The sequence below is a fragment of the Curtobacterium sp. 9128 genome, from assembly GCF_007673775.1.
GTDB lineage: Bacteria > Actinomycetota > Actinomycetes > Actinomycetales > Microbacteriaceae > Curtobacterium.
On sequence record NZ_VEAF01000001.1, the window covers coordinates 562,263 to 674,660 of the forward strand.

Genomic DNA, 112,398 nt, shown 5'->3' on the forward strand with positions numbered 1-112,398 from the left:
AGCCAGCCCACGACACCGGGACGCGCCGCCGAGTCCGCTCCGACAGCCGAGGTCGCCCGCTGACCAGCGCCACGTCCTGACCAGCGCGTCGACGTCGCACGGCGACGTGCGGCGTCGACGCGCGGCGTCGCACGGTGACGAGCGACGCCGACGCCCCGCGACGCCCTAGGCCGAACCGCTCCGGATCCGCTCGAGCGCGAGCGCGAGGTCCTCCGGGTACTCCGCCCGGAACTCCACCCAGGATCCGGTCCGCGGGTGCTCGAACCCGAGCCGCACCGCGTCGAGCCACTGCCGCGTGAGCCCGAGCGACTCGGCGAGCACCGGATCGGCCCCGTACATCGTGTCGCCCACGAGCGGGTGCCGCGTCGCCGCCATGTGCACGCGGATCTGGTGGGTGCGCCCGGTCTCCAGGTGTACCTCGAGCAGCGTCGCGGACCGGAAGGCCTCGAGCGTCTCGTAGTGCGTGACGCTGGGCTTGCCGTCCGAGGTCACCGCGAACTTCCAGTCGCTCGACGGGTGCCGACCGATCGGTGCGTCGACCGTTCCGGAGGTCGGGTCGGGATGGCCCTGGGCGAGCGCGTGGTAGACCTTCTCGACCGTGCGCTCCTTGAAGGCGCGCTTCAGGTGCGTGTACGCGAGCTCGGTCTTCGCGACGACCATCAGGCCGGACGTGCCGACGTCGAGGCGGTGCACGATGCCGGCGCGTTCTGCCGCTCCCGAGGTGGCGATGGTGAACCCGGCGGCGGCGAGGCCGCCGGGCACGGTCGGGCCGTCCCACCCCGGGGACGGGTGCGCCGCCACGCCGACTGGCTTGTCGACGACGACGATGTCCTCGTCGTCGTGCACGATCGTCATCCCCGGCACGACGGCCGGGACGATGCGCGGCGGCTCCTTCGGGGCCCACTCGACCTCGAGCCACGAGTCGGCGTGCAGCCGGTCGGACTTGTCGACGACGACGCCGTCGACGCGGACACCGCCCGCCGCGACGACGTCGGCGGCGAAGGACCGGCTGAACCCGAGGAGCTTCGCGATGGCGGCGTCGACGCGCTCACCCGCGAGCCCGTCGGGGACGGGCAGGGACCGCGACTCGGTCACGTCGCGTCGTGGCCGAGCGCGTCGCGCCGGTCGCCGGTGGCGGGCCGGGAGGCGGGGGTGGCGTCCGCCACGTCGGTCGCGGTTCCCGAGTCGGGGACCGCAGCGTCCGTGGCGGCGTCGCCACGGGCCTCCAGTCCGGCGCGGCCCTTCTTGGCGGACACGGTGCGGGTGCCGTCGAGGTTCACCCCGAAGACGACCAGCAGCACGAAGACCACCATGCTGACGCAGATGAACGAGTCCGCGATGTTGTAGATCGCCGGCATCATCCACGGCGTCGAGATGAAGTCGACGACGTGACCGCGACCGAAGCCGGGTTCGCGGAACAGTCGGTCGGTGAGGTTGCCGAGGGCGCCGCCGAGCAGCAAGCCGAGCACGATCGCCCACCACATCGAGCGGATCCGGCGGGCGAAGACGATGATCGCGACCACGACGGCCGCGGAGACGATCGAGAACACCCAGGTCATGTTGACCGCGAACGAGAACGCAGCGCCGGGGTTCCGGACGTAGAGGAACTGCAGCGCGTTCCCGAGCACCGGGACGACCTGCCCGTACGGCAGGTTCGCGACGACGAGCGCCTTCACGACCTGGTCGAGCACCACCACCACGACAGCGGCGAAGGCCAGTGCCGCGATCGCGCGGACACTGACCTTCGCTCGGGGGTCTTGCTGGGACAAATCAGTTGCCGAAGCCCTGCGCCGAGGCCGGCGCCGGGGTGAGACCGGACTGCTCCGTGCCCGACGAGGAGTCGAGCTCGGACAGCTGGCTCTGGATGTAGCTCTTCAGCTGTGCGCGGTAGTCGCGCTCGAACGTGCGGAGCTCGTCGATCTTGCCCTCGAGCTGCGTGCGCTCCTGCTCGAGCACGGCGACCCGCTGGCGGTTCGTGTTCTCGGTGTCCGCGATGATCTGGCGCTGCTTGGCCTCGGCGTCGGAGACGAGACGGGCGGCCTGGGCCTGGCCCTCGGCGATGAGCGCGTCGCGCTTCTCGATGCCCTCGCGGACGTGCTCCTCGTGCAGGCGACGAGCGAGCGTGAGGAGGTTCGTGGTGCCCTCGGTGTCCTCGTCCGGGCTGACCGTGGTGGCCGGGGCCGCAGCGGCGACCGGCGCGGGCTCGGGAGCCGCTGCGACGGGAGCCGGCTCGGGCTCGGGCGTCGGCTCGGGGGTCGGAGCGGGCTCCGGGGCGGCCGCCGTCGGGGCCGTCTCGGCGGCCTTCAGACGACCGCGGAGCTCTTCGTTCTCCTGGGTCAGGCGGCGGAGCTCGACCACGACCTCGTCGAGGAAGTCGTCGACCTCGTCCTGGTCGTAGCCCTCGCGGAACTTGGTCGGCTGGAACCGCTTGTTGACTACGTCTTCCGGCGTCAAAGCCATTGCCGTCACCTCAATAGAACTGCTGAACGTGTGGAACCGGGGCGTCTGACCAGAGCGTGCTCCAGCCGGGACTTCCGGTGCGGACGTCCGCCGGAGCGGACATCGATCCCGACCACCGTACACCGACGCCGGACCTGATCGGTGATCATGGCTCCGGCGCGGCGCGTTGCGGATGGCTCAGGACGGCCGTCGTGGGTCAGACCACGACGGAGACGTAGCGCACGATGCTCATCAGGACGATCGTCACGAGCATGACGATCGACCATCCGAAGTCGAGTGCCACAGCGCCCATGCGCAGCGGCGGCAGCGCACGGCGCACGGTGCGGATCGGCGGGTCCGTGAGCGTGTACACGAGCTCGGCGACGACGAGCATGCCGCCGCGGGGACGCCACGACCGGTTGAACGCCTGCACCATGTCGAGCGCGAACCGCCCCCAGAGCACGAAGAAGTACAGCAGGAGGAGGAAGTACAGGATCGTGAAGATCACGGACACGGTTCGGCTCGCTCGTCTCGGGTGCAGGGGCTCGGTCGGGAGTCCTGCACAGGGCGGGTGGGCCTGGGCGACGACCCCCGGTCACGGTGGACCGGGTGTCGTGACGACTCAGGACTGGGCGAAGAAGGACGCCTCGATGTCGGACTCTACCTCGGGCGCCTCACCGCTCACTGCGATGTGCGCCGGAGAGAGCAGGAACACCTTGTTGGTGACGCGCTCGATCTTGCCGTAGAGGCCGAGGGACAGACCGCTCGCGAAGTCGATCATGCGACGCGCGTCCGTCTCGGTCATCTGCGAGAGGTTGATGATGACGGGGATGCCGTCACGGAAGCTCTCGGCGATGGACTGGGCGTCCTTGTACTCGCGCGGGTGGACGGTGAGGATCTCGTTCATTTCCTGGACCGGAGTCGCCTTCTGTGCGGTCGTGTGCGAGCGGCGGAGCGGGGTGACCTGCGCGCCGCGCTGGTGGGTGTGCTTCGACTCGGTCGGAGCCGCCGTGGGAGTGGCCGCCGGCGCTGCTGCGGGGGCTGCCGCCGGGGCGGCCTCCTGCTGGGGTGCGGCGGGGGCTGCCTGCTGCGCGCGCGCCTGGGCCGGCGACGCCTGCTGCGGTTCCTCGTCGTACTCGAGTTCCTCGTCGGCGAGGCCGAGGTAGACCATCGTCTTCTTCAACGGACCGGCCATGGTTCCTCCAGGGGTGTGCGTGCTCGTGGATGCCCTTCCACGAGGCTAGGGCGCGGCAGGCCGGTTTCCCGTGATTGCCGTGCCGATCCGCAGGTGTGTCGCGCCCTCGGCGATCGCGTCGGCGTAGTCGCCGCTCATCCCGGCGGAGATGTCGGTCGCGGTCGGCACGATGGAGCGCACACGCTCGGAGATCCCGCGCAGCCGGACGAACGCGGGCCGGGGGTCCTCGTCGAGCGGCGCGACGGCCATCACACCGCGGAGCGCGATCGTCCCGGTGGCGAGGACCCGCTCGACCATCGCCTCCACGGCGTCCGGAGCGACGCCGCCACGGCCGGGGTCGTCGGTGAGGTTGACCTGCACGAACCCGTCGATCACCGGTGGGTCCGGTTCCGCGTCGGTGGGCGCGAAGGCGTCGACGACGGAGTCGCGGTCGAGTGACTGCACGACGTGGGCGTACCGGCGGACCTGCCGCGCCTTCTTCGACTGCAGCTGACCGACGAAGTGCCAGGTCAGGTCGAGGTCCGCCAGCTCAGCGGCCTTGGCCTGTGCCTCCTGGTGGCGGTTCTCCCCCACGTCGGTGACACCGAGGCCGGCGAGCTCGCGGACGAGCGACGCCGGGTGGTACTTCGTCACGACCACCAGCGTCAGCTCGTCGGACGAGCGACCGGCTGCCCTGGCCGCGTCGGCGATGCCGTCGCGGACCGCGGACAGCCGGTCCTGGAGGCTCGTGGAGCCGTCCGTCATGTCGTCTTACTTCAGGAAGTCGGGGACGTCGAGCTCGTCGTCGTCACCGTCGAAGGCCGGGTCGGCAGCGCGCTGCGCCGGCGGCTCGTGCTCCTGCGATGCCCAGGACGGGGCTGCGTGGGTGGAGTCCTCGATCGCACCGGTCGAGCCGGCTGCGGACCCGCCGTCCGGGTCGACCCAGCTCGAGCGACGGTCCTTGAGCTGCTGCGCCGGCTCTCCACCGTCGAACCCGGCGGCGATCACCGTCACGCGGACCTCGTCGCCGAGGGTGTCGTCGATGACGGCACCGAAGATGATGTTCGCCTCGGGGTGCACGGCCTCCTGGACCAGGCGGGCGGCGTCGTTGATCTCGAAGATGCCGAGGTTCGAACCACCCTGGATCGACAGCAGCACACCGTGGGCACCGTCGATGGACGCCTCGAGGAGCGGGGACGCGACGGCCAGCTCGGCGGCCTTGATCGCGCGGTCGGCACCCCGCGAGGAGCCGATGCCCATGAGCGCGGAACCGGCACCCTGCATGACGCTCTTGACGTCGGCGAAGTCGAGGTTGATCAGACCCGGGGTCGTGATCAGGTCGGTGATGCCCTGCACGCCGGCGAGGAGCACCTGGTCGGCGGTCGCGAAGGCCTCGACCATGGAGATGCCACGGTCAGAGATCTCGAGCAGCCGGTCGTTCGGCACGACGATGAGCGTGTCGACCTCGTCCTTGAGCCCGGCGACACCGTTCTCGGCCTGGGACTGACGGCGCTTGCCCTCGAAGCTGAACGGCTTCGTGACGACACCGATGGTGAGCGCGCCGATCGACTTCGCGATGCGGGCGACCACGGGAGCACCACCCGTGCCGGTCCCACCGCCCTCACCGGCGGTCACGAAGACCATGTCGGCGCCCGCGAGGGCCTCCTCGATCTCCTCGGCGTGGTCCTCGGCGGCACGGCGGCCGACCTCGGGGTCCGCGCCGGCACCGAGGCCGCGGGTGATCTCGCGACCGACGTCGAGCTTGACGTCGGCGTCGCTGAGCAGGAGCGCCTGGGCGTCGGTGTTGATCGCGATGAACTCGACCCCTCGGAGGCCCAGCTCGATCATGCGGTTGACGGCGTTGACGCCGCCGCCGCCGACACCGACGACCTTGATCACGGCGAGGTAGTTGTGGTTCGTGGTCACGTCAGTCCGGCCTCCGGTTGAACCCTCAACCTCTACTTGAAGTTCAGAGTCTTTGCTGCTAGGTGTGGTGCTTGCGACGACGCTACGGGGGCGCTCCCTGCGGTGTCGTGCCGCCACGCCGCGTGTCGGCGATGTGGTGCCGCAATTCTCGCACCGCCGGTGCGCGAGCCCGACGACGTCGACCCTCTCGTCAGGACTGCGACCGGATGATGCCGTTGCCCTCGATGTCCACGTGCGGAGACGTCGTCAGGACTGCGACCGGATGATGCCGTTGTCAGGAGCGGAGACGTCGTACTCGACCGCGGTCCCCGGGTCGCGGGTGGCGTGGTCCTTGACGAGCGCGTCGAGCAGCGCGGCCTTGGCGTCGGAGTCGTCCGGGCTCCCCCAGACGACCCGCGACCCGTCCTTCATGGTGAGCGTGACGTCGTCCGCCGTGGTCGCCGAGATCCCGGCGACCTGGGAGCGGACCGTCGACGGCAACGCCAGCACGACCTCGGTCATCGTGCGGAACACGCTCGACCCGAGCTTCGCCGCCCCGATGTCCGCGACGGGCATCGTGTCCGGCTGCGTGGGCGAGGACTGCACGACGATCCCGGCGGGGTCGACGAGGTCGAACGTGTCACCGGTCTTCACCGCGACGACGGGCGTCCGCTCGGTCACCGTGATCACGAGGGTGTGCGGAGGCTCCTCCTCGGTGACGTAGCTCTCGATCAGCGGGAAGCCGGCGATGTCGCGCTTGATGGCGCCGAAGTCGAGCCGGGCGAGCGGCGTCCCCATCTGGTCGGACAGCGCCTGCCGGAGCGCGGCGTCGTCGACCCGGCTCGTGCCCTTGACCTCGATCGTGCGGAGCGCCATGAGCGGGGAGTACACCGCGACGAGGATGGACACGCCGAGCACCACGACCACGCCACCGGCGGTGATCCACGCGACGCGGCGGTGACGGGCGCGACGGGTGAACCGCCGGACCTCGGCACGCTCGAGCAGCTTGCGCCGCTTCCGCGCCACCCGGGCTTCGCGGGCGGTCTCCGCGGCACGCACGCCGGCACCGATCGGTCGTTCCTCGTCGTGGTCCGGACGGGAGACCATGGGCGCGTCGATGACGTCCGTCACGGCCGCCTGGTTGCCGTCGGGCGTCGCACCCCCGTGCGCACGCTGCGCCCCGCCCTGGCGGAGTGCGGCGTCCGCAGCGGGGTGCGACGCGACGTGCTCGGCCACAGCAGGGCCGGCGGGATCGGCGGCGGCGGCGTCTGCGGTGGGCGTCTCGGGGGCCGCGGCCGGCGGGGCGGAGTCGAGCCGGGCCTCCCGGTCGGTGCCGCCAGCACGACGGACGGGCAGCCGCGGCAGCCGCGGAGCCCGTCGCTCACGCGGCGCGTGGCCGTCCTCGGCCGGGGCGTCCGGCTGGACCGGACCCTCGTCGAAGCCCTCGGGGCGCTTCACCGCGAGGGGGTCCCGTCGTCCTGGAGCGCGGTGAGGACCTGCGGGATGATCCGGTACACGTCGCCGCAGCTCAGCGTCATGATGATGTCGCCGTCGCTGGCGACCGCGGCGGCACGGGCGGAGGCCTCCGCCCAGTCCGGCAGGTAGTCGACGTGGGACTGGTCGGCGAAGCGCTCCTGCACGAGTGCGCCGGTGACGCCGGGGACGGGGTCCTCGCGGGCGCCGTAGACGTCGAGGACGACGGTGTGGTCCGCGAGTTCCTCGTAGACCGCGGCGAAGTCGCCGGCCATCAGCGCCGTCCGGGAGTACAGGTGCGGCTGGTGGATCGCGATGATCCGACCGTCGCCGACGACGTTCCGGGCTGCCCGGAGTGCCGCCGCGACCTCGGTCGGGTGGTGGGCGTAGTCGTCGTACACCGACACCCCGCGCTCGACGCCGTGCAGCTCGAAGCGCCGCTCGGTGCCGCCGAAGGCCTCGAGGCCACGGATCGCGTCGGACGGTTCGACGCCGAGCCCGACGAGCACCGCGAAGGCGCCGACCGCGTTGACCGCGTTGTGGCGACCGGGCACCCGCAGGGTGAGGTGGTGCTGCTGACCGGCGGCACGGAAGTCGACCTCGACGCCGGCGGACTCGACGATCCGCTCGATGCGCACGTCCGCGTCGGCGGCCTCGCCGAACGTCACGATCTCCGGGGCGTCTGGTCGGGCGCGGACGCCCTCGGTGACGCGCTTCGCACCGGCGTCGTCGCTCGAGACCACGACCCGCTCCCGCGCCTTGCCGGCGAACTCGACGAAGGCCTCGATGAAGGCCGCCTCGGTGCCGTAGTGGTCCAGGTGGTCGGCGTCGACGTTCGTGATGAGCGCGACCGCGACGTCGTAGAGCAGGAAGGAGCCGTCGGACTCGTCGGCCTCGACCACGAACAGGTCGCTCGATCCCGGAGCGGAGCTCGTGCCGAGCGACTGGATCACGCCGCCGTTGACGAAGCTCGGGTCGAGGCCGAGCTCGACCATCGCGGTGACGACCATGCCGGTCGAGGTGGTCTTGCCGTGCGCGCCGGCGACCGCGACGAGACGGTGCTCGGCGATGAGCGCCGCGAGCGCCTGCGAGCGGTGCAGCACCGGCAGGCCGCGGCGCTGCGCCTCGAGGAGTTCGGGGTTGTCCGGCCAGAGCGCGCTCGTCACGACGATCGTGTCCGCCGCGCCGACGTTCGCCGCGTCGTGGCCGATGTGCACGTCCGCGCCGAGCTCCCGCATCCGGCCGGTGGTCGCCGTCTCGCGGGAGTCGCTCCCGGTGACGGCGTGCCCGGCGGCGAGGAACATCCGGGCGATGCCGCTCATGCCGGAGCCGCCGATGCCGACGAAGTGGACCGTCCCGAGGTCGTCCGGGATCGGCTGGGTCAGGTCCGGCTTGATGGTCATCGTTCCTCCGTGGTGCTGCCCGGCGTGGTGCCCTCGGGCGAGGTGGCGCTCCGCTGAGCGCCGGCAGGTCCGCCGGTCGGTCGGCCGCTCGTCGCCCTCGCGGCGTCGCGGGCCAGGTCGGTCATCCGGTCGGCGCCGTCGCGGTGACCGACGCTGCCGGCGCGGACCGCCATGTCGGCGATCCGGGAGCGGTCCTGCAGGATGCTCAGGAGCTCGAACGTGACCCAGTCACGGTCGAACTCCTCGTCGGCGACGAGCACCGCTCCCCCGGCGTCGACGACGTCGCGGGCGTTGTGGCGCTGCTCGCCGTTGCCGACAGGGTACGGCACCAGGACGCTCGGGAGCCCGACGGCCGTGAGCTCGCAGACCATGCCGGCGCCCGAGCGCGAGACGACGAAGTCGGACGCGGCGTACGCCAGGTCCATGCGGTCGCAGTACGGCAGGACCGTGTAGCCGTCGAGGTCGCTCGGCCCGATGTCGGACTTCCCCCCGACGACGTGCAGGACCTGCCAGCCGGCCCCGACGATTGCGGCGGCCGATCCGTTGACGGTGCGGTTGATGCTCCGGGCACCGGACGACCCGCCGGTGACGAGGAGCACCGGGCGAGCGGGATCCAGCCCGAACTCGGCGAGGCCCTCGGCGCGGCTCGCACGGCGGTCGAGCGACTCGATCTCCCGCCGGAGCGGCATGCCGACGACCCGGGAGTTCCGGAGCCGGGTGTTCGAGAACGTGACACCGACGTACCGGGTGAGGAACGCGGCGAGACGGTTCGCCAGACCCGGCTTGGCGTTCTGTTCGTGTACGACGATCGGCGTGCCGGTGCGCTTCGCCGCGATGTAGGCCGGCGCGGATGCGTAGCCGCCCACGCCGAGCACGACGTCGACCCCGCGGTCACGGATGATCGCCTCGGTCTGCCGGACGGCACGCCAGAACGCTCCTGGGAACCGGAGTGCGGCGGCGTTCGGCTTGCGCGGGAACGGCAGGCGCGGGATCGTCAGCAGCTCGTAGCCGCGCATCGGGACGAGCCGCGCCTCGAGTCCCTCCGCGGTGCCGAGGACGATGACACGGTCGTCGGGCGACCGCTCGGTCAGCCGGTCGGCCACGGCGAGCAGGGGGTTGACGTGGCCGGCGGTCCCGCCGCCGGCGAAGAGGTAGGTGCTCATCGGAGGCGTCCGGAGGGCTCGGGCAGGCGCGCGGCACTGCGGGCCGCGAGTGTCTGCCGACTCGGCAGGTCGCGGGCGAAGCTCAGCACGACGCCGATCGCCACGAGGGTCATGATGAGCGCCGACCCACCGGCGGAGATGAGCGGGAGTGGCACGCCCAGCACCGGCAGCAGGCCGAGGACAACACCGATGTTGACGAGCGCCTGCCCGATGATCCAGGCGAGCACGCCACCGGTGACCGTGCGGACGAAGACGTCGTCGGAGAGCCGGATGATGCGGATCATGCTGATCGCGAGCACGACGAACAGGGCGAGGACGACGACCGCGCCGATGAGGCCGAGCTCCTCGCCGATGATCGCGAAGATGTAGTCGTTGTCGGCCTCCGGCAGCCACGACCACTTCGCCTTGGAGTTGCCGAGACCGACCCCGAACACCCCACCGGACGCCAGCGCCCACATGCCGTGCACGGGCTGCCAGCAGAGGTCCTGGTACTGGCTCGTGTCGGTGCACCCCGACAGCCAGGCACTGATGCGGGAGGACCGCGAGCTCGACGCCATCGTGACGAACGGCAGCAGCACGAGGATCGCGCCGACGCCGATGCCGATGTGGCGGAGCCGGACCCCGCCGACGAACATCGCGCCGAAGACCAGGATCATCATGACCATCGCGGTGCCCTGGTCACCGCCGAAGAGGACGAGGCCGATCGACCCCGCGACCACCAGGGCGATGGGCGGCAGGACCTGCTTCCACTCGTCGAGACGGTTCCGCTTCTGGTAGATGATCGTGCCGATGCCGAGCACGAGCGCGAGCTTGAGGATCTCGGACGGCTGCGCGGTGAAGCTGCCGAGCTTGATCCAGTTCCGGTTGCCCTGGATGGAGTAGCCGAGCGGCGTCAGCACCACCGCGGCCTGCACCACGAGGCCCAGCACGATGACCCAGCGGGAGTACTTCCGCCAGACCCCCGTCGGGATGCGGCTCGCGACGAGCATGAGCGGGACGCCGATGATCGCGTACATGCCCTGACGGCTGAAGGCGCCGAAGAAGTCGTGCGTCTCCTTGTACTGCTCGACGCTCGACGACGACAGCACCATCACGACGCCGAAGACGACGAGGAACAGCGTCACGCCGAGGATCGAGTAGAACGTGCTCGACTCGGCGACGAAGACGTTCTTCACCGCGACGACCGCGCCGTTCGTCCGACGACCGCTCTGCGCTCGCGCTCCGACGCCGGTACGGGCGCCCGCGAGCGCGCTACGCGCCCTGGTCCGGAAGTCCGTCGGTGTCGCCATCGGCGTTGCCTCCCAGGTGCTCGTGGACCGCAGCCGCGAAACGCTCGCCCCGGTCCGCGTACGAGCCGAACTGGTCGAACGACGCCGCCGCGGGGGCGAGGAGGACCGTGTCGCCCGGTCGCGCGACCGAGGCGGCATGCCGGACCGCCTCGGGCATGACCTGATCAGTGTCCGCTGCTTCGACCTGCAGGACCGGCACCGACGGCGCGTGTCGTGCGAATGCCTCGAGCACGGGCGTCCGGTCGGTGCCGATCACGACGACACCGCGCACGGTCGGGCCGAAGCGTTCGACGAGCCCGTCGACGTCGACGCCCTTGAACTGGCCGCCGACGATCCACACCACGGACGGGAACGCCGACAGCGACGCGGTGGCCGCGTGCGGGTTGGTCGCCTTCGAGTCGTCGACCCAGGTGACCTCGTCGGCGCTCGCCACGAGCTCGGTGCGGTGGTGGTCCGCGCGGAAGGCCTGCACCGCGCTCTGGATCGCACTCGGTCGGACCGACCCGGCGCGCGCCAGTGCCGCGGCGGCGAGGACGTTCATGGTCATGTGCGGACTGGCCAGGCCCGCGGTCTCGAGCTCGGCGGCCGTGGCGAGCTCGAGGGCGCTCTTCTGGCGGTCCTCGGTGAAGGCACGGTCGCAGAGGACGTCCTCGACGACGCCCACCTCGCCCGGTGCGGGGATCCCGGGCGTGAAGCCGACCGCGCGGCACCCCTCGACCACGTCGGCGTCCTCGACCATGGCCCGGGTGACCTCGTCGGTGACGTTGTACACGCAGGCGAGGACGGTGCGCTCGTAGACCTTCGCCTTGGCGGCGCGGTATGCCTCGGCGGAGCCGTGCCACTCGAGGTGGTCGTCCGCGATGTTGAGGCACGCCGACGCGAGCGGGAGCACCGCGCCGTCGCCCGAGTCGGCCATGTAGTGCAGCTGGTGGCTGGAGAGCTCGACGACGAGCACGTCGAAGCCGTCGGGGTCGCGCACGACGTCGAGCACCGGCACGCCGATGTTGCCGCACGCCGCGGCACGCAGCCCTTCGGCCGCGTACATCGCGGTGGTGAGCTGGGTCGTGGTGGTCTTGCCGTTCGTCCCGGTGATCGTCACCCACGGTGCGGCGACGGGGCCGCGGACGACCTTGTCACGCACGCGCCAGGCGAGCTCGATGTCGCCCCAGACGGTGCTGTGCTCGGTCGCCCACCGCACGGTCGGGTTGTGCGGTGGCAGCCCCGGGGAGACCACGACGACGTCGGGAGCCTGTGCCTCCAACGCCGAGGGGACGGTGTCGAGCGGGGTCTGCACGAATCGGGCGCCGATCACGCCGAGCAGCTCGACGCTGTCCTCGGGGGCGTCGGTCGAGTAGACGGTCACGGTGCTGCCGAGCTCGACGAGGGTGTCGGCCACCGAGAAGCCGGTCGCGCCGAGGCCGAGCACGGCGACGTCGAGGCCCTTCCAGCCCTCGGCGTACCAGCTGTCGAGACCGGCGAGACGGTCGGTCGGTCCGGACTCAGCCAACGCGCGCGATCCATTCCAGGTAGAAGACCCCGACCCCGGCCGCCACGCAGAGTCCGGCGATGATCCAGAACCGGACGACCACCGTCACCTCCGCCCAGCCCTTGAGCTCGAAGTGGTGGTGCAGCGGACTCATCCGGAAGATGCGCTTGCCGTGGGTGAGCTTGAAGTACACCCGCTGCAGGATCACCGAGCCGGTGACGATGAAGAACAGCCCGCCGATCAGGATGAGCAGGAGCTCGGTGCGGCTGAGGATGGCGAGCCCGGCGAGGGCGCCACCGAGGCCGAGCGAGCCGGTGTCCCCGAGGAAGATCTGCGCCGGGGAGGTGTTGTACCAGAGGAAGCCGATCAGGCCGCCGCAGACCGCTGCCGCGACGACGGCGAGGTCGAGCGGGTTCGTCACGGTGTAGCAGGCGTGCTCCGTGCTGGCGTCGAGCCGCACCCCGCCGCACATCTGGTTCGACTGCCAGAACGCGATGATCACGTACGAGCCGATCGCCAGGATGCTCGACCCGGTCGCGAGTCCGTCGAGGCCGTCCGCCACGTTCACGCCGTTCGACGTCGCGACGGTCAGGAAGACGATCCACGCCAGGAACAGGATCGTGCCGATCACGGTGCCGAGCGCCATGAAGTCGAGCCACGGGATGTCGCGGATGGCCGACACCATGGTCGACGCCGGCGGCTTCCCGTTCGCACTCGGCACGACCAGGGCGATGGTCGCGAAGACCACGCCGACGATCACCTGCCCGAGGATCTTCGCCCAGCCGCCGAGACCGAGACTGCGCTGACGGCGGACCTTGAGGAAGTCGTCGACGAACCCGACCAGGCCGAGTCCGACCATGAGGAACAGCACGAGCACGCCGGAGAGGGTGATCGAGTCACGACCCACCAGGTGCCCGACGAAGTACCCGAGCACCGTGCCGAGGATCAGCACGATGCCGCCCATGGTGGCGGTGCCGCGCTTGGTGTGGTGGGACTGCGGGCCGTCGTCACGGATGAACTGGCCCCAGCCGAGCCGGTGGAACAGCTTGATGAACAGCGGTGTGAGCAGGAGTGTGAAGACCAGCGACACCGCGCCGGCGATCAGAAGGGCGATCATGCGGACACACCTCCGAGGCGGTCGCCGAGGAACCGCAGCCCGGCCGACTTCGAGGACTTGACGAGGACGACGTCGCCGGGGCGGACCATCTCCTGCAGGGTGTGGACGGCGTCGTCGACGTCCTCGATGAACACGGACTCGCCGTCCCACGATCCCTCGAGGGTGGCGGCCTGGTGGATGGGCATCGCGCCGCGACCGACGACCACGAGCTGGCCGATGCCGAGACGGACGACGAGGCGACCGATGCGGTCGTGCTCCTCGACGGAGAACTCGCCGAGCTCGGCCATCTCGCCGAGCACCGCGATGGTGCGCTCCCCCGGGCGCACGATCTGCGCGAGGGTGCGGAGCGCCGCCGCCGTGGAGTCCGGCGAGGCGTTGTAGGCGTCGTTGATCACGGTGACGCCCTCGGGGCCGCCCTGGAGCAGCTCCATGCGCCAGCGCTCGGCGCGCGTCATCGACGCGAGCGCCGCCGCGCCGTCGGCGAGTGGGACGCCCCAGCGGTGGGCGACGGACAGCGCGGCCGTCGCGTTCATCGCGTGGTGCTCACCCAGGATGGCGAGGCGGACGTCGACGGTCTCGGAGACCTGCTCCGAGCCTCTCCCCACCGGCACGGCCGACTCGCCGCTGGCGCGTCGATCCGGAACCGGCGGCGTGGGCCCAGACCGGTCACCGTCACCCCGGACGGGAGGCGCGGTGAGCGTGAAGCGGGTGCCCTCACGGTCCGTGGACACACCGGACAGGCGGTAGTCGGCGTCGTCGGATGTGCCGAAACCGACCACCTCGGCGGCGGTCAGGCCGCGCATCGCCGCCACGCGGTCGTCGTCGACGTTGAGGAGGGCGGTTGCGGTGGCGGGCAGGTCGGTGACCATCTCGCTCTTCGCGCGCTGCGTCGCCTCGATGCCGCCGAACTCCCCGGCGTGCGCGAGGCCCACCTTGAGGACGACACCGACGTCCGGCTCCGCGATGCGCACGAGCCGACGGATGTGGCCCATGCCGCTCGCGCCCATCTCGACCACGAGGAAGCGGGTGTCGTGGGTGATCCGGAGCATCGAGATCGGCGCACCGACGTGGTTGTTGAACGACCCCTCGGGCGCGACGGTCTTCCCACGCGTGGCGAGGATCGTGCGGAGCATGTTCTTCGTGCTCGTCTTGCCGTTCGACCCGGTGATCCCGACGACCCGGAGCGGCGCCGGTGCGCCGTCGGCGTCGGTGCGCCCCGCGCTCGAGGCACGGACGCGGGCGACCACCTCGTGGGCGAGCGCGGCGAGGGCGGCGTAGCCGTCGGCGACCACGATCTGTGCCGTGCCGCTGTCGTCTGGCAGTGCGGTCGCACGCTCGGTGACGACGAGCGCGGCACCGGCGGTGGCGGCGGACGGCACGAACCGGTGGCCGTCCGTCTCCTCGCCGAGCAGGGCGAAGAAGACGCTGCCCGCGGCGACCAGGCGGCTGTCGGTCTCGACCGAGCCGTCCACGATCGTCTCCGGGGCACCGTGAACGAGCTCGCCGTCGACCGCGGCGGCGATCTCGGCGAGGGAGAGGGCGATCATCGCACGTCCTCCACCGGGCCGGAGTTCGGCTCCCAGCCGGCCTCGCGGAGTGCCGCTCGGGCCTCGTCGCGGGCGGAGTACGGCGTGCGCACGCCCTGGATGTCGCGGTAGTCCTGGTGGCCGGGGCCGGCCCACAGGATCGAGTCCCCCTCGCCGACGAGCGCCACCGCGGCGCGGATCGCCGCCTCGGGCGGACTGACCTCGTGGATCTCGTGGTCGGGGTAGGCCTCGCGTGCGGCGTCGACCAGGGTCTTCCGGATCGACGCGGCGTCCTCGAAGCGCGGGTGGTGGTCCGTCACCACGAGGATGTCCGAGCCCTCGGCAGCGACCCGTGCCATGTCGCCGCGCTTGGTCGTGTCGCGGTCGCCGTCGGCGCCGAAGAGCATGACGACCTTGCCCGGGGTGAACTGGCGGACCGCGGCGAGGGTGTTGAGGAACGCGTCGGGGCTGTGCCCGAAGTCGACGTAGACGCTCGGGCCGCGGTCGCCCGAGACCCGCTCGGTGCGGCCGGGGAGGTAGCACTCGATGGCGCTGACGGTCTCATCGGCGCTGTCCTCGTAGTGGCGGTGGTTGCTCTCGAGCGCGTGCGCGATCGCGCCGAGCTCGAACCCGCCCTCGACGAGCATGACGATGGCCAGGGCGGCGTTCGCGGCCATGTGCCACCCGATGAGCGGCACGCGCGTGGTGAGCTCGCGGCCCTCGGGACCGGTGAGCCGGAACTCCGTGTACGCGGCGTGCGCCTCGACGATGTCGACGTGCCACTCGGCCTCGACGTCGGGGTGCACCGTGATCGTGGTCACCGGGATGCGGGAGTCCTGCACGACGCGCTGACCCCACTCGGAGTCGAGGGAGACCACGCCGCGGCGCCCGTGCTCCGGCTGGAACAGCGGGAGCTTCGCCTGGTAGTACTCCTCCATGTCGGCGTAGTCGTCGAGGTGGTCGTGGCTGAGGTTCGTGAACGCCACGACGTCGAAGACGATCCCGTCGACGCGGTGCCGGCTGAGGGCCTGGGCGCTCACCTCGACGGCGACCGCGCGGACCTCGCTCTCGCGCATCCGGGCGAGGAGGGCGTGCATCTCGCTCGCCTCGGGCGTCGTCAGGCGGCTGGTGACGCTGAGCGACCCGATGTGGCGCTCGGCGGTCGAGCTGAGGCCGGACACCAGGCCGAGCTGCTTGAGGATGCCCTCGAGGATGTAGGAGGTGCTGGTCTTGCCGTTCGTGCCCGTCACCGCGAAGAGCTGCGGGAGGTCGGTGGCCTCGTCCGGGTGGGTGCGGTAGACCCAGGCGGACACGTCGCCGAGGGCGGCACGGGGGTCGTCGACCACGAGCACCGGCAGGCCGGACGGTTCGGCCAACGCCACGCCGTCGGCGTCGGTCAGCACCGCGACGGCACCGCGCTCGGCCGCCTGCGCGGCGAACTCCGCGCCGTGGCGGTTCGCGCCGTGCACGCCGACGAACAGGTCACCCGGCTGCACCTCGGCGGCGCTCAGCGTGACGCCGGTCGTCTCGACGGCGTCGAGCGAGCCGACGACCCGCAGACCGAACGCGTTGGCGAGTTCGGCCACGGCCCTCGGGGTCGGGTGTTCGGGTCGGAGGACCGGGGGGATCCGTGCGGACAAGTGCTCCTTCTTCCTCACCACGTGGGCGGGTACAGCTTCGCCTCGGACGTGGAGGGGGCTACTCGGTACTTCTCGAGCACCTGGGACATGAGTGTGCGGAACGCCGGAGCCGCTCCGCTCGACCACTTGTTGGTCTGCGGCTTCGTGAACGTCACCGTGACAACATACTGGGGGTCTTCGGCGGGTGCCATTCCGGCCACCGAGGTGATGCGCTGGCTGCCGTAGCCCTTCGAGCCCTCGGCGACCTCGGCCGTACCGGTCTTGGCCGCGACGTTGTAGCCCGAGATCGGGTCCATGCCCATCAGCGTGCCGCCCTTGATGACGCTCTGCAGCATGTCGACGACCTGCGTCGCGGCGCTCGCGGACACGACGCGCTCGCCCTGCACGTCGGGCGCGTCGATCGTGGTGCCGTCGGGGAGCGTGCAGCCCTTGACGAAGTGCAGCGGGATCCGGACACCCTGGTTCGCGAGGGTCTGGTAGATGCTCGCGACCTGCATGGCCGTCGTGGAGATGCCCTGCCCGAACATCGAGTTGATGTCCGTCTGGCTGCTCCAGTCCGGGCTGGCCCCGTACTGCATGGCCGGCTGGCCCGGGTAGTCGATGGCGGACTCGGGCTGGAACAGGCCGAACTTCTTCATGAAGTCGTACCGCTGCTGCTGCGAGAGCCGGCTGCCGAGCTCGGTGATGCCGACGTTCGAGGAGTCGCGGAGGATGCCCGTCAGCGTGAGGTTCTCGGTCGCGTGGTACTCGGAGTCGTGGATCTTGCCGCCCCACGGGAACGTGCGCTCGTACGGCACGACGACGCCGGTCGTCGGGGTGGCCTTGCCCTGGTCGATCAGGGCCGCCGCGATCGCGGCCTTGATCGTCGACCCCGGCTCGTACGTGTCGGTGATGGCACGGGAGCCGAACGCGCCCTTGTCGGTGGTGCCGTCGACGTTGTTCGGGTCGACCGTCGGCCAGTCCGCCACGGCGAGCACCTCGCCCGTCTTCGCCTTCGTGACGGTCGCGGTCGCCGACTGGGCGCCCAGCTGCTGCGCGGCGTCGGCGATGTCCTGCTGGGCCATGTACTGCAGGTCGCTGTCGATCGTGGTCTGCAGCGTCCCGCCGTCCTTGGCTTCCTTCGTCGTGACGGTGCTGCCGGGCAGCTGGACGCCGTCCTCGCCGCGCTCGTAGGTCTCGGACCCGTTCGTGCCGGCGAGGCACTTGTTGTACGCGTACTCCAGGCCGGCCTGGGCACCGTCGGTCCCCATGAAGCCGGTGATGTTGCCCGTCGTGGCACCGGTGGGGTACGTGCGGGCGGTCTGCTGCTGCGGGTAGAGCCAGGGCACCGCGAGTGCCTGCACGGCCTCGTAGTGGTCGACGTCGAGGCCCTTCACCAGGAAGGCGAAGTCGGACTTCGGGTCGGCGTCGATCGCCTTCTGCATGGCGGCGGCGTCACCCCCGGAGGCCTTCGCGATCGCGTCGAGCGCCTCGGAGACGGAGACGTCCTTCAGGCGGGTCCCGCCGAGCTTGCCCTGGAAGTCCTTCACGAGCCGGGGCGCCGTCGTGATGTTGTAGCGCGTGACGCTGTCGGCGAGCTCGGTGCCGTTCCGGTCGACGATCGAGCCGCGGGTGCCGTAGAGCGTCACGGGGATGCTGCGCTTGGCGCTCGACGCCTTGTTGAGCTCGGCGGCCTGGACGACCTGGATGTCGACCAGTCGGATCACGAAGACCGCCACCAGGGCGATCACGGCGATGATCACGACGCTGTACCGGAGTCGACGGTTGCGGATCGTCTTCGTCACGCGGTGCGGTCCTTCCCGTGCGGTGTGCTGCCCGCGGTCACCTGGTGGTGGGTGCCTGGAGCTGGTTCGGGTCGGACTCTACGGAGGACTTCGACGAACCCGAGTCCGACGCGCTGGCCGCGCCGGTGTTCCCAGCGTCGCCCGTGGCGGGCGCGGCATCGGGGGCAGCGGCGGTGCCGGCCGCACCCGTCTTGCCCGGGGTCGACCCGGATGCGTCGGAGGCGCCGGCGGTCGCGTCGGCGGTGCCGGCAGTGGCGCCGGTCTCCTTGCTCGTCGAGGTGTCGCCCTGCTTGGCGGCGAGCGGGACGCCGTCGAGGAGCGAGTTGGGCACCTGGTTCGCGGTGTTGCCGGTCGCCTCACCCGGGGTCGCCGGTGTCGGCGTCCCGTAGACACGACCGGTCTTCGGGTCGAGGTACACCGGCGTCGAGTTCGCGATCATGCCGAGGGCCTGCGCGTTCCTGGCCAGGTTCTGCGGCGAGTCGAGCACGCGCAGTTCCTCGGAGAGGGACTGCTGCGTCCGACCGAGTTCGGTCTGCTCGGCGTTGAGCGAGTTGAGCTGGTAGGCCCCCTGGCTGAGCACCATGCTGATCCCGAGCTGCGCCAGGAGCAGCAGCCCGAGCGCCGCCACCGCGACGATCGCGTAGGCGATGCGCGGTCGGGCCCGTCGCTGTGCGCGGGTCGGGGTGACCTCGACGAGCTCCGGGCGCGACGAGGACGGTCGCGGTGCACGCGACGGGGCGACGACGGGGTCGACGAGTGCGAGGTTCGTGCTCATGTCACTTCCGGATCCGCTCGGCCGCGCGGAGACGCACGGGTGTTGCTCGGGGGTTGGCGGCGCGTTCGGCCTCGTCGGCCAGTTCCGCGCCCTTGACGACCAGGGAGAAGGTGGGGGCGTGCTCGGGGAGCTCCACCGGCAGGTCGGCCGGGGCGCTCGACGTGGTGCGCTCGACCAGCGCGCGCTTGACGATGCGGTCCTCGAGGGACTGGTACGACTCCACGACGATCCGACCGCCGACCGCGATCGCGTCGAGCGCTGCGGGGATCGCCCGCTGCAGGACGCTGAGCTCGGTGTTGACCTCGATGCGGAGCGCCTGGAACACCCGCTTCGCCGGGTGCCCCTGCCGCTGGATCGCGACCGGCGTGGCGTCGTGCAGCACCTGGACGAGGTCGCCCGACATCGTGAAGGGCTCCTCGGCGCGGCGCTCGACGATGGCCTTGGCGTACCGGCCCGCGAGCTTCTCCTCGCCGTAGCGCTGGAAGATGCGGCGGAGCTCGGCCTCGTCGTACTCGGCGAGGACCTCGGCAGCGGTGATGCCCTGCGTCCGGTCCATCCGCATGTCGAGCGGCGCGTCCTGGCTGTACGCGAAGCCCCGCTCGGCGCGGTCGAGCTGGAGTGACGAGACGCCGAGGTCGAACAGCACGCCGTCGACCTCGTCGAACCCCTCGCCGTGGATCGCGTCGAGGATCTCGTCGTACACCGTGTGCACGAGGTGGACGCGGTCGCCGAAGCGGGCGAGCCGGTCCCCCGCGATGCCGAGCGCGTCGGTGTCGCGGTCGAGCCCGATCAGCGTCAGCTCGGGGAACCGCTCGAGCAGCCCCGCGGAGTGACCGCCCATGCCGAGCGTCGCGTCGACGACGACCTTGCCCGGTCCCTCGAGCGTCGGGGTGAACAGGTCGACGATCCGTTCGAGCATGACCGGGGTGTGCGGGAAGCGCTGTTCCGGTGCGGGTGTGGTGTCCTCTGCCATGTGTGGCCCTGCTCTCCGTGAGCCGCGGGTCCGGATCCCCATCCATGCGACCTGACACCGGGGAAGGTGTGTCAGGGCTTCACGGCTGGGAGTCCCGATCCGCGGATCAGAAGATGCCCGGGATCACCTCCTCGTCGTTCTCGGCGAATGCCTCTTCGGCCTCGGCGTAGTAGGCCTCCCACGCGGTGGTCGACCAGATCTCGGCACGGTCACCGCTGCCGATGACCGTGAGGTCCCGTTCGAGCCCCGCGTACTCACGGAGGTTCTGCGGGATCGTCACGCGGTTCTGCTTGTCGGGCTGTTCTGCGCTGGCCCCCGAGAGGAACAGGCGCATGTAGTCCCTGGTGCGCTTCGACGTCATCGGTGCCTGACGGATCCGCTCGTGGAGTTCCTCGAACGTCCTGGCACTGAAGACCACCACGCACCGCTCCTGCCCGCGGGTCATCACGAGACCCCCGGACAGCTCGTCCCGGAACTTGGCGGGGAGGATCACGCGACCCTTCTCGTCGAGCTTCGGGGCATGGGTACCGAGCAGCACGTCGGGGCCTCCCCTCAGCTCCACCGGTTGTCGATGTCCCCCACCGTACTCCACTTCCCTCCACCACGGGGTGAATTCCCTCCCCAGACACGGCTCGACACCCGTTCTGGGGGCGCTTCCGGCGGGAGGAATCGGCACGTCAGCGTCCGGGAGGCCCGGAATCACGGGCGTCGGTGGGCGATGTGCGCTCCGGGGAGGGAAGTGGAGGACTTTCGCAGGCGGTGGAGGCGGATCAGCGCGCGGGGCGTGCCTGCTGCTGCCGACTCAGGACGACAGTGCCGACGTCGCACGACAGCGACGATGTCGCTCCATGCGCGCGCAACGACCCGGGCTCACCTCGTGCCGACGCCGAACGACAGCGTCGATGTCGCACGACAGCAACGATGTCGCTCCTTGCACGCTCAAGGATCCGGGACGCGGCCGACCTCCCCCGACGGCGCCGCTCGCACCGTGCTCACCGCTCGCCGACCCCGAACGACAGTGTCGATGTCGCACGACAGCGCCGATGTCGCTCCATGCGCGCGCAACGCTGCGGGCCCGCCGCACGTCGACCCCGAACGACAGCGCCGATGTCGCACGACAGCGACGCTGTCGTTCCGAGTCCCCCACCCCGCCGGCGCGCGCGCAGCCCCCGCACAACGAAAACGGGGCCGACCTGGAGAGGTCGACCCCGTGGAGGGAAGTGGAGCGAGCGCTACTGGCTCTGGTCGTTCCGCTTGTCCCAGCGGTTGTTCATGCGGTCCATGAAGGACCCGCCCGACGACGGCCGACGAGCACCACCGGACGACGTCGTCCGAGGGGCCTGGCCGGACCGCGGCGCTCGCATGCCGGGTCGGAGCGCGAAGAGCACGCCGGCGAGCATCACGACGAAGCCCACGACGCCGATGAGGGGCTGGCGGAGGACCAACCCGAGGATGACGACGGCGACTCCAGCGAGCGCGCCCAGGACCCCGAGCGTGATCGACGTGTACGTCGGACGCCCCTGCCGCCGGGTGACGCGCGCCACGAAGTCGGAGTCGTTCTGGTAGAGGCTGCGCTCCATCTCTTCGAGAAGTCGCTGCTCTTGCTCCGAGAGTGGCATCTTGATTCCCTCTTTGTCCCTGGGATCAACGCGTGGTCAATGGACCGATTCTATGTCTCGGCCACCCACTAAGGTAGGGATCGTGGCTGAGAGTACGCGATTAGTGGACCTCGTTTCGGCTCGGATCGATCGGGCGCTCGACGAGCAACGGGATCGGCTCCTCGCGATCAGTCCGGACCTCGCTCCGTTCGACGAGTTCGCGCGGGACCTGCTGTCCGGCGGCAAGCGCTTCCGTGCCCTGTTCTGCTACTGGGGCTGGCAGTCCGTCGCGGGCCGTTCCGGGTCGTTCGACCCGCTCGCCGAGGGGTCCCGACAGACCACCGCGGAGGCGATCGTCACGGTGGCCGCCGCGCTCGAGGTCTTCCACGCCGCGGCGCTCGTGCACGACGACATCATGGACCGTTCGGACACCCGTCGTGGCCGACCGGCCGCGCACCGCCGCTTCGAGTCCCGCCACCAGGAGTCCGGGTGGGTCGGCGACCGCGCGCTGTACGGCACGAACTCGGCGCTGCTCCTCGGCGACCTGCTCCTCTCCCTGAGCGACGCGGTCTTCGACGAGGGCCTCGCGCTCCTCGACCCCGTCCGCGCGCGCATCGTCCGCCAGGAGTTCCACGCGATGCGACTCGACGTCACGGCGGGGCAGTACCTCGACGTGCACGAGGAGACCGCCTGGCCGACGGTGGACGAGAGCGAGCAGCTCCTCCGCGCGCAGCGGGTCATCGTCTTCAAGTCCGCCAAGTACTCGGTGGAGGCGCCCCTCGTGATCGGCGCACTCGTGGCCGGCGCGACGGACTCACAGCTCGAGGGTCTGCGCTCCTTCGGCCTCCCGCTCGGGGTGGCCTACCAACTGCGTGACGACATGCTCGGGGTCTTCGGCGACCCGGAGGTCACGGGGAAGCCTGCCGGCGACGACCTCCGCGAGGGCAAGCGCACCGTGCTCATCGCGACGGCACGCAAGGCGCTCCCCGGCGGGGCGCGGTCCCTGCTCGACGAGCTCCTCGGCGACCCGGACCTCGACGAGGACCAGGTCCAGATGCTCCGCGCGACGCTCACCGACTCCGGTGCCGTCACGGCGGTGGAGCGCTCGATCGACCGGCACGTGCAGCGCGCGAAGGCCGCACTCGACGCCGCTCCCCTGACGCCGTCGGCCCGCGAGCAGCTCGCGTCCCTCGCCGACACCGTCAGCCGCCGCGTCGCGTAGCGAGCGCCGCACGAGCTGGCGCACGCGGACATCACCGCGGACAGACCGGCGACGCGACCACCAGGCGGACTGGAGGGTCGGTGCGGGGCCGCACCGAGCCTCCAGTCCGTCGCGGCTAGAGCAGGGACTGCGCGATGCGACGCACCTCGGCCTTGCGGCCGGCGCGCAGCGCGTTGATCGGCGAGTCGCCGATGGCGTCGTCGACGGCGAGCATCCAGCGCACCGCCTCGTCGTCGGAGAAGCCGTTGTCGCTCAGCACGATGAGCGTGCCGCGCAGCTCGGGCAACGGCTCCCCCTCGTCGAGGAACTCGCTCGGCACGCGCAGCACGCCGTCGATGCGGGCGGGCAGCAGGGTGCGCTGCTCGAACAGGCGGTGGATGCGGCCGGGGCTCACGCCGAGCATGTCGACGAGGTCCGGGACCGTCAGCCAGCGTTCGGAAAGGGTCACGTCATCCGTGGGTGTGGCACTCACACGCCCATGTTGCCAGAGAGGAGCGCTCGAGCGGACCACAACATGAGTCACATTGGTCACGAACACCACACTTGACTCTCTGGTTGACTTGCGATTCACGACATGCCAGCGTGGAGTCACCTGTGAGTGCGCGCCCGCGTGCGCACGGCTCACCCGGAGACAGGAGCACACCGTGGACACCGACGCCCAGGAGCGAGCACGCCGAGCGCGTTCCGCTCGATTCGCGACCATGCCGATCGTCCTCGCCGGGACGATCGCCGTCACCGCCGGTCTGACCGGCCCCGTCGCCCACGCCGAGCCGCGGCACGACGACGACGGGAACAGCAGGCGACACGTCGACGCGGACCAGAACGTCGGGCACCGATCCGTGTTCGGCACCGCCGTCGCCCGCCCGGGGCAGACCACCGTCTCGACCGTGGCCGCTGTTCAGCAGGCACCGACCACCTACACGGTCCGGCAAGGCGACACCGTCTCCGGCATCGCCGCCCGGTACGGCCTGTCCGCGCAGGAGATCCTCGTGCGGAACGGGCTCGGCTGGAACACGATCATCCACCCGGGGCAGTCGCTGCGCCTGGCCTCGACGCCCGTGGTGAGCGCCGCCGCCGCCACGACCACGCCGTCGTCGTCGACCTACCACGTGAAGCAGGGCGACACGATCTCCGGCATCGCTGCGCGGGTCGGCGTCTCGACCACGGCACTCCTCGGCGCGAACGCGCTCTCACTCGGCAGCGTGATCTTCCCTGGTCAGACCCTCACGGTGCCGCAGGCCGGTGCACCCGCGCCGGTCAGCAGCGCACCGGCGGTGGCGCACACCGCACCGGCTGCGGCTCCGGCCCCGTCGACGTCCAAGGGCGGCTCGGTGACGATCGGCACGGGCGACACCATCGCGACGATCGCCTCGGCACACGGTGTCTCGGTGTCGGCGCTCCTGTCCGCGAACGGCCTCACGTACACGAGCACGATCTACGCCGGCAAGACGCTCGTCCTGCCGTCGTCCGGTCCGTCCCTCACGACCGAACAGCGCGCGAACGCCGAGACCATCGTGCGGGTCGGCCGGAGCCTCGGCGTCCCGGACCGGGGCCTCGTGATCGCCCTGGCCGCAGCCATGCAGGAGTCCGGCCTCCGGAACCTGTCCCACGGCGACCGTGACTCCGTGGGGCTGTTCCAGCAGCGTCCGAGCCAGGGCTGGGGCACCGCGGCACAGCTGCAGGACCCGACGTACGCCGCGAAGCTCTTCTTCGGCGGCCGCGCGAACCCGAACGCCGGCACCACCGCCGGGCTGCTCGACGTCCAGGGGTGGTCGTCGATGAGCGTCACCGATGCCGCACAGGCCGTGCAGCTCTCCGCCTACCCGAAGGCCTACGCGCAGTGGGAGCAGTCGGCGACCGCCTGGCTGGCCACGCTCTGAGTCCGTCCCCGACGGAGTCGCTCCGTCGGCGGCGCCGGGTCATCCCTCCGATCGAGATTGGATCACGACCGGTGCGCCGACACCTCCTCCCGCGTCCGGCGTTCGTAGAATGCCGCCGATGAGCACGAACGCCGCCACGGACCCGATGATCGGTCGCATGATCGATCAGCGGTACCGCGTGCGCTCCCGCATCGCGCGCGGGGGCATGGCGACCGTGTACCTGGCGACCGACGTCCGCCTCGAGCGGCGGGTCGCGATCAAGATCATGCACGGCCACCTGGCCGACGACCCCGGGTTCCGGGAGCGCTTCATCCAGGAGGCCCGGTCCGCCGCCCGGCTGTCGCACCCGAACCTGGTCGGCGTGTACGACCAGGGCGCCGAGGACGACACCGCGTACATCGTGATGGAGTACATCCCCGGCATCACGCTGCGCGACCTCCTGCAGGAGCACCGTGCGCTGACCCCGGAGCAGGCGACGGACATCCTCCGCGCCGTGCTCGCCGGCCTCGCGTCCGCGCACCGCGCCGGCATCGTGCACCGCGACCTGAAGCCGGAGAACGTGCTCCTCGCCGACGACGGGCGGATCAAGCTCGGCGACTTCGGGCTCGCCCGCGCCTCGACGCAGAACACCGCCACGGGTGCTGCGCTGCTCGGCACGATCGCGTACCTCTCCCCCGAGCTCGTCACGCGTGGCGCGGCGGACTCGCGGAGCGACATCTACGCGGTCGGGATCATGCTCTACGAGATGCTCACCGGCGAGCAGCCGTACAAGGGCGAGCAGCCGATGCAGATCGCGTACCAGCACGCGAACGACACCGTGCCCGCCCCGAGCCTGGCGGTCCCCGGCGTCCCCCACCACCTCGACGAACTCGTGGCCTGGTCCACGGCACGCGACCCCGACGACCGACCGCGGGACGCCCGCGAGATGCTCGACCACATCACCGGCAACGAGCAGCGGGCGACCGGTCAGTACCGCACGGCGATCCTCCGTCCGGAGAACGCGACGGCGATCCTGCCGGCAGGCGCGCCCACGCCCGACACCTCCGATGCCACCACGGTCCTCGAACCGCGCGGCACCGACCGGAGCACCGGCCCGGCGCGGCGCCCCGGCGGCAACGCCCCGGGACCACGACGGACCGGCAACGCACCTGGTGCGCTCTCCCCGGCCAGCCAGCGCCTCGCCGACAAGTCCGCACGGCGGCGCAAGCGCGGGTGGGTCCTGCTCGTCGTCGTCGTCGTCCTCGCCCTCGTCGCCGCCGGGGTGGGTTGGTACTTCGGACCGGGTCCCGGCGGCAACGTGCGGATCCCGCAGGTCGCCGGCAAGTCCGTGTCCCAGGCACGACAGCTGCTCCAGGCGGAGGGACTCCAGGCGGCCGACCGGACGGGCACCCGATTCGACGCCGTCGTCGCGAAGGGTCAGGTGTCGGCGACGGCCCCCGCTGCCTCGCGCGAGGTCCGCCGCGGCACCTCGGTGCAGATCCTGGTGTCGGACGGCCCGAAGATGATCGCCCTCCCCGCGATCGTCGGGCAGTCGGTGTCGACCGCCGACGCCGCGCTCGACGACGACTTCGACCTGCAGGACCCCCGGTACCAGTTCTCCGCCGACGCCGCGAAGGACACCGTCATCGCGGCCACGGGGCGGGACGCCGACGGCAACAGCGTCGACCTCACGACGGTCACCGAGTACGGCGAACGCGGGCCGGTGACGCTGACGGTCTCCCTCGGGCCGGTCCCCGACGTGGTGGGCAAGACCGTGTCCGACGCCGAGACGACCCTGCAGGGTGTCGAGCTCACGGTCGGCAAGCAGGACGAGCAGTACAGCGAGAGCGTCGCGGACGGCCGGGTCATCTCAGCGACGCCGCAGGCCGACCCGGCGGTCAAGGGCACCGCGGTCGACCTCGTCGTGTCCAGGGGCCCCGCACCGATCGTGCTCCCCGACGTGCACGGGAAGACCATCAACCAGGCGTCGTCGACGCTGGAGAACCTCGGGCTGAAGGTGTCCGTGCCGAACTGCACGAACATCCTCTGTGGGTTCTACGACTGGAAGTCGAGCCTGCCGGTGAAGGCGACCGACCCCGCGGCGGGGACGACGGTGCACAAGGGCGACACGGTCACGCTGAGCTACGACCAGTAGACGCGGCAGGTTCGAGGACGCAAGGCCCGGTGCCAGCTGGCACCGGGCCCCGCGTCTCTCCCGTGGTCGCGACTACCGCGCGGTGTACGGGTGCGCGCTCAGTTCCTCGGCGACCAGGAACGCGAGCTCGAGCGACTGCATGTGGTTGAGCCGCGGGTCACAGAGCGACTCGTAGCGCGTCGCGAGCGTCGCCTCGTCGATCTGCTCGGAGCCGCCCAGGCACTCGGTGACGTCGTCACCGGTGAGTTCGACGTGCATGCCGCCCGGGTAGGTGCCGGCCTCGCGGTGCGCCTCGAAGAAGCCGAGGACCTCGTCCACGACGTCGTCGAAGCGGCGCGTCTTGTACCCGGACGGGGTCGTGAGCCCGTTGCCGTGCATCGGGTCGGTGACCCAGAGCGGGTTCGCGTCCATGCCCTTGATCGCCTCGAGGAGCTTGGGCAGCTCGTCGCGGATCCGGCCGGCGCCCATCCGGGTGATGAAGGTCAGACGACCCGGCTCGCGGTTCGGGTCGAGCTTCTCGATGAGCGCCTCCATGTCGGCGACCGAGGTGGTCGGCCCGAGCTTGACGCCGATCGGGTTCCGGACCCGCGAGAGGAAGTCGACGTGCGCGCCGTCGAGGTCGCGCGTGCGCTCCCCGATCCAGATGAAGTGGCCGGACGTGTCGTACGGCAGACCGGAACGGGAGTCGATGCGGGTCATCGGACGCTCGTAGTCCATGAGCAGGCCCTCGTGCGAGGCGAAGAACTCGACGTGCTTCAGCTGGTCGAAGTCCGCACCGCAGGCGTCCATGAACCGGATCGCGCGGTCGATCTCCTTCGCGAGGTGCTCGTACCGGGCGTTCGCCGGGTTCGACGCGAAGCCCTTGTTCCACGAGTGCACCTGGCGCAGGTCGGCGAAGCCCCCCTGCGTGAAGGCGCGGACGAGGTTCAGGGTCGACGCGGCCGTGTGGTAGCCCTGCACGAGACGACGGGGGTCGGCCTGTCGGCTCTCCGGCGTGAAGTCGTAGCCGTTCACGATGTCGCCGCGGTACGCCGGCAGGGTGACGTCGCCGCGCGTCTCGAAGTCGCTCGACCGCGGCTTGGCGAACTGTCCGGCCATCCGACCCATCTTGACGACGGGCATCGAGGCGCCGTACGTCAGGACGACGGCCATCTGCAGGATCGTCTTGACGCGGTCGCGGATGGAGTCGGCGGTCGCACCGGCGAAGGTCTCGGCGCAGTCACCGCCCTGCAGCAGGAACGCCTTGCCCTGCGCGGCGGCGGCGAGGCGGTCGCGGAGCTGGTCGACCTCGCCCGCGAAGACGAGCGGGGGCAGCGCCGCGATCTCGGCGGAGGCAGCCTCGGCTGCTGCCTGGTCCGGCCAGGAGGGCTGCTGCTTGATCGGGAGCGTCCGCCAGTAGTCGAGGCCCTCGATGACGTCCGGATCCTGCAGGGCGACGAAGTCGGTCGACTCGAACAAGGGGGTACCTCGGTGTTCCTCGATGGTGGTGCCCCGACCGACGGCCGGGGTCCGCCCCGGCGGGCGTGCCGGGACCATCAGAGCCTAACGTGCGGCCGTGCCCTGCCGTTCCCGCATGACCTTCTCCCGCGCGGAACTGGCCCGTTCCTTGACGCTCGTCGCGTAGACGTCCGCGTACTCCTGGCGGCTCAGGCCGGCCAGCTCGTGCATGACCTCGTCCGTGACGCTCCGCAGGATGAAGCGGTCGGTCTCGAAGCCCTGGAAGCGGGAGAAGTCGAGGGGCTTGCCGAAGACGACGCCGACGCGCTTGAACTTCGGGATCCGCTGCCCGATCTGCTGCACCTCCCTGGTGCCGATCATCGCGACGGGGACGACGAGGACGCGTCCCTCGAGGATCATCCGCGCGATGCCCGTGCGCCCCCGGTAGAGCCGGCCGTCGGGACTCCGCGTGCCCTCGGGGTAGATGCCGAGCTGCTCGCCGCGCGCGAGCACCTGCAGGCCGGTGCGGAGCGACGCCTCCGACGCCTTGCCGCCGGAGCGGTCGATCGGGAGCTGACCGATCGCGTTGAAGAACGTCTTCGTCGCCCAGCCCTTGAGGCCGCGCCCGGTGAAGTAGTCGCTCTTGGCCAGGAACGACATCCGCCGGTCGAGCACGGCGGGCAGGATCACGGAGTCGATGAACGACACGTGGTTCGACGCGAAGATCACCGGGCCCGACGTCGGCACGTGCTCACGCCCGACGACCCAGGGCCGGAAGAGCGTGAGGATGAGCGGGCCGAGCAGGAAGTTCTTCAGCAGCCAGTAGAGCATCGTCGACTCCAGTTCGGGACGGGCGGCGGAGGCGGGCCCTAGGCCGTCCGGGCGTGGATGCGCGCGAGGTCCGCGGCGCCGACGACGCCCGCGTCGTTGACGAGCTCGGCGATCACGAACTCCGGCTCCGGGTGGTACCCGCGGGCGGGGAGGTTGTTGAGGTAGGCCTGGCGGATGGGCTCGAGGAGGCGCTCCCCCGCGCTCGCGACGCCGCCGCCGAAGACGAACAGCTGCGGGTCGAGCACGGCGGACAGCGAGGCACATGCCTCGCCGAGGTGCCGGCCGAGCCGCCGGAGCGCCGCGAGCGCACCCGGGTCGTCGGCGAGGATGAGGTCCCCGACGACCTTGCCGTCGAGGTGCCCGCCGTTGTCGTCCCGCGCCTGGGCGAGCGCGACGCCGATGCCGCCGGCGTCGGCGACGTCGTTCGCCATCCGCTGCAGTGCCCGGCCGGAGCCGTACTGCTCGATGCAACCGCGCGCGCCACAGCCGCAGGGCAGGCCGTTCGGGACGATGCGGAGGTGTCCGATCTCGCCGCCGGTGCCGAAACCGCCACGGAACAGCCGGTCCTCGGTGACGATCGCGCCGCCGACACCGGTGCCGATCGTGAGCATCGTCATGTCGGAGACGAGCCGCCCGGCCCCGAACCGGAACTCGGCCCAGCCGGCGGCGTTGGCGTCGTTGTCGACGGTGATGTGCACGTCGCCGACGCGCTGCTGCAGCTTCTGCCGCAGCGGCTCGTTCCGCCAGCGGATGTTCGGCGTGTAGTAGACGATCGACTGCGAGGCGTCGATGAAGCCGGGAGCGGCGACACCGACGGCGCTCACCTCGTGCGCGGCACGCAGTCGCGAGACCATCGCGACGACGTCGTCGAGCATGGCGTCCGGGTCCGCAGCGTTCGTGGCGACGCGGTCCTCGGCGAGGATCTCGCCGAGCTCCGAGACGACCGCTCCCGCGATCTTGGTCCCCCCGATGTCGATTCCGATGGCGTGCACGAGGACCGAGCCTACCGGTTCGGTGCGTTCTCATCGAACGCCGCGCATCGCGCCCTATGCTGGGATCAGAGCCCTCGAAGATGAGGCGAACTCGAATCGAATCGGCCGACAAGGGAGTCACCGTGAACGATCAGCGGCCCGCCACCACCGGCGCAGGCACCACCCCGACGACGGCACCCGTCGCACCCGACCACGGCTCGGCGGCACGACTGCTCGCCGACCGCGCGCGACTCACACCGGACCGCCCGCTCCTCGGGCAGCGGAACGGCGACACGTGGTCGACGATCCCCGCGTCCGACGTGCTCGCCCGGGTCCGTGGCATCGCGAAGGGGTTCGTCGCCGCCGGCCTCGAGCCAGGAGCCCACGTGGCGATCCTGTCGCGCACGCGGCTGGAGTGGACGCTCGTCGACTTCGCGATCTGGACCGCCGGCCTGGTGTCGGTGCCGGTCTACGAGACCAGCTCCCCCGACCAGGTGCAGTGGATCCTCGGCGACTCCGAGTCCGTCGCGATCGTCGTCGAGCAGGAGGAGCACGCCCGCCGTGTCGCCGGGATCGCCGAGGCCCTGCCGCACCTCGGCCAGCACTGGACGATCGACGGCGGCGGGCTCGACGACCTCGTCCGCCTCGGCGAGGACGTGTCCGACGCCGACCTCGACGCCAGGACGGCATCCGTGCACGGGCACGACGACGCCACGATCATCTACACGTCGGGCACCACCGGTCGGCCGAAGGGCTGTGTGCTGCGGCACGACAACTTCACCGCCACCGTCGAGGGATCGACCGAGGCGATGAGCGAGATCATCGCGGGCGACGCCTCGACCCTGCTGTTCATCCCGATGGCCCACGTGTTCGCCCGCTTCATCGCCGTCATGTCGATCTCCGCCGGCACGCTCGTCGGCCACGAGCCGGACACCAAGGACCTGATGCGGGCCGTGGCGACCTTCCGGCCCACGTTCCTGCTCGCGGTCCCGCGGGTGTTCGAGAAGATCTACAACTCCGCCGAGCAGAAGGCCGACCTCGGCGGGCGCGGCCGGGTGTTCCGCGCCGCGGCCGACACCGCCGTCGCGCACTCCGAGGCCGTCGCCGCCGGTCGGGTGCCGCTCCTGCTCGCGCTGCGCTACCGCCTGTTCGACCGGCTCGTGTACTGCAAGCTCCGCGACGCGATCGGCGGCCGGGTGCAGTACGCCATCAGCGGCTCGGCACCGCTCAGCCCGCGACTGTCGCACTTCTTCCGGTCGATCGGCGTCCTCATCCTCGAGGGCTACGGCCTCACCGAGACGACCGCACCGGCCACCGTGAACCGGGCCGCGGAGCTCCGCATCGGCACGGTCGGGCGCGCACTGCCCGGCGTCGAGGTCCGCATCGCCGACGACGACGAGATCCTCATCCGCGGCGTGGACGTGTTCGACCGGTACTGGCAGAACCCCGAGGCCACCGCGAAGGCCTTCGCGGACGGCTGGTTCCGCACCGGCGACCTCGGTCGACTCGACGGCGACGGCGTCCTCACGGTCACCGGACGCGCCAAGGAGCTCATCGTGACCGCGAGCGGGAAGAACGTCGCCCCCGCACCGCTCGAGGACCGCATCCGTGAGCACCCGCTGGTCGGGCAGGTCGTCGTGGTCGGTGAGGGCAAGCCCTTCGTCGCGGCGCTCGTGACCCTGGACCGGGACATGCTGCCCGGGTGGTGCCAGGCGCGTGGGATCACCCCGGCGCTCTCCGCACACGAGGCCGCCTACGACGAGCGCGTGCACGCCGCCGTGCAGGAGGCGATCGACGCCGGCAACGCGCACGTGTCGCGTGCCGAGTCGGTCCGCTCGTTCACGATCATCGACACCGAGCTGACCGAGGCGTCCGGGCACCTCACGCCCAAGCTCACCATCAAGCGGAACGTCGTGATGCGGGACTTCGCGGCCGACGTGGAGCACATCTACTCCGGGTCGAAGGTGCAGACGACCGCGACGCCGGTGGTGGCGGGACGCCGCCGGCGCTGATCCGGCCCGGCGAGCGGGTGTGACTGGAGGCCCGGTGCCGGTCCGTCGGACCGGCACCGGGCCTCCAGTGCGTCACGTCTCGTCAGTCAGCCGTTGCGCCCGTCCGGAGCGTCAGCGGGGTCCAGGACGGCCGTGGCGGACGTCGTCGGGACCGGCTCCGGTCGGCGGTTGGTGCGGGTGCGGTGCGAGCTGAGCTCGTCGTCCTGAGGTGCCATCGTGCGTCCTGGGTGGGTGTGGGAATCCGTGCCGGTGGGGGGCCGACCCGGACACGGTACCTCGCTGCCGGGACAAGGCGACAATCCCGCGTCCGGGTGTCACGATCGTGCGGTGATCCGCACGCGGCTCAGTGGAACCAGTCCTGCGTCCGGATGTCCCGGAGCGCCTGCCGACGGGTCTCCGGCGCCAGCGTCATGACGTACACGGTCCCGTCGAGGTGGTCGACCTCGTGCTGCAGCGCCTCGGCCATGAGCCCGGTGCCCTCGACGACGACCTCGTTCCCGTCGACGTCGACGCCGCGGACCTTCGCGTACGGGTACCGCGAGGTCGGGTACGCCAGTCCCGGCACCGAGAGGCAGCCCTCGTCCATGAGCTCGGGTTCACCGGACACCTCGACGACCTCGGGGTTCAGGACGTAGCCGACCTCCCCGTCGACGTTGTAGGAGAACGCGCGCAGCCCGACGCCGATCTGCGGGGCGGCGACGCCGGCACGGCCGGGTTCGCGGACGGTGTCGACGAGGTCCTGCACGAGGTCGCGGATCCCCGGGGACCCGAGCGCCGACGGCGCGATCGGGTCGGCCGGCGAACGGAGGACGGGGTCGCCGAACAGGCGGATGGGACGGACGGTCACGTTACTGCAGCACCACCAGGAGGTCGCCGGCGTCCACCTGCTGGGTCACCGGGATCGCGAGACGGCCGACGGTGCCCCCGGTGGGCGCCGTGATGGCCGCTTCCATCTTCATCGCCTCGATGCTCGCCACGGCCACTCCGGCCTCGACGACGTCACCGACGGCGACCTTGAGCGTCACGACACCGGAGAACGGTGCCGCGACCTGTCTGGGGTCGGACCGGTCCGCCTGCTCGGCGGCCTTCGTCTCGACGTGGATCGACCGGTCGCGGACCGCCACGGGACGGAGTTGCCCGTTCAGCGTCGCCATCACGGTGCGGACGCCCCGCGCGTCCGCCTCGCCGATCGCCTCGAGCCCGACGAGCAGGTCGACGCCGGGGCCGAGCGGGACGACGTGCTCCTCGCCCTGACGGAGGCCGTACAGGTGGTCCAGGGTCGACACCGTCGACAGGTCCCCGTACTCGTCGCGCACCTGCTGGAACGCGGCCGTGGGCTGCGGGAAGAGCAGCCGGTTGAGCGCGGCGCGGCGAGCCGGACCCGGGGTGGCGAGGTGCGCGCGCTCGTCGTCCGGCACGGGCGTGACCTCGAGCGAGACCGTGCGACCGGCCAGGACCTTCGAGCGGAACGGCTCGGGCCAGCCGCCGGGCAGCTCGCCGAGCTCACCCGCCATGAAGCCGATGACGGAGTCCGGGACGTCGTACTGCTGCGGGTTCTGCTCGAAGTCGTCCGGGTCGGCGTCGACGGCCGCGAGCTGGAGCGCGAGGTCCCCGACGACCTTCGACGACGGCGTCACCTTGGTCGGGCGCCCGAGGATCCGGTTCGCCGCGGCGTACCAGTCCTCGACCTGCTCGAACCGGTCGCCGAGCCCGAGGGCGATCGCCTGCTGGCGGAGGTTCGAGAGCTGCCCGCCCGGGATCTCGTGCTGGTAGACACGGCCGGTGGGACCGGCGAGCCCGGACTCGAAGGGGGCGTACACGCGACGCACCGCTTCCCAGTAGGGTTCGAGGTCGCCGACGGCGGCGAGGGAGATGCCGGTGTCGCGCTCGGTGTGCGCCAGTGCGGCGACGAGCGCGGACATGCTCGGCTGGCTCGTCGTCCCGGCCATCGGCGCCGCGGCGACGTCCACGGCGTCGGCGCCGGCACGGGCCGCGGCGAGGAGCGTCGCGAGCTGGCCGCCGGCGGTGTCGTGCGTGTGGACGTGCACCGGCTGGTCGAACCGTTCGCGGAGTGCGGTCACGAGCCGCTCCGCCGCACCGGCACGGAGGAGCCCGGCCATGTCCTTGACGCCGATGACGTGCGCACCAGCCGCCACCATCTGCTCCGCCAGGCGGAGGTAGTAGTCGAGCGTGTAGAGGTCCTCGGCGGGGTCGAGCAGGTCGCCCGAGTAGCAGAGTGCGGCCTCGGCCACGGCGGTGCCCGTCGCGAGGACGGCGTCGAGGGCCGGACGGAGCTGGCTGACGTCGTTGAGGGCGTCGAACACGCGGAACACGTCGACGCCGGTGGCGGCTGCCTCGGCCACGAAGGCGTCGGACACCTCGGTCGGGTACGGCGTGTACCCGACGGTGTTGCGTCCACGCAGCAGCATCTGGATCGGGATGTTCGGCATGGCCTCGCGCAGGGCCGCCAGGCGTTCCCACGGGTCCTCGACGAGGAAGCGGAGTGCGACGTCGTACGTCGCGCCGCCCCACGCTTCCATGCTGAGCAGCTGCGGCGTCAGCCGCGCCACGTGCGGGGCCACCGCGACCAGGTCTCTGGTGCGCACCCGGGTCGCCAGGAGGGACTGGTGGGCGTCGCGCATCGTGGTCTCGGTGACCGCGAGCGCGGTCTGGGCGCGGAGGGACTCGGCCCATGCCGCCGGGCCGAGCTGCTGCAGGCGCTGGCGCTCACCGGGAGGCGGCGCTGTCGTCAGGTCGACCCTCGGGAGCTTCAGCGCAGGATCGACCATCTGCGCGCCACGCTCGCCGTTCGGTCGGTTCACCGTGACGTCGGCCAGCCAGTTGAGGACCTTCGTCCCGCGGTCCTTCGACACGTGCCCGGCGAACAGCTGCGGTCGCTCGGCGATGAAGGACGTCGAGACGTCGCCGCGGGCGAAGTCGGGGTCGTCGAGCACGGCCTGCAGGAACGGGATGTTCGTGCTGACGCCCCGGATGCGGAACTCCGCCAGGGCGCGCTTGGCCCGGGCGACGGCGCTCGGGAAGTCCCGCGCACGGCAGGTCATCTTCGCGAGCATCGAGTCGAAGTGCGGGCTGATCTGTGCGCCGGTGGCCACCGTGCCGCCGTCGAGCCGGACGCCGGCGCCACCGGGACTGCGGTACGTGGTGATGCGCCCCGTGTCCGGACGGAAGCCCTGCGTGGGGTCCTCGGTCGTGATGCGGGTCTGGAGCGCCGCACCGTGCACGGCGACGGTGTCCTGCGACAGGCCGAGGTCGCCGAGGGTCTCCCCCGCGGCGATGCGCATCTGCGACTGCACCAGGTCGACGTCGGTGACCTCCTCGGTCACCGTGTGCTCGACCTGGATGCGCGGGTTCATCTCGATGAAGACGTGCTGGCCGGCACGCTCGCCGACGGTGTCGAGGAGGAACTCGACGGTGCCGGCGTTGACGTACCCGATCGACCTCGCGAACGCGACGGCGTCGCGGTGCAGCGCCCGGGCGACGTCGGCGTCGAGGTTCGGCGCCGGGGCGATCTCGACGACCTTCTGGTTCCGGCGCTGGACGGAGCAGTCACGCTCGAAGAGGTGGATCGTGCCGGCGTCATCGCCCGTCGCGTCGGCGAGGATCTGCACCTCGATGTGCCGCGGGCGGAGCACGGCCTGCTCGAGGAACATCGTCGGGTCGCCGAACGCGCTGTCGGCCTCGCGCATCGCTTCCTCGAGCGCCGGACGGAGCTCCTCGGGGGTCTCCACGCGGCGCATGCCCCGACCGCCACCGCCGGCGACGGCCTTGGCGAACACCGGGAACCCGATGGCCGCGGCGCCGGCGACGAGCTCGTCGACGTCGCGACTGGCCGGGGTGCTGGCGAGGACCGGGACGCCGGCCGCGATCGCGTGCTCCTTCGCGGTGACCTTGTTGCCCGCCATCTCGAGGACGTGCTGGCCGGGGCCGATGAAGGTGATGCCGTTCGCGGCGGCGGCCGCGGCGAGGTCCGGGTTCTCGGACAGGAAGCCGTAGCCGGGGTAGATCGCGTCGGCGCCGGACTCCCGCGCGACGCGGATGATCTCCGACACGTCGAGGTAGGCCCGGACCGGGTGCCCGCGCTCCCCGATCAGGTACGCCTCGTCCGCCTTGAGACGGTGCAGCGAACCGCGGTCTTCGTAGGGGTAGACAGCGACGGTCCGGGCGCCGAGTTCGTACGCCGCGCGGAAGGCACGGATCGCGATCTCACCACGGTTGGCGACGAGGATCTTGCGGAACACGCGGGCCCTTTCAGCGCTGGGTCAGGTGAGACCACCCTACTGGCGGTAACGTTGCTCAACGTGCATGTACTCAGCGTGAGCTCTCTCAAGGGCGGTGTCGGCAAGACGACGGTCACACTCGGCCTGACCTCGGCCGCGTTCGCCAAGGGACTGCGAACGCTGGTGGTCGACCTCGACCCCCAGTCGGACGTCTCCACGGGCCTCGACATCGACATCGCCGGCCACCTCAACGTGGCCGACGTGCTCGAGAACCCGAAGGAGAAGATCGTCCGCCAGGCCATCGCGCCGTCGGGGTGGACGAAGGGGTCCCAGGGCAAGATCGACGTGATGGTCGGCTCGCCCTCGGCGATCAACTTCGACGGCCCGCACCCGTCGATCCGCGACATCTGGAAGCTCGAAGAGGCGCTCGCCAATGTCGAGCAGGACTACGAACTCGTCCTCATCGACTGTGCGCCGTCCCTGAACGCGTTGACCCGCACCGCGTGGGCCGCTTCCGACCGGGTCTCCGTCGTCACCGAGCCCGGGCTGTTCTCCGTCGCCGCCGCCGACCGAGCACTCCGTGCGATCGAGGAGATCCGCCGCGGTCTGTCCCCCCGACTGCAGCCGCTCGGCATCATCGTGAACCGCGCCCGCGTGCAGTCGCTCGAGCACCAGTTCCGGATCAAGGAACTCCGCGACATGTTCGGGCCGCTCGTGCTCTCGCCGCAGCTGCCCGAGCGCACCTCCCTGCAGCAGGCCCAGGGTGCAGCGAAGCCCCTGCACGTGTGGCCGGGCGAGTCCGCGCAGGAGATGGCGCGGAACTTCGACCAGCTGCTCGAGCGGATCATGCGCACCGGCAAGATCGGGCCGTACGCCGACGGAGCACCTCCCGCCGAGTGACGGCCCCGCGGCTCCCGACACAGCGAAACCCCCGGCACGGATTGCCGGGGGTTTCGTCGTTCGGGGCTTCGTCAGGGTGCTGGGTCGCCCGGACCGGAATCGATCCCACACCCGACGAGTGGTCACGACGCACCGCTCATTTCCCCCGAGTGGTCGACAACGGTCGCGCGAAGTGCCGTGCGGCGACGATCTCCGACCGTTCGACGCGCGGGAGGCGGGGTGTCGTGACCACTCGGGGCAGGGCACGGAGGGCACGCGGGCACAGCGCACGGGCACGGGCACGGGCACGGGCACGGGCACAGCGCACGCGCACGCGCATCTCGAGGTTCCACGACTCGCCGCTCAGGTCCGTGGGGGTTCCACGAAGCGGCGGTCCGACGCGTCGAGGTGCGCGAATTGCGGAACCTCGACGGGAACGGGAACGGGAACGCGCACGGGAACGGGCGCCTGCCCGCGGGCGGGTCAGGAAGCGCGGGTTGCGCGGCGCGCGGCGAGCTCGTCGGCGGGGTCGGCTGCCGGGGTCGCGTCGAGCTCGACCAGGGAGCTCTCGACCTCACGCAGGACCTTGCCGACCGCGATGCCGAACACGCCCTGACCGCGAGACACCAGGTCGATGACCTCGTCGTCGGAGGTGCACAGGTAGACCGAGGCTCCATCGGACATCAGGGTCGTCTGGGCGAGGTCCGAGACGCCGGACTCGCGGAGCTGGTTGACGGCCGTGCGGATCTGCTGGAGCGAGATGCCGGTGTCGAGGAGGCGCTTGACGAGCTTCAGGACGAGGATGTCGCGGAACCCGTACAGCCGCTGCGAACCGGAACCCGCGGCGCCGCGGATGGTCGGCTGCACGAGTTCGGTGCGGGCCCAGTAGTCGAGCTGGCGGTAGCTGATCCCGGCGGCCTTGGCGGCGACGGTGCCGCGGTAGCCGTTCTGCTCGTCGTGTTCCGGGAGCCCGTCGGTGAAGAGCAGCCCGAGGTCGTACCGCGTCATGTCCGACGGGGTGCCGGGGGTACCACTGTCGCTCATCGAACTACCCCACTCATTGGACTGCCTTCCAGGACGATCGAGCCCTCATCCGAAGCTTCAACGACGGGTTGAGAGTTGTGCCGGTTCCCACGGTAGCGACTCCGACGGCTCCGACGCGGGACATCCGACTCGGCGCGTCCGGCGTGTCGAGGATACGCCCCGGCACCGACTCCCCGACAGGGCCCGCGCGGGTCCCGGGTCATGCGTCCATCCGTCCGATCGCCGCGCGGATCAGGTTCGAGCGGATCACCTCGAGGTGACCGGCGATCTCCCGCGCGGCCTCGAGCGCCTTGGCCTTCGACGTGGCGTCCCCGCGGCGGGAGACGGGCATGAGGGCCGACTCGATGAGCCCGACCTCGCGCTCCGCGGTGGACCGGAAGGTGCGGAGGTGCCGGGGTTCGATGCCGGTCCGCTGGAGTTCGACGAGGGCCTTCAGGACGACCACGGCGTCCTCGCCGAAGGTCTCCGACGCGGGCAGCAGCGATGCGGACACGGCGTCCGCGAGCAGCATCGGGGTCGCGCCGGCCGCACGGACGAGGTCGTCGCGCGAGTACCGCTTCTCGCCCCCGAGGATGGAGGGCTTCGGGCCGTCACCACCCCCGGGCAGGACGGGCTCGCGACCGGCGTCGAGGTCGGCGAGGTACTCCTTGATGACCTTGAGCGGCAGGTAGTGGTCGCGCTGCAGGCCGAGCACGATCCGGAGTCGCTCGACGTCGGCCGCGGAGAACTTGCGGTACCCGCTCGCCGTCCGGATCGGCGTGACGAGCTCACGCTCCTCGAGGAACCGCAGCTTCGAACTCGACAGGTCCGGGAAGTCCGGCTTGAGCCGGGCGATGACCTGGCCGATCGTCAGCAGGTCCGCGGCCGGCGAACCCGACCGCGCCGCGGCCGAGCGGGCGGCCACTACGCGTTCGCCAGGCGCGCCAGGTCGACCCGGGATGCGTAGAACGTCAGGCGGAACTTGCCGACCTGGACCTCGGCGCCGTCGGTGAGCGGCGCTTCGTCGATCCGGGTGCCGTCGAAGTACGTCCCGTTGAGCGACCCGAGGTCCTTCACGCGGAACGCCGTCCCGGTGCGGACGAACTGCGCGTGCTTGCGCGAGACCGTGACGTCGTCGAGGAAGATCTCGGCGTCGGGGTGGCGACCGGCCGTCGTGACGTCGGAGTCGAGCAGGAACCGGGCGCCGACGTTCGGGCCGCGACGCACGACGAGCAGTGCCGAGCCGGACGGCAGGGCGTTGATCGCGTCGCGCTCTTCGGGTGAGACACCGGACTCCGGCGTCAGCGCGGCGCCCATGTCCATGCTGAAGGTCAGCGTCGTGTCGACCAGCCGCTGCTCCGGGGCTCGTGCTCCCTGCGGCTGCGGAACCACTGGATCTGGCATCGTGGACCTCCTCCTCTTGGCAACCAAGCGTATCGGAAACGCCTGGGTGCGCGAGAGTCCCGTGGACGGGTGACATCCGCTGTCCGCGACGAGCGGACAGCTGCGCGCTCGGCTCCACGGCCCGGAACGCCGGTCAGCGGCCGCGCGCGAGCAGCCAGAGCAGGTAGGGCGCGCCGACGACACCGGTGACGACGCCGACGGGCAGGGTGTTCCCGGGGATCGCGAACTGTGCGACGAGGTCGCTCGCCAGGACGACCACGGCGCCCACCACGGCCGTCACGCCGAGCGCGACCCGGCCACCGCCGACGAGCCTCCTGGCCAGGGGCGCGGCCATCAGCGCGACGAAGGACACGGGGCCGGCGGTGGCGACGGCGGCGGCGGTGAGGCACACGGCCGTGAGGAACAGCAGGAGCTTCGCCCGGTTCGGTCGGAGCCCGAGCGAGGCGGCGACGTCGTCGCCGAGGGTCAGGACGGTGAGCCGTGGGGACTGCACGAGGGCCGCGGCCATCAGCACGACGAACGCGACCGCGAGCACGCCGACGACGTCCCGGTCGACGGCGTTGAGGCTGCCGGAGAGCCAGAGCAGGGCGGTGCCGGCCTGTTGCACGGTGCCGCTGGTCAGCATCCACCCGGTGACGCTCAGCGACATCGCGGCGACCCCGATGCCGACGAGCACCACGCGGTTGCCGGTGATCCCCCGACGCCAGGCGAGGGCGGCGATGAGCAGTGACACGAGCACCGCGCCGACGAGCACCGTCCAGAACAGGCCGATGCCGGAGACCCCGAAGAGGACGATCGCGGTCAGGCCGGACGCGCTCGCGCCGGACGTGATGCCGATGACGTCCGGACTCGCGATCGGGTTCCGGACGACGCTCTGCACGATGCCGCCCGCCACGCCGAGCGCGGCCCCGACGAGGACGGCGGCGAGGGTCCTCGGCCCGCGGAGCTGCCCGATCACGAAGTCCGAGATCGTGTCGCCGTGCCCGACCATCGCCGCCACGACCTGCCCCGGCGAGAGCGGGATGTCGCCGACGCCGAGGCCGACGAGCACGAGGGCGACGAGCACGACGAGCACGACCCCGAGCACCACGAGCTCACGTCGCGCTCCCCGGAGTCGGCCGGGAGCGGCGACCCGGCCGGCCCGGGCGTCGACGACCTCACCCCTGCTCACAGGCCACGCACCGCCCGCGAGCGCACGAGTGCGATGAACACCGGCGCACCGATCAGCGCCGTCACGATGCCGACCTGCAGCTCCCCCGGGTACGCCACGACGCGTCCGATGACGTCGGCGACGAGGAGCAGCGCCGGCGCGACGAGGGCGGACAGCAGGATCGTCCACCGGTGGTCGGGACCGCTCAACCGGCGGACGGCGTGGGGCACGGCCAGCCCGACGAACGCGATCGGCCCGGCGGCGGCGACCGCGGACCCGGCGAGCAGCACCGTGACCAGGCCACCGACCGCACGGACCACCACGACACGCTGCCCGAGCGACGCCGCGAGCTCGTCCCCGAGTGCGAGCGTGTTGAGCGACCGACCGAGGGCGAACGCGATGCCGAGCCCGACGACCACGGGGACGGTGACGATCCCGGCGGTGCCGAGGTCCTTCCCGGCGAGCGCACCGACCTGCCAGAACCGCAGCTGGTCGAGCAGGCTCTGGCTCGTCACGAGGACGGCGGTCGAGACCGACCCGAGCGCGGCAGCGACCACGGCACCGGAGAGCGCGAGCCCCACCGGGGTCAGCCCGCGGCGGGCGACGGCCGCGATGCCGTACACCAGGAGTGCCGCGAGGGCCGCGCCGACGAAGGCGAAGGGCAGGTAGGCGGCGGTGCCACTGATGCCGAAGACGGCGATGCCGGTGACCACCGCGAGCGCCGCGCCGGAGTTGATGCCGAGGATGCTCGGGTCGGCGAGCGGGTTGCGCGTCACGCCCTGCATCACCGCACCGGCGACGCCGAGTGCGGCACCGGCGAGCAGCCCGACGAGGGTGCGCGGCACCCGGTTGCCGAGGACGATGAGGCCGATCTCGTCGTTCCGGCCCGGGTGCAGCACGGTGTCGAGGACCGTCCCCAGCGGGATCGGCCGCGATCCGAAGGCGATGCTCAGCGCCACCGCGACGAGGAGCACCACGACGGCGAGGACCGTCGCGCCGACGAGTCGGCGGACGGAGCTGGGCGCGGGAGGCACGGGCGACGGGGAACGCATGAGGGGTGAGGCAACCCTAACGGCTCGTCGGGTGACGGCTCCTCGGCGATCGTCGAGGCAGTCGTGAGCGCGTGCAGGGCTCGTTCATAGCTCCGTCATGGGGAACGGGCCTGTACTCGTACCCATCGACGCCCGACCGGGACGTCGAGAGCGACCGGAGAGCACCGATGAACGAGATCCCGAACCCCGACGCCGAGCCGGGCACCACCCCGAACGACGCGCAGGCCACGCCCCGCTCCTCGTGGGAGGCGCCGCACGCGGACCGGTCGACGCTCCGTCCCGCCTACGCCTTCGACGGCTCCGGTCCGTACCTCTACGCGCCGGACGGTTCCGGCCCCTACGCCTACACGCACGACGGGCGCGGCCCGTACCTGATCGGGAGCCCGGCGTTGGCCGGCACCGCGGGCGCCTGGACCCAGGCAGCCCCGCACGCGGGGCACGACGCACACGCGCCGTACGGGCACCAGGCGCAGCACCCGTCCACGGTCCCCGGTTGGAGCGGCGCGTTCGGCACCCGCCCCGGTTCGCGGAAGCGCCGACTCGGGCTGGTCATCGGCTCCGGCATCGCCGCGCTCGCGATCGTGGGCGCTGCCGGTGGCACCGCGCTCGGTCTGACCTCGTCCGGCACCAGGACCACGTCGAGCCAGTCGCAGGGCACCACCACCACGCCGGGCACGGGCAACGGGAGCGGGACCTACGGCTTCACCGTCCCCGGCAACGGGAGCGGGAGCGGTTCCTCCGGCGACGGCAGCGGGTCGTCCGGCAGCGGGACGAGCACGCAGTCTCCCGCGACCGCCGCCACCGCCGCCCAGAAGAAGGGGCTCGTCACGATCGACACCGTGATGAACTACGACGCCTCCTCGCAGGCCGCCGGAACGGGCATGGTCCTCACCTCGGACGGCACCGTGCTGACGAACAACCACGTGATCCAGGGTGCGACGAGCATCACGGTGACCGACGAGACCACCGGCAAGGAGTACAAGGCCGACGTCGTCGGTGCCGACGCCACGAACGACGTCGCGGTCCTCAAGCTCGAGGGCGCGTCCGGCCTGTCGACGGTCACGCTCGACGACGACGGCGAGCCGAAGACCGGGGACGCCGTCACGGACGTCGGCAACGCCGAGGGCACCGGCAACCTCGTCGCCGCGACCGGCACGGTCACCGCGACCGACCAGGACATCCAGGTCCAGAGCGAGTCGGGCACCGGCACCGAGTCGCTGCACGGTCTCATCGAGGTCGCTGCCGACATCGTCTCCGGCGACTCCGGCGGACCGGTCCTCGACTCCGAGGGCGAGGTCGTCGGCATGGCGACGGCGGCGTCGTCCGGCTCGGCCGACGTCACGGGCTACGCGATCCCGATCACCACGGCGAAGTCGATCGCGGACAAGATCCTGGCCGGTGACGCCACCGGGACGATCACGATCGGCCTCCCGGCCTTCCTGGGTGTCCAGGTGAGCGGCGCGGCCGGTGGGACGTCGGGGACCACGGGCGGTGTGGCGGTCGCCGGGACCGTCGCCGGGTCGGGTGCGGCCGCCGCCGGGCTCGCCGCCGGGGACACCATCACCTCGATCGACGGCACGGCGATCACGAGCGCGGACCAGCTCACCCAGGTGATCCAGTCGAAGTCCGTCGGCGACCGCGTCTCGGTCGGCTACACGGACAGCACGGGTGCCGCGACCACGGTCACGGTGACCCTGACCGCCGGCCCGGCTGCCTAGCCCTCGGCAGCAGGCACGGCGGGCAGGAACGCCCGCACCAGCGACCGGTACACGTTCGCCGGCGACTCCGCACGGAAGGCGGAGGCGCCGGCGTCCGTGCGTCCGACGCGGGCGAACCCGTTGCCCTCGGCGCGCACGATCGTGACCGGACGTGGTGTCCCCGGACGACGGAGGTAGGACACCGTCCACGGCGCCGCCCAGAACCGGGCGAGCCGGGGGTCGGCCTCCGCGAGGTGTTCGGGCAGGTCGGGGGCGGTGTCGCCGCCGGCGAGGCGCCGGTCGAGCAGGTCGGCCCGGAGCGACCCCGTGCGGAACGGGAAGGTCCACGTCGGACCGACACCGAGCCTCCCGGCCGCGATCGCGACCACGCGTTCCGGCGCGAGCCGGGTGACCACCGAGTCGCCGTCGTCCGTCCCGTCGACCACGGTGCCGGCCCAGGCCTGGAGGCGCGACACGCGCCCGTCGGGCAGGTGCTGTTCCAGCGTGGTCGGCTGCACCGCCTCGGCCCACGGCTCGATGAGCGTCTGCGTGGTCGCCGGGACGGTGCCGAAGCGCCCGACCAGGCCGGCGTCCACCAGTCCGCGCCCGCCCGGGGTGCGGAGCAGGGTCGGGCTCCAGCGCTTGCCGGCCGTGCTCTGCAACGTCGAGAGCGCGTCGGAGTCGAGGCGGGGCCCCTCGATGCCCTGCGGTGTCGGGGCGGTGGGCAGCGGTTCGAGGTCGCGTGGCGCGGCGGCCGTGACCGGGCCGACGGCGCGGACGGAGTCGAGCACCGCGAAGACGGCGTCGTCCGTGGCGTCCAGCCGGACCAGCGGTCGTTCGACGGTCACGTCGACGCGGTGGCGTCCGGTCACGAAGAGCAGGTGGGCTCCCGCGACGGCGGTGGACTCGTGGTCCTCGTGGTCGGCACCGGGACGGACGTACTCGACGAGCCGTGCCGGGGCGCCGACCGATGCCCAGACGTCGCAGCCGACGAGGAGCAGACCGTCGACGGAACCGGGCAGCCGTTCCAGGAGCGAGGCGTTCTCGTCGCCGATGCCGCGGTCGCTCGGGCGGGAGCGGACGGTCAGGACGACGTCGTCGCCGGACAGGCGGAGGTCGGCCTGGGACACGTCCTCGCGACGCCAGGAGTCGGGGTGGCGGAGCGTCACCCGTGCGGTGCGGTCCTCGGAGCCGAGCGGGACGGGGACTGCCATGGCCGAAGGCTACGACGCAGCCGGGGCGAGGCCGCTGACGGCTCGCCGGGGTGCCGCGGTTCGCACCAGCCGGTCGTCAGCGTGGACGGCGCTCCGGCGGGGGTGGGACGCGCTTGGCGGCGACGACGTCGGCGAGGCGCACCTCGACGCGTCCGCGGCGGGTGTCGATCGTGACGGAGTCCGGTGTCCGTGCCACCAGGTCGCCGAGGGCGTCGGTCGCGCCGGCGCCGTCGCGGGCCCGGACGACGACGCGTTCGCCGATCGTGGCGTCGCCGAGCAGGCCGAGGGCGAGTGCCCTGGCGATCCGTGCCTGTTCGTCCACGCCGTCGACCCTACGGTGCTGGGCGGGCGGGGCCGGGACAGGCCGGGCGGGGCCGCCCGCGCTCGCGCTCGCGCTCGCGCCGCCTAGGGTGGAGGGATGGACAAGGCCCGCGTGGACAGCTGGATCTGGGCGGTCCGGATCACGAAGACCCGGTCCGCCGCGACGACCGCGTGCAAGGCGGGGCACGTCCGGGTGAACGGCGAGCGGGCGAAGCCGTCCACACCCGTCGGTCCCGGCGACGAGGTCCGGGTGCGACAGGCCGGGTTCGACCGCATCGTGGTCGTGCGGAGCATCATCCTGAAGCGTGTCGGTGCCACCGAGGCCGCGAAGCACCTCGACGACCGCACCCCGCCGCAGCTGCCGAAGGAGGAGGCCGGCTTCGTCCCGATGCGTGAGCGCGGCGCCGGCCGCCCCAGCAAGCGGGAGCGCCGCGACCTCGAGAAGCTCCGCGGGTACTGACCAGACTCTGCGGCTCCCGGACGGTCAGACGAAGCGGACGGTCTGCTGCAGGCGGTCCCGGATCTCGAACACGTCGACGGCACCCTCCGGCGACCAGACGCCGTTCAGGACCTGGCCGAGCGCACTGCGGCGGACCACGTACGCGGTGGGCTTCTTCGGGGAGCCGACGAGCTGCACGTCCTGGTCGACCGCGGAGTCGGGCACGACGAGCAGCCGGCCGGTGAACCGGACCCGCGTCTGCTTCTGCACGGCGCGTGCGGCGCGGACGAGCTCCTTCACCGGGCGCTCCCCCGGCTCGAGCGTGTCGCCGACGACCTCGCCGTGGTCGATCCGCACGGGGCCGCCCCAGTCGATGGACTCGAGCGCCCACAGGCCGCTCGGCAGCAGCACGACGTGGTCGAGCTTGCCCTCGGCACCGGCGTCGAGGTCGTGCCAGACGGTCACGCCGATGCCCATGTCGGCGACGATCGACGCGGTCGCCTCCTCCGCGAGCGCCTCACCCAGCAGCCGCCGGACGGACCGCGGCGCCGAGCGGACGAGCGTCGGGTCGTAGGGGTCCTCGATGGGGTCACCGAGTCCGACCCACTCCCGCTCCGCGGCGAGGAAGACCTCGCGCGAGCGACCCCCTGGATGGCCGTGGGACCGTGCCCGGGGGCGGGAGTCACGCCGTGCGGCGGGTGGGGCGTACTCGTCCCGACCGGACCCGGGTCGCCACACCGCGCTGCCGGAGGGTGCCGACGTCGGGCGCGATCCGGTGTCGTAGGCGCGGCGCGCGGCGGGGGTGCCGACGCGCTCCCAGGCGATCTGCACGCGGCGGAACCGGACAGCGTCGCCGCCGAGGTCGGGGTGGGTCTCGCGGGCGGCGCGACGGTACGCGCGGCGGAGTTCCTCGTCGTCCGCGGTCGCGGGGACGCCGAGGACCTCGTACGGGGTGGCGTCGGCCGGGCTGTCGGTCATGGCCCTGGCACAGTACCGGAGGGAGTGTCGGCGGCAGCCGAACGGACGCTGAACGCTCGCTGGGGCGTCGGTCGCTCAGTCCGTGTCGGCGTGCAGGTGGAGGTCGAGCGGGCGGCCGAGGAAGCGGGCGTACCGGTCCCCGGCCGGGCGAAGCGCCCGGGTCACTGCGGGTGGCAGCGGGACGAAAGCCGTCACCGTGACGCGGACGTCGTGCGTGCGCTCGCTGCGGCTCCAGGTACCGACGACGTGTCCGCGGTGCAGGACCATCGGCAGGAACACGCCGTTGCCGCCGGGGACGACCCGGTCGGCGTGTTCGGTGTCGAGGTGCGCGGTGCGGTCCGCGTAGCCGAGCAGCTGCTCGTCGAAGCCCGGGAGCAGGTGGACGGGAGCGACCGGGCGGGTCGGCACGCGGTCCGCCAGGGCGAGGACCCCGTCACCGAGGTCCTCGACGGCCTCCCCCGCGACCGCGACGCCGCGACGGACGTCGGCGAGGGGCAGCTTCGTCCAGCTCGCGGCGTCGGCCTCGGTCGCCGGTCCGCGCCCACGGAGGTACCCGACCATCAGACGACCGAGGGCTTCGTCGCGGTCCGGGACGGGCTGGACCGCCGGAGCCCACTCGTCGAGGAGCACGAGGTCCTGGCCCGTCCCGTTCGTCGGCCCCCAGGCCACGAGCCCCTCGACCGCCAGGTGGAGGAGCAGGTGTGTGCCGCGGCCGCCGGTCGGGTCGATGCCGTGCTCTCGCCACCGGGCGAACAGGTCGTCGCGGGGCAGGGACCGACCGCCGTGGAGGGCGTCGATCACCACCGAGCGGGCCTGGTCGACGACGGTGTCGTCGAGGCCGAGCTGGGCGCGGCGTCGCGCAGTCTGGCGGATCGTCCTGGCGGCGGTGCGGGAGGACAGCATCCGGAGGTCGTCCGGGCGGAGCACGTGCAGGGTGCCGCGCATCGGCCACGACCGCACGACGTCACCGCGGTCGAGCGCCGCTCGGACGTCCGCGCGGGTGGTGCCGAGCGCGCGGACCCCGATCGCCCAGAGCGCCTGCCCGAGGTCCTGCGCCTGCAGCGCCGTCATGTGCGCGACGACGTCGAGGACGGGTCCCGCGGCGGTGCCCACCGACGCCGGGGACCCGATGCGCTGAGCCGCGAGCCGCATGGCCCGCAGCTGCGCTCGCGTGGGGGTCACGACGCCGCGCTCACGTCGCTGCCGTCACGTCGGCTCGGTCACGTCGGCTCGGGCACGTCGGCTCGGGCACGTCGTCGGTGCTCAGACGACCGCGGCGGTGATGGCGTCGGCGTGCTGCTCGATGTAGGCCAGGTCGGCGCGGTAGAGGTCGGCGTGACCGTGGGCGAGGTCGCTGATGAACTTCGGGTTCCCGCCGGCCGCTTCTTCCTCGAGCATCGTCAGGAGCGCGGCGATCGAGGCGAGCATCGTCGGCACGAGGAGCGACCGTGACGCCTCGGCGAGTCCGTAGGCGCGGCAGAACTCCGCCGCACGGGCGAGTCGGGCGTCGAGGGTCGGCGCGGTGGAGCCTTCGACGGCCCCGGTGGTGAAGGGCGCGAACCGGTAGACCGCGCTCGCGACGTCCCAGACCCGCGGCCCGGGGTGCGCGGTGTCGAAGTCGATGATGCCGACCGCGACGACGCCGTCGTAGACGCAGTTGTACGGCGCGAAGTCGCCGTGGACGACGGTCTCGACCGGGCCGGCACCGGGCTGGGACCAGACGTCGACGTCGGGGTCGAGGGCGAACCCGGCCGCGGCGTCGTGGTAGTGCCGGAGCATCCGGGCACTGGTGACGAGGGCGGCTTCGCTCGCGACGTCCTCGGTCCAGGGGTACTCGCCGGCGAGACCGGGGACGAAGGAGACCGTCTCGAGCGTGTTGTCGAGCTCGATGGGCTCCGGTGCTGCCAGGAACCCCTGCTCGTGCAGGTGTGCGAGCAACCGGTGCACGGTGGGGGTCCACGGGCCGGCCGGACGGCGGACCCGGTCGTCGGTCTTGGTGATGCGCTCCATGAGTGCCCGCTCCTGTCGTGGTCGTCGTCGTCGACGTGCCATGGCCACCGCGGGCGTCTGTCGGACGACCGTCGGCGTGCACGTCAGCGTATCCGCCCGGGCACGCGGATGTCGCGTTCCATCGCACCCGGTGTCCGACATCCGTCGCATCCGGAGCCCGTCCGACGCATGCAGCGTTGCATGCAAGGCGTAGGATCGTCGCTCGTGAACAGCACGACGACGACCCCGGCGGCCTCGGACCGCGCCTACGAGCACGTCAAGCGGGCCATCATCCGCGGTGACCTCGCCGGGGGTACCGCGATCAGCGAGAACACGATCTGCCAGGACCTCGGGGTCTCGCGGACCCCGGTCCACGAGGCGTTCCTCCGGCTCGCGGCCGAGGAGCTCATCGCTCTCGAGTCCCGGAAGGGCGCCGTCGTGCGCCCGATGTCGCCGAACGAGGCGCGGGACGTCCTCGAGATGCGCGAGGCGATCGAGTCGACCGCGGCGACCCGTGTCGTCGCCGACGGCCGCGTGGCGGACCTGGCCCCGAGCCTCCAGGCCATGCTCGCGGAACAGGAGGCCGCCGTGCTCGCCGGCGACGTCGACCGGTTCGTCGAGGTGGACGCCGAGTTCCACGGTGCCGTGATCGGCGCGTCGCGGAACGCGATCGCCGTCCTCTTCGCGCGCACCCTCCGCGACCGGCAGCAGCGACTCCGGCACCAGCTGATGCGGGTGCAGCCGGCCCAGCTGCAGTCGTCGCTCGACGACCACCGGGCACTCGCCGACGCACTGTCCGACGGCGACGCGAGTCGGTACGCGGCGGTCCTCGGTCGGCACGTCGCGTCGCACCGGGGTGCGCTGTGAGCGCCACGGGGTCGATCCCGGTCCCCGTTGCCGGTTCGCGGTCACGAGCGGCCGTGAAGCCGTGGCTGATGGTGTGGGGAGCCGTCTTCGTCTGCTCGTGGGGCGGGAACCAGTTCAGCCCGCTGCTGCTCATGTACGAACAGCGCGCGCACTACTCGTCCGTGCTCGTCACCGTGTTCCTCGGGGTGTACGTCCTCGGACTCGCCCCGGCGCTCCTCGTCGCCGGGTCGCTCTCCGACCGCCACGGTCGTCGGCCGCTCATGCTCATCGGCATCGCGTCGGCCGTCGTCGGCAGCGGACTCCTCGCACTCGGGCCGCTCGGTCCCGGGTTCCTGATGGCCGGCCGCCTGTTCGCCGGTGTCACCGTCGGCATCGCCATGGCCGTCGGCAACAGCTGGGTGAAGGAGCTCTCCCAGGGGCGGTTCGACCCCGGGGCCGACGTGGCGTCCGGAGCACGCCGCGCGTCCCTCGCGTTCACGCTCGGGTCCGCCTCGGGTGCGCTGGTCGCCGGGCTCATCGCGCAGTGGGGACCGATCCCGGAGGTCCTGCCATTCCTCGTGCACATCGCGGTCGCACTGCCGTTCGCCGTCGTCGTGTGGCGGACCCCCGAGACGCAGACCTCCGGCGGTGTGGCGGGACCGTGGTGGCGGCAGTTGGGGATCCCCAGCGCCGGACACCGACGGTTCACGCGGGTCGTCCTCGTCGCGGCGCCGTGGGTGTTCGGGTCGGCGGCGATCGGGTACGGATACCTCCCCACGCGCCTCACGGGGGCGACCGGCACGTGGGGCCTCGTGTTCGCGACCGCGGCCACGGTCGTGGCGCTCGGTGTGTCGAGCGCGGTCCAGCCGCTCGCGAAGCGGGTGCACTCGGTCACGTCGGCGCGCGGACTCGCCACCGCGGTGCTCCTGATGACCGTCGGCATCGCGGTCGTCACCGTCGCGATCGTCCAGCAGTCGGTGTGGATCGGCCTCGCTGCGAACGTCGTGATCGGCGCCGGGATCGGGATCGCGCTCGTGTCCGCGCTGCTCGAGGTGCAGCGCATCGCGGGGCCGCGGGACCTGGCCGGACTGACGGGGGTGTTCTACGCGGTGGCGTACGCCGGGTTCCTCGCGCCGGCGGTCATCGCGGCGGTGGCGCAGGTGGTGGCGCTGCCCGTCGTGCTCTGGGTCGTCGTTGCGCTCGGGCTGGTGTCCTGGGTCGCGGTGCTCGTGTCGTCGCGGCGGCACATCCCGGCGTAGGCGCGGGGGGCGGGGGCGCTTGCGGGCGCGGGCGCGGGCGCTTGCGCTGGTGCGGGCGCGGGCGCGGGTGCGGGCGCGGGTGCGGGGGCGGGCGCGGGTGCGGGGGCGGGGCTTGAGCTGGTGCAGGGTTGGCCGCTCGGTGCGAGGTTGTACCGGCGCACGGGGCGACCAACGCCGCACCGCCTGGGGTAGGGCGCACCGTGCGGCGTTGCGCGAACGGCGCACCGTGCGGCGCAGGGGAAGGGCGCACCGTGCGTGGTTGCGCTCCCAGCTGGGCCTGGTGCGGGGTTGACCGCTCGGTGCCAGGTTGTACCGGCGCACGGATCGACCAACGCCGCACCAGCTGGGGAACGGCGCACCGTGCGGCGCGCGGGAACGGGCGCAACGGCGCACCGTGCGGCGCGAGGGAACGGCGCAACGACGCACCGTGCGGCGCAGCACGGCGCGGCGTCAGAGCTGGTCGCGGAGCCAGGACGGGCCGCGGCTCGTCGCGCCGGCGGCCTCCGCCCGCGCTCGGAGTTCCCGGTCGGCCGTCACGACCACGACGGGGCCGTCGCCGGCCTCCACCGCGGTGCGGGCAGCGGCGACGATCGCGTCGTCACCCGACCCGGGAGCGTCGAGGACCCGGACGCCGGGGGTGCCGGACGCGGCACCCGGGACGTCGGCCGTCGCTGCGCGGGCCTCACCCTCGAGCACGACCGTCCACCGCGGCCACCACCGGGTGAACCCGAGGTCGAGGAGCGGTGCGGGGACCCCGACCGCGGCGAGCGCGGCGATCCCTGCGACGAGCCGGGCGGCGGCGCCGGCGCGGTCCCTCCACCAGCCGTCCGGCACGCTGCCGACGACGTTCGCCGCGTCGACGACGACTTGCGGGGTGCGGTCGATGGCTCCGCGGAGCGCCGGCCACGAGGCCCCGAAACCGGGGTGCAGCGGCAGGTCCTCGACGGCGTCGACCGGGACCCACTCGAGCGCGAGGCTCTCGCGGTCGGCGATGACCGGCCGGAACGGACGGGAGGCACGCCCCACCACGGTCGTGTACGTCCAGAACCCGAGGTCGAGGACCGCGGTGTGGCGGAGGTCCACCCCGTCCTCGGGGACGCCGGCCTCCTCGGCCGACTCGCGGAGCGCGCCGGTCACGGCGTCCTCGTGCTCGTGGCGGGCACCGCCGGGGATGCCCCAGGTCCCGCCGTGGTGGCTCCACTCGACCCGGTGCTGCAGGAGGACACGGCCGTCGCCGTCGTCGACGAGCAGTCCGGCCGCGCCGAAGAGCCCCCATGCCTTCGTGCCGTCCGGCCCGTACGCCCAGGCGTCACCGGGGTCGCGGGGACCGGGCGGAGGACCTGGGGGCAGCTCGTCTGGCACGGTCCCAGCCTGGCACACGGCGTGTGTACGGGACCGCGGACGGCGTGTACGGTGACGTCCGAAGACACGGGGTGCCGCATCCGGCGGCTGAGATCACACCCGTCGAACCTGCTCGAGTTCGTACTCGCGAAGGGATCGTCCGATGAACACTCCTGCGCCCTCCCCTGCCTGGGCCCACCGTTCCGCCGAGCTGCTCGAGGCCGTCCGTGCCCGGGCGCCGCTGGTGCAGTGCATCACGAACACGGTGGTGCAGAACGTCACGGCGAACGTGCTGCTCGCGCTCGGGGCCTCGGCAGCGATGGTCGACGTGCCCACCGAGGCCGGGCCGTTCGCCCGGGTGGCGGACGCCCTGCTGGTGAACACCGGCACCCCCCACGCCGAGTCGCGTGTCGCGTCGGTGGAGGCCGCGCGGGCCGCCGTCGACCACGGGACACCGTGGGTCCTCGACCCGGTGGCGGTCGGTTCCCTGCCGGTGCGGACCGCACTGGCCCGGGAGCTGCTCCCCCTCGGTCCGACCGTGCTGCGCGGCAACCCGTCGGAGGTCCTCGCGCTGCTCGGCGACGCGGCGGGCGGACGCGGGGTCGACAGCACGGCGGGCACCGACGAGGCCCGGGCGTCCGCCGTCGCCGCGGTCCTGGCCGCCCGGACCGGGGACGGCACCGGCACCGCGGGACCCCGCGCGGTGGCGGTGTCCGGCCCGGTCGATCTCATCGCCGGGTCCCGGGCGCAGGACGGGTCCGGCGCGGTGGTCCGGGTGGCGAACGGCTCCGCGATGCTCACGCGCATCACCGGCGGCGGCTGCGCCCTCGGAGCGGTCGTCGCGGCGTTCACCGCCGTGGCGCCGGACGACCCGCTCGGCGCGTCGGTCGCCGGGACCGCCGTGCACACGATCGCGGCGGAGCTCGCGGCTCGGGACGCCGCCGGGCCGGGCTCGTTCTCGGTGCACTTCCTCGACCGGTTGGCGTCCCTCACACCCGATGAGCTCGTCGCTGCCGCGCGGATCGGCGAGGAGGCCGCCGCATGAGGGACCTCGGCGTCTACCTGGTCACCGACACCGCGCTGTGCGACCGACACGGGCACGGCGTCGTCGGTGTCGTCCGGTCGGCCGTGCACGCGGGGGTCCGCATCGTGCAGGTGCGGGACAAGCACGCGAGCGCCAGGGACCTCCTCGCCCTGACGTGCGCCGTGGCTGCTGCGGTGGGTGACCACGTCGCGGTGGTCGTCGACGACCGGCTCGACGTCGCGCTCGTCGCACGGCACGCGGGGCACCGTGTCGCCGGGGTGCACCTCGGGCAGTCGGACGTGCCCGTGACGGCGGCGAGGGCCCTGCTCGGGCCGGCGGCGCACGTCGGGCTCACGGCGAACACGCCGGCGCAGTTCGACGCCGTCGCCCGGCTGCCGCACGGGACGGTCGACCTCCTCGGCGTCGGTGTCGTGCACCCGACGACGACCAAGCCGGACCATCCGCCGGCGCTCGGACACGACGGGTTCAAGCGTCTGGCCGCCGCGACGGAACTGCCGTCCGTCGCGATCGGCGGGATCGACCTCGACGACGTCGCACCCCTGCACGCAGCGGGGGCGTCGGGCGTCGCCGTGGTCTCCGGGATCTGCGCGGCGCCGGACCCGGGCTCGGCTGCCGCGTCCTACGTGGCGGCGTGGTCGGCCTCCGCGCCCGCTGCTGCCGACGTGGGACGCCGTACCGGGCGCGGGCCGCGCCTCCAGGCCGGTGGTCCTCGGTGACCCGGGTGCCGCGCGTCCTCAGCATCGCGGGGACCGACCCGACAGGTGGGGCCGGCCTGCAGGCGGACCTCAAGGCCATCGCGGCGCACGACGGCTACGGCATGGCGGTGGTGACCGCCGTCGTCGCGCAGAACACGCACGGCGTGCGGTCGGTGCACGTCCCGGACGTCCGGGTCCTGCGCGACCAGCTCAATGCCGTGTCGGACGACGTGGAGGTGGACGCCGTCAAGGTCGGGATGCTCGGGACCGCCGCCGTCGTCCGGGAGGTGACCGACTGGCTGCGGACCACGCGGCCGCCGTTCGTCGTGGTCGATCCGGTGATGGTCGCGACGAGCGGCGACCGGCTGCTCGACGCGGAGGGGGAACAGGCGATGACCGCGCTGCTCGCCGACGCCGACCTCGTCACGCCGAACCGTCCGGAGCTGACGGTGCTCGCACGGCTGGCCGGCGTCGACGCCGCGGACCCGGTCGTCGCGGCACGCGGGGTGGCCGCGGCGTGGGAGGTGATCGTCCTCGCGAAGGGCGGACACGCCGGCGGCGACCGTTCGGACGACGTCCTCGTCGCGCCCGACGGCAGGACGCGCGTGTTCACGGCGCCGCGGGTGGTGACGGACAACACCCACGGGACCGGGTGTTCGCTGTCGAGCGCGATCGCGACGCTCGTCGCGCGTCACGGCGACTGGGAGATCGCGGTGGGCGGGGCGAAGGCCTGGTTGACCGCTGCGCTCCGCGGTGCTGACGCACTCCGGGTCGGCAGTGGCAACGGTCCGGTCGACCACGGGGCGGTCCTGCGGGCGGCGCTGCCCGCACCGCGGAGCACGGACGCCTGGTGGGCCGACGTCCGGGAGCTGCTCGACGCGACGATCGAGACGCCGTTCCTCCGTGGGTTGGCTGACGGCACCCTGGACCAGGACGTGTTCGCGGGGTACCTGGCGCAGGACGTGCACTACCTCCGCGCCTACGGACGGCACCTCGCCGCGATCGCCGCACGGAGCACGGGCGACGCCGCGGCGACGTGGCGACGGGCGGCGCTCGGCTGCGACGAGGAGGCGGCCAGGCTGCACCACCGCCGCCTCGCCGGCACGCACGCCGACGACCCGGTGCACCCGACGTGCGCCGGCTACCTCGCGCACCTCGACGCGGCGGCGGCTCACCCCGACGTCGCGGTGCTGGCGGCGGCCGTCCTGCCGTGCTTCCGGGTCTACGCCTGGGTCGGGGCCGAGCTCGGCACCGCGCCGCCCGACCACCCGTTCGCCGACTGGGTCACCGCCTACCGCGACGAGGAGTTCGCGGCGTCGAGCGCGCGTGTCACCGCGATGGTCGAGGAACTCGCCGACGTCGCTGACCCGGCGGTCCGTGGGGCGATGGCCTGGGCGTTCCGCACCTCGACCCGGTGGGAGCTGGCGTTCTTCCGGATGCCCTACGACCTCGGCGGGGACCGCACGAGCTCGACGTCGAGCGATCCGCCCGACACGGTGCACCGCATCCAGGTGTGATCCGGCTGCCGCCGCCGGTCCGTGGGCGAGCCGGGGTTGAGCAGCCGGAGGCCGCCGGGCGCCACGGTGTCCCACGGGATGTGCGAGTGCCCGAACACGAGCACGTCGACGTCCGGGTACGCGGCGGCCATCCGGCGTTCCCGGCCGGCCGCCTGCCCGGTCTCGTGCACGACCGCGAACCGCAGCCCCTCGACGGCGACGCGGGCCACGAGGGGCAGACGGTCGTCGAACTCGGGCCCGTCGTTGTTCCCGCGGACACCGACGAAGGACGCGGACCGCGCCGCGACGGCGTCGAGGGTGGCGAGGTCCACCCAGTCCCCGGCGTGCACGACCAGGTCAGCGGCGTCGATGTCGGCCCACAGCGCCGGCGGCAGGTCCTTCGCCCGCTTCGGCAGGTGCGTGTCCGAGAGCAGCACCATCGAGGTCGTCACGGCTGCGACACGTCCGTGTCGTCCGGCGTCACCCTGGCGGGCATCGGCAGTCCCGCTTCGTCAGAGGCGCCGAGCCGTTCGAGGAGTCCGGCGAGCAGGGCGATGTCGTCGTCGGACCAGCTCGCGATCCGTTCGTCGAGGGCGTCGCGGTGCAGCTTCACCGACCGCTCGAGCGCCGCACGCCCCGCGTCGGTGACCTCCAGCGGCTTCGCGTTGCCGGTGCCGCCGTCGGTCGTGCGGACCAGGCCCGCGGCGAGCAGCCCCGCGAGCTGCCGGGAGATCGTGGAGCGGTTCAGTCGCAGGTACCGGGCGATGTCGATCGCCATGCAGCCGGGGTGCAGCACGACGAAGTCGACGAGCGACTGGTCGACGATGCTCAGCACGGAGTCGTCGCCCCGCGCCCGGATGCTCGCACGGCGCGTGATCCGGGACAGTTCCGTGTAGGCCCGTCCGATGTCAGCGTCCCGGACGTCGGACCTCGGGTGGTCCATCCTGGCTCCAACCTGTCGTCCCCGGTCGTCGGCGGTGGGATGGTCTCGGCCGCCCCCGGGGGTCTTCCCGGTCACGATACCGGCGCGGTGGGGCCGTGCGTCGCGGCGGATCGCCGACGGCTGCGCGACGGACCGCCGGAGTGCGCGATCCCGCAGCCGCGGGCACGACCCGCTACGCGCCGCGCGCCGCTGCCTGCAGGGCGGCGATGTCGAGCTTCACCATCTGCCGCATCGCCTGGTACGCGCGTCCGGCCCCCTCGGGGTCACCACCGGCGCTCATGATCTCGCCCATGTCCGCCGGCGTGACCTGCCACGAGACGCCCCATGCGTCGGTGAGCCAGCCGCAGGCGACCGGGGTGCCGCCGGCGTCGACGAACGCGTCCCAGATGCGGTCGAGCTCCGCCTGGTCCTCGACGTCGACCTGGAACGAGATCGCGTCGGAGTGCGGGTGGCCGGGGCCAGCGTTCATCGCCCGGTACGGCTGGCCGCCGAGTCGGAACTCGACGACGAGGGTGCTGCCGTCGGGGAGCTTCTCGACGTGCTCCACGGTCGAGTCGGGGATCACCGAGGTGTAGAACCGGGCGGCCTCCTCGGCCTGCCCGTCGTACCAGATGAAGGGGACGATCTGTCGCACGGGGTGTCCTGTCGTCGGCTCAGTCCGCGGCGGTGCGGCTGAGGAGTGAGGCCTTCTCGGGGTGCTCGTCGAACCACTTGCCGACGAACCAGCACATCGGCACGATCCGCTTGTCCGTCCTGGTCTCGACGTCGGCCACGGCGTACTCGACGAGCTCGGCCGCGTAGCCGTGCCCGCGGTGCGCCGGGACCGTGTAGGTGTGCGGGAACGCGACGGCGTCGGCGTTCTCGCGGTGGTCGAGCACACTGACGAGTTCACCGTCGACGTACAGCGCGTAGCGCTGTCGGTCGGTCTCGTTGCGGAACTCGTGTGCCATGCCGCCATCCTGCCTCGGAATGCTCCGAGGGGCACGGCGTTGTCTGGGTGCATGACGACCATCGGGATCATCGGAGCAGGCAACATCGGAGCACAGCTGGCACGACTGGCGGTGGAGCACGGGTACGACGTGGCGATCGCGAACTCCCGCGGGCCGGAGACGCTGACGGACCTGGTGTCCGAACTCGGCGACCGAGCACACGCGGTCACCCGGGACGAGGCGGCCGAACAGGGCGACCTCGTCGTGGTGACGACCCCGCTCGCCGCGATCGAGACGATCCCCGTCGAGCCCCTCGTCGGCAAGGTCGTGATCGACACGAACAACTACTACCCGCAGCGCGACGGGCACATCGCGGCACTGGACGACGAGACGACCACGACGGCCGAGCTGCTGCAGGACCACCTCCCCGGCGCCCGCGTCGTGAAGGCGTTCAACCACATCGCCGCGGCGGACCTCACGACCGCGGGGAGCCCGGCCGGCACCGTCGGCCGACGTGCCCTGGTGGTCGCCGGCGACGACGCCGAGGCCAAGCGCGTGGTGTCCGACCTGCTCGACGAGTTCGGCTTCGACGCGGTGGACATCGGCGCACTCGCCGAGGGCTGGCGCATCCAGCGGGACACCCCCGGCTACGTCAAGCCCTACGCGGCACTCGAGCTCGAGCAGGCCGTGGCGGACGCCAAGCGCTACCGCGACATGTGACCGGCGGGGCGGGCGCCCGAGGGCGTCCGCCCGTCACGCCCGTCCAGTCACGCCCGTCAGGCCCGTCCGGTCACGCCCGTCACGCCCGTTCGAAGACGAGCGTCATCTCGGCGAGGTCGTCCTCGCTCGGGATCCACGCGGTCCCCGCGTCGACGTTCTGCGCGATCTGCTCGGGCTTCGTCGCGCCGGCGATCACACTGGTGAGGCCCGGCTGCGCGAGCAGCCAGGCGAAGGTGGCCTGCAGCATCGTGACACCGCGGTCGTCGCAGAACCGCTGGTACGCCTCGAGCACGTCCCACGGGGCCTGCTCGAGGAGCTCCGGCTTCCGCGTCGTCAGACGTCCGTCCGCCGGGCCCCCGGACCGCGTGTACTTGCCGCTGAGCAGCCCGTTGTACAGCGGGAAGAACGGCAGGAACCCGAGGGCGTAGGCACGGACCGCCGGGAGGACCTCGTCCTCGACGGCACGGGCCAGGGGGCTGTACTCGTTCTGGGCGGACACGAACGCGGTCGTCCCCGCGATGGATGCGGTGAGCTCCGCCTCGGCGATCTGCCACCCGGCGAAGTTCGAGTGCCCGACGTAGCGGATCTTGCCCTCGCGCACGAGGTCGTCGAGGACCGACAACGTCTCCTCGATCGGCGTCACCGCGTCGGGTCGGTGCATCTGGTACAGGTCGATCCAGTCCGTGCCGAGCCGACGGAGCGACGACTCGACGGCGAGCCGGACGTACCGACGGGAGCCGCGGACACCCCAGTCCGGCCCGTTCGACCCGCGCATGTCCATGCCGAACTTCGTGGCGAGGACGACCTCGTCGCGTCGCCCGGCGATGGCCGTGCCGAGCATCGACTCGGACTGCCCCGGGGTCCCGCCGTAGACGTCGGCGGTGTCGAGGAGGGTCACGCCGGCGTCGAGGGCCGCGTGCACGACGGCGTCGGTACCGTCCTGCGTCTCGGTCGCGGTGCCCGGACGACCGAAGTTGTTGCAGCCGAGGCCGACGGTGGAGACGACGAGCCCGGACGGGCCGAGGGGACGGTGTTCGATCGCTGCCATGGCTCGACCGTACCGGCGTCCCCGGAACTGGGGCTGCACCACGACGACGACCGCCCGTTAGGAATGACCAAGGACCAGCGGCCGGAGGGAGCACACGTGGCGTCGCACCGCATGCCCGACTCCGAGCGACCACGCCGTCCCGTCCCCGCATGGGTGACGGCTCCGGTGGAGAGCACCGCCGACCGGGAGGCTCGACCCGCCTCCGCCACGCCGGCCCCCGTCGTCGGGGCCCCGCCGTCCGTCCCCGCGGTCGCGTCCGCCCCGCCGGCCCTGTCCGCCTCGTCGGTCCTGTCCACACCGCCGGCCGTGTCCGCCCCGTCGACCCTGTCAGCCCCGTCCGCAGTTCCGGCCCCGTCCGCAGTTCCCGCCCCGTCGGCCGGGACCGCGGGACCGGCCGAACCGGCGCCGGCCGTCGCCCCCGACGCCACCGCCGTGCTGGACCCGGACGCCGTCGCACCGGACTTCCCGCCGGACCAGGAGCACCTCCCGCCGGCACCGACCTCCCCCACCGTGCACACCGTGCCGTTCGACCAGCTCGTCGCCGGGACGGACACCCGGGCGCTGCGGGCACCGGCGCCGTCCTCACCGATCGACGCCGCCCCCGCTCCCGCCGCCCGTGTGCCGGTCGACGCCGTGACGGTGGCCACCGTCCCGATGGACGTCGTCTCGGCCGACGCCGACCCGGAGACCGTCATCGCTGCCCCGGCAGCACCGGCCGGTCCGGTCGTCCCGCGCACCGGTCAGCCGCGGTTCTCCGTGCCGGGACTCGAACACGTCGTCGTGGAGGGCTCCGAGCCGGCGCCCGCGGGCCCGGTCGGGTACCGGACGCCGGCGCGGTTCGCCCACCAGCAGGCGACGCCGGCCCTCCTCGCGACCCCCGCGGCGATGCCCGCGCCGAGGACGGGCGACGCCGCCCTGACCGGCGCCGGCCCGCGAGCCGACCACCAGACGACCGCGACGAACGCCGGCCAGGCCGCACCGAGCCTCCCGTCCGCCGCCGCGACGACGGCCACAGATGCGACGGCCGCCGCGCTGCCGGCCACGGAACCGGCCACCGACCGTGCCGCACGGACCCGGTCGACCGCGCGACGGGCGCTCGGTGCCACACCCGGCGCGGTCCTCGGCGCCGTCGCGGGCATCGCCGCCCTCGGACTCGCGGCGTGGTGGTTCACCGCGCCGGGCTCCGTGCACGCCGTCGGGGTGCTGCTCGGCGTGCTCGGCGTGCTGCTCTCCGTCGTCACCCTGCGGAACCCCGCGGCGACGTGGCAGCGACCCGTCGCCCTGCTCGGCGCGGTCCTCGGCACCGTGGGCACGCTCGTGCTGCTCTGGGCCGTCGCGACCGTCGTCCTGCCGGCGGCGGGCGTGACGCTGCCCGACCTCACCGGTTCCGGCACGGTCCCCACGCTCGTCCCCTGAGCTGCGGCCCGGTCAGACCGCGCGGACCACGCCCCGCGACAGGATCGCGTTCGTCAGGGCGTCGATCGGTTCGCGCTGCACGGTCGGGTTCGCGATGAGCACGTAGTCGACGGCGGGCAGGTCGGGCAGGCCGAGGCGCTGCGAGACCTTGACGAGGTCCGCGGGGATGAGCGAGTGCGGGAACACCGCGACGCCGATCCCGGCCCGCACGGCGGCGAGCACCCCGTTGACGTCCCGCGTGTTGCAGGTGATCCGCCAGGTGCGACCGGCGGCCTCGAGCGCGTCGATGGCCATCTGCCGACTGATGCTCGGCGCCTGGTAGACGATGAGCGGCACGGGTTCGTCCCGCTCCACGGCGATGCCGTCCTGCGCCATCCACACCATCTGGTCCGTCGCGACCCGGGTCCCCTCGGCGGACTCCCCCGCGGTCTGCTTGATGAACACCAGGTCGAGCTGTCCCGCGTGCACCCGGCGGAGCAGCGGTGTCGACTGGTTCACCGTGAGCTCGAGGTTCACCTGCGGGTGCAGGCGCCGGAAGTCCCGGAGGATCCGCGGCAACTGCGTGATCGCGAGGTCGTCCGCCGCACCGAACCGGAGGCGTCCGCGGGTCGCGGACCCCGAGAAGTAGGCGTCCGCCGTGGCGTGTGCCGCGAGGATCGTCCTGGCGAACCCGGCCATCGCGTCGCCGTTGTCGGTGAGCGTCACGCCGCGGGTGTCCCGGGCGACGAGCGTCCGCGACACCGCCGTCTCGAGCCGGCGGACGTGCTGCGACACCGTCGGCTGGCTGATGCCGAGCCGCGCCCCCGCCTGCGTGAAGCTCCGCGTCTCGGCGACGGCCAGGAAGGTCTGCAGCAGCACCGGGTCAAGCACGGGGACCTCATTCGACATCGCAATGGAGTGATAGCGAGCATACGGTCGCCGAATGGGTCTCGTCCACGTAGTTTCGAATGGGTACCTGTTCGACCACCGACAGCCGGAGAACCCCACCTGTGAGCGCGTCATCGACGACCCTCCCCCCACCCACCGAGCCCCTGCCGATCCAGGCCGAGCGACCGCCGTGGCGGCACACGCTCATCGCCCTGTCGGTGCCGAACTTCCGGCTGTTCACGGCGACGAACCTGGTCGCCATGACCGCGGGGTGGATGCAGCGGATCGCGCAGGACTGGCTCGTGCTCCAGCTGACCGGCTCCGTCGCGCAGGTCGGCATCACGGTCGCCTGTCAGTTCGCGCCGATGCTGTTCTTCGGACTGTTCGGCGGGGTCATCGTCGACCGGTTCTCCAAGCGTGCGCTCATGATGATCACGCAGGGCTCGTTCGCGGTGCTGTCGGCACTCCTCGCGGTGCTGACGCTGAGCGGCGTGGTGCAGGCCTGGCACATCTGGGCGATCGCCTTCGTCGTCGGCATGGTCACCGTCATCGACAACCCCGCCCGGCAGGTGTTCGTGACGGAGATCGTCGGCCAGCAGCACCTCCGGAACGCCATCAGCGTGAACTCCTCGGTCTTCCAGCTCGGCGGCATGATCGGCCCGGCACTGTCCGGCGCCCTGCTCGTCGCCGTCGGCGCCGGCTGGTCGTTCGGGGTGAACGCGATCGCCTGCGCCGCGGTCGTCGTCACGCTCGGGTTCCTCCGGGTGTCCGAGCTACACCGCACGCCGCCGGCACCGCGCGCGAAGGGCCAGCTCGTCGAGGGACTGCGGTACGCCGTCCGGAAGCCGACGATCATCGTGCCGGTCGTCCTCGTGGCGTTCTTCTCGGTCTTCGCCCTGACCATGCCGGTGCTGCTCTCGGCGTTCGCGTCCGAGGTCTACCACGTCGGCGCCGGCGGCTACGGCGTCTTCAACTCGGCGATCGCCATCGGCGCCCTCGCCGGCGCGCTGCTCTCCACCCGACGGGCCGTGGTCCGGCTCCGCACCATCGTCGGCGGGGTGTTCTGGACCGGCGTCCTGCTCGTCGTCTCCGGCAGCATCCCGCTCATCGCGCCGTTCACCGTGATGCTCGTCGCCGTCGGGATGTCGCAGCTGCTGTTCCAGACCGCCTCGAACTCGCTCGTGCAGCTGTCCTCGAACATCGCGATCCGCGGGCGCGTGATGTCCCTCTACGTCCTCGTGCTGCTCGGCGGCCAGGCGATCGGCGGTCCGCTCATGGGGCAGGTGGTCGACCACTTCGGCGCACACGTCGGCATGGTCGTCGCCGGCGGGATCCCGGCCGCAGCAGCAGCCGTGGTCGGGCTCGTGCTCGCCCGCCGCGGAGGGCTGCACCTGTCGGTGCGGATGCGGCACCACGTCCCGCTCCCGGCGATCGTCGGGCACCGCTGAGACACGGGCGCGTCCACGGACGGGAGGCCCGGTGCCAGCTGGCACCGGGCCTCCCGTCCGGCATGCGGTCGCGTCGCACCCCGCTCCGCACACCGCACCCCGTCAGGACGGGGTGCGGTGTGCGCGCAGGGGTGCGGTGCGAGCCGGGGCGTCAGTACTCGAGGGCGTCAGTACGCGACGCCGAAGCGCGCCCGGTGGTGCGCCGGCTGCTCGATCTCGTCGACGATCGCGATGGCGTAGTCCGCACCGGAGATGTCCGAGTTGCCGTCGGCGTCGGTGAGCAGGACCTCGTCCGTCGTGCGGTAGGTGCCGCGACGCTCGCCGGGGTTGTAGCTGCCGAAGGCGGCTGCCGGGCTCACGTAGAACCAGTCGACGTCCGTGTCGCTCGCGCGGAGGGCGTCGAGGATCTGCGCGTGGCTCTTCGCCTCGGCCTTGAACGCGTCGGGGAAGTCGGGCGTGTCGAACAGGGCCGGCCCGTCCTCCGCGACCTTGAGCGACCCGGCGCCACCGACGATGCCGAGCCGCGCACCCGCCGCTGCCGCCGCGTCGACGAAGTGCTGGAAGTGGTCCTTGAGCTCGCTGCCGTCCGCCTGCACCGCGTGCAGCGAGACGACCACGACGTCGGCGCCCTTCGTGGTCTCGGCGACGAAGTCCGCGTCGAACGCGTCCCCCTGCGCCAGGGTCAGGCCCTCGGCGGGCTCGAGCTTCGAAGTGTCGCGGGCGATCGCGACGACCTGGTGGCCGCGCGACAGCGCCTCGTGGGTGATGGCGGACCCGGCGTACCCGGTCCCTCCGACGACGACGATCCTGCTCATGCGTGTTCCTCTCGTGTGGTGCGGTCGGTCGTGACTCACTGTAGGGGTGTTACTCTCTTTCGGTAAGTAGGCACCTCACGGTGCGTGACTTCCGGTGCAGGAGGACCCATGAGCGCACTCGAGTACAGCCCCTACGCCGCCGACTGTCCCTCGCGACAGCTGCTCGACCGGATCGGCGATCGGTGGAGCGTGCTGACGATCGGGACACTCGCCGACGGTCCCCAGCGGTACACGGTGATCGCCGCGCGTGTGCAGGGCGTGTCGCAGAAGATGCTCACGCAGACCCTCCGCGCGTTGGAACGGGACGGTCTGGTCACCCGCACGGTCTTCCCCGAGATCCCGCCGCACGTCGAGTACGCGCTCACCGACGCCGGACGCGCACTCCGCACCGTGCTGCAGCCGCTCGAGGACTGGGCGACGTCGAACATGGCCGACGTGGAGCTCGCCCGCGAACGGTACGACGCCGCACACTGACCGCAGCCTGGAATCGGCGTCGGCCACCGGTGGTTGCCTGGTCTCATGCGATCGATCGTCTACTCGAAGCCCGGTGACTCGTCCGTCCTCTCCCTCGCGGACCGCGACCCGCAGGAGCCCGGCGCCGGCGAGGTCCGGGTCCGGGTCGTCGTCTCCGGCGTGAACCCCACGGACTGGAAGGCCCGCGCTGGTGGGACCTACGGCGACGGACTGCCCTTCCCCGAGATCACCCCGAACCAGGACGGCGCCGGTGTCGTCGACGCCGTCGGTCCCGGGGTCGACGAGCTCGCGGTGGGCGACCGGGTCTGGCTCTACATGTCCGCGTCCGGTCGGCCGACCGGGACCGCCCAGGAGCTGACGGTGGTGCCGGCGTCGCGTGCGGTCCGGCTGCCGGACGGCACCTCGTTCGACGTCGGTGCCTCCCTCGGCGTCCCCGCGATGACGGCGCACCGTGCGCTCACCACTCACGAGGAGGGCCCGGCACGGCTCGGACCCGGCGCCCTCGACGGCATGACCGTGCTCGTGGCCGGCGGCGCCGGAGCCGTCGGTCACGCGGCGATCCAGCTCGCACGCTGGGCCGGCGCGACGGTGATCTCGACGATCAGCTCGGACGAGAAGGCCGCCCTCGCGACCGCTGCGGGAGCGCACCACACGGTGAACTACCGGCAGGACGACGCCGCCGACCAGATCCGGTCGATCGCCCCCGACGGGGTGGACATCGTCGTCGAGGTGTCGATCCCGCAGAACGCCCAGCTCGTCGCGGAGGTGCTCGCGAACCACGGCGTGGTCTCGATCTACGCGAACAACGGCGGTGACGAGGCGACGATCCCGATCCGTCCGAACATGAGCATCAACGCCCGCTACCAGTTCCTGCTGCTCTACACGATCGGCGACGAAGCCCTGTCCGCCGCAGCGGAGGACGTCACCGAGGCGCTGCACGACGGCGTCCTGCCCGTCGGTGAGGACGCGGGCCTGCCGATCACGCGGTTCGACCTCGCAGACACGGCCGCCGCGCACGACGCCGTCGAACAGGACACCGTGGGGAAGGTCCTCATCGACGTGCAGCCCGAGTAGCGGCGTCACGGCGCGGCCGCGGCGCGGAAGGGCGGCGCGGCGTCTCGAAACGCAGGGCCGCACGTGGCGTCCGCGCATCCGGTGCGCGTCGGTCAGCGGTGGCGGCGCGGCCGCCCGGTGAGCCGGGCGCGTGCCGCCCGCAGGGCCCGGTCGAGGTTCGCCGCGACCACGTTCGGGTCGTCGTAGTCCGCATCCGTGGGCTCGACCAGGCGCTCGCGACGCCCGACCGGCGCGCGGCCGAACGAGAACGGACCGGGGTGCACGCTCGTCATGGCGCCAGGGTACGACCGTCGACCGACACGCGCACCCGGGTCACGAGCCAGGGCGTCACGTCGTGCGCTCGCGGACCGGGAACGCCATCGTGCATGCGGCGGCCACGTACTGGGCCACGACGTCGACGTTCCGGACGTCCAGGTCGGCGAAGGCATCGGGGGCCGGGGAGTCGACCGTGAGCATGCCGAACGAGTAGCCCTCCCCGCGGATGACGACCGCGACGTAGGACCGCCAGCGCGGGTCGAAGTCGGGAGCGTCGTCGACGGCGTCGACGTCCGACTCCCGGTCCCCGACGACCCGGGGCTGACCACCCGCCAGCACCCACTCGAGGTTGCGGTCGCCGTACGGGGTCCCGGCGCGGAAGGTGCCCGCCGTGTCGCCGGCACCGCCGTGGCCGATCGGTTCGAGGGCGTCGAGCGACGGGGACAGCAGGTAGACGTTCGCGCGGACGTCCGGCACGTGTGGGAGCAGGTAGAACGCCAGGGCCGCCGCGGCGCGGTCGGCGAACGCACCGAGCTCGCTCCGTCTGGTCGCGTGGTCGTGCGCCGCGAACCGGGTGAGCCGCGTGGCGATCTGCCCGAAGCCGTACTGCACCGCGACCTCGTACGCGGCGAGCGCTGTGGCCCCGGCCTCCTCGGCGCGGCGTCGAGCGGCGGCGGACCGACGGGCACGCACGACCTGCCAGACGACGACGCCCGCGAACACGAGGAGGGCGACGACGACCAGGACGGCGCGCTCGACGGGGACGCCGACCAGGTTCGGTGCCTGGAACACCGCCGTCGGCAGTGCGGCCGCGACGATCGGCAGCACGACGTCGCCGTACCGCCTGCCGTCCGTCCGCTCGTTCCCCTGACCCACACCTCGACGCTAAGTGCGACCACCGACCTCCACGGCCGGATCCGGACAGTCGCCGCACGCGGCACGGTTCGAGGGCGCCCCGCTCGCGGGCGACGTGCCCAGCCTCCACCGGTGACGCTCCGGAGGGGGTGACTACGCTGTCCCCGTGCCAGAGCAACGCCACCGACCGGGGAACCAGACTTCACTGCGTGAAGCCAACCGGGGTCGCATCGTCGCGGCGGTGAAGCGGCACGGCGGGCTGACGCAGGTGGAGCTCGCGGGGGTGACCGGTCTGTCGCCGGCGACGGTGTCGAACATCGTCAAGGAGCTCGTCGCGACCGGGGCGCTGCATGCAACGCCGAGCACGTCGAGCGGCCGACGCGCCCTTCGGGTGACCCTGCCGCACGGCCTCGGGCTGGTGGCCGGCGTGCACGTCGCGCCGCGGCACCTCCGCGTCGCCCTGTCCGACCTCAACGCCACGGTGTTGGCGGAACGGCACATGCCACTCGCCCGCGACCACCGCGCCGACGCCGAGCTCGACAAGACCGCGCTGCTCGTGATGGACATGGTCGAGGCCGTGGAGTCGTCGATGGACGAGGTGTTGTCGGTCGGCCTCGCGGTGGCCGCTCCCGTCGACCGACGCACGGGCATGACGGCGCGCGGGGGGATCCTCCGTGGCTGGGACGGCGTCCCCCTCGGCGACTCGCTGTCCCGACGCCTGGACAAGCCCGTGCAGGTCGACAACTCGGCGAACCTCGCGGCACTCGCCGAGCACCGCAGCGGTGCCGCACGGGGTCGGAGCACCGTCGTGACCCTCGACGTCGGCAACGGCATCGGCGCGGGTCTGATCCTCGACGGGCACCTCTTCCGCGGGCACCACGGGGTCGCGGGCGAGTTCGGGCACACGCCCGTCCTGCCGCACGGGCCGGTCTGCCGGTGCGGTGCCCGGGGCTGCCTGGAAGCGGTCGCCGGCGCGCCTGCCGTGCTCGAGGGCGTCCGGGACGCGGTGGGCACCCTGAAGCTCGCCGACCTCGTGCTCCGGGCGATGGCCGGCGACGACAGGTGCATCCGCGCGATCGCCGACGCCGGGCGCGCGATCGGGACGGCGGCCGTCGGCCTGTGCAACCTGCTCGACCCGGAGCGGCTGGTCGTCACGGGCGAGTTCGCGCGCGCGGGCGAGCTCCTCCTCGGTCCGCTCCGGCACGCGCTCGAGTCCTCGCTCATCGTCGACACCGACGGCACGCCGGACGTCGTGCAGGGCCAGCTCGGCGAGAAGGCCGCGGTCACCGGGGCACTCGCGATGGCGATCGAGGCGGTCGACGTCACGCAGCCGCGCTGACCACGCGCGGTCGGTTCGGCACGCTGGCTCCGGCTGCCGCAAGATAACGATTTCGGTGTTGCCCGACGAACCTTGCGTTCAAGTCTTGCAGCCAAGGAGGCTCGCTGCCACACTCAGGGCACCGCCAACGTAGGCGGTCCACCTGTTGGAGGACGTTTCAATGAAGAAAGCCACCACACGAGCCATGCTGGGCGTCGGCGCCCTGCTGCTCGCGATCACCACCCTCGCGGGGTGTTCCAACGGCGCCGGCGCGGGCACCGCGTCCGGCAGCGGCGATGCGTCGACGGCGAAGATCGGTCTGCTCCTCCCCGACTCCGTCACCGCGCGGTACGCCAGCGCCGACCGACCGCTCTTCACCGCCGAGGTGAAGAAGCAGTGCAGCGGCTGCTCCGTCGTCTACGCGAACGCCGACGGCGACGCATCCAAGCAGCTGCAGCAGGCACAGTCGATGCTCACCCAGGGCGTCAAGGTCCTCGTCCTCGACCCCTTCGACGGCGAGGCGGCTGCGTCCATCGTCGAACAGGCCAAGGCGAAGAAGGTCCCGGTGATCTCCTACGACCGCCTGATCGACAGCCCGGACCTGAGCTACTACATCTCGTTCGACAACGAGAAGGTCGGCCAGCTCCAGGGACAGGCACTCGTCGACGCCCTCAAGGCGAAGGGCGTCGCCGCCGGGTCGGGGATCATCATGGTGAACGGCTCCCCCACGGACAACAACGCCTCCCAGTTCAAGAAGGGAGCGCACTCGGTCATCGACGACAGCGGCTACAAGGTGCTCGCCGAGTACGACACACCCGGTTGGGATCCCGCCAAGGCGCAGGACTGGGCATCCGGGCAGATCAGCAAGCTCGGTGCGGACAAGATCACCGGTGTGTACGCGGCGAACGACGACACCGCCGGCGGCGTGATCGCGGCGCTCAAGTCCGCGGGCGCACAGTCGCTGCCCCCGGTGACCGGTCAGGACGCGTCCCTCGCCGGCATCCAGCGCATCCTCGCGGGTGAGCAGTACATGACGGTCTACAAGGCGTTCAAGCCGGAGGCCTCGCAGGCCGCCGACCTCGCGATCCAGTTCGCGCAGGGCAAGAGCCCGAAGGGTGACACGACCGTGAAGACCGCCAAGGGCGACTCCGTGCAGTCCACGCTGCTGAAGCCGGTCGCCGTCACCACCACGAACGTCGAGTCGACGGTGGTCAAGGACGGCCTCTACACGGTCTCGCAGATCTGCACGTCGCAGTACGCCTCGGCGTGCGACGAGGCCGGGGTCAAGTAGGCCGCGGAGCCGGTCCGACCCCACCGAACAGCCCGCCCGCCCGGTCCCGAGCACGGACCGGGCGGGCCTCACCGATCGAGGACGACACCCGTGACCACCGAGCCAGCAGTCCCCAGCAGCACCACCGCCGAACCCGTGATGAGCCTGCGCGGCATCACGAAGCGCTTCGGCGCGGTCCAGGCACTCAGCGACATCGACTTCGACGTCCACGCCGGCGAGGTGATCGCCATCGTCGGCGACAACGGCGCCGGCAAGTCGACGTTCGTCAAGATCCTCGCCGGCGTGTACACGCCCGACGGCGGGACCATCACCTTCAACGGTGCCGAGGTCAGCATCCCGAACCCCGCCGCCGCGCAGACCCTCGGGATCGCGACCGTCTTCCAGGACCTCGCCCTGGCGGACAACCTCGACGTCGTGTCGAACCTGTTCCTCGGCCGCGAGGTGGCCCACCCCCTCCTCGACGAGGAGGAGATGGAACGACGGTCGTGGGAGCTGCTGCAGCAGCTCGCCGCGCGGATCCCGTCCGTCCGGATCCCGATCGCGTCGCTCTCCGGCGGCCAGCGGCAGACGGTCGCGATCGCCCGGTCGCTCATCGGGGAGCCGCAGGTCGTCATCCTCGACGAGCCCACCGCGGCCCTCGGCGTCGCGCAGACCGCCGAGGTGCTCAACCTGGTCGAGCGTCTGCGGGAACGGGGACTCGGCGTGGTCCTCATCAGCCACAACCTCGCGGACGTCCAGGCCGTCGCCGACCGGGTCGCCGTGCTGCGCCTCGGTCGGAACAACGGCACGTTCCGCATCGACGACGTCTCCTACGAGGAGATCATCGCGGCCATCACCGGCGCCACCGACAACGCCGTCACCCGTCGCGCCGCCGCGCGGACCGAGCAGGAGACCACAGCATGAGCAAGACCGACGAGACCCTCACCGCGGCGACCCCGACCCCGTCGGCCGCCGACCTGCAGGACGAGCGCCTCCTCCGCGACCAGGGCATCGGCGGTGCCGCGAAGGCCTTCGTCCGACGGGTGCGCGGCGGCGACATCGGATCGCTGCCCGTGGTCGTCGGGCTCATCGTCATCTGGGCGGTGTTCCAGGCGCTCTCGCCCGACTTCCTGTCCCCTGGCAACCTCGTCAACCTGGCGCTCCAGTGCGCGGCGGTCGGCACCATCGCGATCGGCATCGTCCTGGTGCTGCTCCTCGGCGAGATCGACCTGTCCGTGGGCAGCGTCAGCGGACTCGCGGCAGCGATCCTCGGTCAGGGGCTCACCACGCTGGGGTGGCCGCTCTGGCTGGTCCTCGTCGTGGCACTGGCCGTCGGTGCGGCCGCAGGGCTCCTCTACGGGCTGCTCTTCACACGGTTCGGCGTCCCGAGCTTCGTGATCACACTCGCGGGTCTGCTCGGGTTCCTCGGCCTGCAGCTGCTCATCCTCGGCCCGAACGGGTCGATCAACCTGCCCTACACGTCGCCGATCGTGCAGTTCGCCTCGGCGTCGTACCTGCCGCCGTGGCTCGCCTACCTGCTCGCCGCCGTCGCCGCGGGCGGCCTCTTCGTCACCGACCTGCGGCGAGCCCGTCGGCGGCGCCGGGCCGGGCTGTCCACCGGGGCGATGTCGCTCACGATCGTCAAGTCCGTCGCCCTGTTCGTCGGCCTCGGGCTGATGGTCTGGTACCTCTCGCGGGACTTCGGGACCGGCACGTCGTTCGTGTTCTTCGTCGTGCTCGTGGTGCTCATGAACTTCCTCCTGAAGCGCACCAGGTGGGGACGGTCGGTCTACGCGGTCGGCGGCAACGTCGAGGCCGCCAGACGGTCCGGCATCCGGGTGAACCGGATCTACCTCTCCGTGTTCGTCCTGACCTCGCTCTTCGCCACGGTCGGTGGCATCCTCGCGGCGGCGCGACTCAACTCCGCGAGCCTGTCCTCCGGCGCCGGCGACACGAACCTCAACGCGATCGCGGCCGCGGTCATCGGCGGGACGAGCCTGTTCGGCGGCCGTGGGAGCGCCTGGTCCGCACTACTCGGCATCATCGTGATCCAGTCGATCTCGAACGGTCTGACGCTGCTCAGCCTGGACTCGTCGATCCGCTACATGATCACCGGCGCGGTGCTCCTGCTCGCCGTCATCATCGACTCCCTGTCCCGGCGCAGTCGCGCCAGCCACGGCGCGGCCTGAGCCCGGACCGGCGCCACCCGCTCCAGCCACGGCGCCGCCCGAGCCCGGACGCGCCCGCGGAAACAGGGCCCGATCGCGGCCGACGGTGCAGACGCACCGCCGGCCGCGGGTCGGACCCGGCCCCGAGCCTCCAGGACCGGCTCTTGCCAGCGCACCCCGACGGGAGGACCATCATCCAATGCGCATGAGGGAAGCTCCGCTCCAGCCGGAACCGACGACCGCTGCACCACCGACCGGCACGGTGCAGACGGTCGAGAAGACCCTCGCGATCCTCGAGGTCGTGGCACTCCGCGGTGGCGCGACCGCCAAGGAGGTGGCCGAAGCGACCGGGTACCCGCTGCCCACCGCCTACCGGCTGCTGCACGCGCTCGTGCAGGCGGACTACCTCGTGCACCTGCGGGACCGGAAGCGGTTCGAGCTCGGCCACAAGCTCCGCGCCCTCGGGGCACTCGCCGCCGGGTGACCCGCCGGACACCGCGGGTTGGTAGACATGGTGCATGAGCCAACCAGTCCCGCCCGCTGCCGGTACCCGCGCGATCGTCCTCGGAGGCGGTGGCGTCGCCGGGATCGCGTGGGAACTCGGGGTGCTGTCCGCGTTCGAGGACGCCGGCGTGGACCTCGGAGCCGCTGACCTCGTGGTGGGCACCAGCGCCGGCAGCGTCGTCGGCACGTTCGTCCGACACGGCGGCATCGCGCAGGCCTTCGCCCAGCAGACCGCGCCGGTGGCGACGACCTACGAGGAACCCGCCCCCATCGACACCCAGGCCGTGCAGCAACAGATCGGGCAGGCCCTCGCCGGTGCCACCTCGGAGCAGGACGCCCGCGCTCGACTCGGGCGCCTCGCGCAGCAGGTCACCGAGGGACAGACGGGTGAGGAACGCGTCGCCACCTTCTCCGAGACCCTGCCGTCGACCGTCTGGCCCGAGCGCGCCCTCGGCATCACGGCGATCGACGCCGTCGACGGGAGCTTCCACGTGCTCTCCGCGGCGGACGGCGTGCCGCTCCCCCGAGCCGTCGCCGCGAGCTGCTCGGTCCCCGTCGTCTGGTCGCCCGTCGACGTCGACGGGCGCCCGTACATCGACGGCGGGATGCGTTCCGCGACGAACGCCGACGTCGCCGCGGGCTACGAGCGCGTGCTCGTCATCGCCTGCGGGCCGGAGGCGCCGTCGCCGCTCGGGCCGTGGCTCGACCAGTCGGTGGAGGCCCTGCGCGCGGGCGGGTCGAGCGTCGAGGTCGTCGTGGCGGACAGCGCGTCGACGGCGGCGTTCGGCACGAACTCGCTCGCACTGTCGACGCAGCGACCCTCGGCCGAGGCCGGGCACGCGCAGGGCAGCGCGATCGCGGAGCAGGTCGCGGCGTTCTGGGCGTAGGGCGCGGGCGCGGCGGGCGCGGTCGACTCGGAACGACACGGTCGCTGTCGTACGACGTCGATGCTGTCGTTCCGAGTCGACTCACCCCCGCGACCCGCGGCCCCCCGCGCCCGCGACCCGCGCGCCGCACTCAGACGAACGCGGCCTGCCCCGTGATCGCCCGACCGACGATGAGCGTGTTCACCTCACGCGTGCCCTCGTACGAGTAGATCGCCTCGGCGTCGGCGAAGAACCGCGCGACGCCCTTGTCGAGCACGATGCCGTTCCCGCCCTGCACCTCGCGACACCAGGCCACCGTCTCCCGCATCTTGGCCGTCGCGAACGCCTTCGCCAGCGCCGAGTGCTCGTCGCCCCCGGTCCCGGCGTCCTGCATCGCGGAGGCCTGCGTGCAGAGCGCGATCGACGCGGTGATGTTGGCGAGGGACTTGACGAGGAGGTCCTGCACGAGCTGGTGCGCGGCGATGGGCTTGCCGAACTGCATCCGCTCCCGGGCGTAGGACAGTGCCGCCTCGTACGCCCCGACCGCGATGCCGACGGCCTGCCACGCGACCTCGGTCCGGGTGAGCCGGAGCACCTCGGCGGTGGCGCGGAACGACGTCGCACGCTGCAACCGTCGCGACTCGGGCACCCGCACGCCGGTGAGCACGATGTCGGCGTTCTGCACGCCGCGGAGCGCGATCTTGTCCTCGATCTTCGTCGCCGTGAACCCGGCGCTGTCGGTCGTGACGAGGAAGCCCTTGACCTGCCCGTCCTCGACGTCCTTCGCCCAGATCGCGACGACGTCGGCGAAGGTGGCGTTGCCGATCCACCGCTTCTCGCCGTCGAGCACCCACTCGTCACCCTCACGACGCGCGGTGGTGCGGAGGCCCTTCGCGGAGTCACTGCCGGACAGCGGCTCGGTCAGCCCGAACGCCCCGACGACCTCGCCGCGGGCCATCCGCGGGAGCCACTCCTGCTGCTGTTCGTCGCTGCCGGCCACCGCGATCGAGTTCATCGCCAGGCCGGACTGCACCCCGATGAAGGTCGCGACGCTGGCGTCGACACGCCCGAGCTCGAGCGCGGCCCACCCGCGGTACACGGCCGAGTTCGCGAACTGCCGGACGAGCGGCACACCCGGCCCGTACATCCCCAGCTCCGCGAGTGGCGCGATGACCTGCATCGGGAACTCCGCGCGCGCCCAGTACTCGTCGGCGATGGGCGCGACCTCCCGCTCGAGGTACTCACGGAGCCGCGCGAGGGACGCGCGCTCATCGTCGCTCAGCTGCTGGGCGAAGCCGTAGAAGTCCGATTCGAGGGCGGTGACGGTGGGGGTCGTCGTTGACATGAGGACTACGATGCATCATTCTCGGAAACGTTGCAAGGGAGGCTCGCGTGTACGAGACGGAATCCGCGCTGCGCGCCTTCCGGGAGGCTCGCCGCACCTTCATCGCCGGCGCACGGATCGACATGGGCGCCCTGGCGACGTCGCTCGGGGTGGACCGCACGTCGCTGTTCCGGTGGGTGGGCAACCGCGACCGCCTGCTGTCGGAGATCCTCTGGTCGCTCGCCGTCCCGACGCTCGAGCACGCTTCCCGGTCCGCGGCGCCGTCCGGTGCCGCCCGTGTCGTCGACGTGCTCGACCGGTTCACGACGGACCTCATCGCCGCGCCCTACTTCCGGGCCTTCCTGACCCGCGAACCCGCCCGCGCGCTGCGGCTCCTGACCACGTCGGACAGCGACGTGCAGAGCCGGCTCCTCACCGCGGTCACCGCGCTGGTGTCCGCCGAGATCGACCCGGCGCCGCTCTCCGCCGAGGAGCTCGCCCGGCTGCTCGTCAGGATCTCGGAGTCCTTCACCTACGCCGACCTCATCTCGGGCGAGACCCCCGATCCCGTCCGGGCACGGAGGACGTTCGCGTACGTCCTCCGCCCCGTCCCCACACCCCAGCTGATCGGAGACCGATGACCATCGACGAGTACCCGTTCCGCCGCAGCTACCCCACGCGGTGGAACGACAACGACATGTTCGGGCACGTCAACAACACGATCTACTACAGCGCGATGGACAACGCGTCGACGTACTGGTTCCGGGAGCAAGCAGGCCTCGACCCCTTCACCTCGTCCTGGATCGCCGTGCTGGTGACCTCGAGCTGCCACTTCGTCGAGTCGGCGGTGTGGCCCGACGTGATCGAGGTCGGGATGCGCTCGAAGCACCTCGGGACCACGAGCCTGTCGTGGGAGTTCGGGCTGTTCCGGCAGTCCGACGGGGTGCTGCTCGCGACGGGCGAGTTCGTGCACGTCGTCATCGACCGCGAGGGCGCGCGCCGCCCGGTCCCCCTGCCGGACGACCTCCGCGCCCTCGTCACGAGCACGATGGTCGCCGTCGACGCCTGACGCCCCCGTTCGCACCCCGCAACGAACATCGCACCCCGGCGGAGCGGGGTGCGATGTCCGTGTGCGGGTGCGAAACGCGCCGGGTCAGCTGCTCAGCGCGGCGAACTCCAGGTTGATGTCGTCCGGGTCCTGCACGGACAGGATCACCATGCCGGCGTCGCCGAGGTCCGTGACCTCCCCGTGCTCGATCCCGGCCTCGTCGAGCCGCGCCGCTGCCTGGTGCAGTTCGTCCACGCTGCCGAGGACGAAGCTCACGTGGTCGAGCCCGACGGTGTCCGGGTCGAACCGCTGCCCCGCCGGCGCCACGGGACGGAGACCGAAGACCTGGTCACCGAGGCGGAACACGCAGCCGCCGTAGAAGCGGGCGCGGTCCTCGCGGACGCCGGGCTCGTCGACCTGGTCGCTGAAGTCGATCGCCGGATCGGTCCCGAGCAGGCGCTGGTAGAACGCCTTGCTCCGGGCGATGTCGGTGACCGTCACGCGGACGTGGGCGAGGGCGGTGGGACGGGCGATCGGTTCACTCATGCCGTCCACCCAACGCCCGCCGACTCGGAGCGGCCCGGGCCGGCTCGGAGATCGGACATCGACACACGCGGCGTCGGCCACCCACACGGCTTGGCACTCCCGCAACGACATCGCACCCCGAAGGAACGGGGTGCAATGTTCACAGCGGAGTGCGACGGGTTCGGGGAGGTGCCCGACCGCCCCTAGATCAGGTCGTCCGTCAGGTGGTTCGGCGTGCCGAACCGGTGCGCCGTGATCGACACCGCCTGCTCGCGGAGGAACGGCAGCAGCTCGATTCGCCCGGCCTCCGTGACCGGCTCCGCGTACACGGCGACGTCCGGACGCCCGTCGACGGCCTCGTACAGCGCGGACGCCGATCCGCCGATCAGCCGTACGCGGGTCGACGGACCGCGGGCGATCCGGGCGCCGAACGCCGCGTCCGACTCCCCGGCGGTGACCGTCCGCACGCAGCTCAGGCCGGCGATCGCGGCGGGCACCTCCCCGGCGGCGGAGACGTCGATCGTCGTGCCCGCCCGGAGCGCCGCGGCGACCACCCGGACCAGCGACTCGACGTCCTCGACCGCGTCGTCCGCGAGCCGCACGTGCACTCCCGGGTACGGCAGGTACCGGGCGACGTTCCGCTCCGCCGACAGCGCGGACACGTCGGTCGCCACGCCGAACAGCGTCGTCCACGCGAGCTCGTCGGACGCGACCGCACGGGACAGCGAGCCCGAGGTCACATCGGCCGCGCGGAGGAACGATGACACCGCAGCCGACACCGGCGCTCCCGCGGTGGCGGGCGACGACGACCAGGACCCGAGCCCGAACAGGTAGTTGACGCCGCCGGCCTTGGTCCCGGCGCCGACGGCGGACTTCTTCCACCCGCCGAACGGCTGCCGACGCACGATCGCCCCGGTGATGCCGCGGTTCACGTAGAGGTTGCCGGCCTCGACGCGGGACAGCCAGGTGCCGATCTCCGACGGGTCGAGGGAGTGCAGTCCGGAGGTGAGGCCGTAGTCGACCTCGTTGACGATGTCGATCGCCTCCTCCAAGGTCGCCGCGCGCATGACGCCGAGCACGGGGCCGAAGTACTCCGTCCGGTGGAACGCCGAGCCCCGCTGGACGCCGCCGCGGACGCCGGGGCTCCAGAGGCGACCGGTGTCGTCGAGCTGTCGCGGCTCCACGGCCCAGCGCTGCCCGGGCTCGAGCTTTGTCAGGCCGTCGAGCAGCTTGCCGGACGCGGGTTCGATCACCGGGCCCATCTGCGACGTGGGGTCGGAGGGGTACGCGACGGTCAACGAGGACACGGCGTCGACGAGCTGGTTGTGGAAGCGCCGCGACCGTGCGACCGACCCGACGAGCACGACGAGCGACGCCGCCGAGCACTTCTGTCCGGCGTGGCCGAACGCCGAGGCGACGACGTCCTTCACGGCGAGGTCGAGGTCCGCCGACGGCGTCACGATGATCGCGTTCTTGCCCGACGTCTCGGCCAGGAGCGGCAGGTCCTCACGGAACGAGCGGAACAGTGATGCTGTCTCGTACGCACCGGTCAGGATCACCCGGTCGACCATGGGCGAGGCGACGAGCGTCGCCCCCAGATCAGACTCCGAGACCTCGGCGAACGCGAGCACGTCGGCCGGGGCACCCATCGCGTCGAGCGCGGTCTCGATGACCGACGCCAGCACAGCGCCGCAACGAGCGGCCGGCGGCGCGGGCTTCAGCACGACGGCGGACCCGGCGGCGAGGGCCGCGAGCGTCGACCCGGCGGGGATCGCCACGGGGAAGTTCCACGGCGGTGTGACGAGCGTCAGCGCTGCCGGGGTGAACGTGGCACCGTCGACGTCGTCGAGCGCCGCGGCGAGCTCTCCGTAGAAGTGGGCGAAGTCGACGGCCTCGGAGACCTCGGGGTCGGCCTGGTCGATGGTCTTCCCGGTCTCAGCGGCCATCACCTCGACGAGCGCTGCCCGGTTCGCCTCGAGCGCGTCGCCGACAGCGTGGAGCACCGCGCCGCGCGCCGCACCGGACCAGGTCCCCCAGACGGCACCAGCGGCCTTGACGCGCCCCAGCAGGGAGTCGAGCTGCGCGGCGGAGTCGACCCGGGCCTCCCGGACGGCCGAGGCGCCCAGCGTCGACGACGCGATCCTGCCCGTGATGGCAGCGCCCCATGCGCGGACGGCGGCGACCGAGGGGTCGCTGTCCGGCGTGTTCTCGAAGTGGCCGGGCGTGGGGCGACCGACGGCTGCGTAGCGGTCGGCGACCCGGTGCGACGCCGGGGCGTCGAGGCCATCAGGCAGGGCCAGCGGCGCGAGCGACGCGCGGAACCGCGACTCCTCCCTGGCGAACAGCGACGGCGAGTCGTGCAACGAGAACACCGCGGACATGAAGTTGTCCTGCGACGCACCCTCTTCGAGTCGGCGGATCAGGTACGCGATCGCGACGTCGAACTCCCCCGGGTGGACGACCGGCGTGTAGAGCAGCAGCGACCCGACGGTCTTCCGCACGGCGGCCGCCTGCCCCTGCGCCATGCCGAGCAGCATCTCGAACTCGATCCCGTCTCGCACCCCGCGCGCACCGGCGAGCAGCCAGGCGTGCGCGACGTCGAACAGGTTGTGCCCGGCGACGCCGACCCGCACGTTCGCCACGCGGTCCGGGGTGAGCGCCCAGTCCAGGACGCGCTTGTAGTTCGTGTCCGAGTCCTGCTTGGTGTGCCAGGTGGCGAGCGGCCAGCCGTGCACGGATGCCTCGACCTGCTCCATCGGCAGGTTCGCGCCCTTCACGAGACGGACCTTGATGCCGGCACCGCCGCGGGCCCGGCGGGCGGCGGACCACTCCTGCAGGTGCTGCATCGCGGACAGGGCGTCGGGCAGGTACGCCTGCAGGACGATGCCGGCCTCGAGGTGCAGGAACGCCGGCTCGTCGAGGAGCTCCGTGAAGACCGCGATCGTCAGGTCGAGGTCCTTGAACTCCTCCATGTCGAGGTTGATGAACTTCGCCGGCGACGAGGCGGCAGCTCGCGCGAACAGCGGCCGGAGCTTGGCGACGATGTCCTCGACGGCGTGGTCGAACGCCCACGGCGAGTGCGGGTGCACCGTCGACGAGACCTTGATCGACACGTAGTCGACGTCGTCGCGGGCCAGCAGCGCGTGGGTGCCCTCGAGCCGGCGGGCCGCCTCACGCTCCCCCAGCACGGCTTCGCCGAGCAGGTTCACGTTGAGCCGGATGCCGTCCTGCTTGATCTTCGCGATGGCCGGGCCGAGCTTGGCGTCGGTCGCGTCGACGATGAGGTGGCCGACCATGTTCCGCAGCACCCGTCGGGCGATCGGCACGACGACCCCCGGGAGGCTCGGTGCCAGTCCGCCACCGAGGCGCACCAGACCGCGCAGTGCGCCCGGCAGGAACCCCGGCGCGTCCGGCGCGATGGCGCGGAGCTTGCGTGCGGCGACGCCGAGGTCCTCGGGACGGACGACCCCGTCGACGAACCCGACGGCGAACGCCAGGCCCTTCGGGTCGGCGAGGACGCCGGCGAGCTGCTTGGCCGAGCCGTCGACCGGGTACGACTCGGCCTCCGCGAGCCACTGTCGGACGAGCGCGACGGACTCGTCGGCGAGGGCGTCGGGGGCAGGAGCGGCGTGCGCATCGGTGCGCGACTGGACGTCGGTCATGGGGCCAGTGTGCTGCCTGGAGTTCCGGTAGCGGAAGCGATTGTTGCTGATGCAATCCGTTCAGTTGCACTACGCTTTCCGCATGCTCGAGGTACGACGCCTGGTGCTCCTCCGCGAGCTGTCGATCCGCGGGACGGTCGCGGCCGTCGCCGAGGCCATGAACTTCACCCCGTCGGCCGTCTCACAGCAGCTCGCGGTACTCGAGCGCGAGTCCGGCGTGCAGCTCCTTCGGAAGGCCGGACGGCGCCTGCAGCTCACCCCGCAGGCCGAGGTCCTCGTCGCCGCCGCCGGGGAGGTCCTCGACACGCTCGAGCGCGCCCAGGCATCGGTCGAGTCGACGCTCACCACCGTGCAGGGACGCATCCGGGTCGCCGTGTTCCAGTCGGCCGCGCTCGCCCTGATGCCGAGCGCACTACGGACGATGGCGCTCGAGCACCCCGACGTGCGGGTCGAGATGGTGCAGCGGGAGCCCGAGACCGCGCTCGGGGAGACGTGGGCGCGCGACTTCGACATGGTCGTCGCGGAGCAGTACCCGGCGCATGCGGCACCGCGGTTCCCCGGACTCGACAGCCGTGACCTCACCACCGACCCCGTCCGCCTCGCGCTGCCACCGGAGGACACCGCGCTCTGGCCGGTGTCGTCCCTCGCCGGAGCAGCCGAGCTGCCCTGGGTGATGGAGCCCCGCGGCGCCGCCTCACGGCACTTCGCCGAACAGACGTGCCGACGCGCCGGGTTCGAACCGGACGTCCGCTACGAGACCGCGGACCTGCAGGCGCAGATCCGGCTCATCGAGTCCGGGAACGCCGTCGCACTCATGCCCGACCTGGTCTGGGCCGGCCGGTCGACGCGCTGCCGCCTCGTCGAGCTGCCCGACCCGGCACGCCGCACGATCTTCACCGCCGGACGCATCGCGGGCACCGAGTCGCCCGCTGTCGCGGCCTTCCGCGACGCACTCGAACGCGCGGCGGCCGCCCCGCGTTCCTGAGTGGTCCATGTCGGAAAACCCCCGGTCATGACACGTTCTGCGGAAGTTTTTCCGTTGCCGGATCGTGATCACCGTGACCGTCTGGCGCGGCCCGGAGCGCCCTACGCTCACTGCTGAGCGGCCACTTCCGGACCGCAGAACGACACGTTCTTCTTGGGGGAGACGATGACCACACACTCCATGTCGAGGGTCCGCAGGTACGCGGCCGTCGGCACCGCGATCACGATCGTCGCGGGTTCGTCCGCCTTCGGCATCGGGCTCGGCGCGACCGCGGCGTCGGCTGCCGAGCCGGACGTCACGACGGCGTCGAGCGCGCCGGCCGGCTCGGCGGGCTCGGCGACCTCCGGTTCACCTGGCGCGTCCCCCTCGCCGGCCGCGTCCGGTTCGTCGACGACCGACGTCGGGTCGTCGGCCGGTTCCGCAGCGGCAGACACAGCGCCGGCCCACGGCACGGCGCCGAACGACGGCGCGGCCCCGGCCGACGGGGCGGCTCCGGCCGACGAAGCGGCTCCGACGGACGGGGAAGCCCCGGCCGACGGCGTGGCGCCGACGGACGAAACGGCTCCCGCCGGACCCGCAGCCCAGTCCGCCGTGACCCCGACCGGCACCGCGGCCGCCACCGACGCCACGACGGACGCCGCCACTCCGACGGGCACGGTCGCGGTGCGCGGCACGCCGACGATCTGGCACACGCTGACGGCGTCCACCGAGGGGTGGGCCGCCGGCACGACGTTCACCTACGAGTGGGTGTTCACCGACCGCTCGGGCTCCACCGACGTCGCGGGAGCGACCACCGCCACCTACGTGATCGACCCGCAGGACGTCGACGGCACGGTGCAGGTCCGCGTCACCGGCACGACACCGGGCGCAACGCCGACGACCGTCACGAGCACCGCGACGGCCCCCGTTGCCGACGACCCGTCGACCGGCTTCCACAGCCTCGGCTACCGGAACGTCGACACGCGTGCCGGCGAGTTCTTCTCGGTGAGCCTCGCCGCCTTCGCCGGGGACGGCCTCGCGTACTTCGTGAACGACCAGCCGGGCGGCTCCGCCGACGACGGCGTGCTGCCGGACGGCGTATCGTTCAGCGCGGACGGCACCCTCTCGGGGACGCCGACCGAGGTGACGCAGACGGAGTTCTGGGTCCACGTCTCCACCGCACGGCACCCCGGCGGCGGGGACGCCATGCGGGTGGTGTTCTCGACCGATGCGGGCCCGGTCGTGGCGCTGCGGGCGCAGGCGTTCGCCACGGGGGCCGGGACGCCGAGGGGTGTCTGGCAGATCGCCGCGGACGGTTCCACGCGGTACTCGGAGGACTTCGAGAACTGGACGGGCGACCCGGCGACACCCTTCCGCGTCCCGCAGACCGCCGAGGTCTTCCTCGGGCTCTCCGGGACCGACGCGTTCGGCAACGACGTGCTCCTGGAGGACGGTGTGCAGTGGACGTCCTCGGTCACCGGCGACCGGTTCGACCGGTTGAACTCCGCGGCCGCCGCGCTGACCTTCGCCCACGCGAGTGAGCACGTCGTCACGGCCACCTACGGCAGCCGCTCGGTCTCCGTGACGATCGACGTCACGCCGACCGCAGCGACCACCGTCGTCGCGACGACGCCGACGAGCGGGACGACGACGAGCGGGACCACGACGGGGACGGCGCCGACGGCGGCCCGTCAGCTGGCCTGGACCGGCACCGACACGACCGGTCCGATCGCCTGGGCGTTCGGACTGCTCGCGGCCGGCGGTGCGCTGCTCGTGCACCGAGCACGCCGTCGTCGCGTCTGACACCGGTCGTCGGCCGACGGCGGAGACGGGGCGGCTCCGCGCGGAGCCGCCCCGTTGCCGTGAGGACGCACCGGCGGCGCAGCGCAGACTCCAGGGAGCCGACCGCACCAGCGATCGGCACGACGGCGGGACCTCGGTCCGGCCACGACCGCAAGGAGTGCACATGGCAAGCGGAGTCGCAGCAGTTTGGGTGCCCGTGACCGACATGGACCGGGCGGTGACGTTCTACCGGGACACCCTCGGCCTCGAGGTCACGAACCAGGACAGCGACTGGTCGGAGATCGACGCCAACGGGCTCATGATCGGGCTGAACGGCCGCGAGGACGCGTCCGGTTCGGCCGGCGGCGGTGCCGTCATCACCTTCCAGCCGGACGGCAGCATCGACGACGAGGTCGCTCGCCTGACCGACCAGGGCGTCGAGTTCACCGGCGGCATCTCCGACCACGAGTGGGGTCGCATCGCACCGTTCAAGGACACCGAGGGCAACGACCTCCAGTTCTACGCACCGCCGACCAACTGATCACCACGCCGGGGACGGCGGACGTCGATAGCGTTGGCGCATGCCCACGCTGCTGCACATCGACTCGTCCGCCGACCTCGCGCACTCGCGCTCCCGCGCCCTGACCGCGGCGTTCGCCGACGCCTGGCGCGCCCGTGGCCCGGAGTACACCGTGGTGCGCCGCGACCTGCACGTGACGCCGCTGCCGCACCTCGAGGCGTCGGCACTGCACTGGGCAGCAGCGGACCGCACCGCCGAGGAGTCCGTCGCACCCGAGGCTGAGGCCCTCCGTCAGGAGGTCGTCGACGAGCTGCTCGCCGCCGACGCGGTCGTCGTCGGGGCGCCGCTCTACAACTACACCGTCCCGTCGACCCTCAAGGCCTGGATCGACCGTGTGCACATCCCGGGTGTCCTCGCCGGTGGCGTCCAGCCGCTCGCGGGCCGCCCGGTCGTGACCGTCGTGAGCCGCGGCGGGACGTACGACGCCGGGACGCCGACCGAGCACTGGGACCACGGCTCCCCCGTGCTCGAGCTCATCCTCGGCACCGCCCTCGGCATGAAGCACTACCCGGTGACGGTCAGTGCCACCCTCGCCGACCGTCTGCCGGACCTCGCGCCCCTCGCCGACCACGCTGCTGCCGATTTCGCCGACGCGACGACCACGTTGCAGCGGCTCGCGGCCACCGTCGCCTGACGATCCGACCGGCCGGCTCCCACCGAGCGGACCCCGCCGAGCGGCTCGGGCACGTCTGCTCAGGCCGGTCGGATCTCGTCGCCGCGTCCGAGCAGGTCGGCGTGGAACGCCGTCTGGGTGAGGGCACTGGCGAGCAGGAACCCCGTCATCGACGCGATGCCGCCGCTGAACGGCACGCGCGAGGCCACCTCGAACAGGGTCGGACGGTCCAGCGCGTCGAGCGCCGCGGCGACGTGTCGGCTCCGTTCCTCGCGGTGTCGGGCGAGGGTGCGGGCGCGGCTGACGACGTCGCGGAACCGGTACTCGTGCCCGGGGCAGACCTCGAGGTGCGCGTACGGGTCCAGGCGGCCGAGCGACGCCAGGTAGTCGCCGAGCGGGTTCGACGCCGTGCGTCCGCCGAGCCCGATCCCGGAGTTGATCCGCGGCAGGACGTGGTCCCCGGTGAAGAGCAGGCCGTCCTGCTCGTCGAGGAAGCACAGGTGTCCCGCCGTGTGTCCCGGCGTCGCGAGCGCCCTGATCGACCGGCCCGGGATCGGCAGCTCGTCGCCGTCGGCGAGGACGAGGTCCGCCCACGGTCGCTCGGCAGCACCGAGCCCGACGTGCCGCCCGGTCCCCCACGACGCCGTGAGCCCGTCGCGCAGGTCGGCCGGTACCCCCCACGTCGCGATGTCCGCCTCGTGTGCGACCGCGTCCTCGCGCTCGTGGTCGAGTGCGTGCACCTCGGCACCGTGCATGGCCACGCGCGCCCCCGAGGCACGTCGCACCGCTGCCGCCGCACCGAGGTGGTCGGCGTGCAGGTGCGTCACGGCGACGAGCCCGACGTCCGCGACCGACCGTCCGATCGTCCGCAGTCCGCGCTCGAGCACGTCGAGGGACCCGTCCTCGCTCCAGCCGGGGTCGATGACGGCGAGCGACCCGTCGGAGGCCTCGACGACGTACACGAGGGTCGCGTCCGGGACGCCGAACCGGAACGGGACGGCGAGGGTCCAGACGCCGGGACGGACCTCCTCGACCGGGGGCAACGCCCCCTCGGCGAGTGCGCGGGCCTGCACCGGGCTGATCGGGGTCGGAGCCGGCGCTGCCGGTGGCGGGGACGGGACGGTCGTCACCCGGCCACCCTAGCGACGGGCCGTCACCGCTCGTCGCACGCCGGGCCTCCAGGCCGGACGCTCGGCGGCTGCCGCGTAGACAGGGGACATGGAGATCGCACCGATGCTCGCCAAGGCCGTCGCGGACGTCCCGGAACCCGACAGCGTGCCGGGCGGCCTGCGCTACGAACCGAAGTGGGACGGGTTCCGCGGGATCGTGACGGTGGACGGCGACCACGTGGAGATCGGGAGTCGGGGTGCGAAGCCGCTCACCCGGTACTTCCCCGAACTCGTCGACGCGTTCCGCGCCCGGTTCGGCGGTCGGGACCACCCGGTGGTGCTCGACGGCGAGGTGGTGCTGCGGATCGGGGAGCCCGGGCACGAGCGACTCGACTGGGAGGCGCTGTCGCAGCGGATCCACCCGGCGGCCTCACGTGTGGCGAAGCTCAGTGCCCTGACGCCGGCGCAGTTCGTCGCGTTCGACCTCCTCGCCCTCGACGGCGAGGACCTGACGGGTCTGCCGTTCGACGAGCGCCGTTCGCGGCTCGAGGGGCTCGCCGGCTCGCTCACGGATCCGCTCTTCGTGACCAGGACGACGCTCGACGTCGACGTCGCCCGGGGATGGCTGACGACGTTCGAGGGTGCGGGGCTCGACGGTGTCGTCGCGAAGCGCCGGACGAAGCCGTACGAGCCGGGCAAGCGGTCGATGCTGAAGGTGAAGCACCACCGCACGGCCGACGTCGTGGCGATCGGGTACCGGGTGCACAAGTCCGGTCAGGGGGTCGGTTCGCTGCTCGTCGGGCTGTACGGCGACGACGGCGAGCTCCGGCAGGTGGGTGGCGTGTCGGCGTTCTCCGATGCGCGACGGCTCGCCCTGGTCGACGAGCTCGACGCCGTCGTGCTGCGGGACGAGGACGGGAGGCCCGTCACCGGTGCGGGGGAACGGTCGCGGTTCTCGTCGGGACGGGACACGTCGTTCGTCCGGCTGGCGCCGGAGCGGGTGCTCGAGGTGCGCTACGACCAGATGGAGGGCGCTCGGTTCCGGCACACGGTGCAGTTCGAACGGTGGCGCCCGGACCGCGACGCGCGGTCGTGCGGCTTCGACCAGCTCGAGGTCCCGACCGCGTACGACCTCAGCGCGGTCCTGCGGTGACGTCCCCCGAACGGGGTACTGTCCGATTCTCGAATGTAGTTAGGCAAACTAGTAACACCGTGGAATGATCGAACAACGGCCCCCGGAGCGGGCGCCAGCACGATCGGAGCAGAACGACATGAGCAACGCACTCCTCCACCGACACGCTCAGCGGAACCCCTTCAGCGAGGTCCGTGAAGCACGGCACCAGCGTGCCCTGCAGCTCAGCGCCGTGATCAGCGGCATCGCCGGTGTGACCGCGACGGCACTCGCCTTCGTCACGATCGGGCTCGGCGCGTGATCATCGACGGCATCAGCGAAGCCCACCGCGGGACCTGGTCGAAGCTCGCCCGCTTCCACACCGCGACGATCGTGCTGCCGATGCACACCACCCGCGTCGAGGACGAGCGCACCGAGGACACCACGCTCTAGTCGGCCTGCCTCGCGCGCGACGGCTGCACGCGCGGCGGCTCCCCCGGCATCTTCGGGAAGTCCGGCGGGAAGGGGAGCTCCCCCAGCCCGTTCTCGACGTCCCGTTCCCACCACGCCAGGAGCGGTGCGATCGACGCCGGCTCCTCCGCCATCGCCTCCCACGGGTCGCCGACCTGCCGCAGGCGGTCCGGCATCGAGCGCACCGTGATCGTCGCCGGGTCGACGTCGGCGAGTTCGTCCCACCGGATCGGCGCCGAGACCGCCGCGTGGGCCAGGGCACGCGGGCTGTAGGCACCGGCCATCGTGCGGTCACGGTTCGCCTGGTTGAAGTCGACGAACACGCGGCGGCCCCGCTCTTCCTTCCACCATGCCGTGGTCACCCGGTCGGGCATGCGGCGCTCGAGTTCCCGTGCGGCGGCGATCACCGCGTGCCGGACGTCGAGGAACTCGTGCTCCGGCAGGATCGGCGCGAACACGTGTACGCCGCGGTTCCCGCTCGTCTTGATCCAGGCGGTCAGTCCGGCCTCGGCGAGGACCTTCCGGAGTTCCTCGGCGACGGGCACGGTGTCCGAGAAGTCCGTCCCGGGTTGCGGGTCGAGGTCGATGCGCAGCTGGTCCGGGTGGTCGCTGTCCGACGCTCGCGACGCCCACGGGTGGAACACCACCGTGTTCATCTGCGCCGCCCACACCGCCACCGCCGGCTCGTCGAGCACGAGCTGCGGATGCCGCCGACCGCTCGGGTACGTCACCGTCACCGAACGGACGTAGTCGGGTGCTCCCTTCGGCGGGTTCTTCGAGAAGAACTGCTCACCGTTGACACCACCCGGGAACCGCTGCAGCGACACCGGACGGTCGCCGTTCGCCCGGACGAAGGCGTCCCCGACCGCCACCAGGTACTCCGCCAGGTCGAGCTTCGTGATCCCCGCGTCGGGCCAGAGCACGCGGGACGGACTGCTGATCCTGACCTCCCGGTCGCCGTCGGGCCCCGGGACGGTCAGCGTCGTCGCTTCGCTCGCCATGGAGCGGAACCTACTCGGCCCCGGCAGGATGGACGTGTGAGTGCGTACCTCGGGGTGGACCTGGCCTGGGGCCTCGGGTCCGACCGACGTCCAGCGAACGAGACCGGGCTCGCCGTGCTCGACGACCGCGGAGCCGTCCTCGACGCGGGATGGGCGCGCGGTGTCGACGCCGTCACCACGTGGATCGAACAGCACCTCGGGCCTCGGACCCTCATCGCCGTGGACGCTTCCCTCGTGGTGACGAACCCGACCGGCATCCGCGAGGCGGAACGCCAGGTCGGGCAGCGCTACGGCCGTTGGAAGGTCGCCGCGAACCCCACGAACCTCGCCTCCGCGGCGAGCGCCGGCGCACGGCTCCTCGACCGGCTGACCGCGCTCGGCGTCACCTACGTCTCGGACACGGACGCCATGCGCGCCCGATCGGGACCGGCCGTCTTCGAGTGCTACCCGTACACGACGCTCGTCGGTGTCGAGGAGCTCGGCTACGACGTCGAACGTCCCCGGTACAAGCGACTCGACACCACCGTCCCCGCGGCCAACGCGAGGGCGCGGCGTGCGGACGCGTTCGACGACCTGGTCCGCCGGCTCCGTCAGACCCCGCTCGACCCACCGCTGGTGCTCGACCCGCACCCGCTGACCGCGGCGCTCGCCGAGCCCTCCGGCATCCACGGTCCGACGCACAAGCACCGTGAGGACCTGCTCGACGGGGTGCTCTGCGCCTGGACCGCCGCGTTCTGGGAGCGGCACGGCGATGCGCGTGTGCAGGTGCTCGGCAGCGACGAGGACCTGCCGGCGGACCCCGTCGACCGGCAGGGGCGCAGACCGGTCGTCGTGACGCCGGCGCGCCCGTCGCAGCGCCGTGCCCGCGGCTAGGCTTGCCGGCGTGAGCACCACCGTCGAACCACTGCGCATCGGGTTGGTCTCGCTGCACACCTCCCCCGGCGACGAGCCGGGTTCCGGCGAGGTCGGCGGCATGAACGTCGTCGTCCGGCACCAGGCCGAAGCACTCGCCGACCGCGGCCACCACGTGGAGATCGTCACGAGACGGTCCTCGCCCACGCAGCCGGACTCGGTGTCGCTGGTGCCGGGGGTGTGCCTGCGGTTCCTGTCCGCCGGTCCTGCCGCGCCGGTCCCGAAGGGCGAGCACGACGCCTTCATCGAGCCGTTCCGCCGCGGACTCGAAGCACTCGGGCCGTTCGACGTCCTGCACGCACACCACTGGTTCTCCGGTGCCGCTGCACTCCCCGTCGCACGACAGCGTGGCATCCCGCACGTGCAGTCGTTCCACTCGATCGCGGCCGCGTCGACCACGCCGCTGTCCGAGGGGGAACGGCCGGAGTCCTCGGGACGGATGGCCGGCGAGGCGATGCTCGCCCGCGACTCCGACGCGGTCGTCGTCGTCAGCGAGGCGGAGGCGGACACCGTCCGGACCCGGCTCGGCGGCGACCCGGACCGCCTGTGGATCGTCCCGCCGGGCGTCGACGGCTCGGTCTTCCGCCCGGCCGCCGTCGGGGCTCGTCGTGCCGACGTGCCGTACGTCGTCGCGGCGGCGCGGGTGCAGCCGCTCAAGGGTCTCGACCTGGCGATCGAGGCCATCGCCGGCATCAGCGAGGCGGTCCGACCGACCCTCGTCATCGCCGGGGACTCCTCGAGCGAGGCCGGTGACCACCTCGCCGAGCTCCGTCGACTGGCCGCAGCGCACGGCATCGCAGACCGGGTGACGTTCATCGGTCCGCAGTCCCGCGCCGACCTGGCGTTCCTGTTCCGCGGTGCGGCGGCGGTGCTCGTGCCGTCGCACTCCGAGACGTACGGGCTCGTCGCCCTCGAGGGTTCCGCCTCCGGGGTCCCCGTCGTGGCCGCTGCGGCCGGGGGTCTCCGCGAGGCCGTCGTCGACGGCGAGACCGGGGTCGTGCTCGAGTCGCGGTCGCCGGCGGTCTGGGCCGCGGAGATCGAACGCATCCTGACCGAGCCCGAGTACGCCGCGGCGCTGTCCGCGGCGGGGCGTGAGCACGCGGAACGCCTCAGCTGGGAGCGGTCCGCGATCGGGCTCGAGCAGGTGTACCGCCGGGTCCTCGGGCGCCCGTGACCGCCGTCGACCTCGGGGCGTTCTGGGCGGCACTCGATGCGGTCCCCGTCGAGGACGGTGCCGAGGCGCTCTACGACACCGCCTCGGCCGAGGGACGTCTGCGCCGCGCGAACCTGCGGCACTACCTGGAGACCGTCGGCCAGGACGCCGACACCCTGCTCGTCGCCGAGGCACCGGGCTGGCGGGGCATGACGAACACGGGCGTGCCGTTCACGAGCATGCGCGAGCTCGGCGCCGACTACGCCGTACCGCCGGAGCCCACCGCGCCGTGGGAGGCGTCGTCCCGCGTGGTGCACGCGGCGCTCGCCGACTGGCACGGACCACTCCCGGTGGCGTGGGCGATCGTCCCGCACCACCCGTTCGTCGCCCCGGACCGGCTGACGAACCGCACGCCGCGGCCGTCGGAGGTCCGCGCAGGCGCCCCGGTCGCGCTCGCGCTGCTCGAGGCCGTCGGCGCGTCCCGGGTGGTCGCCGTCGGCCGGAAGGCACAGGGCGCGCTGGCGTCGGCCGGCATCGACGCGATCGCCGTCCGGCATCCTGCGCAGGGCGGCGCCACGCAGTTCACCGAGCAGCTCCGCGCGCTCTCGCGCTGACGGGTCAGGCGGACTGGACCTCGATGCCCTTCGCGGTGAGCGCCTCGGCGACGTGCGCGGGGAGCCTGGTCGTGGTGAACACGGTCGCGAGCGCCGGCAGGTCGAGGACGTCGTCCCAGTTCTGCGGGTCGTACCGGTCGTCGGAACCGTCCCAGCCGGGGTGGAGGTCCTGCAGGATCTCCAGGTCGGGGTCCACCGTGATCTCGGTGACGAGGGCGAGCTGGGACGGCAGCAGCTCGAGGTCGTCGTAGTACTCGCGTGCTCGGTCGTCCTGCCCCTCGACGTCGAGGTCCTCGTCGGACTCGTCGGCGGTGTCGCCGTCGTAGGGCTCGATGACGTCGAGGTCGTAGCAGAGCACGTCGAGCACGAGCAGCTTCGCGTTGAAGTCAGCGAACTCGACGGGTTCCTCGGTGGTGTTCGAGTCGTCGTACATGCAGCGGATCGTATCCGCGGCGCCTCGTGACCGTCCGGTTTCGGCGAGGACACGGTCGTGTTGCGTTCGTGGCCGATCTCCCTGTGAGGGTGGACAGGAACGCCCCGGTCGGGCGAGGGTGGAGCATGACCACCACGAACACCGAGACCCCGAAGCAGGACCAGCCGGCGCTCCGACGGGTCTTGGGCCCGAAGCTCCTGCTGCTGTTCATCGTCGGCGACATCCTCGGCACCGGCGTCTACGCGCTCACCGGGCAGGTCGCCGCCGAGGTGGGCGGGGCCGCGTGGCTCCCGTTCCTCATCGCGTTCGCCGTCGCACTGCTCACGGCGTTCTCGTACCTGGAGCTCGTGACGAAGTACCCGCAGACCGCTGGTGCGGCGTTGTACGTGCACAAGGCGTTCGGCGTCCACTTCGTCACCTTCATCGTGACGTTCATCGTGATGTGTTCCGGGATCACGTCGGCGTCCACGGCGTCGCGTGCGTTCGCGGCGAACCTCGGCGCCGGGTTCGGCCTGGAGCTGCCGAACGCGGCCGTGATGCTCATCGCGATGGGCTTCATGCTCGCGGTGATGGCGATCAACTTCCGCGGCGTCAGCGAGAGCGTCAAGACGAACGTGGTGCTGACGCTCGTCGAGCTCAGTGGTCTGGTGATGGTGATCCTCATCGGGTTCTGGGCGATGGCCGGCGGGAACGCCGACTTCTCGCGCGTGGTGATGTTCGAGACACCCGAGGACAAGGGGCTGCTGCTGTCGGTGTCCACGGCGACGTCGTTGGCGTTCTTCGCGATGGTCGGGTTCGAGGACTCGGTGAACATGGCCGAGGAGACGAAGGACCCCTCGCGCATCTTCCCGAAGGTGATGCTGACCGGCCTCGGGATCACCGCCGTCATCTACGTGCTCGTGTCGATCTGCGCGGTGGCCGTCGTCCCGATCGGCGAGCTCGCGGGCAACGAGACGCCCCTCGTCACCGTGGTGCAGACCGCCGCACCGGACTTCCCGATCGCGGACCTGCTGCCGTTCATCTCGATGTTCGCCGTCGCCAACACCGCGCTGATCAACATGATGATGGCGTCGCGGCTGCTCTACGGCATGAGCAAGCAGGGTGTGCTGCCCGGGTTCCTGGCGAAGGTCTCCGCGACGCGCCGCACCCCGTCCACCGCGATCGTGTTCACCACGCTCATCTCGCTCGCCCTGATCGGTTGGGTGTCGCTCAGCCCGGACTCCCCCATCGTGGTCGTGCTCGGCGGCACCACGTCGCTGCTCCTGCTGTCCGTGTTCGCCGTCGTGAACGCGGCCGTGCTCGTCCTGCGCCGCGACCGGGTGGACCACCGGCACTTCCGGGCCGGGGTGGTCATCCCGGTGATCGGGGTCGTCACCTGCCTGTGGTTGGTCCTGCCGTTCTCGTCCGGTCGTGACGTCGAGCAGTACCAGATCGCCGGCGGGCTGCTCGGCCTCGGGGTCCTGCTGTGGATCGTGACGTGGTTCACCCACGGGCGGAAGCAGGCCGACAAGGCGCCGACGGGCGTGGTCACGGAGCCGACCGCGGTGGTGCACGAGGACGACCGGCGGAGCTGACCCGAACGGGGGCGTGTCCGGGCGCCGTGCTTCCCAGCTCGCTCTCGTACCCTCGTCGTGGCACCCGGACGAGAGGACCCTGGCATGCACCGCGTCGGCATCACCCTGGCGTCCGTGTTCGGTGCCGGGATCGTCGCCGTCGGGATCGGCGTGGTCGTGCTCGTCGTGATCGCCGTGAACTCGCTGTCCGGCCTCGGCAGTGGTGCGCCCACCCCGCAGGCGGTGACCTGCCCGGCCGCGGCGACCAGGACGGTCAGCGGGATCGCCGTCCCCGAGGGGCCCGTCGCCGGCTTCTGCCAGGAGCGCCTCGTCAACGCGGCGGCGGTCATCGCGGCGGCGCGGACGCTCGGCATCGGCCCGCACACGCAGGCCGTCGGCGTGATGACCGCGATCGGTGAGTCCGGCCTGCAGAACCTGGACCACGGTGACGCCGCCGGTCCGGACAGCCGCGGTCTGTTCCAGCAGCGCGACAACGGCGCGTGGGGCACGTACGAGCAGCGCATGGACCCGTACACGGCCGCGTCGATGTTCTACGCGAAGCTCGTCAAGGTGCCCGGCTGGAAGACCATGACGCCGACGCAGATGGCGCACGCGGTGCAGGTGAACGCCGACCCGGAGCACTACACGAAGTTCTGGCCAGAGGCGAAGCAGGTCGTCGAGGGCCTGACCGGCGAGACCGTTCCGGACACGGCGCCGCAGGGCTGACCCCGCCGGCGGGAGCACGGCGGCCATCAGGCCACGGCCTCGGTCACCTCGTCGTCGTCGAGCTCGACCAGGGCGGCGCCGGCGTCGTGCAGGACGACCTGCCCGCGGAGCCGCACGTGGTGCTCGTCGAGGGCGCAGGCCATCGCGTCGACCCATTCCCAGTCGACCGGGTACACGTCCCGCGAGCCGGGACGTTCCCACGCCAGGACGACCTCGGCTGCGTCGACCTGCTGGACGACGTCGGCGACGAGGGCGGCGAAGTCCTCGACGTGGTCGTCGGGCTGGTACGGCAGGTCGGCGATCGGGACGACCAGTCGGATCGGCACGGCGTCCGCGGCGAGGAACAGCACCCAGCACTGTCGTCGCAGCGGGCGTTCGAGGAGGGCGACGACGAGGTCAACGACGTCGTCATCGGTACGGACTGTGGTTCGCTCGAGTCGGTCGAGCACATCGGTGTCTGGCATGGCTCCACGCTGCCGGAGGCCGCGCGGCCTCCGGGCTCCACGGGGCGTCATCGTGGACACGCCACCGCAGACCGCACCCTGTGGAGGAACGACCTCAGATGCCGTGCGTGACCGCGGACCCCATCAGCAGCAGAGCGGCGGAGAACACCGCGACGACGGCGACCAGCCCGGCGAGCGCGATCGGCCACGCGAGACGCCGACGCGCCATCCGCACGACGGCGAACAGGACCGCGAGCACGACCACGAGTGCGACGACCACCGGTCCGGCGTAGACGACCAGACCGCCGAGCGTGACGTCGCACCGGTTCCCGGGGGCGGAGCACGAGTGGAACGCGAGCGAGAGGAACACGATGCCCCACCCCGCGGCCACCGCGACCGCCGTCGTGATCGTCAGCAGGGCGATGGCGGCGACCAGGTCGGCGACGCGACGACCGCCGACCAGCGGGCGCCGAGCCTCCCGGCCCGTGGACGCGCTTCTGGCCGGACGCGGCCCGTCCGTGCCGGGCACTGACGAACGCGAGCCGGCCGCGCCCGCATGCCCGGACGAACCGCTCCGTCCGGGCATCAGGATCGCCGGCGAGGGGCGCCGCGCGTGGACCAGAGCGCCGCGGCGACGAGGAGCGGCTGGCCGAAGAGCCGCGCGATGCGCTTCTCGTCCGAGTCGAGCCCGAATGCGTCCCGACGGTTCAGCCACTGCGCGATGTTCCCCGGGAAGACCGCGACGAAGAACAGGGCCACCACCGTCCCCACGAACCGCCGACGCCGCGCGGCGAGGACCAGGGCGGAGCCGAGGCCGATCTCCGCGACGCCCGACGCCAGGACGGTGGTGTCGGTGTCGAGGGGCAGGGAATCCGGGACCTGGGCGCGGAAGTCCTGGCGCGCGAAGGTGAGGTGGCTCGTGCCGGCGAAGACCAGCGCGAGCCCGAGCAGGACACGGACGAACGAACGCATGACCCCAGCATGCCCGGTCCGGACGACGAGCGTGCGGGACCCCCTGCAGTGGTGCTCCCGGACGGTGCGGAGCCCCGGTACGGTCGGCTCATGGCCTCACGGACACGCGACCACGAGCCGCCGGCTGCACCCGCTGCCGTCGCCGTGGTCCTCGGCGCCGTCACCCTGTACCTCGGCGCCGTGATCCCCGCGGAGGCGACGGTGCGCCACATGGTGCTGTGCGCCGTGTTCGGGATCGTCGCGGTCCTGAGCGGCTGGCGGGCGATCGCGATCGCCGGCCGCCGGCGCGGGCCGCGCGCCTGGGCGTGGGTCGGGGTCGCCATCGCCGCCGTCGGCCTGGTCTCGTTCGGCTGGCAGGCGCTCGTGATCGCGACCGGCGGGGCGGTCCCGCCGCCGCCCTGGGCGCCCTACCTGACCCCCTGACGGCCGGGAGGCCCGTGCCGGCCCCGACCCGTGCCTCCCGTCCGGTGCGCCCTCCGCACCACGCGCACGTGCGCGCCGGGGCGACACGTGTTCGGTCGCGCGACTGCGCACTTGTCGTGACGACGAGCAGATCCCGGTGCACCGAGCCGATTCCGCTGCACCGGGGCGGGTCCTGCCGCGCCGCGCAGGACCGACCACGGTCAGGCTGACGCGCGTTGCGCGCAGGGTGCACCATGGCCGGGTGACAACGACGCCGCAGCCATCGCTCTTCCGCCGCAAGCCGATCGACCAGATCGACGACGAGACCGGGGGCGAGGACGGCCTGAAACGGCACCTCGGGCTCTGGCAGCTCACCGCGATCGGCATCGGCGGCATCATCGGCGCCGGCATCTTCACCCTCGCCGGAACCGTCGCGCACGGCGTCGCCGGACCGGCCGTGCTCATCTCGTTCCTCGTCGCCGGGGTCGCCAGCGCCGCCGCAGCACTGTCGTACGCGGAGTTCGCCGGGATGATCCCGAAGGCCGGCAGTGCCTACACGTACGGGTACGCGGTGCTCGGCGAGATCGTCGGGTGATTCATCGGCTGGGACCTGTTGCTCGAGTACACCGCGATCGTGGCGGTGGTCGCGATCGGCATCTCCGGCTACGTCGGGTTCCTCGTCGGACAGTTCGGCATCGACCTGCCCGCCTGGATGCTCGGTGCGCCGGGCACCGGTGACGGGCACGTGGTCGACGTCTTCGCGATCGTGCTCTGCCTGCTCACCGCGTTCGTGCTGACCCGCGGCATCCGGAGCGCCGCACGCTTCGAGTTCGTCGCCGTCGGCATCAAGGTCCTGCTCGTGGTGCTCATCGTCGTCCTCGGGGTGTTCCACATCAACAGCGCCAACTACGCGCCGTACTTCCCGTTCGGGTTCGGCGGCGTGATGACCGGCGCCGCGACGGTGTTCTTCGCCGTGTTCGGCTACGACGCGATGTCGACCGCCGCCGAGGAGTCCACCGACGCCCGGAAGCACATGCCGAAGGCGATCCTGCTGTCCCTCGGCATCGCGATGGTGCTCTACGTCCTCGCGACCCTCGTGCTCACCGGCATGCAGAAGTACACCGACATCGACCCGGCATCGGGCTTCTCGTCGGCGTTCGCCTCCGTCGGACTCGGCGGTGTCGCGAACGTCATCGCGATCGGGGCCATCATCGGGATCGTCACCGTGCTCGTCACCTTCATGCTCGGAGCGTCCCGCGTCTGGTTCTCGATGAGCCGCGACGGACTGATGCCGAAGTGGTTCGCCAAGACCGACCCGAAGCGTCACGTCCCCACCCGGGTCACGTGGATCCTCGGGATCGCGTCGGCCGTGCTCGCCGGCGTACTGCCGATCGGCATCGTCGCCGAACTGACGAACATCGGGATCCTGCTCGCGTTCGTCGTGGTGTGCTCGGCGGTGATCGTGCTCCGCTACCGGCAGCCAGGACTCGACCGGCAGTTCCGGCTCCCCTTCATGCCCGTGGTCCCGGCGATCGGCGTCATCGCGTCGCTGTGGCTCGTCACGTTCCTGCAGTGGGAGACGTGGGTGCGCTTCGCGGTGTGGTTCGCGATCGGCCTCGGGGTGTACTTCGGGTACTCGCGGAAGCACAGCAAGCTGGCGGCGGAGCAGCACTGACCCCGTCACGCAGGAGGCCCCCGACCGGTTCGGACGGGGGCCTCCTGGCGGTGCGACGGACTCAGTACACCTTGCGGATGTAGCTGAGGCAGATGTCGATCTCGACCGTCAGCAGCTTGTCCTGCTTCTGGAACCGCTGCAGCAGGCTGAGGTGGCTCGGGCTCGAGATGGGAGCGCGGGCCGCCGGGCCGACGATGAACACGGTGTCGTTCTCCGCGGCGTGGATGAGCTTGAACATGTCGTCTTCTCCTGTGTCTGTGGAGCCCGTCCAGGACCCGTCGTACTCGAAATGCCACGGTTCCCGCGGTGAGAACCCGTCGCCTCGTGGCTGCCACCCGAACCGCGGTCCGTTGGCGTTCATCCAGTTCTTCTCAGCCGTGCCGTAGGAGTTCACGCCGCCGCTGAAGTCGACGGCGCGGCCGAGCCCGTGGACGGAGGTCCCGGGCGTCGCGGCCAGGTTGAACCCGGGCTTGCCGGCCTTGTAGCCGTCGTACAGGTACTGCTGCCGGTCCAGGTCGCGGTAGGCCTCGGCCATGGTCAGCGAGTGCCCGATCGCACCTCGGAACTCCACTGCCATGGCGGAGAACGCCGCCGCCGCGTCGTCCAGCAGGTACTGCTTCCCGAGCCCGGTCGTGGAATCCCCGACGTACGTGAGTTCCGACGTCGGGATCTGCCCGTTCGGGTAGTCGCCCGCGGCCTGGACCGAGAACGAACGGGCGCCAGCGGGCGGCCCGGACTCCGGGTAGGACGGCAGTGTCAGATTCGATGCGGCGTTCGCCCTCGTCGCCCCGCCCAGCGTCGCGGCGCCGAGCGTCGCGGCGGCAGCGAGCATCAGCACCGAGCGCCGGCTCGTTCCCCGCGGGACCTTCGGCGGGCCCTCCCCCTCGGAGGCGTCGACAGAGTCGGTCATCATGCTCCCCTCTGGGAGAGCACGCCCCTCGTGATCCCCCGTGAGCACACTGACAGGTCTGTGCACGGCAGCGTGACCCCAGAACGGGGGGTACGGTACCGGCTGCGGTCAGTCCTGCTCGCGCCGGTGCTTGCCCGCTGCGGCCGTCGGGTCCGCCAACGGGTGGTTCCGGAACCACCGCAACAGCTCCCGCGCCCGGCTGCCGTCGGCACTCGTGTCCCCCGCTCCGAGGAACCCGCTGAACCCCTCGGGCAGGTCGGTGTCCGCGCTCCGGTCGAAGGCCATCGTCCAGTCCGGGAACCGCCTGGTGTGGATCGACTCCTCCACCAGGAGCGAGACGTCGCCGTGCCGATCGTCCTCGAGGATGCGTCGGTACGTCGCCATCACGGCGTCGTACGGCCCCTCGAGCAACTGCATGAACCGCCCGGAGCGGTGCACGAGGAGCCCGCTCAGGCCGTCGGCGGAGTTCCGGTCGCGCGCGTACGCGAGGACGGCTTCCAGTTCGTCGTCGTCGAACCGGTCGACGGCGGAGCTCATGTAGACGAGGGAGTGCAGCATGGTGTCCCCGATCATGCCCGCTCCCGAGCCCCGGCGGAATCCCCTGTCCGGGTGAGGCCGACTCACACACCGAACCGGGCACCGTGCGGCCGCGGCCACGGCGAACCTGGGCGTCGCATCAGGAACCGGGGTGCAAAGCAACGCATCCTCACCGTTTCGGCGCTCCAGGGCGCACACTGCGGAGACCGGAGAACACGCGGACGTCGTCGACGCCCGCCTCGTGGCTCTTCCCACCAGACAGGGGCCACCATGGCCACGTCCCGTTCCCTCCGTCCCTCCGCGGCCACGAAGACCACCGTGGTCCGCGCGGCCGTCACCGCCGTCACCGGCATCGGACTCGCCGCTGCGATGGCCCTGATGGCAACGTCGTCGGCATCGGCCGCCACCGTCATCAGCGGGCCGGTGAACCTCGGGACGGCCGCCACCTACGGCGTCCTCGGCGCGAGCACCGTCACGAACACCGGGGTCACGGTCGTCAACGGTGACCTCGGTCTCTCCCCCGGGACCTCGATCACCGGGTTCGGCGCCGGGACGTCCGGCATCGTGAACGGCACCGTGCACCAGACCGACGCCGCCGCGGCCCAGGCGCAGCGGGACACCACGACCGCGTACAACGTCGCCGCGTCCCTCACGCCGATGGAGAGCGGACTCACCGAACTGAACGGGCGCTCCCTCAGCCCTGGCGTCTACTCCGGCGGCGCACTGTCCCTCGCGGACACCGGCTCGCTCACCCTCGCGGGCAGTGCGAACTCGGTCTGGGTGTTCCAGGCTGCCTCGACGCTCACGATCGGGTCCGGCACCCGGATCCTCATCACGGGCGGTGCCACCTCCTGCAACGTGTTCTGGCAGGTCGGCAGCTCCGCGACCATCGGGTCCGGCGCGCAGTTCCAGGGCACCGTGCTCGCACAGCAGTCCATCACCGCCGTCAGCGGCGCCACCGTCCAGGGCCGTCTGCTCGCCCGCACCGCCGCCGTGACGCTCGACACGAACACGATCACCGCGTCCTCCGGCTGCCCGGCACCGGGGACCACGTCGGAGACCGTCGCGCCGACGATCACCTCCGGCGCCCCCGCCGACGCCACGGCCGGCCAGCCGTACAGCACCACCGTCACCGCGACGGGCACCCCGAAGCCGGTCTTCACGGCGACCGGTCTCCCCGCCGGACTCACCATCGACAGCACCACCGGGGTCGTCTCCGGCACACCGACGACCGCCGGCTCCTCGACGGTCACGATCACGGCCTCCAACGGCACCGCGCCGAACGCGACGCAGGTCGTCACCATCACGGTGCAGCCGCCCACCGCGACCGGTGGCGCGTCCCCGACGTCCGGTGCCACCGCGCCGGTCGGGCCCGGCACGACGCCCACCGTCGGTGCCGCTCCCGGCAGCGGCCAGCCCGCGGGTGAGCTCGCCTTCACGGGCAGCGACCCGACCGCCCCGCTCACCGCGGCGGCACTGCTCCTCGCCGCCGGCATCGGGACCGCGGTCCTCGCCCGACGCCGCTCGCTCCGTCGCTGACCGCTCGCTCCGTCGCTGACCTGAGCACCGGGCAGCGCAGGTCGGTGGCTGCTGGCACGATGGGGTCGTGCCAGCAGCCCCGATGATCGACGCCGTCGACGTCATCCGCTTCGTCGGGCCGCAGACGTTCGGCCGTGCGCGGGACCTCGTCCGGCGCGGCCTGGTCGAGGAAGCCACCTGGCACGACGACGGCACCATCACCGCGTCCGTGTCCGGATCAGCCGACGAACCGTACGACGTCCACGTCGACACCATCCTCGCCCGCGGCGAGTTCGTCCGGCCGGTCCGCTCCCGCTGCACCTGTCCGATCGGCGGCGAGTGCAAGCACGTCGCCGGTGCGCTCCTCACGATCAACGCCCGCGCCGTCGCGGCCCATGCCGGCCCCCGGCAGGAAGTCCCGGCTCCGTCGGCACCGGACTGGAGGCACGAGGTCGCCCGCCTCGCCGGTGACACCGCACCGCCGGTCACCCCCACCAGCACGCCGCTGGGCCTGCAGTTCGAGCTCCGCGACGCGGTCCCCGCCCGGCTCGCCGGCCGGGCCCGGGCCGTCGGCCGACCGCTGCCCACGGCGTCACGGTCGGTGCGGCTCGGCGTCCGCCCCGTGACCCGGAGCGACGCGGGCAACTGGGTGCGCGGACAGCTGACGTGGAGCACGCTCCCCTACTCGATGAACCGGCTCGGGCTCGACGCCGACCAGCACGCCTGGTTCCAGCAGTTCGCCGCACTGCACCGCGCCGGTCAGCTCGCCGGACTCCCCGGCGAGAGCGACTGGATCCACCTCGACGACTTCCGGAGCCCGCTGCTCTGGCCCCTCCTCCGCCAGGCACCGACCCTCGGCATCGCGTTCGTCGTCGGCAAGCGCGAGGGCGCGGTGACGCTCGGCACCGATGCCCGGGTCCTGCTCGACGTGGCCCGCTCCGACGGCGGCATCGTCATCGGCACGAGCGCGGTCCTCGACGGGCGTCCGGTCGTCGACGGTGCGGCACGGCTCGTCGGCGACCACGGACTGTACGTCGCGCGCGAGGCTCCGGAGTTCCGCGTCGAGCTCGCCCCGACGCCGGAGCCCGTCCCCGAGGACCAGCGCCGCATGCTCGTCGAGGGCACACGGATCCAGGTCCCGACGGCCGAGGTCGACGAGTTCCTGGCGGACTGGTCACCGAAGCTCCGCGGCGCCCTCGGCCTGGTCAGCTCCGACGGGTCGATCGCGCTGCCGGAGCGCACACCGCCGGAACTCGTCCTCACCGTGACCTTCGAACCGGCCAGGGCCCCGCGCACCGACGACGTCGCGCACCTGCGGTGGCGCTGGCACGTCGACGGGCGGAAGGACCCCGTCGCGATGCACGGACCGCTGCCGGACCTCTCCGACGTCCGCGCCACGGACAGCGCCGAGGAGCCCCTCGACTGGTTCGTCGACGGCACGGTCGAGGGCGCCGACGTCGCGGTGCTCGCCGACGAGCTCCTCCCGGCGCTGCCCGACCACGGCGTCCGCGTCGTCGTGCAGGGCGAACGACTCGACTACGAACGCCTCACCGGCACGCCGAACATCCGGGTCACGACGATGCCGTCGGACAAGCACGACTGGTTCGACCTCGGGATCGTCGTCAGCGTGAACGGCAGGGAGATCCCGTTCACGCCGCTGCTCACCGCGCTCGCGAGCCGGCAGCGGCGGCTCAAGCTCGTCGACAACTCGTACCTGTCACTCGCGGATCCGGCGTTCGACCGGCTCAAGGAGCTCATCGACGAGGCACGCGACCAGGACGAGTGGGAGCCGTCGCAGCCGATGACGATCACGCCGCTGCAGGCCGGGATCTGGTCCGCGTTCGATCAACTCGCCGACGAGACCGACCACGACGAACGCTGGCGAGCCACGGTCGCGCGGCTCCTCGACGCGGCACCCCCCGACGACGTCGCCGTGCCGGAGACCGTGCACGCCGACCTCCGCCCGTACCAGCGGTCCGGGTACGCGTGGCTGTCGTTCCTCGTGGCGAACGGCATCGGTGGCGTGCTCGCGGACGACATGGGGCTCGGCAAGACCCTGCAGGCCCTCACGATGATCGCCAGCCGACGGGCGACGCTGCCCGACGACCCGCCGTTCCTCGTGGTCGCACCCACGTCCGTCGTCGGCAACTGGGCCGACGAGGCCGCGCGGTTCGTGCCGACCCTGCGCGTCGCGACGATCACGACCACGTCCCTGAAGGACCCGGGGCTCGTCGCACGCACCGCCGCGAGCGCCGACGTCGTGGTGACCTCGTACGCGCTGCTGCGCCTCGACGCCGCCGCGTACACGGACCTGCCGTGGTCGGCGCTCCTGCTCGACGAGGCGCAGTTCGTCAAGAACCCGCAGTCGCAGACCCACCGCGCCGCGGCCGAGCTGCGAGCGCCGGTGAAGATCGCCATCACGGGCACGCCGCTCGAGAACGGCCTGACCGACCTCTGGGCGCTGTTCTCGATCGTCGCGCCCGGCCTGCTGTCGTCCTGGACGCGGTTCGGCGACGACTACGTCAAGCCCCTCGCCTCACCCGACCTCCGCGGCGAGGCCCGGAACGAGCTCACGAGCCGGCTGCGTCGACGGATCCGTCCGCTCATGCTGCGCCGGACCAAGGAGAGCGTCGCGTCGGACCTGCCTCCGAAGCAGGAGCAGGTCGTGCGGGTCACGCTCGACCCCGCGCACCGCGACGTCTACGAACGCACGCTCAACCGGGAGCGGCTGAAGGTCCTCGACCTCATCGACGACCTGGACCGCAACCGCATGATCGTCTTCCGCTCCCTGACCCTGCTGCGGATGCTGGCGCTGTCCCCCGCACTCGTGCGGTCCCCCGACCCCGACGCCTCGACCGACGACGCGCCGATCCCGTCCGCCAAGCTCGAGCTGCTGCTCGACGAGCTCGAACAGCTCGCCGCGGAGGGCCGGCGCGCCCTGGTGTTCAGCCAGTTCACGTCGTTCCTCGGCATGGTGGCGGACGCGCTCGACGCCAGGGCGATCGGGTACGAGTACCTCGACGGTTCGACGCGGGCACGCCCGAAGGTCATCGACCGCTTCCGGAACGGCACCGCCCCCGCGTTCCTCATCTCGCTCAAGGCCGGCGGGTTCGGGCTGACCCTCACCGAGGCGGACACCGTGTTCGTGCTCGATCCGTGGTGGAACCCCGCGGCCGAGTCCCAGGCGGTGGACCGGACACACCGCATCGGGCAGACCCGTTCGGTCAACGTGCACCGGCTCATCGCCGAGGACACCATCGAGGAGAAGGTCCTGGCGCTCGCGGCCCGCAAGGCGCAGCTGTTCGCGACGATGATCGACGACGACGCCCTGTTCGCCGACGATCTCACCGCGGACGACATCCGGTCCCTGCTCGCCTAGGTCCAGGACCCGGACGGGCAGGGGACGGCCGTCCTAGTGTCCGAGCCCGTCGATCCGGGTGACCTCGTCGGACGACAGCGTCACGGTGGCACCGGCGGCGTTCGAGCGGATGCGGTCGGGGTTCGACGACTTCGGGATGACGACGAACCCGTGCGCGACGTGCCAGGCGACGATGACCTGCGCGGTGTCGACGTCGTGCGCCTCGGCGATGGCGACGAGCGTCGGGTCCTGCAGGTTGCTCGCCTTGAAGGGGCTGTAGCCCTCGAGGACGACACCGCGGTCGCGCAGCCCGTCGGCCACGGCACGGTCGTACTCGGCCGGGCTCCACTTGATCTGGTTCACCGCGGGCGCCGCCCCGGTGGCCTCGACGAGCTCGTCGATCTGCGCGAGCGAGTAGTTGCTGACACCGACGGCCTTCGCCAGCCCGTCCCGCTGCGCCTGCACGACCTGCTCCCACACGTCGGGGCGTGCCTCGCCGTTCGGCGGCCAGTGCACGAGCCACAGGTCGAGGTGGTCCAGGCCGAGCTGCTCGAGGCTCTCCTCGATGGTGGCGCGCACGCGGTCGGCGTTGTCCGGCGGGAGCTTCGTGGTGACGAAGAGATCGTCGCGGGGCAGGCCGGAGTCGGCGATGGCCTTCCCCACGCCGCGCTGGTTGCGGTAGCCGGTGGCGGTGTCGATGTGGCGGTAGCCGGCCTCGAGGGCGGCACTCACCGCGGCGGGGGCGTCGGCGTCGGCGATCTGCCAGGTGCCGAAACCGAGGAGCGGCATCGCTCCACCGGTCACCGGGACGGACGGTTCTGCGTAGTCGGTCATGTCCTCGTGTCTACGCGGCGATGTCGGAGGCGTCCACCAGGATCCTCAGCAGGCACCACCGAGCACCACCAGGAGCACCACCGCACATGTCGTCCACCCGACGCCGTACCACACGATCCACCCGCACCACCCGGACCGCGCTGACGTCCGCGTTCGTGACCGTCGCCATCGCCGTCCTCGTGTTCGCCCTGCATGCCCGGGGAGCACTGCCCTCGGAGGCCGACGCGGCAGCGCCGACGGGTACCACCGCGACCACGGAGCCACCGGCAGCCGACGTACCGGAGCCGAGCCGGGCCTCCAGTCCGGCCGACCTGGCGCGCGCCCGCGCGCTGCTCGCCGCCCTGCCCGTCAAGGGCAAGGCCCCGGCGACGGGGTACGACCGGACCGCCGACTTCGGCAGCCCGTGGCTGGACGTGGACCACAACGGGTGCGACACCCGCAACGACGTCCTCGCCCGTGACCTGACGGACGTCGTCCGACGCGGTCCCTGCACGGTGCTGTCCGGCGTGCTCCTGTCGCCGTACTCCGGTGCGCGGATCGACTTCGTCCGGGGCGACACGACGTCGACCCGCGTGCAGATCGACCACGTCGTCGCCCTCGAGAACGCCTGGGTGACCGGCGCCCAGCAACGCAGCGCGGAGCAGCGGCAGGCGCTCGCCAACGACCCGGAGAACCTGTTCGCGGTCGACCAGCACCAGAACGCGCAGAAGCGGTCCGGCGACGCCGCCACCTGGCTGCCGGCGGACACCGCGTTCCGGTGCACCTACGTCGCACACCAGGTGTCGGTGAAGTCGAAGTACGGACTCTGGGTCGCCCCCGCCGAACACGACGCGATGGTGCGCGTGCTCGACCACTGCTGATCGCGGACGCGCCACGACCGGACTGGAGGCTCGACCCGCCCCCGCACCGCGTGGGACGATGCCGGCATGGCTGAGCAACTCACGGTGCCCCAGGCGTTCGCGCTGCTGCTGACGGGCATCGACGGGCGTCGGGACGTCGACGGCAGCCGCTTCGACAGCGGCCTGGCCGGCGCGGTGTTGGCCGACCTCGCACTCCGCGGCGCCGTCGAACTCGCGCAGCGTGAGGTCCGCGTCATCGACGGCGCGTCCACGGGGAGCACGGTGCTCGACACCGTCGTGGCACGGATCGCCGCAGCGTCGTCGCCACGAGGCCCGAAGTGGTGGGTGCGCAAGCTCGGCGGCCGAGACCTCCGCGACGGCGTGTACGCCGAACTCGTCGACGCCGGCGTCCTCCTCGCGGAGCAGCGGACCACGCTCCGGGTCTTCACGTCGACGGTCTACCGGGAGCGCGACGGGCGACCGGAACACGACCTGCGGACGAGCGTGCTCGCCGTCCTCGACGGGCGGACCGCTCCCACCCCGTCCGCAGCAGCCGTGATCGGCCTCCTCGACGCCACCGGCACCCTGCGGCGGCAGTTCGGCAAGGTCGACCGGGCCCGCGTGCGGGACATCACCTCGGGCACGTGGGCGTCGGCGGCGGTGCGGCAGGTCCTGCGCGACGTGCAGACGGCGATCATGGTCGCCGGGGTCACCGCGGCGTCGGCGGCGACCACCTCGTCGAGCTGAGCGCTGCCGCGAGGCGGTCCGCGACGAGCGGATCGTCAGAGCACGTGGTGGGCGATGAGCCGCCCGAGGTAGGCACTCGAGCGTCAGGCGGGATCGACGAGCTCGATGAACCGGGACAGCAGGGACAGCCCGGGGATCGAGGGCGGCAGGGCCGTCGTGAGCGCCGGCGAGTACACGAGGTACGCCGCCCACTTGGCGCGGGAGAGCGCCACGTTCAGCCGGTTCGGCATCAGCAGGAAGTCGAGCCCCCGCGGGATGTCGGCAGCGCTCGACGCCGCGAGCGAGGTGATCGACACGACGGCCTCGCGCCCCTGGAACATGTCGACTGTGCCGACCTGGGTCCCGCGGAGCCCGGCGCGGTCCAGGGCGTCCCGGATGAGCGCCCCCTGCGCGTTGTAGGGCGCGACGACGATGACGTCCTCGTCGGTGAGCGTCCGTGTGTCGTCGCCGTCGACCCACCGTCGCCCGACCAGGTCCCGCGCGAGCTCCACCACCCGCACGGCTTCCTCGGGCGAGGACGTCGTGTTGCCGCTGTGGACGACCGGCACCGGGTGGACCCCGGCGTCCAGCCCGTCGAGGTGTCGCCCGCTGACGATCGAGGTCAGCTGCCCGTCGTACGACAACCCGGAGACCGACGCGGTGAGGGCGGGCTCCATCCGCCGGGTGTGCGCGAGGAAGTACCCGTACTCGGGCGGCAGCACGTGCTCGCCGTCCGCCAGCCAGCCGAGCGCGGACTGGTCGACCGGCTCCGGGTGCGACCCCTGCGACACCTGCGGGAGCTGCTGCGGGTCCCCGAGGAGCAGCAGCCGGGTCGCGGCGATCGAGGACGCGATCGTCGGCGCGAGCGAGAACTGCCCGGCCTCGTCGACGACGAGCAGGTCGAGGGAGCGCCGCGGGATCGTGCCCTCGTTCGCGAACGTCCACGCGGTGCCGCCGACGACTCCCCCGGTGCCGGTGTCCGCGCAGGACGCCAGGAACGCGGACACCGCGGCGTTGTTCTTCACCGGGGTCCAGTCGGCGGCCTCGAGGTCGTCCTCGTCCGCCCCGGACTTCGGCACCTTCACCACGCGGTCTGCAGGCACCCCGGCCCGGACCACCGACGACAGGAAGTTCTCGCTCGTCGCGTGGGACTGTCCGACGACGCCGACGCGCCACCCGTGCTCGCGGACGAGGCGGGCGACGACGTTCGACCCGACGTAGGTCTTGCCCGTGCCGGGAGGGCCCTGGATCGCCAGGTACGACCGATCGAGTCCGAGCAGCGTCGTCACGACGGCGGACACCGTGTCGTCACCGGCGACGGGCGCGATCGTGCCGCGGGGCGGGACGCGGCGGAGCAGGTCGAGTGCCGGGTCGGGCAGCATGTCCGGCAGGGCGTCGAGGACCTCCTGTCCCCACTCGGCGATCGCCTCGGGCTGCGGCTTCGCCCTCGGCGGTGCTGCCGGGGCGAGCGCGACGGGGAACTCGTGGTGCGGTTCGCCGCCGCCGACGGGGAGGCTCTCCTTGACCAGGACCTCGAACAGGTCACCGTTCTGTCCGGCGTCCAGCAGGACGGCGCGGGCCGACGCGCCCTTCGACCCCGGCGCGGGGGCGGCGACCGATGGCGGGAGCGGGTCGTCGTAGACGAGGTGGGGTGAGCCTCCAGGCCGGAGCCGCGAGCCGGGCGCGAGCGTCCCCGACAACCGGATCTCCCGCGACTGCGACCGGGCCCGCGGCAGCGTGTCCCAGTCACGCTCGACCGAAGCGCGCTCGACGACGAGGACGTCTCGCGTGTCCGCCCAGTCGTCGACCGGGTTGCGGAGACGGTCGAAGTGGTCCTGCCAGAACGTCTTCGCCTCGCGCCGGTGGTAGTCGATCGCCGCGGCGGCGAGCGCCAGTGCCGTCTCGTCCGGAGTGCGGTCGAGTGCCTCGACACCGTCGAGGTGCGCCGTCAGCGCGGTGTACACGGGGTTGGGCTCACGCTCGACCGGGATCGGCGGCAGGTCGAGCTCGGTCGGCGTCTCGGTCACGGGCGGCCGGAGGGACAGGAGCCAGTCACGCAGGCGCAGGGTCGAGCGGCAGTCGTAGGCGTTGTAGTCGGCGACCTGGTCGAGCATCCGCTGCCCTGCGGCTGGGTCGCCGCTGCGGAGCTCCTCGATCGCGTCGACGTAGGCGGTGATGCTGTCCGCCGCGTTCGTGACGTCGCTCTCGCGCAGGTCCGAGCCCATGTAGAGCGGCTCGAGCTTCTTGATCGAGTAGCTGTGGCTGCCGACGACGAGGGCCTTGCGGACGATCGGGTACAGGTCGACGAGGACGCCGGCGCGGAGCAGGTCGTCGACCGCCTCTTCGCCGACCCCGTGGCGAGCCGCGAGCGACAGCAGGTGCGTCCGTTCGTAGGCGGCGTAGTGGTACACGTGCATGCCCGGGTGCTGCTGCCGACGCTCCTCGATGAACGCGAGGAAGTCGAGCAGCGCCTGCCGTTCGTCGCGGATCGTGTGCGCCCAGAAAGCGGTGAAGTCGGCACGGTCGTCGACCAGGCCGAACAGGTAGTCGAGGCCCCAGTGCACGCCGTCCTCGGTGTGGAGCGGATCGCCCTCGAAGTCGAAGAACACGTCGCCGGCATCCGGCGACGGGATCGCCTCGAGGGCGGTCGGGTCGGCGAGTTCGAAGACCGGCTCACTGCGGTACTCCGATTCGACCTGGAGGCTCGCCTGACGTACCAGCCGATCCAGCGTCGACCGCGACATGCCGGGCACGGCCGCGGTGCGGCCCGCCAGGTCGTCGATCGTGAGCACCCCCTGCCGGTTCAGCTTCGTCCGCTGGTCGAGGCGCATACCGGCGACGAGCACCAGGTCGCGGTGCTGCTGCACCTGGGTCCGGCAGACCGCGCACCGCCCGCAGCTGGACCACCGCGGGTCACCCCAGCGGAGCGGTTCGTCGTCCGCCAGGCGCTCCGCGATGACGCGGTGCAACTCGGCCCGCTGCGTGCGGTACACCGGCGTGATGTCGGCGAGGTCGTGCGTGGTCGTCGTCCGGTCGCCGAGCACCAGGTGCACCTGCTCGCCCGTCGGGATGTCGTGCGCGCGCATCTGCTCGGCGTAGGCGGCGAGCTGCAGGAGGGCGCTGATCTTGGCGTGGCGGGCGAGCTTGGTGTCGTAGACCTCGTACTCGCCGCGCTCGTTCCGGATGATGAAGTCGGCGAAGCCGATGAAACCGTCCTCGTGCTCCGTCGCGGGGGCGTGGAACGTCGGTTGGAAGAGGACGTCGGCCCCGTCGTGCATCGCCCGTCGCGCGGCCTCGGCTGCCTCGGCGTACTGCGGCGGTGCCGGGCGGTCGAACTCCACGACGTCGTGGGTGCGCTTGAGGATCTCCAGGTAGTCGGCCTCGTGCTGGTCACCGAGTCGCGCCGTGCGGTCGAGCATGTCGTCGTGCTCGTCCGGCAGGGGTTCGGCGCGGCCGAGCTTGGTGTCGAGTCTGCGCAGGAACGCCCACTCGCACGACGCCCACGTGGTGAGGTCGCTCGGGCTGAGGAGCGCGCGGCCCTCGGGGGTGATCTGCATGGGAACCACCGTACGGGTGGCGGCCGACACCGGAACGGAGGCTGATATGCTGCCGGACGTCCACTTCGGGGGAAGGCGATTCCGTGGCACAACTGGTGTTCGACAAGGGGGCCGTCGGTCACGTCGCGGACAAGGTCAGCAAGAGCGGGGCTCGAGCAACAACCAGAAACTTCTCGACCCGATGACTTCCTTCATCTGCCGGACAGGGGCCACCGCGCTCATCCTGACGATCGCACTGACCGTCAACGCATGCTCCTCGACGAAGGGAACGCCAGCCGTGGACGCCAAGCAGGCTTCTGACCAGATGCAGTCGCTGGTTCGCGACACGATGAAGGCCGCCGGCGGCGAGTGGAAGAGCACGAGCAACGGTCCAGCAGCAGACCCGTGCACGATGCCAGATGGCAATGAGGGCGTCTGGTTCTCATGGAATCAAATAGCTGATGGCACGAGCAACCCGGCTGCTGTGACGGAGCGCGTCGACCGCACGTGGCGAGACCAAGGCCTCGCCACGCAGGATCACAAGTACAAGCGGGCCGACGGGGAGACCTTGCACAGAGTCGGTTCCGCGGAGCGCGAAGTCGATTCGATCCAGTTCAACGCGACTACGGACCAGATGTCCATCAATGTCCAGTCGCTCTGCGGAGCCGGCAATGTCGACGAATTCCCGGTGCCCTGATGGAGCTACCCGCTTCGTCGCTGCGCAATCGCATGAGAATTCGACGAAGGCTTCGGCAACGCCGTCTCACGCCCACAAGGCGACCACGGCGTTGAGAACCGTGTGGCGGCCGGATGCGCAGGGATCGAGCGCGACATCCCCACCGCTGCGGACATCCACGCCGGCCATGGGTACGTCGCGCAGGCACCACGCACAGTCGACGACGACGGCCCGTTCGGCACAAAGGGCGACGGATGGTCGTGGATGGGCGAGATGGGCAGCATGACTCGTCACAATCCTGCGAGCTCGTCCTTCGGTGGCACCTACCTCCCCACCGCGGGCGTGCCGCGGGACGCAGACATGCACGGTGTCACGAAGTCCGGCTCGCTCCCCGACTCGTCGAGGGCCATCCCGCCGCATGCCCGAGCTTCCTCGGAGCAGTCACGAGGCGATCGCGGAGAAGATCCGTGCGTTGCAGTACTCGGCCGTCCCGGAGCCGACCGCGCCGAAGCGGTACTCCAGGAGAACGGCTACTCCACGCATCGGACAAGGAGCACGTTGAACGACGACCGGCCCCGCTCCTTCGTCGGTGCGAACTGGCCCGGGAAGTGGGCGATCGGCCTGCAGCTCTCGTCAGACTCCGCCGGAGGCAATGCCGGGGACTCCGAATGAGGGCTCGCGCAGCCGCACTCGTCCTGATGGCCTGCCTTGCTGTGTCCGGGTGCGCACGGATGGCTGAGCCGCCGGACTCCCTGACGGCGGAGCGGGCTTCCGACCAGATGCAGGCGCTGGTCCGCGTCACGATGGTGACGGCGGGCGGGAACTGGACAAGCGAGAGCAACGGGCCCTCACCCGACCGCTGCACGACAGCGGCCGGCACTGACGGCGTCGTGTTCTCGTGGGACCAGACCTCCGACGGAGTCGACGATCCGGGCCCTGCCGTGGATCGCGTGGACCGAGCATGGCGAGAAGAAGGGCTCTCGACGAACACCCAGAGCGTCAAGCGCGCGGACGGCAAGATCCTGCACCGGGTCGGCTCGACCGACGATGACGTGGACTCGATCCTCTTCGCCGCCACGACGAGCCGTATGACGATCCAGGTGCAGTCGCTCTGCGGAGCGGGCGACGTGGACGACTTCATCGACGGCGGCGATTGATCCCGCCGCTCACTTGTCCCACGCCGCCGTCGGCGGGAGTCCTCGCCGTGCACGTTCGGCGTTGAGCAGCTCCTCGACGAGCGCTCGTTTGCCCGTCGTGTACCCACGCCCGTCGTCGACGTCGGCGAGCGCCCGCTTCAGCTCCCCGTACCGCTGACGCGCCTCGGGATCGGCGAGCAGGGTGTCCCGGAAGAGCCGCTGGTTGCAGGTCTCCCAGACGTCGTCCGCGAACACGTGGAGGATGTGCGTCCGCCGCTCCCCCGACGATCGCACGTACACGCCGTGGTTCTTCGGACCTCGCCGATGCTGCTCGTACCCGAGCGGCGTGACGAGCGCGGCGAGCCCGAACGGGTCGACGCCGACAGCGGCACGAGCGGCGAGGTCGATGATCGGCTTCGCGGCGAGCCCGGGGACCGCTGTGCTCCCGATGTGTTCGATCGCGATGACGTCGGGGCCGAGTGCCCGCGCGAGCCGGTCGGCTTCGGCGCGGAAGAGCGCTGCCCACTCCGCGTGGTGTTCCACGAGCTCGACCATCTCGGGCAGCGTACCCATCTCGATGCCGTGCGCGACGTCGTCGAGCCGAGCCGAGCCTCCAGTCCGGCCGCACGCAGAACGCACCCGCGACGGCTTCGGTACCGTGGTGTGGCAAGGGGGAACGATGAGCGACAGCATCAACACGTGGGGCGGCACCGTGTCGAAGGGGGCCGCGAAGCCGCTCTTCGTCGTCCGACGATCGTGGCTCGCGTCGACGTTCCTGGTCATGGTCGGTGGCGGGGCCCTGGTGATCGGGATCCTCGGCGCCGTCGTGCAGTCGAGCTTCGCGCCGGACCTCGGGGGCGGCATCCCTGCGATGCTGATCGGCGGCGGCATCGTGCTCCTGCCGTTCGGCCTGGTCTTCGGCCGCTCGCGGATCAGGGTGTACGACGAGCGCTACGACGTCCGACGGGCACTCGGTCGCACGCGACGCCGGGACGTCAACGACGTGCACCGGCTCCGCTTCGCGACACAGTCGAACGGCAGCGTCACCTTCGTCATGCTGACCGGCTGGAACGCGGAGTCGAAGAAGCAATTCACGGTCCTCACGAGCAACCGCGGCTACGCGGAGTTCGAGGACTGGCTGGCGCGACACCGTCCGGAGCAGTGGGCGGAGTGCGAGCGCCTCGGCATCCCCGACTAGCTCCGTGGGAGGCCCGGATCGCCTCCGCAGGGTCACCCGCCCATCGGGCGAGCCGGTTCGCCGATCAGGCAGGCGGTCCTGGTGACGAAGGTCCGGTCCTCGGGCCGGTACTCGACGGAGCCCCCGGATCGCGGCGCGAACACGAGCGACCGTTGACCATCGGTGACGGTGCCCTTGCCCGCCGCTGACTGCTTCGCCCACACGGACGAGACGTACGCCGCAGCGCGCGCTCGGTCCACGGACGACGACAGCACGAACGACTCGGCGTACTCCGTGCAGGCGATCCCCGCCGGACTGGTACCCGGGCGATCGCGGTCGGTATTCGTCGCCGACGCGTCGTCGTGCGGGACGACGACCTCGGTCCCGAGCCCGCGCGCGAGGGCGTCGACCCGGGACTGCAAGGCGACCTGGGCCCCGTCGGGGGTGAACTCGGCGCCGAGGTCCCCGTGGGCGAAGTACCCGAGACGGGCACGCTCGGCGAACACCGCGTCGTCCGTCGGCGCGAACCGGAACACCGTGATCGCCGCCGGGACGACGAGCGCACCCACCAGCGCCAGACACGCCACGTCGGCGACGAGCAGCACGACCGCGCTGCGAGACCGCCCACGCCGACGCAGCACCAGCACGGCGAGCACCAGCGACACGAACGCGGGCACGACACCGAGGACGAGTGCTGCGTCCTGGTGCCCCAGGTAGTCGCCGCTCCCGTGGCTGACCTTCCGGGTCGCGAGGACGACCCAGACCCAGAGCTGCAGGACGAGCGCGACGACGGTCCCGGCCCAGGCAGCGACACTCCAGCCGATCAGCGAGCGCGGGAGCTTCGACGGCACGACAGCAGCCTGGCACACACGGGCGCAGTGCCGGGTCCTCACCCGACCAGGCGCGGCGCCGGAGGCTCCCCCCATCGAAGCCTCCGACGCCGCGCCGGCTCAGACCGCTGCTGCCCGCAGTGCCTGCTCGGAGAGCGACACCAGGTCGTCGGCCCGGAGGCCCGGCCAGCCGTGCAGCAGCTCACGCCACTCCTCGGGCAGCGCGGACGCCCCGTACAGCGCGCCCGCGAGGCCGCCGGCGATCGCCGCCACGGTGTCGGTGTCGTTGCCCGACCGGACCGCGGCGACGAGGGCGGTCTCGAGCGAGTCCGTCCGCAGCACCGCGGCGTAGGCAGCCTGCAGTGCGGAGACGACCCACCCGTTCGTCGCCGTGAAGTCCACCGGCTGACCGGCCTCGGCGGCGGACAGTCGCTCCGCCCACATCTTCCGCCGCTCGGCCGGCAGCAGGTCGACCCCACGCCGGACGTCGAGCTCCCCGTGCAGGACCGCGTGTCGGATCGCCACGCACCACAGCACGCACGCGTCCCCCGCGTCGGCTTCGTGGTGGGTGAGGTCGCTGACGGCCCGCGCGGCGTCCGCGAGTTCGCGCTCGTCGGCGTCCACGTACGCGAGGACCAGCGGCGCCGTCCGCATCAGCGATCCGTTGCCGGCGGAACGACCGCTCTGGTCGTGTTCCGTCCGGGCTGACGCCCGCGAGGCGGCGGCGGTCCGAGCCTCCAGTCCGGTGAGCACCCTGCTGGTCTGGATGCCGACGTCGGGGGCGGTACGCGCCCACTCGGCCCATGCCGCGACGAGTCCGTCGAGCGCTGCCTCGTCGGCAAACGATCCACCGCGCGCGGCGGTCCGCAGGATCGGTACGGCCATGCTCGTGTCGTCGGTCCACTCCCCCGGCCCCCAGTTGAACGTGCCGCCGCCCTTCATGCGGATGGGCATCGGCTCCGGGACCGGCGGCTGGAACT

Annotated in this window: 109 protein-coding genes, 1 pseudogene and 1 riboswitch (1 of these 111 cut by a window edge); of the genes and pseudogenes, 46 read left to right on the forward strand and 64 right to left on the reverse strand. The window is 72.0% G+C overall.

The features are described 5' to 3' along the window. Positions 1–165 precede the first annotated feature (165 nt). The 20 genes from FS641_RS02630 to FS641_RS02725 all read right to left on the reverse strand — a co-directional run bounded on the left by FS641_RS02630 (position 166) and on the right by FS641_RS02725 (position 21,766). Positions 166–1,095, reverse strand: coding sequence for an RluA family pseudouridine synthase (locus FS641_RS02630; RefSeq protein WP_144759428.1), 930 nt, complete (start codon positions 1,093–1,095; stop codon positions 166–168). Continuing rightward, entirely contained in the window at positions 1,092–1,769 is a 678-nt protein-coding gene (gene lspA, locus FS641_RS02635; protein WP_260855615.1) for a signal peptidase II, read from the reverse strand. Before lspA ends, FS641_RS02630 begins: the two co-directional genes overlap by 4 nt. A 1-nt stretch (position 1,770) precedes the next feature. Further along, positions 1,771–2,460, reverse strand: a complete 690-nt coding sequence (locus FS641_RS02640; protein ID WP_144759431.1) for a DivIVA domain-containing protein — start codon at positions 2,458–2,460, stop codon at positions 1,771–1,773. A gap of 196 nt (positions 2,461–2,656) precedes the next feature. After that, positions 2,657–2,947 carry a YggT family protein gene (locus FS641_RS02645; RefSeq protein ID WP_395878817.1) on the reverse strand — a complete coding sequence of 97 codons (291 nt, stop codon included), beginning with the start codon at positions 2,945–2,947 and terminating at the stop codon, positions 2,657–2,659. 114 nt (positions 2,948–3,061) lie between these two features. Then, positions 3,062–3,634, reverse strand: a complete 573-nt coding sequence (locus FS641_RS02650; RefSeq protein ID WP_144759439.1) for a cell division protein SepF — start codon at positions 3,632–3,634, stop codon at positions 3,062–3,064. A gap of 45 nt (positions 3,635–3,679) precedes the next feature. Beyond that, positions 3,680–4,378 (reverse strand): YggS family pyridoxal phosphate-dependent enzyme, encoded by a 699-nt coding sequence (locus FS641_RS02655; RefSeq protein ID WP_144759441.1) that lies wholly within the window; start codon positions 4,376–4,378, stop codon positions 3,680–3,682. Between the two features lie 6 nt (positions 4,379–4,384). Next, positions 4,385–5,539, reverse strand: a complete 1,155-nt coding sequence (ftsZ, locus tag FS641_RS02660; RefSeq protein ID WP_144759444.1) for a cell division protein FtsZ — start codon at positions 5,537–5,539, stop codon at positions 4,385–4,387. A 246-nt stretch (positions 5,540–5,785) separates the two neighbouring features. Then, on the reverse strand, positions 5,786–6,976 hold the full coding sequence (locus FS641_RS02665; RefSeq protein WP_222122035.1) for an FtsQ-type POTRA domain-containing protein: 1,191 nt from the start codon (positions 6,974–6,976) through the stop codon (positions 5,786–5,788). Continuing rightward, a complete protein-coding gene (gene murC, locus FS641_RS02670) occupies positions 6,973–8,394 on the reverse strand; it encodes a UDP-N-acetylmuramate--L-alanine ligase (RefSeq protein WP_144759447.1) in 1,422 nt (473 codons plus the stop codon). Before murC ends, FS641_RS02665 begins: the two co-directional genes overlap by 4 nt. Continuing rightward, positions 8,391–9,557 carry a glycosyltransferase gene (locus FS641_RS02675; RefSeq protein WP_144759450.1) on the reverse strand — a complete coding sequence of 389 codons (1,167 nt, stop codon included), beginning with the start codon at positions 9,555–9,557 and terminating at the stop codon, positions 8,391–8,393. Before FS641_RS02675 ends, murC begins: the two co-directional genes overlap by 4 nt. Further along, a complete protein-coding gene (ftsW, locus tag FS641_RS02680) occupies positions 9,554–10,846 on the reverse strand; it encodes a putative lipid II flippase FtsW (RefSeq protein ID WP_144759453.1) in 1,293 nt (430 codons plus the stop codon). Before ftsW ends, FS641_RS02675 begins: the two co-directional genes overlap by 4 nt. Beyond that, complete coding sequence (gene murD, locus FS641_RS02685; RefSeq protein WP_144759456.1) at positions 10,809–12,353, reverse strand: UDP-N-acetylmuramoyl-L-alanine--D-glutamate ligase; 1,545 nt, start codon at positions 12,351–12,353, stop codon at positions 10,809–10,811. Before murD ends, ftsW begins: the two co-directional genes overlap by 38 nt. Next, on the reverse strand, positions 12,346–13,449 hold the full coding sequence (gene mraY / locus FS641_RS02690; protein WP_144759459.1) for a phospho-N-acetylmuramoyl-pentapeptide-transferase: 1,104 nt from the start codon (positions 13,447–13,449) through the stop codon (positions 12,346–12,348). The genes murD and mraY overlap by 8 nt, the downstream gene beginning before the upstream one ends. Continuing rightward, positions 13,446–14,996, reverse strand: a complete 1,551-nt coding sequence (gene murF, locus FS641_RS02695) for a UDP-N-acetylmuramoyl-tripeptide--D-alanyl-D-alanine ligase (protein WP_144759462.1) — start codon at positions 14,994–14,996, stop codon at positions 13,446–13,448. The genes mraY and murF overlap by 4 nt, the downstream gene beginning before the upstream one ends. Further along, positions 14,993–16,615, reverse strand: a complete 1,623-nt coding sequence (locus FS641_RS02700; RefSeq protein ID WP_144759464.1) for a Mur ligase family protein — start codon at positions 16,613–16,615, stop codon at positions 14,993–14,995. Before FS641_RS02700 ends, murF begins: the two co-directional genes overlap by 4 nt. 14 nt (positions 16,616–16,629) lie before the next feature. Further along, positions 16,630–18,399, reverse strand: coding sequence for a penicillin-binding protein 2 (locus FS641_RS02705; RefSeq protein ID WP_144759467.1), 1,770 nt, complete (start codon positions 18,397–18,399; stop codon positions 16,630–16,632). 37 nt (positions 18,400–18,436) lie between these two features. Beyond that, the gene (locus FS641_RS02710) at positions 18,437–19,174 is read right to left on the reverse strand and encodes a hypothetical protein (RefSeq protein WP_144759470.1); all 738 of its coding nucleotides are present in this window, start codon (positions 19,172–19,174) and stop codon (positions 18,437–18,439) included. 1 nt (position 19,175) lies between these two features. Next, positions 19,176–20,147: a 16S rRNA (cytosine(1402)-N(4))-methyltransferase RsmH gene (gene rsmH, locus FS641_RS02715; protein ID WP_144759473.1), complete on the reverse strand. Its 972-nt coding sequence runs from the start codon at positions 20,145–20,147 to the stop codon at positions 19,176–19,178. A gap of 106 nt (positions 20,148–20,253) precedes the next feature. Continuing rightward, the gene (mraZ, locus tag FS641_RS02720) at positions 20,254–20,685 is read right to left on the reverse strand and encodes a division/cell wall cluster transcriptional repressor MraZ (protein ID WP_144759890.1); all 432 of its coding nucleotides are present in this window, start codon (positions 20,683–20,685) and stop codon (positions 20,254–20,256) included. Positions 20,686–21,379: 694 nt separating this feature from the next. Next, entirely contained in the window at positions 21,380–21,766 is a 387-nt protein-coding gene (locus tag FS641_RS02725) for a DUF3040 domain-containing protein (protein ID WP_144759476.1), read from the reverse strand. 82 nt (positions 21,767–21,848) lie between these two features. On the opposite strand from FS641_RS02725, the gene FS641_RS02730 reads away from it, so the two are divergent. Beyond that, on the forward strand, positions 21,849–22,967 hold the full coding sequence (locus tag FS641_RS02730; protein ID WP_144759479.1) for a polyprenyl synthetase family protein: 1,119 nt from the start codon (positions 21,849–21,851) through the stop codon (positions 22,965–22,967). Positions 22,968–23,082: 115 nt separating this feature from the next. Here the strand turns inward: FS641_RS02730 and FS641_RS02735 are convergent, their stop codons facing one another. Next, entirely contained in the window at positions 23,083–23,415 is a 333-nt protein-coding gene (locus FS641_RS02735) for an Rv2175c family DNA-binding protein (RefSeq protein ID WP_395878824.1), read from the reverse strand. 196 nt (positions 23,416–23,611) lie between these two features. On the opposite strand from FS641_RS02735, the gene FS641_RS02740 reads away from it, so the two are divergent. Both FS641_RS02740 and pknB read left to right on the forward strand, forming a co-directional pair. Further along, positions 23,612–24,847, forward strand: a complete 1,236-nt coding sequence (locus tag FS641_RS02740) for a LysM peptidoglycan-binding domain-containing protein (protein ID WP_260855616.1) — start codon at positions 23,612–23,614, stop codon at positions 24,845–24,847. A gap of 118 nt (positions 24,848–24,965) precedes the next feature. Continuing rightward, complete coding sequence (gene pknB, locus FS641_RS02745) at positions 24,966–26,981, forward strand: Stk1 family PASTA domain-containing Ser/Thr kinase (RefSeq protein WP_144759482.1); 2,016 nt, start codon at positions 24,966–24,968, stop codon at positions 26,979–26,981. Between the two features lie 72 nt (positions 26,982–27,053). Here pknB and FS641_RS02750 read toward each other — a convergent pair whose 3' ends face one another. The 3 genes from FS641_RS02750 to FS641_RS02760 form a co-directional block, all read right to left on the reverse strand. Then, a complete protein-coding gene (locus FS641_RS02750; RefSeq protein WP_260855618.1) occupies positions 27,054–28,439 on the reverse strand; it encodes a class II 3-deoxy-7-phosphoheptulonate synthase in 1,386 nt (461 codons plus the stop codon). A gap of 84 nt (positions 28,440–28,523) precedes the next feature. Next, positions 28,524–29,249 carry a 1-acyl-sn-glycerol-3-phosphate acyltransferase gene (locus FS641_RS02755; RefSeq protein ID WP_144759488.1) on the reverse strand — a complete coding sequence of 242 codons (726 nt, stop codon included), beginning with the start codon at positions 29,247–29,249 and terminating at the stop codon, positions 28,524–28,526. 38 nt (positions 29,250–29,287) lie between these two features. After that, complete coding sequence (locus FS641_RS02760) at positions 29,288–30,241, reverse strand: ROK family glucokinase (RefSeq protein ID WP_144759491.1); 954 nt, start codon at positions 30,239–30,241, stop codon at positions 29,288–29,290. Between the two features lie 122 nt (positions 30,242–30,363). On the opposite strand from FS641_RS02760, the gene FS641_RS02765 reads away from it, so the two are divergent. Further along, on the forward strand, positions 30,364–32,232 hold the full coding sequence (locus FS641_RS02765; RefSeq protein ID WP_313957790.1) for a long-chain fatty acid--CoA ligase: 1,869 nt from the start codon (positions 30,364–30,366) through the stop codon (positions 32,230–32,232). An 86-nt stretch (positions 32,233–32,318) separates the two neighbouring features. Here the strand turns inward: FS641_RS02765 and FS641_RS18340 are convergent, their stop codons facing one another. The 3 genes from FS641_RS18340 to FS641_RS02775 all read right to left on the reverse strand — a co-directional run bounded on the left by FS641_RS18340 (position 32,319) and on the right by FS641_RS02775 (position 36,491). Continuing rightward, positions 32,319–32,447, reverse strand: a complete 129-nt coding sequence (locus tag FS641_RS18340) for a hypothetical protein (protein ID WP_260855619.1) — start codon at positions 32,445–32,447, stop codon at positions 32,319–32,321. A gap of 128 nt (positions 32,448–32,575) precedes the next feature. Next, complete coding sequence (locus FS641_RS02770) at positions 32,576–33,079, reverse strand: peptide deformylase (protein WP_144759497.1); 504 nt, start codon at positions 33,077–33,079, stop codon at positions 32,576–32,578. Position 33,080: 1 nt separating this feature from the next. Beyond that, on the reverse strand, positions 33,081–36,491 hold the full coding sequence (locus tag FS641_RS02775) for a pyruvate carboxylase (protein ID WP_144759500.1): 3,411 nt from the start codon (positions 36,489–36,491) through the stop codon (positions 33,081–33,083). 60 nt (positions 36,492–36,551) lie between these two features. On the opposite strand from FS641_RS02775, the gene FS641_RS02780 reads away from it, so the two are divergent. Beyond that, on the forward strand, positions 36,552–37,370 hold the full coding sequence (locus FS641_RS02780; RefSeq protein ID WP_144759503.1) for a ParA family protein: 819 nt from the start codon (positions 36,552–36,554) through the stop codon (positions 37,368–37,370). Between the two features lie 462 nt (positions 37,371–37,832). Here the strand turns inward: FS641_RS02780 and FS641_RS02785 are convergent, their stop codons facing one another. From FS641_RS02785 to FS641_RS02805, 5 genes are all read right to left on the reverse strand, one after another. Beyond that, on the reverse strand, positions 37,833–38,393 hold the full coding sequence (locus tag FS641_RS02785; RefSeq protein ID WP_186317542.1) for a MerR family transcriptional regulator: 561 nt from the start codon (positions 38,391–38,393) through the stop codon (positions 37,833–37,835). Between the two features lie 199 nt (positions 38,394–38,592). Beyond that, positions 38,593–39,297 (reverse strand): MerR family transcriptional regulator, encoded by a 705-nt coding sequence (locus tag FS641_RS02790; RefSeq protein WP_144759506.1) that lies wholly within the window; start codon positions 39,295–39,297, stop codon positions 38,593–38,595. After that, positions 39,297–39,776, reverse strand: a complete 480-nt coding sequence (locus FS641_RS02795; protein ID WP_144759509.1) for an FHA domain-containing protein — start codon at positions 39,774–39,776, stop codon at positions 39,297–39,299. Before FS641_RS02795 ends, FS641_RS02790 begins: the two co-directional genes overlap by 1 nt. Before the next feature lie 133 nt (positions 39,777–39,909). Continuing rightward, positions 39,910–40,947, reverse strand: coding sequence for an iron chelate uptake ABC transporter family permease subunit (locus tag FS641_RS02800; RefSeq protein WP_186317543.1), 1,038 nt, complete (start codon positions 40,945–40,947; stop codon positions 39,910–39,912). After that, complete coding sequence (locus FS641_RS02805; RefSeq protein ID WP_144759512.1) at positions 40,944–41,978, reverse strand: iron chelate uptake ABC transporter family permease subunit; 1,035 nt, start codon at positions 41,976–41,978, stop codon at positions 40,944–40,946. The genes FS641_RS02800 and FS641_RS02805 overlap by 4 nt, the downstream gene beginning before the upstream one ends. Positions 41,979–42,145: 167 nt before the next feature. Between FS641_RS02805 and FS641_RS02810 the strand changes: the two genes are divergently transcribed. Beyond that, a complete protein-coding gene (locus tag FS641_RS02810) occupies positions 42,146–43,696 on the forward strand; it encodes a S1C family serine protease (protein WP_144759515.1) in 1,551 nt (516 codons plus the stop codon). On the opposite strand, the gene FS641_RS02815 is transcribed toward FS641_RS02810, so the two are convergent. Then, a complete protein-coding gene (locus FS641_RS02815; protein ID WP_144759517.1) occupies positions 43,693–44,889 on the reverse strand; it encodes a hypothetical protein in 1,197 nt (398 codons plus the stop codon). The two genes, FS641_RS02810 and FS641_RS02815, sit on opposite strands and share 4 nt — an antisense overlap. 76 nt (positions 44,890–44,965) lie before the next feature. Continuing rightward, the gene (locus FS641_RS02820; protein WP_144759519.1) at positions 44,966–45,211 is read right to left on the reverse strand and encodes a ferrous iron transport protein A; all 246 of its coding nucleotides are present in this window, start codon (positions 45,209–45,211) and stop codon (positions 44,966–44,968) included. Between the two features lie 96 nt (positions 45,212–45,307). Between FS641_RS02820 and FS641_RS02825 the strand changes: the two genes are divergently transcribed. Further along, positions 45,308–45,670: an RNA-binding S4 domain-containing protein gene (locus tag FS641_RS02825; protein ID WP_144759521.1), complete on the forward strand. Its 363-nt coding sequence runs from the start codon at positions 45,308–45,310 to the stop codon at positions 45,668–45,670. A gap of 24 nt (positions 45,671–45,694) precedes the next feature. On the opposite strand, the gene FS641_RS02830 is transcribed toward FS641_RS02825, so the two are convergent. The 3 genes from FS641_RS02830 to FS641_RS02840 form a co-directional block, all read right to left on the reverse strand. After that, the gene (locus FS641_RS02830) at positions 45,695–46,627 is read right to left on the reverse strand and encodes a DnaJ domain-containing protein (RefSeq protein WP_144759523.1); all 933 of its coding nucleotides are present in this window, start codon (positions 46,625–46,627) and stop codon (positions 45,695–45,697) included. A 75-nt stretch (positions 46,628–46,702) separates the two neighbouring features. After that, positions 46,703–47,809 carry a winged helix DNA-binding domain-containing protein gene (locus FS641_RS02835; protein WP_144759525.1) on the reverse strand — a complete coding sequence of 369 codons (1,107 nt, stop codon included), beginning with the start codon at positions 47,807–47,809 and terminating at the stop codon, positions 46,703–46,705. Between the two features lie 81 nt (positions 47,810–47,890). Continuing rightward, positions 47,891–48,637: a phosphotransferase gene (locus FS641_RS02840; protein ID WP_186317544.1), complete on the reverse strand. Its 747-nt coding sequence runs from the start codon at positions 48,635–48,637 to the stop codon at positions 47,891–47,893. A 204-nt stretch (positions 48,638–48,841) separates the two neighbouring features. Between FS641_RS02840 and FS641_RS02845 the strand changes: the two genes are divergently transcribed. Then, positions 48,842–49,483 carry a GntR family transcriptional regulator gene (locus FS641_RS02845; RefSeq protein ID WP_222122036.1) on the forward strand — a complete coding sequence of 214 codons (642 nt, stop codon included), beginning with the start codon at positions 48,842–48,844 and terminating at the stop codon, positions 49,481–49,483. A gap of 53 nt (positions 49,484–49,536) precedes the next feature. After that, positions 49,537–50,721, forward strand: a complete 1,185-nt coding sequence (locus FS641_RS02850; protein WP_222122037.1) for an MFS transporter — start codon at positions 49,537–49,539, stop codon at positions 50,719–50,721. 450 nt (positions 50,722–51,171) lie between these two features. On the opposite strand, the gene FS641_RS02855 is transcribed toward FS641_RS02850, so the two are convergent. Beyond that, positions 51,172–52,083 (reverse strand): NUDIX hydrolase, encoded by a 912-nt coding sequence (locus FS641_RS02855; RefSeq protein WP_144759531.1) that lies wholly within the window; start codon positions 52,081–52,083, stop codon positions 51,172–51,174. Positions 52,084–52,140: 57 nt separating this feature from the next. Further along, positions 52,141–52,236: riboswitch (TPP riboswitch) on the forward strand. On the opposite strand from FS641_RS02855, the gene thiM reads away from it, so the two are divergent. The 3 genes from thiM to thiD all read left to right on the forward strand — a co-directional run bounded on the left by thiM (position 52,226) and on the right by thiD (position 55,319). Further along, positions 52,226–53,107, forward strand: a complete 882-nt coding sequence (gene thiM / locus FS641_RS02860; RefSeq protein ID WP_144759533.1) for a hydroxyethylthiazole kinase — start codon at positions 52,226–52,228, stop codon at positions 53,105–53,107. Its footprint overlaps the riboswitch before it by 11 nt. Then, positions 53,104–53,823, forward strand: coding sequence for a thiamine phosphate synthase (thiE, locus tag FS641_RS02865; RefSeq protein WP_144759535.1), 720 nt, complete (start codon positions 53,104–53,106; stop codon positions 53,821–53,823). Before thiM ends, thiE begins: the two co-directional genes overlap by 4 nt. A gap of 5 nt (positions 53,824–53,828) precedes the next feature. Beyond that, the gene (thiD, locus tag FS641_RS02870; protein ID WP_260855625.1) at positions 53,829–55,319 is read left to right on the forward strand and encodes a bifunctional hydroxymethylpyrimidine kinase/phosphomethylpyrimidine kinase; all 1,491 of its coding nucleotides are present in this window, start codon (positions 53,829–53,831) and stop codon (positions 55,317–55,319) included. Here thiD and FS641_RS02875 read toward each other — a convergent pair. The 4 genes from FS641_RS02875 to FS641_RS02890 form a co-directional block, all read right to left on the reverse strand. Beyond that, positions 55,244–55,750: a metallophosphoesterase gene (locus FS641_RS02875; protein ID WP_144759539.1), complete on the reverse strand. Its 507-nt coding sequence runs from the start codon at positions 55,748–55,750 to the stop codon at positions 55,244–55,246. The genes thiD and FS641_RS02875 overlap by 76 nt on opposite strands. Then, entirely contained in the window at positions 55,747–56,241 is a 495-nt protein-coding gene (locus tag FS641_RS02880; protein WP_144759541.1) for a MarR family winged helix-turn-helix transcriptional regulator, read from the reverse strand. Before FS641_RS02880 ends, FS641_RS02875 begins: the two co-directional genes overlap by 4 nt. 172 nt (positions 56,242–56,413) lie before the next feature. Then, positions 56,414–56,875, reverse strand: coding sequence for a VOC family protein (locus tag FS641_RS02885; protein ID WP_144759542.1), 462 nt, complete (start codon positions 56,873–56,875; stop codon positions 56,414–56,416). A gap of 19 nt (positions 56,876–56,894) precedes the next feature. Further along, positions 56,895–57,191 carry a GNAT family N-acetyltransferase gene (locus tag FS641_RS02890; protein WP_144759545.1) on the reverse strand — a complete coding sequence of 99 codons (297 nt, stop codon included), beginning with the start codon at positions 57,189–57,191 and terminating at the stop codon, positions 56,895–56,897. Positions 57,192–57,242: 51 nt separating this feature from the next. Between FS641_RS02890 and FS641_RS02895 the strand changes: the two genes are divergently transcribed. Next, positions 57,243–57,890 carry an NADPH-dependent F420 reductase gene (locus FS641_RS02895; RefSeq protein ID WP_144759548.1) on the forward strand — a complete coding sequence of 216 codons (648 nt, stop codon included), beginning with the start codon at positions 57,243–57,245 and terminating at the stop codon, positions 57,888–57,890. A 79-nt stretch (positions 57,891–57,969) separates the two neighbouring features. On the opposite strand, the gene FS641_RS02900 is transcribed toward FS641_RS02895, so the two are convergent. Beyond that, complete coding sequence (locus tag FS641_RS02900) at positions 57,970–58,938, reverse strand: aldo/keto reductase (protein WP_144759551.1); 969 nt, start codon at positions 58,936–58,938, stop codon at positions 57,970–57,972. Between the two features lie 432 nt (positions 58,939–59,370). Between FS641_RS02900 and FS641_RS02905 the strand changes: the two genes are divergently transcribed. Further along, positions 59,371–60,354, forward strand: coding sequence for a hypothetical protein (locus FS641_RS02905; RefSeq protein ID WP_186317545.1), 984 nt, complete (start codon positions 59,371–59,373; stop codon positions 60,352–60,354). A 12-nt stretch (positions 60,355–60,366) separates the two neighbouring features. Here the strand turns inward: FS641_RS02905 and FS641_RS02910 are convergent, their stop codons facing one another. Further along, positions 60,367–61,224 carry a LysR substrate-binding domain-containing protein gene (locus FS641_RS02910; RefSeq protein ID WP_144759557.1) on the reverse strand — a complete coding sequence of 286 codons (858 nt, stop codon included), beginning with the start codon at positions 61,222–61,224 and terminating at the stop codon, positions 60,367–60,369. Between the two features lie 119 nt (positions 61,225–61,343). Here FS641_RS02910 and FS641_RS02915 point away from each other — a divergent pair, with 119 nt between their 5' ends. After that, positions 61,344–62,669, forward strand: coding sequence for an MFS transporter (locus tag FS641_RS02915; protein WP_144759560.1), 1,326 nt, complete (start codon positions 61,344–61,346; stop codon positions 62,667–62,669). Between the two features lie 167 nt (positions 62,670–62,836). On the opposite strand, the gene FS641_RS02920 is transcribed toward FS641_RS02915, so the two are convergent. Then, positions 62,837–63,484 (reverse strand): NAD(P)-dependent oxidoreductase, encoded by a 648-nt coding sequence (locus FS641_RS02920; RefSeq protein WP_144759563.1) that lies wholly within the window; start codon positions 63,482–63,484, stop codon positions 62,837–62,839. Positions 63,485–63,592: 108 nt separating this feature from the next. Between FS641_RS02920 and FS641_RS02925 the strand changes: the two genes are divergently transcribed. Together FS641_RS02925 and FS641_RS02930 are read left to right on the forward strand one after the other, a co-directional pair. Further along, the gene (locus FS641_RS02925) at positions 63,593–63,958 is read left to right on the forward strand and encodes a helix-turn-helix domain-containing protein (protein ID WP_144759565.1); all 366 of its coding nucleotides are present in this window, start codon (positions 63,593–63,595) and stop codon (positions 63,956–63,958) included. A gap of 45 nt (positions 63,959–64,003) precedes the next feature. Continuing rightward, positions 64,004–65,032 carry an NADPH:quinone reductase gene (locus tag FS641_RS02930; protein ID WP_144759568.1) on the forward strand — a complete coding sequence of 343 codons (1,029 nt, stop codon included), beginning with the start codon at positions 64,004–64,006 and terminating at the stop codon, positions 65,030–65,032. A gap of 92 nt (positions 65,033–65,124) precedes the next feature. On the opposite strand, the gene FS641_RS02935 is transcribed toward FS641_RS02930, so the two are convergent. Next, positions 65,125–65,304: a hypothetical protein gene (locus tag FS641_RS02935; protein WP_144759571.1), complete on the reverse strand. Its 180-nt coding sequence runs from the start codon at positions 65,302–65,304 to the stop codon at positions 65,125–65,127. 55 nt (positions 65,305–65,359) lie between these two features. Beyond that, positions 65,360–66,163 carry a GAF domain-containing protein gene (locus FS641_RS02940; RefSeq protein ID WP_144759574.1) on the reverse strand — a complete coding sequence of 268 codons (804 nt, stop codon included), beginning with the start codon at positions 66,161–66,163 and terminating at the stop codon, positions 65,360–65,362. A gap of 145 nt (positions 66,164–66,308) precedes the next feature. Between FS641_RS02940 and FS641_RS02945 the strand changes: the two genes are divergently transcribed. The 6 genes from FS641_RS02945 (at position 66,309) to FS641_RS02970 (ending at position 72,289) form a co-directional block, all read left to right on the forward strand. Beyond that, positions 66,309–67,481 carry an ROK family transcriptional regulator gene (locus tag FS641_RS02945; protein ID WP_144759577.1) on the forward strand — a complete coding sequence of 391 codons (1,173 nt, stop codon included), beginning with the start codon at positions 66,309–66,311 and terminating at the stop codon, positions 67,479–67,481. Positions 67,482–67,641: 160 nt separating this feature from the next. After that, positions 67,642–68,751 (forward strand): sugar ABC transporter substrate-binding protein, encoded by a 1,110-nt coding sequence (locus tag FS641_RS02950; RefSeq protein ID WP_144759580.1) that lies wholly within the window; start codon positions 67,642–67,644, stop codon positions 68,749–68,751. Positions 68,752–68,889: 138 nt separating this feature from the next. Continuing rightward, positions 68,890–69,654, forward strand: coding sequence for an ATP-binding cassette domain-containing protein (locus FS641_RS02955; RefSeq protein WP_144759909.1), 765 nt, complete (start codon positions 68,890–68,892; stop codon positions 69,652–69,654). Then, a complete protein-coding gene (locus tag FS641_RS02960) occupies positions 69,651–70,919 on the forward strand; it encodes a sugar ABC transporter permease (RefSeq protein WP_144759583.1) in 1,269 nt (422 codons plus the stop codon). The genes FS641_RS02955 and FS641_RS02960 overlap by 4 nt, the downstream gene beginning before the upstream one ends. Before the next feature lie 184 nt (positions 70,920–71,103). Continuing rightward, the gene (locus FS641_RS02965; RefSeq protein WP_186317546.1) at positions 71,104–71,382 is read left to right on the forward strand and encodes a helix-turn-helix domain-containing protein; all 279 of its coding nucleotides are present in this window, start codon (positions 71,104–71,106) and stop codon (positions 71,380–71,382) included. Positions 71,383–71,416: 34 nt separating this feature from the next. Continuing rightward, entirely contained in the window at positions 71,417–72,289 is an 873-nt protein-coding gene (locus tag FS641_RS02970; protein ID WP_144759589.1) for a patatin-like phospholipase family protein, read from the forward strand. 130 nt (positions 72,290–72,419) lie between these two features. Here FS641_RS02970 and FS641_RS02975 read toward each other — a convergent pair whose 3' ends face one another. Next, positions 72,420–73,613, reverse strand: coding sequence for an acyl-CoA dehydrogenase family protein (locus FS641_RS02975; RefSeq protein WP_144759592.1), 1,194 nt, complete (start codon positions 73,611–73,613; stop codon positions 72,420–72,422). A 47-nt stretch (positions 73,614–73,660) separates the two neighbouring features. On the opposite strand from FS641_RS02975, the gene FS641_RS02980 reads away from it, so the two are divergent. Both FS641_RS02980 and FS641_RS02985 read left to right on the forward strand, forming a co-directional pair. Further along, positions 73,661–74,233 carry a QsdR family transcriptional regulator gene (locus FS641_RS02980; RefSeq protein WP_144759595.1) on the forward strand — a complete coding sequence of 191 codons (573 nt, stop codon included), beginning with the start codon at positions 73,661–73,663 and terminating at the stop codon, positions 74,231–74,233. After that, positions 74,230–74,661 (forward strand): thioesterase family protein, encoded by a 432-nt coding sequence (locus tag FS641_RS02985; protein WP_144759598.1) that lies wholly within the window; start codon positions 74,230–74,232, stop codon positions 74,659–74,661. Before FS641_RS02980 ends, FS641_RS02985 begins: the two co-directional genes overlap by 4 nt. Positions 74,662–74,745: 84 nt before the next feature. On the opposite strand, the gene FS641_RS02990 is transcribed toward FS641_RS02985, so the two are convergent. Together FS641_RS02990 and FS641_RS02995 are read right to left on the reverse strand one after the other, a co-directional pair. Continuing rightward, positions 74,746–75,186 (reverse strand): VOC family protein, encoded by a 441-nt coding sequence (locus tag FS641_RS02990; RefSeq protein WP_144759602.1) that lies wholly within the window; start codon positions 75,184–75,186, stop codon positions 74,746–74,748. Between the two features lie 182 nt (positions 75,187–75,368). Continuing rightward, positions 75,369–78,827, reverse strand: coding sequence for a proline dehydrogenase family protein (locus tag FS641_RS02995; RefSeq protein WP_144759605.1), 3,459 nt, complete (start codon positions 78,825–78,827; stop codon positions 75,369–75,371). Positions 78,828–78,909: 82 nt separating this feature from the next. Here FS641_RS02995 and FS641_RS03000 point away from each other — a divergent pair, with 82 nt between their 5' ends. Then, on the forward strand, positions 78,910–79,812 hold the full coding sequence (locus FS641_RS03000; RefSeq protein WP_144759608.1) for a LysR substrate-binding domain-containing protein: 903 nt from the start codon (positions 78,910–78,912) through the stop codon (positions 79,810–79,812). Between the two features lie 107 nt (positions 79,813–79,919). On the opposite strand, the gene FS641_RS03005 is transcribed toward FS641_RS03000, so the two are convergent. Beyond that, positions 79,920–80,246: a hypothetical protein gene (locus FS641_RS03005; protein WP_144759611.1), complete on the reverse strand. Its 327-nt coding sequence runs from the start codon at positions 80,244–80,246 to the stop codon at positions 79,920–79,922. A gap of 157 nt (positions 80,247–80,403) precedes the next feature. On the opposite strand from FS641_RS03005, the gene FS641_RS03010 reads away from it, so the two are divergent. The 3 genes from FS641_RS03010 (at position 80,404) to FS641_RS03020 (ending at position 82,787) form a co-directional block, all read left to right on the forward strand. Further along, entirely contained in the window at positions 80,404–81,594 is a 1,191-nt protein-coding gene (locus tag FS641_RS03010; RefSeq protein WP_144759614.1) for a hypothetical protein, read from the forward strand. A gap of 163 nt (positions 81,595–81,757) precedes the next feature. Then, positions 81,758–82,114: a VOC family protein gene (locus FS641_RS03015; RefSeq protein WP_144759617.1), complete on the forward strand. Its 357-nt coding sequence runs from the start codon at positions 81,758–81,760 to the stop codon at positions 82,112–82,114. Positions 82,115–82,154: 40 nt separating this feature from the next. Then, complete coding sequence (locus FS641_RS03020; RefSeq protein WP_144759620.1) at positions 82,155–82,787, forward strand: FMN-dependent NADH-azoreductase; 633 nt, start codon at positions 82,155–82,157, stop codon at positions 82,785–82,787. A gap of 59 nt (positions 82,788–82,846) precedes the next feature. Here the strand turns inward: FS641_RS03020 and FS641_RS03025 are convergent, their stop codons facing one another. Next, positions 82,847–83,896 (reverse strand): MBL fold metallo-hydrolase, encoded by a 1,050-nt coding sequence (locus tag FS641_RS03025; protein WP_144759623.1) that lies wholly within the window; start codon positions 83,894–83,896, stop codon positions 82,847–82,849. Positions 83,897–83,984: 88 nt separating this feature from the next. On the opposite strand from FS641_RS03025, the gene FS641_RS03030 reads away from it, so the two are divergent. From FS641_RS03030 to FS641_RS18345, 3 genes are all read left to right on the forward strand, one after another. Beyond that, on the forward strand, positions 83,985–85,028 hold the full coding sequence (locus FS641_RS03030) for an ATP-dependent DNA ligase (RefSeq protein ID WP_144759626.1): 1,044 nt from the start codon (positions 83,985–83,987) through the stop codon (positions 85,026–85,028). 118 nt (positions 85,029–85,146) lie between these two features. After that, positions 85,147–85,308, forward strand: coding sequence for a hypothetical protein (locus FS641_RS17895; RefSeq protein ID WP_186317547.1), 162 nt, complete (start codon positions 85,147–85,149; stop codon positions 85,306–85,308). After that, the gene (locus tag FS641_RS18345) at positions 85,305–85,439 is read left to right on the forward strand and encodes a hypothetical protein (protein ID WP_260855628.1); all 135 of its coding nucleotides are present in this window, start codon (positions 85,305–85,307) and stop codon (positions 85,437–85,439) included. Before FS641_RS17895 ends, FS641_RS18345 begins: the two co-directional genes overlap by 4 nt. Here the strand turns inward: FS641_RS18345 and ligD are convergent. Then, positions 85,436–86,458, reverse strand: coding sequence for a non-homologous end-joining DNA ligase (ligD, locus tag FS641_RS03035; RefSeq protein ID WP_144759629.1), 1,023 nt, complete (start codon positions 86,456–86,458; stop codon positions 85,436–85,438). The genes FS641_RS18345 and ligD overlap by 4 nt on opposite strands. Positions 86,459–86,494: 36 nt before the next feature. Here ligD and FS641_RS03040 point away from each other — a divergent pair, with 36 nt between their 5' ends. From FS641_RS03040 to FS641_RS03050, 3 genes are read left to right on the forward strand one after another with little or no spacing between them, the layout of a single operon-like run. After that, positions 86,495–87,331 (forward strand): DUF429 domain-containing protein, encoded by an 837-nt coding sequence (locus FS641_RS03040; protein WP_144759632.1) that lies wholly within the window; start codon positions 86,495–86,497, stop codon positions 87,329–87,331. 10 nt (positions 87,332–87,341) lie between these two features. Further along, positions 87,342–88,544 carry a glycosyltransferase gene (locus FS641_RS03045; RefSeq protein WP_144759635.1) on the forward strand — a complete coding sequence of 401 codons (1,203 nt, stop codon included), beginning with the start codon at positions 87,342–87,344 and terminating at the stop codon, positions 88,542–88,544. Further along, complete coding sequence (locus tag FS641_RS03050; RefSeq protein WP_144759637.1) at positions 88,541–89,137, forward strand: uracil-DNA glycosylase; 597 nt, start codon at positions 88,541–88,543, stop codon at positions 89,135–89,137. The genes FS641_RS03045 and FS641_RS03050 overlap by 4 nt, the downstream gene beginning before the upstream one ends. A 4-nt stretch (positions 89,138–89,141) precedes the next feature. Here FS641_RS03050 and FS641_RS03055 read toward each other — a convergent pair whose 3' ends face one another. Continuing rightward, on the reverse strand, positions 89,142–89,570 hold the full coding sequence (locus FS641_RS03055; RefSeq protein ID WP_144759640.1) for a DUF6892 domain-containing protein: 429 nt from the start codon (positions 89,568–89,570) through the stop codon (positions 89,142–89,144). 125 nt (positions 89,571–89,695) lie between these two features. Here FS641_RS03055 and FS641_RS03060 point away from each other — a divergent pair, with 125 nt between their 5' ends. Both FS641_RS03060 and FS641_RS03065 read left to right on the forward strand, forming a co-directional pair. After that, complete coding sequence (locus tag FS641_RS03060) at positions 89,696–91,144, forward strand: APC family permease (protein ID WP_144759643.1); 1,449 nt, start codon at positions 89,696–89,698, stop codon at positions 91,142–91,144. Positions 91,145–91,228: 84 nt separating this feature from the next. Continuing rightward, positions 91,229–91,849 carry a hypothetical protein gene (locus FS641_RS03065; RefSeq protein WP_144759646.1) on the forward strand — a complete coding sequence of 207 codons (621 nt, stop codon included), beginning with the start codon at positions 91,229–91,231 and terminating at the stop codon, positions 91,847–91,849. Positions 91,850–91,875: 26 nt separating this feature from the next. Here the strand turns inward: FS641_RS03065 and FS641_RS03070 are convergent, their stop codons facing one another. From FS641_RS03070 to FS641_RS18350, 3 genes are all read right to left on the reverse strand, one after another. Beyond that, a complete protein-coding gene (locus tag FS641_RS03070; protein ID WP_144759649.1) occupies positions 91,876–92,313 on the reverse strand; it encodes a hypothetical protein in 438 nt (145 codons plus the stop codon). A gap of 94 nt (positions 92,314–92,407) precedes the next feature. Beyond that, positions 92,408–92,821, reverse strand: a complete 414-nt coding sequence (locus FS641_RS03075; RefSeq protein ID WP_144759652.1) for a hypothetical protein — start codon at positions 92,819–92,821, stop codon at positions 92,408–92,410. Between the two features lie 56 nt (positions 92,822–92,877). Further along, positions 92,878–93,264, reverse strand: coding sequence for a hypothetical protein (locus FS641_RS18350; protein WP_144759654.1), 387 nt, complete (start codon positions 93,262–93,264; stop codon positions 92,878–92,880). Between the two features lie 90 nt (positions 93,265–93,354). On the opposite strand from FS641_RS18350, the gene FS641_RS03085 reads away from it, so the two are divergent. Both FS641_RS03085 and FS641_RS03090 read left to right on the forward strand, forming a co-directional pair. Continuing rightward, positions 93,355–93,687 carry a hypothetical protein gene (locus FS641_RS03085; RefSeq protein ID WP_144759656.1) on the forward strand — a complete coding sequence of 111 codons (333 nt, stop codon included), beginning with the start codon at positions 93,355–93,357 and terminating at the stop codon, positions 93,685–93,687. Between the two features lie 241 nt (positions 93,688–93,928). Next, positions 93,929–95,341, forward strand: a pseudogene (locus tag FS641_RS03090) (amino acid permease). Between the two features lie 61 nt (positions 95,342–95,402). Here FS641_RS03090 and FS641_RS03095 read toward each other — a convergent pair. Both FS641_RS03095 and FS641_RS03100 read right to left on the reverse strand, forming a co-directional pair. Then, the gene (locus tag FS641_RS03095) at positions 95,403–96,251 is read right to left on the reverse strand and encodes a M15 family metallopeptidase (RefSeq protein ID WP_260855633.1); all 849 of its coding nucleotides are present in this window, start codon (positions 96,249–96,251) and stop codon (positions 95,403–95,405) included. Positions 96,252–96,359: 108 nt separating this feature from the next. Further along, a complete protein-coding gene (locus tag FS641_RS03100; protein WP_260855634.1) occupies positions 96,360–96,824 on the reverse strand; it encodes a BLUF domain-containing protein in 465 nt (154 codons plus the stop codon). A 234-nt stretch (positions 96,825–97,058) separates the two neighbouring features. Between FS641_RS03100 and FS641_RS03105 the strand changes: the two genes are divergently transcribed. Together FS641_RS03105 and FS641_RS03110 are read left to right on the forward strand one after the other, a co-directional pair. Continuing rightward, entirely contained in the window at positions 97,059–98,327 is a 1,269-nt protein-coding gene (locus FS641_RS03105; protein WP_144759661.1) for an ice-binding family protein, read from the forward strand. A 67-nt stretch (positions 98,328–98,394) separates the two neighbouring features. Next, positions 98,395–101,685, forward strand: a complete 3,291-nt coding sequence (locus FS641_RS03110) for a DEAD/DEAH box helicase (protein WP_144759664.1) — start codon at positions 98,395–98,397, stop codon at positions 101,683–101,685. A 33-nt stretch (positions 101,686–101,718) separates the two neighbouring features. On the opposite strand, the gene FS641_RS03115 is transcribed toward FS641_RS03110, so the two are convergent. Further along, a complete protein-coding gene (locus FS641_RS03115) occupies positions 101,719–102,498 on the reverse strand; it encodes an aldo/keto reductase (RefSeq protein WP_144759667.1) in 780 nt (259 codons plus the stop codon). Between the two features lie 86 nt (positions 102,499–102,584). Here FS641_RS03115 and FS641_RS03120 point away from each other — a divergent pair, with 86 nt between their 5' ends. Together FS641_RS03120 and FS641_RS03125 are read left to right on the forward strand one after the other, a co-directional pair. After that, complete coding sequence (locus tag FS641_RS03120; RefSeq protein ID WP_186317548.1) at positions 102,585–103,358, forward strand: HNH endonuclease family protein; 774 nt, start codon at positions 102,585–102,587, stop codon at positions 103,356–103,358. Between the two features lie 66 nt (positions 103,359–103,424). Then, positions 103,425–104,084 (forward strand): GPP34 family phosphoprotein, encoded by a 660-nt coding sequence (locus FS641_RS03125; protein ID WP_144759673.1) that lies wholly within the window; start codon positions 103,425–103,427, stop codon positions 104,082–104,084. 83 nt (positions 104,085–104,167) lie between these two features. Here FS641_RS03125 and FS641_RS03130 read toward each other — a convergent pair whose 3' ends face one another. Continuing rightward, complete coding sequence (locus FS641_RS03130; RefSeq protein WP_144759676.1) at positions 104,168–107,620, reverse strand: TM0106 family RecB-like putative nuclease; 3,453 nt, start codon at positions 107,618–107,620, stop codon at positions 104,168–104,170. 181 nt (positions 107,621–107,801) lie between these two features. Here FS641_RS03130 and FS641_RS03135 point away from each other — a divergent pair, with 181 nt between their 5' ends. After that, a complete protein-coding gene (locus FS641_RS03135; protein WP_144759679.1) occupies positions 107,802–108,296 on the forward strand; it encodes a hypothetical protein in 495 nt (164 codons plus the stop codon). Positions 108,297–109,006: 710 nt separating this feature from the next. Beyond that, positions 109,007–109,432, forward strand: coding sequence for a hypothetical protein (locus tag FS641_RS03140; RefSeq protein WP_144759682.1), 426 nt, complete (start codon positions 109,007–109,009; stop codon positions 109,430–109,432). A gap of 9 nt (positions 109,433–109,441) precedes the next feature. On the opposite strand, the gene FS641_RS17900 is transcribed toward FS641_RS03140, so the two are convergent. Further along, positions 109,442–109,966, reverse strand: coding sequence for a GrpB family protein (locus tag FS641_RS17900; RefSeq protein WP_186317549.1), 525 nt, complete (start codon positions 109,964–109,966; stop codon positions 109,442–109,444). A gap of 124 nt (positions 109,967–110,090) precedes the next feature. Here FS641_RS17900 and FS641_RS17905 point away from each other — a divergent pair, with 124 nt between their 5' ends. Next, entirely contained in the window at positions 110,091–110,609 is a 519-nt protein-coding gene (locus tag FS641_RS17905; RefSeq protein WP_186317550.1) for a hypothetical protein, read from the forward strand. Between the two features lie 32 nt (positions 110,610–110,641). Here FS641_RS17905 and FS641_RS03155 read toward each other — a convergent pair whose 3' ends face one another. Both FS641_RS03155 and FS641_RS03160 read right to left on the reverse strand, forming a co-directional pair. Then, positions 110,642–111,439, reverse strand: coding sequence for a hypothetical protein (locus tag FS641_RS03155; protein ID WP_144759690.1), 798 nt, complete (start codon positions 111,437–111,439; stop codon positions 110,642–110,644). Between the two features lie 99 nt (positions 111,440–111,538). Continuing rightward, positions 111,539–112,398: the 3' portion of an ADP-ribosylglycohydrolase family protein gene (locus FS641_RS03160; RefSeq protein WP_144759693.1), read on the reverse strand. The gene runs 76 nt beyond the window's last position; the window shows 860 of its 936 coding nt (coding positions 77–936); the start codon falls outside the window, past its right edge — the gene reads right to left on this strand; the stop codon is at positions 111,539–111,541.

Bases quoted from the DNA above. Each gene is read 5' to 3' on its own strand.
- FS641_RS17895 (WP_186317547.1), top strand. From the start codon at position 85,147: ATGAGCAACGCACTCCTCCACCGACACGCTCAGCGGAACCCCTTCAGC.
- murC (WP_144759447.1), bottom strand. From the start codon at position 8,394: ATGACCATCAAGCCGGACCTGACCCAGCCGATCCCGGACGACCTCGGG.
- FS641_RS03065 (WP_144759646.1), top strand. From the start codon at position 91,229: ATGCACCGCGTCGGCATCACCCTGGCGTCCGTGTTCGGTGCCGGGATC.
- FS641_RS03070 (WP_144759649.1), bottom strand. From the start codon at position 92,313: ATGCCAGACACCGATGTGCTCGACCGACTCGAGCGAACCACAGTCCGT.
- thiE (WP_144759535.1), top strand. From the start codon at position 53,104: ATGAGGGACCTCGGCGTCTACCTGGTCACCGACACCGCGCTGTGCGAC.
- FS641_RS03020 (WP_144759620.1), top strand. From the start codon at position 82,155: ATGCCCACGCTGCTGCACATCGACTCGTCCGCCGACCTCGCGCACTCG.
- ligD (WP_144759629.1), bottom strand. From the start codon at position 86,458: ATGGCGAGCGAAGCGACGACGCTGACCGTCCCGGGGCCCGACGGCGAC.
- FS641_RS02650 (WP_144759439.1), bottom strand. From the start codon at position 3,634: ATGGCCGGTCCGTTGAAGAAGACGATGGTCTACCTCGGCCTCGCCGAC.
- FS641_RS02965 (WP_186317546.1), top strand. From the start codon at position 71,104: ATGAGGGAAGCTCCGCTCCAGCCGGAACCGACGACCGCTGCACCACCG.
- FS641_RS17905 (WP_186317550.1), top strand. From the start codon at position 110,091: ATGAGCGACAGCATCAACACGTGGGGCGGCACCGTGTCGAAGGGGGCC.
- FS641_RS03095 (WP_260855633.1), bottom strand. From the start codon at position 96,251: ATGACCGACTCTGTCGACGCCTCCGAGGGGGAGGGCCCGCCGAAGGTC.
- FS641_RS02830 (WP_144759523.1), bottom strand. From the start codon at position 46,627: ATGACCGACAGCCCGGCCGACGCCACCCCGTACGAGGTCCTCGGCGTC.
- murF (WP_144759462.1), bottom strand. From the start codon at position 14,996: ATGATCGCCCTCTCCCTCGCCGAGATCGCCGCCGCGGTCGACGGCGAG.
- FS641_RS18350 (WP_144759654.1), bottom strand. From the start codon at position 93,264: ATGCGTTCGTTCGTCCGTGTCCTGCTCGGGCTCGCGCTGGTCTTCGCC.
- FS641_RS03055 (WP_144759640.1), bottom strand. From the start codon at position 89,570: ATGTACGACGACTCGAACACCACCGAGGAACCCGTCGAGTTCGCTGAC.
- FS641_RS02785 (WP_186317542.1), bottom strand. From the start codon at position 38,393: ATGAGCGACAGTGGTACCCCCGGCACCCCGTCGGACATGACGCGGTAC.
- FS641_RS18340 (WP_260855619.1), bottom strand. From the start codon at position 32,447: ATGGCACCTCAGGACGACGAGCTCAGCTCGCACCGCACCCGCACCAAC.
- pknB (WP_144759482.1), top strand. From the start codon at position 24,966: ATGAGCACGAACGCCGCCACGGACCCGATGATCGGTCGCATGATCGAT.
- FS641_RS02995 (WP_144759605.1), bottom strand. From the start codon at position 78,827: ATGACCGACGTCCAGTCGCGCACCGATGCGCACGCCGCTCCTGCCCCC.
- FS641_RS03115 (WP_144759667.1), bottom strand. From the start codon at position 102,498: ATGACCGACTACGCAGAACCGTCCGTCCCGGTGACCGGTGGAGCGATG.
- FS641_RS02970 (WP_144759589.1), top strand. From the start codon at position 71,417: ATGAGCCAACCAGTCCCGCCCGCTGCCGGTACCCGCGCGATCGTCCTC.
- FS641_RS02895 (WP_144759548.1), top strand. From the start codon at position 57,243: ATGACGACCATCGGGATCATCGGAGCAGGCAACATCGGAGCACAGCTG.
- FS641_RS02675 (WP_144759450.1), bottom strand. From the start codon at position 9,557: ATGAGCACCTACCTCTTCGCCGGCGGCGGGACCGCCGGCCACGTCAAC.
- FS641_RS03085 (WP_144759656.1), top strand. From the start codon at position 93,355: ATGGCCTCACGGACACGCGACCACGAGCCGCCGGCTGCACCCGCTGCC.
- FS641_RS03140 (WP_144759682.1), top strand. From the start codon at position 109,007: ATGGCTGAGCCGCCGGACTCCCTGACGGCGGAGCGGGCTTCCGACCAG.
- FS641_RS02925 (WP_144759565.1), top strand. From the start codon at position 63,593: ATGAGCGCACTCGAGTACAGCCCCTACGCCGCCGACTGTCCCTCGCGA.
- rsmH (WP_144759473.1), bottom strand. From the start codon at position 20,147: ATGGCAGAGGACACCACACCCGCACCGGAACAGCGCTTCCCGCACACC.
- FS641_RS02795 (WP_144759509.1), bottom strand. From the start codon at position 39,776: ATGCCAGATCCAGTGGTTCCGCAGCCGCAGGGAGCACGAGCCCCGGAG.
- FS641_RS02810 (WP_144759515.1), top strand. From the start codon at position 42,146: ATGAACGAGATCCCGAACCCCGACGCCGAGCCGGGCACCACCCCGAAC.
- FS641_RS02960 (WP_144759583.1), top strand. From the start codon at position 69,651: ATGAGCAAGACCGACGAGACCCTCACCGCGGCGACCCCGACCCCGTCG.
- FS641_RS02990 (WP_144759602.1), bottom strand. From the start codon at position 75,186: ATGAGTGAACCGATCGCCCGTCCCACCGCCCTCGCCCACGTCCGCGTG.
- thiM (WP_144759533.1), top strand. From the start codon at position 52,226: ATGAACACTCCTGCGCCCTCCCCTGCCTGGGCCCACCGTTCCGCCGAG.
- FS641_RS02935 (WP_144759571.1), bottom strand. From the start codon at position 65,304: ATGACGAGCGTGCACCCCGGTCCGTTCTCGTTCGGCCGCGCGCCGGTC.
- FS641_RS17900 (WP_186317549.1), bottom strand. From the start codon at position 109,966: ATGGTCGAGCTCGTGGAACACCACGCGGAGTGGGCAGCGCTCTTCCGC.
- FS641_RS03130 (WP_144759676.1), bottom strand. From the start codon at position 107,620: ATGCAGATCACCCCCGAGGGCCGCGCGCTCCTCAGCCCGAGCGACCTC.
- FS641_RS02900 (WP_144759551.1), bottom strand. From the start codon at position 58,938: ATGGCAGCGATCGAACACCGTCCCCTCGGCCCGTCCGGGCTCGTCGTC.
- FS641_RS02890 (WP_144759545.1), bottom strand. From the start codon at position 57,191: ATGGCACACGAGTTCCGCAACGAGACCGACCGACAGCGCTACGCGCTG.
- FS641_RS02975 (WP_144759592.1), bottom strand. From the start codon at position 73,613: ATGTCAACGACGACCCCCACCGTCACCGCCCTCGAATCGGACTTCTAC.
- ftsW (WP_144759453.1), bottom strand. From the start codon at position 10,846: ATGGCGACACCGACGGACTTCCGGACCAGGGCGCGTAGCGCGCTCGCG.
- FS641_RS02920 (WP_144759563.1), bottom strand. From the start codon at position 63,484: ATGAGCAGGATCGTCGTCGTCGGAGGGACCGGGTACGCCGGGTCCGCC.
- FS641_RS03120 (WP_186317548.1), top strand. From the start codon at position 102,585: ATGTCGTCCACCCGACGCCGTACCACACGATCCACCCGCACCACCCGG.
- FS641_RS03015 (WP_144759617.1), top strand. From the start codon at position 81,758: ATGGCAAGCGGAGTCGCAGCAGTTTGGGTGCCCGTGACCGACATGGAC.
- FS641_RS03060 (WP_144759643.1), top strand. From the start codon at position 89,696: ATGACCACCACGAACACCGAGACCCCGAAGCAGGACCAGCCGGCGCTC.
- FS641_RS02725 (WP_144759476.1), bottom strand. From the start codon at position 21,766: ATGCCACTCTCGGAGCAAGAGCAGCGACTTCTCGAAGAGATGGAGCGC.
- FS641_RS02805 (WP_144759512.1), bottom strand. From the start codon at position 41,978: ATGCGTTCCCCGTCGCCCGTGCCTCCCGCGCCCAGCTCCGTCCGCCGA.
- FS641_RS02755 (WP_144759488.1), bottom strand. From the start codon at position 29,249: ATGCTCTACTGGCTGCTGAAGAACTTCCTGCTCGGCCCGCTCATCCTC.
- FS641_RS02640 (WP_144759431.1), bottom strand. From the start codon at position 2,460: ATGGCTTTGACGCCGGAAGACGTAGTCAACAAGCGGTTCCAGCCGACC.
- FS641_RS03030 (WP_144759626.1), top strand. From the start codon at position 83,985: ATGGAGATCGCACCGATGCTCGCCAAGGCCGTCGCGGACGTCCCGGAA.
- FS641_RS03100 (WP_260855634.1), bottom strand. From the start codon at position 96,824: ATGATCGGGGACACCATGCTGCACTCCCTCGTCTACATGAGCTCCGCC.
- FS641_RS02880 (WP_144759541.1), bottom strand. From the start codon at position 56,241: ATGGACCACCCGAGGTCCGACGTCCGGGACGCTGACATCGGACGGGCC.
- FS641_RS02950 (WP_144759580.1), top strand. From the start codon at position 67,642: ATGAAGAAAGCCACCACACGAGCCATGCTGGGCGTCGGCGCCCTGCTG.
- FS641_RS02840 (WP_186317544.1), bottom strand. From the start codon at position 48,637: ATGGAGCGCATCACCAAGACCGACGACCGGGTCCGCCGTCCGGCCGGC.
- FS641_RS03125 (WP_144759673.1), top strand. From the start codon at position 103,425: ATGGCTGAGCAACTCACGGTGCCCCAGGCGTTCGCGCTGCTGCTGACG.
- FS641_RS03000 (WP_144759608.1), top strand. From the start codon at position 78,910: ATGCTCGAGGTACGACGCCTGGTGCTCCTCCGCGAGCTGTCGATCCGC.
- FS641_RS03105 (WP_144759661.1), top strand. From the start codon at position 97,059: ATGGCCACGTCCCGTTCCCTCCGTCCCTCCGCGGCCACGAAGACCACC.
- mraY (WP_144759459.1), bottom strand. From the start codon at position 13,449: ATGATCGCCCTTCTGATCGCCGGCGCGGTGTCGCTGGTCTTCACACTC.
- FS641_RS02655 (WP_144759441.1), bottom strand. From the start codon at position 4,378: ATGACGGACGGCTCCACGAGCCTCCAGGACCGGCTGTCCGCGGTCCGC.
- FS641_RS02710 (WP_144759470.1), bottom strand. From the start codon at position 19,174: ATGAGCACGAACCTCGCACTCGTCGACCCCGTCGTCGCCCCGTCGCGT.
- FS641_RS03135 (WP_144759679.1), top strand. From the start codon at position 107,802: ATGACTTCCTTCATCTGCCGGACAGGGGCCACCGCGCTCATCCTGACG.
- FS641_RS02985 (WP_144759598.1), top strand. From the start codon at position 74,230: ATGACCATCGACGAGTACCCGTTCCGCCGCAGCTACCCCACGCGGTGG.
- FS641_RS02815 (WP_144759517.1), bottom strand. From the start codon at position 44,889: ATGGCAGTCCCCGTCCCGCTCGGCTCCGAGGACCGCACCGCACGGGTG.
- FS641_RS02955 (WP_144759909.1), top strand. From the start codon at position 68,890: ATGAGCCTGCGCGGCATCACGAAGCGCTTCGGCGCGGTCCAGGCACTC.
- FS641_RS02825 (WP_144759521.1), top strand. From the start codon at position 45,308: ATGGACAAGGCCCGCGTGGACAGCTGGATCTGGGCGGTCCGGATCACG.
- FS641_RS02930 (WP_144759568.1), top strand. From the start codon at position 64,004: ATGCGATCGATCGTCTACTCGAAGCCCGGTGACTCGTCCGTCCTCTCC.